The sequence below is a fragment of the Actinomadura litoris genome (genome assembly GCF_009733595.1).
GTDB classification, from domain to species: domain Bacteria; phylum Actinomycetota; class Actinomycetes; order Streptosporangiales; family Streptosporangiaceae; genus Spirillospora; species Spirillospora litoris.
Window position 1 is genome coordinate 282,856 of the sequence record NZ_WOFH01000011.1, and the last position, 82,246, is coordinate 365,101.

Consider the following 82,246-nt stretch of genomic DNA (forward strand, 5'->3'; position numbering starts at 1 on the left):
GCGGCCTGCTGCGCGGCGAACGGGGTCGACTTGCGCGAGCCCTTGAAGCCCACGTGGCCCGAGGAGGCCCAGGAGATCACGTTGCCGTTGGGGTCGGTGATCGAGACGATCGTGTTGTTGAACGTGCTCTTGATGTGGGCGTGCCCGTGAGCGACGTTCTTCTTTTCCTTGCGGCGCACCTTCTTGGCGCCGACCCGGCTCTTAGGAGGCATCTGCTCTCTCTACTCTTGAGGTCATCGATCCGGAGGACCGACTCCGGACTACTTCTTGCCGGCCTTCTTCTTGCCGGCCACGGTCTTCTTCTTGCCCTTGCGGGTGCGCGCGTTGGTCTGCGTGCGCTGACCGTGGACCGGAAGGCCGCGACGGTGCCGGATGCCCTGGTAGCACCCGATCTCGATCTTGCGGCGGATGTCCGCCTGGACCTCGCGGCGAAGATCACCCTCGATCTTGTAGTTCGCCTCGATCCAGTCGCGCAGCTTCACCAGCTCGTCGTCGCCGAGCTGGTGCACCCGCAGGTCACCGCTGATCTCGGTGCCCGCGAGGGTCTCCAGAGCGCGGGTCCGGCCGATGCCGAAGATGTAGGTGAGAGCGACCTCCAAGCGCTTTTCGCGCGGGAGGTCGACGCCGAGGAGGCGTGCCATCGTGGGCAGTTCCCTTCATTTCGCGGAGGTATGGACGCATCGCCTCCGCACACACCCTGCCCGGGTGGCGGCCCCGGCCTCCGGCGGTCCGAGGGTGCCCCTTCACACGCTGGTGCCGCACGACCCGATCAAGGTCGTACGGCTACCCGTGCGAAGGCTGCGATGCGCTTTCAGTTGTCAGGCGCTGCCGGCCGTGCGGCCGGTCAGCCCTGGCGCTGCTTGTGGCGCGGGTCGGAGCAGATCACCATGACCCGGCCGTGCCGGCGGATGACGCGGCACTTGTTGCAGATCTTCTTGACGCTCGGCTTGACCTTCACTGGGTCTCCTAGGAATCAGGGTCACCCCCGCGCCGCCACGCGCGGGGAAGGCAACCCCAGTGGACGTTCTTACTTGTACCGGTAGACGATCCGGCCGCGCGTGAGGTCGTAGGGACTCAGCTCCACGACGACGCGGTCGTCCGGCAGGATCCGGATGTAGTGCATCCGCATCTTGCCGCTGATGTGGGCGAGCACCTTGTGCCCGTTGTCGAGCTCCACCCGGAACATGGCGTTCGGGAGGGACTCGATGACGGTGCCCTCGATCTCGATGGCCCCTTCTTTCTTGGGCATGTCCTCCGCGCTTCGCTGATCGGCTCATTGGACCCGGTCCGGAGTCCCGTGAGGGGAGGCGGCCACACCCACACACACGGTGCAGAGCACCGGGAAGAGGGAATCAGACGGCCGACATCGGACCGGCATAGGAGTCTACGGCACCGGGCCGTCGAATGCGAAATTGTCGCATGATACGGCTCCGGAGACCTGTCCTGACCCAAGCATACCTCGCGTCCGCGTTGTACCTTTCCAGAGAGAGCCCGCGCAGCGGGCGGGGGAACCTACGGGGCGGTTCCCCTGCGATGACAGGGCGTCAAGACGTCCGAAGGAGGGTCAGCATGCCGAGCTATGACTTCGCGCTGATCCTCAGCCGTCCCCTCTACGAGGACGAGCTGGACCCCCTGTTCGACCGGACGCACGGCGCCGTCACCGTGTCGATCATCAGCGAGCCGCAGCACGCCGAACGTCCCGGGAACGCCTCCTGCACCTGGACCGGCGCCACCCTCGCCGCCGCGATCATGGAGGTCGTCGAGCACGTCGAGGCCAGCGCGCCGGAACTGCACGTCCTCCAGGTCGAGGCCGACCCCCTGATGACCATCCGCGACATCGCCGAACGCGTCGGCCGCTCGTTCGACTCCGTCCGCCTGGCGATCACCGGCGCCCGCGGCCCCGGCGGCTTCCCCGCCTCGGAGATGTCGACCGCCGGCCACCGCCTCTGGCGCTGGTCCAAGGTCGCCGCCTGGTACGGCCTGGACGACCCCCAGCTCATCGAGGCCAAGCCCACCGTCCAGGCCATCAACGGCTGGCTGGCCCTCCGCGACGTGGTCCCCGACGTGGCCCCGGCGGCCGAGGACGTCACCTCCGCCCTCTCCCTGGTCATCCCCCACGTCGCGTGAACGTGTAGCCAACCCCTCTCCGGGTGGGCCGCACCGCCTTCGGACGCGATCGGGACGTTTCGGTTGCCGGGCGGCTGGGCTTACCGCTCGCGCGGGTCGCCGCGCGGTGGTCGTCCGCCGGTTCCTCCCCGGCGGGCCCGGAGCTGGGCCAATGCGAATCTGAGTGGCGCAACCACGCTGCGCTCACAGCAACGCCGCAGGTCAAAGGGCATAGGGCGGGGAAGCTGACGCTTGCTCGGGGCCTGGGCGGCGTGGTCGTGTGCGAAGGCGGTTTCGTGCATGCGGGAAACTGATCACGCAGCGAGTCCCAGGGTGAGCCGAAGGTGCCGGCCGACGGACACTGTGAACATGGAGGTCGAGTTGAGCCCGCTTCAGCCCCAAGCGTTGCGATCGCGTCCGAAGGCAGGTTCGAGCCTGCGAGAACCTGATCGCGGAGCGAGCCGCCAGGCGAGTCGGAGCGATGCAGCGATCGCCGCGGTGGCCGTTGAAGGAGGGCGTCCAACGCCCGACGCCAAGGGCACTGCGATACACACAGCGATCGCCGCGGTGGCCGTTGAAGGAGGGCGCCCAACGCCCGACGCCAAGGGCACTGCGATACACACGGCGAGCCGCCAGGCCGGTCCGCAGCGATCACTGGCGATGCCGTGATCCTCGCGCAGCTGAGCGACATCCATCTCGCCGCGGGGCGGGACGGTGCGGTGGACGACGGGTCCGGGCCGGTGCGGGCCCTGCGGGCGGCGGTGTCCAGCCTGCTGTCGCTGCCGGCGCGGCCGGACGCGGTGGTGCTGACGGGGGACCTCGCCGACGGGGGGCGTCCCGAGGAGTACGCGCGGCTGCACGCGCTGCTGTCGCCGCTGCCGATGGCCGTGTTCCCGATGCCCGGCAACCATGACGACCGGGACGCGCTGCGCGCCGCGTTCAACGACCATCCGGCGGTGGCCGAGACCGGGACCGCTCCACAGGCGCCCGTCCAGTACGCGGTCAGCGTCGGCGGGGTGCGGCTCGTGTGCTGCGACACGACCGTGGACGGGCATCCGCACGGGCACATGAGCGAGGACCGGCTCGCCTGGCTGGACGCGACGCTCGGCGCCGCGCCCGACGTCCCCACGGTCGTGGCGACCCACCATCCGCCGTTCCCGATCGGGATCCGCTTCATCGACGACATGCGGTTCGTGGACCCGGCGGGGTTCGAGGCGGTGATCGCGCGACATCGGCAGGTCGTCCGGATCATCAGCGGGCATGTGCACCGGGGCGCGGTCGGGCAGCTCGCCGGGCGGGTGAGCACCACGTGCCCGAGCACCTACCGGCAGCTGTTCCTCGACCTGACCCGGCCGGGACGGGCGGCGGTGACCGGGGAGCCCGCCGGGTTCGCGGTGCACCTGGTCGCGGACGACGGCATGGCGACCACGCACTTCGTCCCCACGGGGAACTACCGGCCGCTCATGGAGGTCGAGTAGAGCCTTCTAGCCGTGGCGTTTCGGGCCCAGGAGCGAGCTGAGCAGGATCAGCGCGCCCCATGGGCCCGCGACCCACAGCCACCAGGGGTAGACGACGTTCCCGGTCAGGGCGATGACCAGCCAGATGGTGAAGTTGATGCCGCTGACCATGGCCCAGGCGCCCCACATGGCCCGTCCGCCGCGCCGGTACAGCTCGCCGCCGGACTGGCGCGGCGCCACCGAGGCGGTGCTGTTGCCCTGCCCCGCGGGGACGGGCAGTTGGTGCAGGTCCTCTTCCGGCAGGTCGTGGGTGACTGCCTGGAGGTGGCCGAGGGTCTTCGCCTGGTAGACCAGGTCGAGGCGCTCGTTCATCTCCTCGACGGTGATCCGGCCCACGGCGCAGTGCTCGCGCAGGTTCGCGGCGACCCGGTCGCGGTCGGCGTCCGACGCCCGGATGTCAGGGTTCGGCGCCATCGCAAGGCTCCTCGTCTCGATCGGCTAGGACGGAGCGTCCGCCTCCAGCTTGGCGAACCACTCCCGCCCCTCGTCAAGTGCGGTGAGCACGCGGGGGCCGGCCGGGGTGACCGCGAAGGAGTGCTCGAAGTGCGCGGAGCGGCGGCCGTCGGCGGTGACCACCGTCCAGCCGTCGTCGAGCTCGATGGTCTCCTTGGTGCCGAGGTTGACCATCGGCTCGATCGCGAAGCACATCCCGGGCACCAGCTCCGGGCCGTGCCCGGCGGGCCCGTGGTTCGGGACGAGCGGGTCCATGTGCATCTCGGTGCCGATGCCGTGCCCGCCGTAGCCCTCAACGATGCCGTAGGGGCCCTGAGAGCGGATGTGAGCCTCGATCGTGTGCGAGATGTCGCTCAGCCTGGCCCCGGCCTTTCCGGCCGCCAGACCGCGCCACAGGGACGTCTCGGTGACCTCCAGGAGCGTCCGCAGCTCATCGGTGATCTCCCCGACCGGGACCGTGACCGCCGCGTCGCCGTGCCAGCCCTCCACGATCGCGCCGCAGTCGATGGAGATGATGTCGCCCTCTTGCACGGCCCGCTCCCGGGCGGGGATGCCGTGCACGATCTCCTCGTTGATGGACGCGCAGATCGTCCCGGTGAAGCCGTGGTAGCCCTTGAAGGACGGGACGCCGCCGTTGGAGCGGATGTGCCGCTCGGCGATCTCGTCCAGCTCCATGGTGGTGATGCCGGGCCTGACCGCCTCGCGCAGCACCTCAAGGGTCTCGCCGACCAGCAGCCCGGCCGCGCGCATCGCCTCGACCTGCTCCGGCGTCTTCACCTGGATCGCGGGCCTACGCCGTTTGAACAATGTTTCCCCTGAACGCCTCGCCCGGGACCGCTCGTCGGGGCGGGGCCCGGCCCATGGACGCGGCGGCGCCGCGTCCATGGTCAGTCCTCGGTCAGTCCTCCGGCGGGCCCACCGTGCGCCACGGGCCCCGCCGTCATTTCTCCAGCGGCCGAAGCGCGGTGAGCGCGCGCTTGGTGACCTCCTCGACCGGGCCGGTCGCGTCGATGCCGACGAGGATGTCCTCGTCGGCGTAGAACTGCACCAGCGGGGCCGTGTCGTGCCGGTACACCTCCAGGCGGTGCATGACGACCTCTTCCTTGTCGTCGTCGCGCTGGAACAGGTGACCGCCGCAGTCGTCGCAGATGTCGTCCTGCTTGTCGTCGAAGTCGACGTGCCAGATGCGCCCGCACTTGTCGCAGGTGCGCCGGCCCGACAGCCGCCGGACGACCTCGTCCTCGTCGACGACCAGTTCCAGGACGATGTCCAGGCGGGTGTCCCACTCGGCGAGGATCTTCTTCAGCGTCTCCGCCTGCGGGACGTTGCGCGGGAACCCGTCGAGCAGGAACCCGTCGCGCGCGTCGTCCTCGCCGAGCCGGTCGCGCACCATCGCGATCGTGACCTCGTCGGGGACGAGGTCGCCGCGGTCCATGTACTGCCTGGCCTGCCGGCCGAGCTCGGTACCGCCGCTCACGTTGGCGCGGAAGATGTCACCTGTCGAGATCTTCGGGATGGACAGATGAGATGCGATGAACTGGGCCTGCGTCCCCTTGCCCGCTCCCGGGGGGCCCACCAGCACGATACGCACTACCGGAGGAAGCCCTCGTAGTTGCGCTGTTGCAGCTGACTCTCGATCTGCTTCACGGTATCCAGTCCGACGCCGACGACGATGAGGATGCTCGTGCCGCCGAAGGGGAAGTCCTGGCTGGCCTTCAGGAGTGCGAAGGCCACCATGGGAATCAGTGCCACGAGCCCCAGGTACAGCGCACCGGGTGTGGTGATCCGGGTCAGCACGAAGTCGAGGTATTCGGCGGTCGGCCGTCCCGGACGGATACCTGGGATGAACCCACCATACTTCTTCATGTTGTCGGCCACTTCAGTGGGGTTGAACGTGATCGCCACGTAGAAGTAGGTGAAGAAGATGATGAAGACGAAGAAGACCGCCATGTGCCAGGCGTTGTTCGGCTGCAGGTAGGGCTGGAGCTTCTGGAGCCACTTGGTGTCGGGCCAGAGCTGCGTCGCCAGCACCGGGAGGTACAGCAGCGATGAGGCGAAGATCACCGGGATGATGCCGGCCTGGTTGACCTTCAGCGGGATGTAGGTGGAGGTGCCGCCGTACATGCGGCGCCCGACCATGCGCTTGGCGTACTGGACGGGGATGCGGCGCTGCGCCTGCTCGACGAACACGACACCGGCCATGATCGCCAGACCGACCAGGACGACGACCGCGAAGACGAAGCCGTTCTTGGTCTGGTAGATGCTCCAGAACTGCGCGGGGAAGACCGCGACGACCTGGGTGAAGATCAGGATCGACATGCCGTTGCCGACGCCGCGGTCGGTGACCAGCTCGCCCAGCCACATGATCACCGAGGTGCCGGCCACCATGCAGATCACCATCGTGATGATCGGGAACACGCCCGTGTCGTACAGGATGTCGCCGTTGCTGGTGTTCACACCCTGGAAGAGCTGCCCGGTGCTCGCCATCGCCACGATGCCGGTCGCCTGCAGGATCGCGAGGCCGACCGTCAGGTAGCGGGTGTACTGGGTGATCTTCGTGGTGCCGGCCTGGCCCTCCTTCTTGAGGGCCTCCAGCCGGGGGATCACAACGGTCAGCAGCTGGAGGATGATGCTCGCGGTGATGTAGGGCATGATCCCCAGCGCGAACACCGACAGCTTCAGCAACGCGCCGCCGCTGAACAGGTCAACGAGGCCGTAGAGCTGGTTCTGATCCTTGGCCTGGTCCGCCGTCTCTTTCAGCACCTTCACGTTCACGTTCGGTGTCGGCAGGATCGATCCGATCCGGAACACCAAGATCATGAACAGCGTGAACAACAGCTTTTTACGCAGGTCAGGCGTACGGAAAGCCCGAGCGAACGCGGTCAGCACCATTCCTCCTGCGCGACTGGCGAATTCATGGCCGCCGAGGGGCCGGTTACAGGTCCATGAGGTTCGGCGGAAACGACCGTGTGAAATCTCACTTCGGTCGCATCTGCCGGTGTGACTCTAACAGCACATGCAAGCGGGGCCGCCCCGCCGAACGCGGCGACCTTCCGGCCCCCGGCGCTTGGTGAAGACGGCCCCGGCATCGCAGGTGTCCTTCTTACAGCTCGTCGGTGGTGCCGCCGGCTGCGGCGATCTTCTCCTTGGCGGCTCCGGAGAAGGCGTGAACCTTCACCTGGACCGCCACGGAGATCTCGCCGGTGCCGAGCACCTTGACCGGACGGCCGCGGCGAACCGCTCCCCTGGCCGCCAGGTCGTCCGCGGTCACCTCGCCGCCCTCGGGGTACAGCGCGGCCAGCTTGTCCAGGTTCACGACCTGGAACTCGACCCGGTTCGGGTTCTTGAAGCCCTTGAGCTTCGGAAGCCGGCGGATCAGTGGCATCTGCCCGCCCTCGAACCCGACGGGGACGGTGCTGCGCGCCTTGGTGCCCTTGGTGCCGCGGCCCGCGGTCTTGCCCTTGGACGCCTCGCCGCGGCCCTTGCGGACCTTGCGGCGGTTGGCGCCGGGGGCCGGACGCAGGTCGTGGACCTTCAGCGGGGTGCCCTCGGTGGTGTCCTCGGTGGCGTTCTTACCGAGATCAGCCGCCATGTCAGTCGACCTCCTCGACGGTGACCAGGTGCGCCACCGTCCGGATCATGCCGAGCACCTCGGGGCGGTCCTCGCGGACCACGCTCTGCCCGATCTTCTTCAGGCCGAGGGTGCGCAGCGTGTCACGCTGGTTCTGCTTCTCACTGATCACGGACTTCTTCTGCGTGATCTTCAGATTGCTCATGAGGTCGCGGCCTCCGCCCTTGGCTCGCTGCCCGCGGCGCGGGCCCGCAGCATGGCGGCGGGGGCGACGTCCTCGATCGGCAGGCCGCGCTTGGCCGCGATCTCCTCGGGGCGCTTGAGCGCCTTGAGGCCCGCGATCGTCGCGTGCACGATGTTGATCGCGTTGTCGCTGCCGAGCGACTTGCTGAGCACGTCGTGGATGCCCGCGCACTCCAGCACCGCGCGCACCGGGCCGCCGGCGATGACGCCGGTACCGGGGCTGGCCGGACGCAGCAGGACCTCGCCCGCCGCGTCCCGCGCCTGCACCAGGTGCGGGATGGTGCCCTGGATCCGCGGCACCTTGAAGAAGTGCTTCTTGGCCTCCTCGACGCCCTTGGCGATCGCCGCGGGCACCTCCTTGGCCTTGCCGTAGCCGACGCCGACGGTGCCGTTGCCGTCACCGACGATCACCAGGGCGGTGAAGCTGAAGCGACGACCGCCCTTGACGACCTTGGCGACACGGTTGATCGCCACGACCTTCTCGATGTACGACTGGCCCTTGTCGGCGCCACCGCGGCGGTCGTCGCGGCGGCCGTCGCGACGGTCGCCACCCTGACCGCCACCACGCCTCTGCGCTGCCATCAGTGGTTCCTCTCGTTTGCCATGGGAAGGGCCATCACAGCTCCAGGCCCCCCTCGCGCGCACCGTCCGCGACAGCGGCGATGCGGCCGTGGTACTTGTTGCCGCCGCGGTCGAAGACGACCGCGGACACGCCCGCCTCCTTGGCCCGGCGGGCGACGAGCTCGCCGACCTTGCGGGACTTGGCGGTCTTGTCGCCGTCGGTGGCGCGCAGGTCGGCCTCCATCGTCGAGGCGTAGGCCAGCGTGTGGCCCTTGGCGTCGTCGATGACCTGGACGAACACGTGGCGGGTGGAGCGGGTCACGACCAGGCGAGGACGCGCGGCGCTGCCGACGACCTTCTTCCGGACCCGCAGGTGCCGGCGCCTGCGGGACTTGGCCCGCGCCGACGTGGCCTTACCGGCCAGGGTCTTGGTGCCTGCCATGACTACTTACCAGCCTTTCCAACCTTGCGGCGGATCTGCTCACCCTCGTACCGCACACCCTTGCCCTTGTAGGGGTCGGGCTTGCGCAGCTTGCGGATGTTAGCGGCGACCTCGCCGACCTTCTGCTTGTCGATGCCCTCGACCACGAGCTGGGTCGGCCGCTCGACCGTGAAGGTGATGCCCTCGGGGGGCTCGACCGTGATCGGGTGGCTGTACCCGAGCGAGAACTCCAGGTTCTTGCCCTTGGCGACCACGCGGTAGCCGACGCCCTGGATGACGAGGGTCTTCTTGTAGCCCTCGGTGACACCGACGACCATGTTGTTGATCAACGAGCGGGTGAGCCCGTGCAGGGCGCGCACCGTGTTGATGTCGTTCGGCCGGGAGACGGTGACCTGACCGTCCTCCAGCTGAACCTCGATCGGCTCGGCGACCGTGTGCGACAGCGTGCCCTTCGGCCCCTTGACGGTGACCTGCTGGCCGTCGAGGCTCACCTCGACGCCACCGGGCACGGCGATGGGGAGACGTCCGATTCGCGACATAGTTAGTGCCCTCCCCTCACCAGACGTAGGCGAGGACTTCCCCGCCCACGCCGCGCTTGCCCGCCTGCCGGTCGGTCATCAGGCCGGAGGACGTCGAGATGATCGCGACGCCCAGTCCGCCGAGGACCTTGGGCAGGTTGTCCTTCTTCGCGTACACGCGCAGACCCGGCTTCGAGACGCGCTTGATACCGGCGATCGAACGCTCGCGGGTCGGGCCGAACTTCAGCTCGATGTTGAGCTTCTTTCCGACCTCGGCGTCCTCCACGGTCCAACCCGAGATGTACCCCTCCTGCTGGAGGATCTCGGCGATGTGCGCCTTGATCTTCGAGTACGGCATCGCCACCTGGTCGTGGTACGCCGAATTCGCGTTCCGCAGACGCGTCAGCATGTCTGCGATCGGGTCGGTCATCGTCATGGCCTGCTGGCCCTCCCTCGCCACGGTTTCCTCGGGCTGATGTGGTCCCGTGGACCTTTGGCGCGGTCGTGGACACCCTCGACGGGTGCCCGGTGGTTATTACATGCCGGTGCGCCGCCCCCTCAGGGGCGGGACGTCACCAGCTCGACTTCGTGATGCCGGGCAGCTCACCGCGGTGGGCCATCTCCCGGAAGCACACACGGCACAGGCCGAACTTCCGGTAGACCGAGCGCGGACGTCCGCAGCGCGAGCACCGAGTGTACGCGCGCACCCCGAACTTGGGCTTGCGCCCGGCCTTGGCGATCAGCGACTTCTTCGCCATCTACTCAGCTCTCCTTGAAGGGGAAGCCCAGAAGCTTGAGCAGCGCCCGGCCCTCCTCGTCGGTCTTCGCGGTCGTCACGACCGTGATGTCCATGCCCCGCTGCCGGTCGATCTTGTCGGGGTCGACCTCGTGGAACATGACCTGCTCGGTCAGCCCGAAGGTGTAGTTGCCGTTGCCGTCGAACTGCCGCGGCGACAGGCCGCGGAAGTCGCGGATGCGGGGCAGCGCGGTCGACAGCAGCCGGTCCAGGAACTCCCACATCCGGTCGCCGCGCAGCGTGGTGTGCGCGCCGATCGGCATGCCCTCGCGCAGCTTGAACTGCGCGATGGACTTGCGGGCCCGGTTCACGGCCGGCTTCTGGCCGGTGATCGCGGAGAGGTCGCGGATCGCGCCCTCGATCACCTTGGCGTCCTTGGCGGCCTCGCCGACCCCCATGTTGACCACGATCTTGGTCAACCCGGGGATCTGCATGACGTTGGCGTAGCCGAACTGCTCCTGCATCGCCTTCGCGATCTCCGCGCGGTAGCGGAGCTTGAGCCTCGGCGGCGGGACGGGACGGGAGTCCGTCTGCGTCTCGGTGGCGGTGTCGGTCATCGGTCTCAGATCTCCTTACCGCTGCGGCGCGAGATCCGGACCTTCGTCCCGTCGTCGTTGAAGCGGTAGCCGGCGCGGACGGGCTTGCCGTCCTCGACGAGGGCGACGTTGCTGACGTGCAGCGGCGCCTCGACCGTCACGCGACCGCTCTCCTTGCCCGCGCGCTGCTGGTCGGCCTTGATGTTCTTGGTGATGAGGTTGACGCCCTCGACGACGACGCGCTCGGCGCGCGGGTCGACGCGCAGGACCTTGCCCGTCGCGCCCTTGTCCTTGCCGGCGATGACGATGACCTCGTCGCCCTTACGGATCTTCATCACAGCACCTCCGGCGCGAGCGAGATGATGCGCATGAACTTCTTCTCGCGCAGTTCACGGCCCACCGGGCCGAAGATACGGGTGCCCCGGGGGTCCCCGCCGTCCTTGATCAGGACGGCCGCGTTCTCGTCGAAGCGGATGTAGGAGCCGTCCGGGCGCCGGCGCTCCTTGCGGGTGCGCACGACGACCGCCTTGACGACGTCACCCTTCTTCACGCCGGCGCCGGGAAGGGCGTCCTTCACCGTCGCGACGATGATGTCGCCGACTCCCGCGTAGCGCCGACCCGAGCCGCCGAGAACCCGGATGCAAAGGATCTCCTTCGCACCCGTGTTGTCGGCGACCTTGAGTCGCGACTCCTGCTGGATCACGTCAACTCCTGTTCGTCACACCGGTTCTGCCCCGGACCTCGTCCGGTGGGCAGCCTGGTGGAACCAGTAATTACTTGGCCTTCTCAAGGATCTCCACCACGCGCCACCGCTTGGTGGCCGACAGCGGGCGGGTCTCCATGAGACGGACGCGGTCGCCGACGCCACACTCGTTGGCCTCGTCGTGCGCCTTGTAGTTCTTCGTGCGGCGGATCACCTTGTGGTACTTGGCGTGCTTCACGCGGTCCTCGACGGACACGACCACGGTCTTGTCCATCTTGTCGCTGACCACGAGACCCTCAAGGATCTTCCGGCTCTTCCGCTGCTCGGTCTGCTGCTCGGTCATTCGTCGCCCTCCACGGCGTCCTCGGCGACCGCGACGATGCCGAGCTTGCGCTCCTGCATCACGGTGTAGATGCGGGCGATCTCGCGCTTCACCGTGCGCAGCCGCCCGTGGCTCTCAAGCTGGCCGGTCGCGGCCTGGAAGCGGAGGTTGAACAGCTCCTCCTTCGCCTCCTTCAGCTTGGTGACCAGGACGTCGTCGGGCTCGGTCCGCAGGTCGTCGGCGGCAAGACCCTTGGCCATCAGGACTCACCCACCTCTCGCTTAACGATCTTGCACTTCATCGGCAGCTTGTGGATCGCGCGGGTGAGCGCCTCGCGCGCGACCTGCTCGTTCGGGTAGGAGATCTCGAACATCACACGGCCCGGCTTGACGTTCGCGACCCACCACTCGACCGAGCCCTTGCCGGAGCCCATGCGGGTCTCGGCGGGCTTCTTGGTCAGCGGGCGGTCGGGGAAGATGTTGATCCACACCTTGCCGCCACGCTTGATGTGCCGGGTCATCGCGATACGCGCGGCCTCGATCTGCCGGTTGGTCACGTACGCGGGCTCGACCGCCTGGATGCCGTACTCGCCGAACGTCACCTTGGTGCCGCCCTTGGCCATGCCCCGGCGCCTCGGGTGATGCTGCTTGCGGTGCTTGACCTTGCGAGGGATCAGCATGGGTTACTCAGCTCCCCTCACCCTGCGGAGCAGCCTCGGCCGTCTGCGCGGGCTGCTCGGAACTCTGCTGCTGCTGACGGGGCGCGCCGTCGCGGGCGCCACCGCGCTCGCCGCCGCCACCGGCGCCGCCGCGGCCGCCACGGCCACCGCGGCCGCCGCCCCGGCGGTCGCCGCCGCGGCGCTCACGGCCGCCGCCGCCACCGGCGGCGCGCTGCTGCGCGGCCTGCTGCTCGCGCTCGGCGCGCGTCTGCGCGGCCTCGCCCTTGTAGATCCACACCTTGACGCCGATGCGGCCGAACGTCGTCCGGGCCTCGTAGAAGCCGTAGTCGATGTCGGCGCGCAGCGTGTGCAGCGGGACCTGGCCCTCGCGGTAGAACTCCGAGCGGGACATCTCGGCGCCGCCCAGCCGTCCGCCGCACTGCACCTTGATGCCCTTGGCGCCCGACTTCATCGCGGACTGGATCGCCTTGCGCATGGCGCGCCGGAACGCGACCCGGCTCGACAGCTGCTCGGCCACGCCCTGCGCGACGAGCTGCGCGTCGATCTCGGGGTTCTTGACCTCAAGGATGTTCAGCCGGACCTGCTTGCCGGTCAGCTTCTCCAGGTCGCCGCGCAGCCGCTCGGCCTCCGCGCCGCGGCGGCCGATGACGATGCCCGGCCGGGCGGTGTGGATGTTGACCTCGACGCGGTCACGGGTCCGCTCGATCTCGACCTTGGAGATGCCCGCCCGGTCCATGCCCTTCTGCAGCATGCGCCGGATCTGGACGTCTTCCTTGACGTAGTCCTTGTAGAGCTTGTCGGCGAACCACACGGACTTGTGGTCGGTGGTGATCCCGAGCCGGAACCCGTGCGGGTTGATCTTCTGACCCACTACCGGGCCCTCCTCGTCTTCTTACCGCCGCCGGACGCGGACGCTGCTTCGTCGCGCGACTCCACGACCACGGTGATGTGGCTCGTGCGCTTGTTGATGCGGTACGCCCGGCCCTGGGCGCGGGGGCGGAAACGCTTGAGCGTCGGCCCCTCGTCCACCCACGCACGGCTCACGACGAGCGTGTCCGAGTCGAGCTTGAAATTGTGCTCGGCGTTGGCGATGGCACTCGCCAGCACCTTGCCCACAGGCTCACTCGCCGCCTGGGGGGCGAACCGCAGCACCGCCTGAGCCTCCGCGGCGGGCAGGCCGCGGATGAGGTCCACCACGCGGCGGGCCTTCCTGGGCGTGACGCGGATGAACCGCGCCTGGGCCCTGGCTTCCATCGCTGATCCCTCTCTGTTGCTAGGACTCAGCCGCGTCGGCTGCGGCGGTCTTCCTTGACATGGCTGCGGAACGTCCGCGTCGGCGCGAACTCGCCGAGCTTGTGCCCCACCATGGCGTCGGTGATGAACACCGGGACGTGCTTGCGGCCGTCGTGCACGGCGATCGTGTGACCGATCATGTCCGGCACGATCATGGAGCGCCGCGACCACGTCTTGATGACGTTCTTGGTGCCCTTCTCGTTCTGGACGTCCACCTTCTTGATGAGGTGGTCGTCCACGAAGGGGCCCTTCTTGAGGCTACGTGGCATGACGAGCGACTCCTACCGCTTCTTCTTGCTGCGACGACGGACGATCAGCCGGTCGCTCGACTTGTTCGCCTGGCGAGTGCGGCCTTCCTTCTTACCGTTCGGGTTCACCGGGTGCCGGCCACCGGAGGTCTTGCCCTCACCACCACCGTGCGGGTGGTCGATCGGGTTCATGGCCACGCCGCGGACGGTCGGGCGCTTGCCCTTCCACCGCATGCGTCCGGCCTTGCCCCAGTTGATGTTCGACTGCTCGGCGTTGCCGACCTCGCCGACCGTCGCGCGGCAGCGCACGTCCACCATCCGCATCTCGCCCGAGGGCATGCGCAGCGTGGCGTACTTGCCCTCCTTGGCCAGCAGCTGGACGCCCGCGCCCGCGCTGCGGGCGATCTTGGCGCCGCCGCCGGGCCGCAGCTCGATGGCGTGGACGACGGTACCCGTCGGGATGTTGCGCAGCGGCAGGCAGTTGCCCGGCTTGATGTCGGCGCCCGGCCCGTTCTCGACCCGGTCGCCCTGGCGCAGCCCGCGGGGGGCGATGATGTAGCGCTTCTCGCCGTCCACGTAGTGCAGCAGCGCGATGCGCGCGGTGCGGTTCGGGTCGTACTCGATGTGCGCGACCTTCGCCGGGATGCCGTCCTTGTCGTGCCGACGGAAGTCGATCACGCGGTAGGCGCGCTTGTGGCCGCCGCCCTGGTGCCGGGTCGTGATGCGGCCGTGGTTGTTGCGGCCGCCCTTCTTGGGGAGCGGACGCAGCAGCGACTTCTCCGGCTCGCTGCGCGTGATCTCGACGAAGTCGGCCACGCTGGAGCCGCGACGACCCGGAGTCGTCGGCTTGTAGTTACGGATGCCCATCTTATTCGTTCATCCCTTTATCTGACTTCGGGACGACCCGGCCTGTACTAGGCCGTGCCGCCGAAGATGTCGATCCGCTCGCCCTCGGCGAGGCTGACGATGGCGCGCTTGGTGTCCTTGCGCTTGCCGTAGCCGAACCGGGTCCGCTTGCGCTTCCCCTGCCGGTTGAGCGTGTTCACGCTGGTCACCTTGACGCCGAACACGGCCTCGACGGCCTGCTTGATCTGCGTCTTGTTGGCGTCCGGGCGGACGACGAACGTGTACTTGTTCTCGTCCAGCAGCCCGTAGCTCTTCTCCGAGACGACCGGCGCGATGATGATGTCGCGGGGGTCGGCGATCTTGTTCATGTGCGACCCTCCTTACTTCTTCGCCGCGCGCGAGATGAACTCGTCGTACGCCTTCTGCGTGAAGACGACGTCGTCGTTCACCAGCACGTCGTAGGTGTTGAGCTGGTCGGAGACGAGCACGTGCACGCTCGGCTCGTTGCGCAGGCTCTTCCAGGTCAGCTCGTCCTCGCGGTCCAGGACCAGCAGGACGCGCTTGGCCTCGGTGACCGAGCGCAGCGCCGTCAGCGCCGTCCTGGTCTTCGGGGCGTCGCCCTCGATGAGGTGGTCGACCACGTGCACCCGGCCGTAGCGGGCACGGTCGGACAGGGCGCCGCGCAGCGCCGCCGCCTTCATCTTCTTGGGCGTCTTCTGCGTGTAGTCCCGCGGCTGCGGGCCGTGCACGGTGCCGCCGCCGGCGAACTGGGGCGCGCGGGTCGAACCCTGGCGGGCGCGACCGGTGCCCTTCTGCCGGTACGGCTTCTTGCCACCGCCGCGGACGTCGCCGCGGGTCTTGGTGGCGTGCGTGCCCTGGCGCGCCGCGGCCAGCTGGGCCACCACGACCTGGTGGATCAGCGGCACGCTGGTCTTCGCGTCGAAGACCTCGGCGGGCAGGTCGATGTCGAGCTTGGCAGTCACTTGCCAGTCCCCTTCACTGCGTCGCGGACCAGCACCACGCCGCCGTTGGGACCGGGAACCGCGCCCTTGATGAGCAGCAGGTTCTTCTCCGCGTCGATGGCGTGGACGGTCAGGTTCTGCACGGTGGTACGGGCGTTGCCGTGCCGTCCCGCCATGCGGAGGCCCTTGAAGACGCGACCGGGGGTCGCGCAGCCGCCGATCGAGCCCGGGGAGCGGTGCTTGCGCTGGGTGCCGTGCGAGGCGCCGAGGCCCTTGAAGCCGTGGCGCTTCATGACACCGGCGGTGCCCTTGCCCTTGCTCGTCCCGGTGACGTCGATCTTCTGGCCGGCCTCGAAGACGCTGGCGGTGATCTCCTGGCCGAGTTCGAACTCGGTGGTGTCGTCCGAACGCAGCTCGACGAGGTAGCGGCGCGGCGTGACGCCGGCCTTCTCGAAGTGGCCCGTGCGCGGCTTGTTCACCTTGCGCGGGTCGATCTGCCCGTACCCGATCTGGACGGCGGTGTAGCCGTCCTTCTCCTGGGTGCGGAGCTGCGTGACGACACACGGCCCGGCCTGGACGACGGTCACCGGCACGATCCGGCCCTCATCGTCGAAGACCTGGGTCATGCCGAGCTTCTCGCCCAGGACGCCCTTCCTCTGCGTACTCATCTCTCGGTGCGTCCCTTAGAGCTTGATCTCGATGTCAACGCCGGCCGGAAGGTCGAGCCGCATCAGCGAGTCGACCGTCTTGGGCGTCGGGTCGATGATGTCGATCAACCGCTTGTGCGTGCGCATCTCGAAGTGCTCGCGGCTGTCCTTGTACTTGTGCGGCGAGCGGATGACGCAGTACACGTTCTTCTCGGTCGGCAGCGGCACCGGGCCCGCGACCTTGGCGCCCGTCCGCGTCACCGTCTCAACGATCTTCTTCGCCGAAGTGTCGATGACCTCGTGGTCGTAGGCCTTGAGCCGGATGCGGATCTTCTGTCCCGCCATGGTGGCCTCGGTGTCCTTTGCTGTAGTGCCGCTGGATACTTCAGTGATCGCGACGCGGCGGCCCGGTTGCTGTGTCCGCCTGGGGGGACGACCCCCCAGACTCCCCGGCAAAAGCCGTTTGTCGGCGAACCAGGCCGCCGCGTCCACGAGAGGTGTTACTTGATGACCTTGGTGACGCGACCGGAGCCGACCGTCCGGCCACCCTCGCGGATGGCGAACTTCAGGCCCTCCTCCATGGCGACGGGCTGGATCAGCTCGACGCGCATCTCGGTGTTGTCGCTCGGCATGACCATCTCGGTGCCCTCGGGGAGGTTCACCACGCCGGTGACGTCCGTGGTCCGGAAGTAGAACTGCGGACGGTAGTTGTTGAAGAACGGCGTGTGGCGGCCGCCCTCGTCCTTGGACAGGATGTAGACCTGCGCCTCGAACTCGGTGTGCGGGGTGGTCGTGCCCGGCTTGATGACACACTGGCCGCGCTCGACGTCCTCGCGCTTGATGCCGCGCAGGAGCAGGCCGACGTTGTCGCCCGCCTGGCCCTGGTCGAGCAGCTTGCGGAACATCTCGACACCGGTGACGGTGGTCGTGGTGGTCTCGTTCTTGATGCCGATGATGTCGACGGTCTCGTTGACGTTCACGACACCGCGCTCGACGCGGCCGGTGACGACCGTGCCGCGACCGGTGATCGAGAAGACGTCCTCGATCGGCATCAGGAACGGCTTGTCGACGTCGCGCACCGGCTCCGGCACGTTGTTGTCGACGGCGTCCATCAGCTCGACGATGGTCTCGCCCCACTTGGCGTCGCCCTGGAGCGCCTGGAAGGCGGAGACGCGGATGACCGGCAGGTCGTCGCCCGGGAACTCGTACTCCGAGAGGAGCTCGCGGACCTCAAGCTCGACGAGCTCCAGGATCTCCTCGTCGTCCACCATGTCGCACTTGTTCAGCGCGACGACGATGTAGGGGACGCCGACCTGGCGGGCCAGGAGCACGTGCTCCTTGGTCTGCGGCATCGGGCCGTCGGTGGCGGCGACCACCAGGATGGCGCCGTCCATCTGCGCCGCACCGGTGATCATGTTCTTGATGTAGTCGGCGTGCCCCGGGCAGTCCACGTGCGCGTAGTGCCGGGCCTCGGTCTGGTACTCGACGTGCGCGATCGAGATCGTGATGCCGCGCTCGCGCTCCTCCGGCGCCTTGTCGATGTCCTCGAACGGCGTGAAGGGGTTGAGGTCCGGGTACTTGTCGTGGAGCACCTTGGTGATCGCCGCGGTAAGCGTGGTCTTACCGTGGTCGATGTGTCCAATGGTGCCGATGTTCACGTGCGGCTTCGTCCGCTCGAACTTGGCCTTCGCCACTGGTTGCTCCTTGTCGCGATCCTCGGCCGTCTAGACGACCGCTTCGATGTACGTCTGGTGTGATCTGTGGGCAGGCCCGGCGCTTACTCGCCCCGCGCCTTCGCGATGATCTCCTGCGCGACGTTCCCGGGAACCTCGGCGTAGGAGTCGAACTGCATGGTGAAGACGGCCCGGCCCTGGGTCTTGCTGCGCAGATCACCCACGTAGCCGAACATCTCGGACAGGGGCACGAGCGCCTTGATGACGCGCATGCCGTGCCGCTCGTCCATGGACTGGACCTGGCCGCGACGGCTGTTGAGGTCGCCGATCACATCGCCCATGTTGTCCTCGGGCGTGGTGACCTCGACGGCCATCATCGGCTCCAGCAGCGTCGGGGACGCCTTGCGGGCGGCCTCCTTGAACGCCATGGAACCGGCGACCTTGAACGCCATTTCCGAGGAGTCCACCTCGTGGTAGGCGCCGTCCTGCAGAGTGACCTTGACGCCCACCATCGGGTAGCCGGCGAGGACACCGAACTCGGCGGCCTCCTGGCAGCCCGCGTCCACCGACGGGATGTACTCCCGCGGGATGCGGCCGCCGGTGACCTTGTTCTCGAACTCATACCCGTCGGACCCGCCGCCGAGCGGCTCCAGGTCGATGATCACGCGGCCGAACTGGCCGGAGCCACCCGTCTGCTTCTTGTGGGTGTACTCGACCTTCTCGACCTTGCGGCTGATGGTCTCGCGGTAGGCCACCTGCGGCTTGCCGACGTTGGCGTCGACCTTGAACTCGCGCTTCATCCGGTCGACGAGGATCTCCAGGTGGAGCTCGCCCATGCCGGAGATCACGGTCTGGCCGGTGTCCTCCTCGGTGCGGACCTGGAAGGACGGGTCCTCCTCGGCCAGCCGCTGGATCGCGGTGCCCAGCTTCTGCTGGTCGGCCTTGGTCTTCGGCTCGATCGCCACGTGGATGACCGGCGCCGGGAAGTTCATCGACTCAAGGACGATCGGGTCCTTGTCGTCGCTCAGCGTCTCACCGGTGGTGGTCTGCTTGAGGCCCATCACCGCGACGATGTCGCCGGCGCCCGCGCGCTCGATCTCGGTGCGCTTGTTGGCGTGCATCCGGTAGATCTTGCCGATGCGCTCCTTGCGCTCCTTGACGGAGTTCATCACGTTCGCGCCGGACTCCAGCACGCCGGAGTACACGCGCACGAAGGTGAGCTTGCCCAGGTGCGGGTCGCTGGCGATCTTGAACGCGAGCGCGGAGAACGGCTCGTCCTCGCTCGGCTTGCGGGTGAGGACCTTCTCCTCGTCGCGGACGGCGTGGCCCTCGATGGCCTCCACGTCCAGCGGCGAGGGGAGGTAGCGGACGATCGCGTCCAGCAGCGGCTGCACGCCCTTGTTCTTGAAGGCCGTGCCGCAGGTCACCGGGGTGAGCTTCGCGGCGATCGTCGCGCGCCGGATGCCGTCGTGCAGCTGCTCCACGGTGGGCTCGTTGCCCTCCAGGTACAGCTCCATGATCTCGTCGTCGTTCTCGGCGAGCGTCTCGACCAGCTTGTCGTGCCACTCGCGCGCGAGCTCGGCGTGCGTCTCGGGGATGTCGACCGTGTCGTACATCTCGCCGAGCTTGGCCTCCTCGTTCCACACGAGGGCCTTCATGGTCACCAGGTCGATGACGCCCTTGAAGTCGGCCTCGGCGCCGATCGGGAGCTGGAGCACGAGCGGGGTCGCGTTCAGCCGGTTCTCGATCATGTCGACGCAGCGGTGGAACTCCGCGCCGACCCGGTCGAGCTTGTTGACGAAGCACATGCGGGGCACGCCGTAGCGGTCGGCCTGCCGCCACACCGTCTCGGACTGCGGCTCCACACCGGCGACACCGTCGAACACCGCGACCGCGCCGTCGAGCACCCGCAGGTTGCGCTCCACCTCGATGGTGAAGTCGACGTGCCCGGGGGTGTCGATGATGTTGATCGTGTGCTTGACCTCGTCGACGGGCCATTCGCAGGTGGTGGCCGCGGAGGTGATCGTGATCCCCCGCTCCTGCTCCTGCTCCATCCAGTCCATGGTGGCGGCGCCGTCGTGGACCTCGCCGATCTTGTAGCTGATGCCCGTGTAGTACAGGATCCGCTCGGTCGTCGTGGTCTTGCCAGCGTCGATATGGGCCATGATCCCGATGTTGCGGACCCTGGCAAGGTCTACACCGGTTTTGGTAGCCACAGTGTCCTCGCGTCCTCGCGTCGTCTCGTCGTTCTCAAGCCGCCGGGGTTACCAGCGGTAGTGGGCGAAGGCCTTGTTGGACTCCGCCATCTTGTGGGTGTCCTCGCGCTTCTTGACAGACGCGCCGAGGCCGTTGCTCGCGTCGAGCAGCTCGTTCATCAGCCGCTCGGTCATGGTCTTCTCGCGGCGCTGCCGCGCGTACACCACCAGCCAGCGGAGGGCGAGGGTGGTGCTGCGGGCCGGCCGCACCTCCACCGGCACCTGGTAGGTCGCGCCACCGACGCGGCGGCTGCGGACCTCCAGGGTCGGCTTGACGTTGTCGAGCGCGCGCTTCAGCGTGACGACCGGGTCGTTGCCGGTCTTCTCGCGAGCGCCCTCAAGAGCGTCGTACACGATGCTCTGCGCGATCGAACGCTTGCCGTCCAGGAGAATCTTGTTGATGAGCGCGGTGACCAGCGGCGAGTTGTACACCGGGTCAGCGATCAGCTGGCGCTTGCCAGCGGGGCCCTTGCGCGGCATCAGCTCTTCTCCTTCTTCGCGCCGTACTTGCTACGCGCCTGCTTGCGGTTGCGGACCCCCTGCGTGTCCAGGGACCCGCGGATGATCTTGTACCGAACACCGGGGAGGTCCTTCACACGCCCGCCGCGCACGAGCACGATCGAGTGCTCCTGCAGGTTGTGACCGACGCCGGGGATGTAGGCCGTGACCTCGATCCCGCTGGTCAGCCGGACACGGGCGACCTTGCGAAGCGCGGAGTTCGGCTTCTTGGGCGTCGTCGTGTAGACGCGCGTGCAGACGCCCCGCCGCTGGGGGCTCTCCTTCAGCGCGGGCGTCTTGTTCTTGGTCACCTTGTCCTGGCGGCCCTTTCGGACCAGCTGCTGGATCGTGGGCACCGCGTCTCCGTCTTCCTCGTACCGAGCCGGTAAGTCCTATGCTGCAATCACCACCTCAGGCGAGGCTGTGACCTGCCGGTTTCCCGACCTCTCCGACCCACGCGGTCGGGCGTGTCGCCACCTCACGGAGCATCGCGCCGTTCAGAACCGACACAGACCGCCCGGCCCATACCAGGGCCAGATCAAGCCGGGGAGTAGATGCGGCGCTGGGCCTGGCCGACTGGACCTCGCCGGTGCGCACGCATAGCGGCCCGCACAGCGGGCACAAGTGAAGAGGTTACCGACCCGCGGGCTGAAAATCAAAATGATGCCCGACGCGACGCCTTGGGCGTCAGGGCTCGGGCGCTCTCCCCGAAAGCCACCGCGCCGCTTCGCTCGCGGCCGCCCTCGGACCCGGTCGCGACGTCTGCGTCGCTGCCCGCGGGGTGGGGTGTCGGGGACGGCGCGGTTCTCGCATTGTGGCCCATTCATCCCTCGTTGGGGAAGATCTTGACCACTTTTTACGCCGCCCCCGGCCGTCCTAGAGGACGAAGGCTACTACCACCACGACCAGGATGACGACGATCGCCACGCCGCCGATGACCAGCCACAGCGTGTTCCGGCCGCCGCCCTTGCCCTCGTCGCCGCCGTAGGCGGCGGGCTGCTGGGCGCCGCCGTACTGCTGCTGCTGGCCGCCGTACTGCTGCTGGCCGAACTGCTGCTGGTCGGGCTGGCCGAACTGCTGTTGCTGCTGCTGGTCCGGCTGACCGTACTGCTGCTGTTGCTGGTCCTGCTGCCCGTACTGCGGCTGCTGGTCCTGCTGGCCGTACTGCTGCTGGGCGTTGTAGGGCTGCTGCTGCCCCTGGTTCTGCTGGGAGCCGTAGGGCTGCTGCTGGCCGAACTCCTGCTGGCCGAACTGCTGTTGCTGCTGCTCCTGCTGGCCGTACTGATCCTGCTGACCGTACTGATCCTGCTGGCCGTACTGCTGCTGGGCGTTGTAGGGCTGCTGCTGCCCGCCGTACTGCTGCTGGCCCGGCTGCTGCTGTTGCTGGCCCCACTGCTGCTGGCCGATGTCCATGCGGGTGTGCTCGGCCATGCCCTGCGGCTCGGACTGGCGGCCCGGGTCGAAGGCCTGGGTCGGCTTGGCGTCCTCCACCTCGGGACGGCCGTAGGGGTCCTCCGCCGGGGACGGGGCGGCCGGCGCGCCGAAGCCCGACTCCGGGGGCGGGACCATCAACGTCCGCTCGTGGTCCACCTGGCCCTGCTGCCCCTGCTGGGGCGGCTCCGCCGACCACGCCTCGGGGCCGGACGGCGCGGGCGAGGACTGCCAGGGCTCGGCCGGGGCCTCGTGCTTGCGCTCGGGGCCGGTCGCCACCGGGATGTCGGTGCCCGGCGACCAGTGCAGCGTGGCCTGGTCGTCGATCACCGGACGCGGCGGCGCCTCGGGCTCGGGCGTACCGGCGCCGGGCCCGGGGACGATCAGCGTGCGGTCGGTGGCGTCCTGCGGCGGCGGCTCCTGGCCGAACTGCGGCTGGCCGAACGGCTGCTGCTGCTCGGGCTGGCCGTACTGCGGCTGCTCGGGCTGCCCGTAGGGCTGCTGCTGCGGTTCCTGGGGCGCGCCGTGCCTGGGCTGCTGCGGGTAGCCCTGCTGCTGCGCGTACGGGTCCTCGGGCTGCTGGCCGTAGGGCTGCTGCTGGCCGAACGGGGGCGGCTCGGGCGGCTGGTATCCGCCGCCCTGCCCCTGCTGCTGGCCCGGCTGCTGCCCGTAGGGCTGCTGCTGCCCGTACTGCTGCTCCTGCGGCGGGTTGTAGGGCTGCTGGGGCGGCGCCGGGGGCTGCTCGCCGTACTGCTGCTGCTGGATCGGCTGCTCGACCCGCGTGGGGTGCGCGGGCTGCTCCGGCCGCGGAGGCTGCTGGGGCTGCGGGGGCTGCTGCGGGCCCGCGTTGCCGCCCAGTTGCGGGGCTCCGAACACCACGGTGCGGTCACCCAGGGGACGGGCCGGAGGCTCGTTCTGCTCCGGGGGCCGCTGGCCCTCGTCCTCCGGCAACGGCCACTGCGGTCCCTGCGTGCCGTCATTCTCGGTCATCGTCGGGCTCCTTCAGCGCCGTCGTCCCGGGGCTCCTCAGCACCCGGACGCTCGGAGACGCGCGGCGCATAACGCGGCCTCCGAACCTTGTCACCGATGTCCCCACGTGGCGGTCTTGCCACCCGTGGGCGTTCTCGTCACCAGCCTGCCCCGATAGCCGGTGGAATCGCAAATCACCACCCCCCGGATAGACGTCGGACGACCCCGGACCGTTCCTTGCCCGGGGACGCCGTGCCGGCCGCGCAGGTCAGGAGTGCCCGTAGACCGGGTGCGGACGGTAGGGGGCCTCCAGGCGGGCGATCTCCTTGTCGTCCAGGCGGATGTCGGCGGCGGCGATCGCGTCCTCGATGTGGCCGAGCTTCGTCGCGCCGACGATGGGGGCGGTCACGGCGGGCTTGGCGAGCAGCCACGCCAGCGCGACCCGCGCGGGCGGGACCTCGCGCTCGGCGGCGACCTGCCGGACGACGTCCACCACGTCGAAGTCGGCCTCGTCGTAGAGCTGGTCGGCGTAGGCGTCGGTGTTGGCGCGGACGGTGTTGCGCCCGCCGCCCCGCTCGCGGTTGCCCGCCAGCAGGCCGCGCGCCAGGGGGCTCCAGGGAAGGCAGCCCACGCCCTGGTCGAGGCAGAGCGGGATCATCTCCCGCTCCTCCTCGCGGTAGACGAGGTTGTAGTGGTTCTGCATGGTGACGAACTTCGTCCAGCCATGGGTCTCGGCGACGTGCTGCGCCTTGGCGAACTGCCACGCGTACATGCTGGACGCGCCGATGTAGCGGGCCTTCCCCGAGCGCACGATGTCGTGCAGGGCCTCCATGGTCTCCTCGATGGGCGTCTCGTCGTCCCACCGGTGGATCTGGTACAGGTCCACGTGGTCGGTGCCGAGGCGCCGCAGGGACGCGTCGATGGAGGCCATCACGTGCTTGCGCGACAGGCCGGACTCGTTGGCGCCGGGGCCCATCGGGAAGTACACCTTCGTCGCGAGGACGTAGTCGTCGCGGTTCTGGAACATGCGGCCCAGCAGGCGGCCGGTGATCTCCTCGCTGGCGCCGGTGGAGTACATGTCGGCGGTGTCGAAGAACGTCACCCCCGCCTCGACGGCGCGCCGGACGATCGGCTCGGCGGCGTCCTCGCCGAGGAACCACTCCCGCTGCCCCGGGTCGCCGTAGCTCATCATGCCGAGGCAGATCCGCGAGACCTTCGTTCCCGTCGCGCCGAGCCGCACCTGATCCATGTCCCGCCTCCTTCGCAGACCGAGCCTCGATCGTTTCACCCCGCGCGCCCGGATGGCGACCTCGGGGTGTCCCGGAATGCCGGAAGCCCGCTCCCCCTCGGGGAAGCGGGCTTCGCGGGCTTCGCGGACGGTCAGCCGAACGCGTGGCATTCCACCTCGGCTCGGCGCTGGGTCATCCCCTGCTGGACCATCGAGGTCGCGCACGCCTGCTGCTTCTGGTCGAGCTGGACCTTGCCGCACACGGTGGTGCTGGAGTAGGTCCGGCAGTCCTGGCGCTGCTGCGACGGCTGCGTTGGTCGCGATGGCTGCGACGTCTGGGCGGCGCCAGCCGCTCCCGCTCCGACCCCCGTCGCCGCGATCGCGATCACTGCTGCGGTAATGACCCGTTTCATATGGTTTCCTCCCCGTCACGCAGATTAGCCAGCAACCGGTCCCTCCCCGGGCACGGCACCGCAAAACCCGGTCAAAGGTCAAGAAAACCCAGATAACCGCAGGTAAACGGCGTGCCGGGTCAGCCGGCGGCGACCGGGCGGCGGACGGACAGCCGGTGGTCGGCCTGCCGCAGCAGCGCCTCCGCGTCGTGCACCGGCGGGTAGATCCACTCCTCGTTCACCGCGCGCTTGCGGGCCTTGGCCGTCTCCCCGGTGCTCTCGACCGTCCGCTCGAACCCGGTGGTGAAGACCGCGCCGGCCGCGCCGAGGTCCAGGCACGTCACGTAGGGGTCGGGGGCGAACTCCGCCGGCGTGAGCCCGAGCAGGTCGGCGGCGGCGTTGTGGCCCGCGTGGCGGCCGAGGGGGGTCGCGTGCTGGCAGCTCGGCATCGTGAGGTTGCCGCCCTCGACCGGGGCGGCGGCGGTGTCGCCCGCCGCGTACACGCCCGGGACCCCGGGGACACGCAGGTACGCGTCGGTGACCAGGCGCCCGATGCGGTCGCGCTCGGCCGGGACGTCGCGGGTGAGCGGGCTGGCCTGCACCCCGGCCGTCCACACGACGGTGCTCGCAGGGATGGACGTGCCGTCGCCGAGCACGACGCCGTTCGGCGTGATCTCGGTCACCGACGCGCCGAGCCGCACCTCGACGCCCAGCTCCTCCAGCGCGGAGGTGATGACGGGGCGGGGGCCGGGGCCGAGGTCGGGGCCGAGGACGTCGGCGCGCTCCACGAGGACGACGCGGACCCCGTCCGCCGCGTCCCCGGCGACGCCCGGCGCCCGCATGCGCCCGGCCAGCTCCGTCGCGACCTCCAGGCCGGTGAAGCCCGCGCCGATGACCACGGCCGTGTGGCGTCCCGGGCCCTCGGGCAGGGCGTGCAGGTGCTCGTCGAGCGCGATGGCGGCCTGGACGGTGTCCACGTTGTGGAGGTGCTCGGCGCCGGGCAGGTCCGGCTGGGCCAGCGCGCTGCCCGTGGCCAGGACGAGGCGCCGGTAGGAGAGCTCGGTGACGCTCCCGTCCCGCCCCCGGACGGTGACCGCCGACCGGTCGGTATGGACGGCGGTGGCGTACCCCCGCACCCGCTCCACGCCGATCGGCCCGAGGACGTCGTCCAGCGGGACCCGCATCGCGCCCGGGTCGGCCTGGTAGAGCCGGGGCCGGATCACCATGTGGTCGTCGGGTGCGACGACCGTGACGGAGCGCTCAGCGCCCTCCTCGCGCAGCAGGCGGGTGGCCGCGGCGGCGCTCCAGACGGCGGCGAACCCGCCGCCCAGGATCAGAACGTCCGGCATCAGTGTGTTCCTCTCAGGTGTCGTGCGCGTTCGAGCTTGTCGGGATTGCGGACGAAGTCGACGGAGACGATCCGGCCGCCGTCGAGGGTGAGGGACATGACGCCCTGGAGATGGCCGTCCCGCGCCCAGAGCAGCCCCGGGCGGCCGTTGACCGTGGCGTGCGTGATGCCGCCGTCGCCCGCGTACCACCGGGCGACGCCCAACAGGTAGCGGGCGACGCGGTCGGCGCCGTGGACGGGACGGCGCGCCGCCGCCACCCGCCCGCCGCCGTCGCTGCGCACGACGACATCGGGGTCGAGCAGCGCCAGCAGCGCCTGGACGTCGCCGGTCCGGCAGGCGGCGGCGAACGCCGCGAGGACGCGGCGCTGCTCGTCCGGGGGCGCCTCGAAGCGCGGGGCCCGCGCCTCGATCCGCCTGCGGGCCCGCACGGCGAGCTGGCGGCAGGCCGCCGGTCCGCGGCCCACCACCTCGCCGATCTCGGGGAACCCGATCCCGAACACGTCGTGCAGGACGAACGCCGTCCGCTCGGCGGGGGTGAGCGACTCCAGCACGACCAGCAGGGCCATGCTGAGCGACTCGTCCAGCGTCACCCGGTCGGCGGGGTCGCCGCCGCCCGCGGGGTCGGGGCGCGGGCGCCCACCGGTCACCAGCGGCTCCGGCAGCCACGGGCCGACGTACTCCTCCCGCCGGTACCGCGCCGAGCGCAGCACGTCCCGCGCCAGCCGCGCGGTCGTGACGATCAGCCAGCCGGTCAGGTCCTCGATCCGGGCGCGGTCGGCCGAGCGGAGCCGCAGCCAGCTCTCCTGGACCACGTCCTCCGCCTCGTCCACGCTGCCGAGGAGCCCGTAGGCCACGCCCAGGAGCCGTCCGCGCAGCGCCTGGAACTCCCTCGCCAACTCTTCGTCGTCCCACACGTCATGGGGACGAAACAGGCCCGCATCCTGTGACAACGCGGAAAGGCCGCCCCCCGCGAACGCGGGGGGCGGCCTTTCCGTACGGCCTCGCCGTGCCTTGCGGAACTACCGGTTGTACTGCCCGAAGTCGTACTCCTCCAGCGGGACGGCCTCGCCGGAGCCCTGGCCGAAGGCGTACTCGGCGCCGTCGTCGTAGGAGCCGACGGAGTACACCGCCGCCTTCGCCTCCTCGGTGGGCTCCACCCGGACGTTGCGGTACTGCGGCATGCCGGTACCGGCCGGGATGAGCTTGCCGATGATGACGTTCTCCTTGAGGCCGAGCAGCGGGTCGCTCTTGGCGTGCATCGCGGCCTCGGTGAGCACCCGGGTCGTCTCCTGGAAGGACGCCGCCGACAGCCACGACTCGGTCGCGAGCGAGGCCTTGGTGATGCCCATCAGGACCGGGCGGCCCGCGGCGGGCACCCCGCCCTCGGCGACGACGTTCCGGTTGCGCTCCTCGAAGATCGGACGCTCCACGAGGTCGCCCGGCAGCAGCTCGGTGTCGCCGGACTCAAGGATGTTCACCCGCTTCAGCATCTGGCGGACGATGATCTCGATGTGCTTGTCGTGGATCGACACGCCCTGCGACCGGTAGACCTCCTGGACCTCGTGGACCAGGTGGAGCTGCACGGCGCGGGGGCCGAGGATGCGCAGCACCTCGTGCGGGTTGATCGCACCCGCGATGAGCTGCTGGCCGACGTCGACGTGCTCGCCCTCCTTCACCAGCAGGCGCGAGCGCATCGGCACCGGGTAGGCGATCTCGTCGGCGCCGTCGTCGGGGACGACGACGACCTTGCGCGCCTTCTCGGTCTCGTCGATCTTGACGCGGCCGGCGACCTCGCTGATCGGGGCGACACCCTTGGGGATGCGCGCCTCGAACAGCTCCTGGACACGCGGCAGACCGTGCGTGATGTCGCCACCGGCCACACCGCCGGTGTGGAAGGTGCGCATCGTCAGCTGCGTGCCGGGCTCACCGATCGACTGCGCGGCGATGATCCCGACGGCCTCGCCGACGTCCACCCGCTTGCCGGTGGCCAGCGAGCGGCCGTAGCAGGCGGCGCAGACACCGATCTTGGCCTCGCAGACCAGGGCGCTGCGGGTGCGGACGCGGTCCACGCCCGCCTCGACCAGCCGCGTCACGACCGCGTCGGACAGGTCGGTGTCGGCCGGGAAGATGACGGTCCCGTCGACCTCGACGTCCTCGGCGATCGTGCGGCCGACCAGGCTGGTCTCGGTCGTGGCCAGCTTGACCAGCGAGCCGTCCTCCAGCCGGTCGGCGACCTCGAAGGGGATCGTGCGGTCGGTGCCGCAGTCCTCCTCGCGGACGATGACGTCCTGCGCGACGTCCACCAGGCGCCGGGTCAGGTAGCCCGAGTCGGCGGTGCGCAGCGCGGTGTCGGCCAGACCCTTGCGGGCGCCGTGCGTCGAGATGAAGTACTCGACGACCGACAGGCCCTCGCGGAACGAGGACTTGATCGGACGCGGGATCGTCTCGCCCTTCGGGTTCGACACCAGCCCGCGCATACCGGCGATCTGCCGCAGCTGAAGCGGGTTGCCCCGGGCGCCCGACTGGATCATCATCCAGATCGGGTTGGCCTTCGGGAACGCCTGCTCCATGTCCTTGGCGACGTCGGCGGTCGCGTGGTTCCAGATCTCGATGAGCTCCTGCTTGCGCTCGTCATCGGTGATCAGACCGCGGTTGAACTCCCGCTGCACCTTGTCGGCGCGCGCCTCGTACCCGCCGAGGATGTCCTGCTTGTTCGGCGGGGTGATGACGTCGTCGATCGCGATCGTGACGCCGGACCGGGTGGCCCAGTGGAAGCCGGTGCTCTTCAGCGCGTCCAGAGCGTTGGCGACGGCGACCTTCGGGTAGGTCTCCGCCAGCTCGTTGACGATCGCCGACAGCTGCTTCTTGCCGATCTCGTCGTTGACGAAGGGGAAGTCCTCCGGCAGCGTCTCGTTGAACAGCGCGCGGCCGAGCGTGGTCTCCAGCCGGTAGGGCTGGCCGGGCTCATAGCCCTCGGGCGCGATCCAGTCCCGCGGCGGCGGGACGTCCTTGAGCCGGATGTGGATCTTCGCCTGGAGGTCGAGCTCGCCCCGGTCGTAGGCCATGATGCCCTCGGCGATGCCGCCGAACGCACGGCCCTCGCCCTGGGCGCCGTCCTTCTCCGTCGTCAGCCAGTACAGGCCGATGACCATGTCCTGGGTGGGCATGGTGACGGGCTTGCCGTCCGACGGCTTCAGGATGTTGTTGGTCGAGAGCATCAGGATCCGCGCCTCGGCCTGGGCCTCGGCCGACAGCGGCAGGTGCACCGCCATCTGGTCGCCGTCGAAGTCGGCGTTGAACGCCGTGCAGACGAGCGGGTGGATCTGGATGGCCTTGCCCTCGACCAGCTGCGGCTCGAACGCCTGGATGCCGAGGCGGTGCAGGGTCGGCGCGCGGTTCAGCAGCACCGGGTGCTCGGTGATGACCTCTTCCAGCACGTCCCACACGACCGGGCGGGCCCGCTCGACCATCCGCTTGGCGGACTTGATGTTCTGCGCGTGGTTGAGGTCGACCAGCCGCTTCATCACGAACGGCTTGAACAGCTCCAGCGCCATCTGCTTGGGCAGGCCGCACTGGTGCAGCTTCAGCTGCGGGCCGACGACGATGACCGAGCGGCCCGAGTAGTCGACGCGCTTGCCCAGCAGGTTCTGGCGGAACCGGCCCTGCTTGCCCTTGAGCATGTCCGACAGCGACTTCAGCGGGCGGTTGCCCGGCCCGGTGACCGGGCGGCCGCGGCGGCCGTTGTCGAACAGCGCGTCGACGGCCTCCTGCAGCATCCGCTTCTCGTTGTTGACGATGATCTCGGGCGCGCCGAGGTCGAGCAGCCGCTTGAGCCGGTTGTTGCGGTTGATGACGCGGCGGTACAGGTCGTTCAGGTCGGAGGTGGCGAACCGCCCACCGTCGAGCTGCACCATCGGACGCAGGTCCGGCGGGATCACCGGGATGCAGTCCAGCACCATGCCGAGCGGGCTGTTGCGGGTGTTGAGGAACGCCGAGACGACCTTCAGCCGCTTCAGCGCGCGGGCCTTCTTCTGCCCCTTGCCGGTGCGGATGATGTCGCGCAGCTTCTCGGCCTCGGCGTCGAGGTCGAAGTTCTGGAGCCGGGCCTGGATGGCCGCGGCGCCCATGCCGCCCTCGAAGTACTTGCCGAACCGGTCGCGCATCTCGCGGTAGAGCAGCTCATCGCCCTCAAGGTCCTGGACCTTGAGGTTCTTGAAGCGGCTCCAGACCTCGTCGAGCCGGTCGATCTCGCGCTGCGCGCGGTCGCGCAGCTGCTTCATCTCCCGCTCGGCGCCGTCGCGCACCTTGCGCTTCTGGTCGGCCTTCGCGCCGGCCTCCTCCAGCTCCGCGAGGTCGCCCTCCAGCTTCTGCTGGCGGGCCTCGACCTGCGCGTCGCGGGCCTGCTCGATCTGCTGGCGCTCCACCGAGATGTGGGCCTCCAGCGTGGGCAGGTCGCGGTCGCGGCGCTCGGCGTCCACGCTGGTGATCATGTAGGCCGCGAAGTAGATGATCTTTTCGAGATCCTTCGGGGCCAGGTCCAGCAGGTAGCCGAGGCGCGAGGGGACGCCCTTGAAGTACCAGATGTGCGTGACCGGCGCGGCCAGCTCGATGTGGCCCATCCGCTCGCGCCGCACCTTGGCGCGCGTCACCTCGACGCCGCAGCGCTCACAGATGATGCCCTTGAACCGGACGCGCTTGTACTTGCCGCAGTAGCACTCCCAGTCCCGGGTCGGACCGAAGATCTTCTCGCAGAAGAGCCCGTCCTTCTCCGGCTTGAGGGTGCGGTAGTTGATCGTCTCCGGCTTCTTGACCTCGCCGTGCGACCACTGGCGGATGTCGTCAGCGGTCGCCAGGCCGATGCGTAGCTCGTCGAAGAAGTTGACGTCAAGCAACTGTTTTCCCCTTGAGTTGATCAGACCTCTTCGACACTGCTCGGCTCACGCCGGGACAGGTCGATGCCGAGCTCCTCCGCGGCGCGGAAGACGTCCTCGTCGGTGTCGCGCATCTCGATGGACATGCCGTCGCTGGAGAGCACCTCGACGTTGAGGCACAGCGACTGCATCTCCTTGATGAGCACCTTGAAGGACTCGGGAATGCCGGGCTCGGGGATGTTCTCGCCCTTGACGATGGCCTCGTAGACCTTGACGCGGCCGAGGACGTCGTCGGACTTGATGGTCAGCAGCTCCTGGAGGGCGTAGGCGGCGCCGTAGGCCTCCAGCGCCCACACCTCCATCTCACCGAAGCGCTGGCCGCCGAACTGGGCCTTACCGCCGAGCGGCTGCTGGGTGATCATGGAGTACGGGCCGGTCGAGCGGGCGTGGATCTTGTCGTCGACCAGGTGGAGCAGCTTGAGGATGTAGATGTAGCCGACCGAGATCGGGTCCTTGTAGGGCTCGCCGGTGCGACCGTCGAACAGCCGCGCCTTGCCGCCCGGGCCCACCATGCGGTTGCCGTCGCGGTTGGGCAGCGTGCTCTCGATCAGACCGGTGACGTCGTCCTCGCGGGCGCCGTCGAACACCGGCGTGGCGGTGTTGGTCCAGGCCGGGGCCTCGTCGGCGCCGATCTCCTTGAGCGCGCGCTTCCACTCGGCGTCGTCGCCCTCGACCTTCCAGCCGCGGGAGGCGACCCAGCCGAGGTGGGTCTCCAGGACCTGGCCCACGTTCATGCGTCCGGGGACGCCGAGCGGGTTCAGGACGATGTCGACGGGCGTGCCGTCCTCAAGGAACGGCATGTCCTCGACCGGGAGCACCTTGGAGATGACGCCCTTGTTGCCGTGCCGGCCCGCGAGCTTGTCCCCGTCGGTGATCTTGCGCTTCTGCGCCACGTACACCCGGACCAGCTCGTTCACGCCGGGCGGGAGCTCGTCGCCCTCGTCCCGGGAGAACACCCGGACGCCGATGACCTTGCCCTGCTCGCCGTGCGGCACCTTCAGCGAGGTGTCGCGGACCTCGCGCGCCTTCTCACCGAAGATCGCGCGCAGCAGCCGCTCCTCGGGGGTCAGCTCGGTCTCGCCCTTGGGCGTGACCTTGCCGACCAGGATGTCGCCGGGGACGACGTCCGCGCCGATGCGGATGATGCCGCGCTCGTCGAGGTCGGCCAGGACCTCCTCGGAGACGTTCGGGATGTCCCGGGTGATCTCCTCGGGGCCGAGCTTGGTGTCGCGGGCGTCGACCTCGTGCTCCTCGATGTGGATCGAGGACAGCACGTCGTCCTGGACGAGGCGCTGGCTGAGGATGATCGCGTCCTCGTAGTTGTGGCCCTCCCACGGCATGAACGCCACGAGCAGGTTCTTGCCGAGCGCCATCTCACCGTTGTCGGTGCACGGCCCGTCGGCGATGACCTGGCCCAGCTCGACCCGGGCGCCCTCTTCCACGATGGGCTTCTGGTTGAAGCAGGTGCCCTGGTTGGACCGCTTGAACTTGGCGACCCGGTAGGTGGTGCGGGTGCCGTCGTCGTTCATCACGGTGACGTAGTCGGCGGAGACCTCCTCGACGACGCCCGCCTTCTCGGCCGTGATGACGTCGCCCGCGTCGGTCGCGGCACGGTACTCCATGCCGGTGCCGACCAGCGGCGCCTCGCTGCGCAGCAGCGGCACCGACTGCCGCTGCATGTTGGAGCCCATCAGCGCGCGGTTGGCGTCGTCGTGCTCCAGGAACGGGATCATCGCGGTCGCGACCGAGGTCATCTGCCGCGCGGAGACGTCCATGTACTGGACGTCGCGCGGCGGGATCAGCTCGACCTCGCCGCCCTTCTTGCGGATGAGGACCTTGTCCTCGACGAAGGTGCCGTCGTCGTTGAGCAGGGAGTTGGCCTGCGCGATGACGTAGCGGTCCTCCTCGTCGGCGGTCAGGTAGTCGATCTGCTCGGTGACCACGCCGTCGGTGACCTTGCGGTACGGGGTCTCGACGAACCCGAACGGGTTGACCCGGCCGAAGGCGGCCAGCGAGCCGATCAGGCCGATGTTCGGGCCTTCCGGCGTCTCGATCGGGCACATGCGGCCGTAGTGCGACGGGTGGACGTCGCGGACCTCCATGCCCGCGCGCTCACGCGACAGACCGCCAGGACCCAGCGCGTTCAGGCGGCGCTTGTGCGTCAGCCCGGCCAGCGGGTTGGTCTGGTCCATGAACTGCGAGAGCTGGCTGGTGCCGAAGAACTCCTTGATGGAGGCGACGACCGGCCGGATGTTGATCAGCGTCTGCGGCGTGATGGCCTCGACGTCCTGGGTGGTCATCCGCTCGCGGACGACGCGCTCCATGCGGGCGAGGCCGAGCCGGACCTGGTTCTGGATCAGCTCGCCGACCGTGCGCAGGCGCCGGTTGCCGAAGTGGTCGATGTCGTCGACCTCGATCGGCACGGCGACGGCCCCGAGGGTGGCCTCCTCCTCGCCGGCGTGCAGCCGGACGAGGTACTCGATCGTGGAGACGATGTCGTCCTCGGTGAGCGTCCCCTGCTTCATGTCGAGGTCGAGGCCGAGCTTCTTATTGATCTTGTATCGGCCGACCTTGGCGACGTCGTACCGCTTGGGGTTGAAGTACAGGTTCTCCAGCAGGGTCTGCGCCGACTCGCGGGTCGGCGGCTCGCCCGGCCGCAGCTTGCGGTAGATGTCCAGCAGCGCGTCGTCCTGGCCGGAGGTGTGGTCCTTCTCCAGCGTGACGTTGATCGACTCGTAGGCGCCGAAGTGCTCGCGGATGCGCGCCTCGTCCCAGCCGAGGGCCTTGAGCAGCACGGTGACCGGCTGCTTGCGCTTGCGGTCGATGCGCACGCCGACGTTGTCGCGCTTGTCGATCTCGAACTCAAGCCAGGCGCCGCGGCTCGGGATGACCCGGCAGCCGTAGATGTCCTTGTCGGACGCCTTGTCGAGGGCGCGGTCGAAGTACACGCCGGGCGAGCGGGTCAGCTGCGAGACCACGACGCGCTCGGTGCCGTTGATGATGAAGGTGCCCTTCGGGGTCATGAGCGGGAAGTCGCCCATGAAGACCGTCTGGCTCTTGATCTCACCGGTGGTGTTGTTGATGAACTCCGCCGTCACGAAGAGCGGGGCGGAGTAGGTCATGTCCTTGTCCTTGCACTCCTCGACGGAGTACTTGGGCGGTTCGAACCGGTGGTCGCGGAACGACAGCGACATGGTTCCGGAGAAGTCCTCGATCGGACTGATCTCTTCGAAGATCTCCTCCAGCCCCGACTGGGTCGGGACGCTCTTACTTCCGGCCTTCTGGGCCGCCTCGACCCGGGCCTTCCACCTCTCGTTGCCCAGCAGCCAGTCAACGGAGTTGGTCTGCAGTGCAAGGAGGTCCGGGACTTCGAGCGGCTCCTTGATGCGCGCGAAGGAGACGCGGTTCGGACCGGTTGCGGTATTCGAGGCGTTGCGCGAGGCTGCCAAGAGTGGTCCTTCCGAGGGCTCGCGGCGTAACTGACGACACGCACGCCAGACGATCCACGTCCAAGACCCGCACATCAGGGTCCAAAACGGACCCCTCGCGGGGGAGCTCTCACACGTGGATAGTCAGAGGGCAGCGCAAAGGGGCAGTGTAGCCGACTGCCACACCGCTCGCAACTCTAGCGCCGCAGTATGCATCACAGTTGCCTTGGAGCATCGCCCCTCAGGGGCGTGTAGTCAAGAGCGGACTTGGACTTTTCGGGCTCTGACCTGCAGTGAGGAAGGCCATAGTTTAGGATCCGGTCGCCTACCCGTTGGTAAGCGCACGAAACGCCCCTGGCGGCGGGCGATAACGCACCGATCACCAGGTGCCGGACGGGCCCGTCGAGGCCGCTCGGAGCGGGTCTCGCGGGCGGGCCGCACGGGCTCGCTAGGAGATCACCGCGAGCTCCGAGGCGAGCCACTTCCCCCGCTCCTTGACCATGGTCAACCTGATCCGCAAGGGCTCGGGCAAGCGCTGCTGCTTGTCGGAGGCGGTCTGCGACGTCCGGTTGGCGTACACCAGCGCGACGACCCTGTCCGGGGACGCGCTCACGACGCCCGCCTTCATCACCGTCGTCGAGGAGACGGCCCGCTCGCGGGGCGCCAGCGTCTTCAGCGTCTCGGCGAGCTTCTCGAACTCGCCGCGCAGCCTGCCCGTGGTCATCGCCGCGCCGGCCTTCAGGTCGCTGTCCAGGCTCCGGTAGTCGTAGGACGACAGCGCCTGGGCCGCGCGGGACGCGGCGAACAGCCCCTGCCTGGACGCGGTCTCCGTCGCCTTCTGGTCGCGCACCTTGAGCGCGAGCATGGTCGTCGCGCCGCCCAGCGCGAGCACGAGGCCCACCAGCACGACGACCAGCGTCCCGCTCCGCAGCGCCCCGGAGCCCCGCCCCTCGGCGCGGACCCTGGGGACGCGGACACGCCTCCGCTTCGGCGCGCCCTCCTCGGCGCCGTCGCCGCCGGACTCGTCCAGGACGGTCCCGGTCTTCGCGGACTCGGTGGACCTGGTGGACCTGGTGGACCCGGTGGACCCGGTGGACTCGGCGACGCTCGCGAGAGTCGCTTCCTTCGAGGGCTCCCCGGCTTCGGCGGCGGTGGGCTTGCTCAGGTCGATCTTGGACGTCTCGGCGGAGGTCGCGGCCGCCGCGGAGGCGGCCTCCGGAGGGGCTGAGCCGTCCGCTGCGCCCTCGATGGGGGCGGCCGCGCCTTCGGGGGCCTCGCCGTCACCCGAAGGCGTCTCAGCGGATCTGGCGGCCTCGGGTTCGGCTTCCGCCTCCGGCTCGGCCTCGGCCTCGGCGGCGGCCGCCTCGGCGGCGATCTGGGCGAGCCGCGCCGCCTCCCTGGCCTTGGCGGCGGCCTCCTCGGCGAGCCGGGCGGCCTCGGCGGCCTCCTCGGCCTTCGTCGCCCGCTCGGCGGCCCTGCGGGCCTTGTCGGTCGTCTCGGCCGTCACGGGACCACCTCCAGTTCGGACACGAGCCAGCGGTCACCGTCTCGGGTGAGGTCCATCTGGTACCGGTAGGCGCGCGGCGCGCCCTGCTTCACCTTGGCGTTGGTGACGGTGCCGTTCAGGGAGACGATCACCTCGGCGGAGTCGCCGTCCATCGACACCACGGCGGCGTCGACCTCGCTGACGCTGGACTTGGCGCCGGTCTTGGCGAGCTGGTCCAGCAGCTGCTTCGCCTGGGTGCCGAGCTTGTTCCTGAGGTCGCCGGTGGTGCCGGCGACGATGCGGTCGACGTCGCGCTGCGCGGTCGTGTGGTCGAGCGTCATCAGGTTGACGCCCATCTGCCGTGCCGCCTGAAGGGCCTTCGCCCGCTGGTCGGCGTCGTCCTGCTTCCGCATGGAGACGACGCCGAGCCACGCGGACGCGACGACGAGCCCCACCACGAGGACGCTCAGCACGATCGTGGCCAGGGGGAGCCAGGGGGTGCGCCTCATCGGGCCGGCCTCACTGGCTCAACGGTCCGAGCAGGAGCCACTTCCACGACGCTTCCTCTCCCAACTGGCGGGTTCCGGCGCTCCGGGGCATCACGTACTGCTTGCCGTCGGGGCCGTAGACCGCCCCGGTCGATGGATCGTATCCAGCGAATTCGACTGTTTCCGCCGGGTACGAAAGGTAGAGATTGCCGTCCGCGAGCTGGCCGGTCGGCGCCTTCGTCGGCTGCTTTCCGTCCGGGCCCCCGGCCTGCGAGCCGTTGCCGTTCTTCCCGTCCGCGCCGCCTTCGGGGAATCCGGCGCCGCTGGTGGCGCCCGGGGGGACCCGCGGATAGGGCGCGACGGCCTCGCGCGGGAAGTTGCGGGCCCCGCGGACGGCGCTCGGCGAGTCGTGCGCGTCCTTGCACCCTGCGTCGAGCCTGGGGTCCTTCTTGGACGTGTCCTGCGGCCAGCGCTTCTTGACCTTCTCGTAGCCCTTGGTGCAGGGGGGCGGGGAGTCGATGTTGAGCGCGAGGCCGAGGTGCTGGGTGCCGTCGCCGGGGGTGACGGTGAACGCGCCCGCGAGCGTCACCGGATACAGGATGAACAGCGACCGGAGCCCCGCCTTGTGGGACGACACGATCTGCCCGGTCGTGGTGAGGTTCGCCAGCAGGACGGGCAGCGTCGGCGCGAGCTGGTCGATCGCCTTGTGCGTCTCGTCCACGGCGCCCGGGGCGTTCGTGATGGTCCGGCGCAGCGCCGGGTCGTCCTCGCGGAGCGAGGTCGTCAGCTCGTTGAGGTTGCGGGCGAACCCGCGGATGTTCGCGCCCTGGGACCGCTGCGTGCCGAGCACGGTCACGCTGTTGTCCAGCAGCCGCTTGGTGTCGGGGAAGGCCCGGTCGGCGGTCTTCAGCAGCCGGTCGGTGTCGTCCAGGATCGACTGGAGGTCGGACGCGGAACCGGTGAACGCCTTGTCCAGCTCGTCCACGATCGTCGCGAGGTCCCTGGTGTTCACCGACCCGACGAGCGCGTCGACGTTGCGCAGCAGCTCGGCGGTCGACACCGGCAGCCTGGTCAGCCTCCGGGGGATCGTGTACGCCTCGCCCTGGTCGAGGTAGGGCCCGTCCCTGCGGCTCGGCCGGAGGTCGATGTACTGCTCCCCCACCGCCGACCGGTTCGCCACGATCGCGGACGTCCCCTCGCGCGGGATCCGCTTGCCGCTCCCGCGTTCGAGCTTCAGCTTCACGCGGATCCCGTCGCGGGTCAGCTCGATCGGGCCGACGCGTCCGACGGGCACGCCCCGGTAGGTGACCTCCGCGCCGGTGAACACGCCGCCGGAGTCGGTGAGGTCGACGTAGGCGGTGTACTCCTTGCCGAGCGCGCCGCGTCCGATGCCGATGTAGTTCACCGACACGACGGCCACACCGATGACCGTGATGAGCGCGAAGGCGATGAGCTGGAGCTTGACGCCGGGTTTGAGGATCACGAGAGTCCCCCCGTCATCAGGTCCCGGAGGCCGCCGGGCGGCGCCATCGAGCGCGGCCTGCCCGACCCGCCCGACCCGCCCGGCGTCGCGGGCGTCCCGGACGGGCTCGGGGACGCGCCGCCTCCGGTCAGCCCCGGAAGGCTCGGAAGGGCCGGGAGAACGCCGCCCCCGCCTCCCCCGCCGCCCCCTTCGGGGGTCTGCGGCAGCACGCCCAGCGGGGCCTCCGGCAGCGTCACGTTCGGCACCTGGAGCATGTTCCGCATCTGCTGTCCGCTGCCGAGCAGCCCTTCGAGGTCGGTGCCGCCGAGCAGGTTCCGCGCGATCGACTCGAAGTCCAGGTCGAGGGTCAGCCGGACGTTGCCGTAGTCGCCCTCGACGACGTTGCCGAACGTCGCCGGGAACGGGAAGGTGATCAGCGCCTCCAGCGAGCGCGGCAGGTCGGACCCGGCCTTGTTGAGGTTGCGCAGGATCGTGTCGAGGTCGCGCAGGTTCGCGACCATGTCGGCCTGCGAGGCCCTGATCACGCCGGTCGTGGTGCGGCTCAGCCGGTCCAGCGCGACGAGCATCCTGGTGAGGTCGGCGCGGTTGCGGTCGAGGACGGTGATCGCCGGGCCGGTCCGGTCGATCGTGTCGGTGATCGTGCGGCGCTCGGCCGAGAGCCTGCCGGTGAGCCGCTCGATGCTGTCGAGCGCGCGGGTGATCGCGGCGCGGTTGCGGTCGAGGGTGCCGGTGAAGGTGTTGACCCGGTCGAGCACCGACCTGATCGTCGGCTCGCGGCCGCCCATCACGGCCTGCAACTCGTGGCTGATCGTGGCGACCTGTTCGAGGCCGCCGCCGTTCAGCAGCAGCGACATCGCCGACAGCACCTCCTCGATCTCGGTGCCGTGGGACGTGCGGCCGAGCGGGATCAGGTCGCCCGAGCCGAGCTCCCCGGTGGGAGGCTGCCCGGTGGGCGGCGCGAGCGCCACGTACTTCTCGCCGAGCAGGCTGGTCTGCCCGATCGTCGCGGTGGCGTTGTCGGGGAGCCGGACGTCCCGCCGCAGCTTGACGGTGACGACGGCGTGCCAGCCCGCGTCGCCGCCCGCGAGGTCGATCTTCTCGACCTTGCCGACCGAGACGTCGTTGACCTTGACGACCGACTGCGGGACGAGGTCCAGCACGTTCGTGAACTCGATCTTCACCGTCCGCGGGTTCGAGCCGAGGTCGGGGCCGCCGGGCAGCGGGATGGAGTCCACGCCGCCGAACGAGCAGCCCGACAGCGCGGCCACGCCCGCGAGGGCGGCCGACAGGAGCAGCCGCGCGCGGCGCCGGGCGGGGCTCATCGGCCGCCTCCCGGGAGCAGCGAGGTGATCGGCTGCGGCTGGTGCGGGTTGCGCACCGGCCGGCCGGTGGTCCCCGGGCCCTTGCCGCCCGGCTCGCCCTGACCGCCCGACTTGCCCTGGCCGCCGGGGCCGTAGGCGTCCGGCGGGATCGGCACCGGGTCGTAGTGCGTGGTCAGCGCGGTGATCCAGGACAGGTCCAGGCTGAAGTTCGTGAGCGCCTTGCCGATCGGGTTGAGGGGCCGCAGGAAGCTCAGGCACTGCTTGGCGGGCGTCCCGACCGAGTAGGCCAGCGAGCACAGCCAGTCGGCCAGGTCGTGGAACTGGCGCAGGTCGGCGCGGTCGTGGATGGTGCCGCTGATCGGGTCGTAGGCGCGGGCCAGGTTGTTGATCGCCAGCGGACCGGCCTCCAGCACCTCCGCCAGCGCGTCCTTCTCCTTGACGAGCACGCCCGTCACCTGCGCGAGCTGCCGGACGTTCACGGCCAGCTCGCCCCGGTTGTCCTTGATGAACCGCTGGATGTCGCGCAGCGTCGGCGCGAGCGTGTTGAGCGCGGCGCTCAGCTCCTCCTTCTCCCCCGCGAGCTGCCCCGACACCCCGTTCAGATGGCCGGTGAACGACTTGATCTGCTGGTCGTTCGCCTTCATCGCGTCGGTGATGACCCGCAGGTTCTGGATCGTCTTGGCGACGTCGCCGCGGTCGGCGCTGAGCGTGCTCAGCATCTTGGACGTGTCGCCGATCGTCTGCCGGATGTCGGCGCCCTGCCCGTCCAGGTTGTCGGCGCCGACCTTCAGCAGCCGCGACAGCGCGCCCGTGCCGTCCTCGCCCGGGGCGTTGGCGCCCTTCGGGCCCAGCGCCTGGCTGAGGTCGTTCAGGCTGCCGCCGATCTCGTCGACCTCGACGGGCACCTGGGTGCGCCCGACCGTCAGCGTCGCCTTGTCCGGAAGGACAGGCCCGCCCCTGTAGACCGGCGTCAGCTGGACGTAGCGGTCGGCGACGAGCGTCTGGTTCACGATGGCGGCGTGTGCGTCGGCCGGGACCTTGTACTTGGCGTCGTAGCGCAGCTCGACGCGGACCGAGTCGCCGACCGGCGTCACCCTGGTCACCTCGCCGACCGGGATCCCGAGGATGCGCACGTCGGCGCCCTTGTAGAGGCCGACCGTCCGGCTGAAGTAGGCCGTCATGTGCCGCTGCCGCTTCTCCGGGAACGCCAGCGTGAGCAGCGCGGCCAGCACGGCGAGCGCGAGGATCGCGCCGCCGAGCCGGAGGATGGTCGCTGAGTTACGCACGGGGAACCTGCCTGCCGCTCACGGGAGGAAGGGCAACGGGCTGTCGTTGCCGGGCCGACTGCCTTGCCGTGGTCCGCCTTGCCGTGGTCCGCCCTTCTTCTGCCCGCCGCCGCCCGAGGGGAGCTCCAGGGACGCGGGGATGGGGATGAGGTTCTGGATGTAGGAGTCGAACCAGCGGCCGGTGCCGGTGACGTCCGCGAACTGGCGGGCGAACGGCGCGAACAGCTGGAGGATCCGGTCGAGGTTGTCCTGGTTGCGCAGCAGAATCGCGTTGGTCTTGCGCAGGTTGTCGAGCATCGGGCGCAACTGCGCCTCGTTCTCCTTGATCAGGGCGTTCACCTGCTGCGACAGCGTCACGGTGTTGACGAGAAGCTGGTGGATGACCGCGCGCCTGGCCTGGACGGCCTGGAGCACCTTGTCGCCGTCCTGGATCAGCTTGGCGAAGTCCTTGTTCCGGTCGGCGAGGAGCTGCGAGACGTCCCTGGCCTTGCCGGTCAGCTCGTGGAGCTGGTCGTCGCGGGAGGCGACCGTGTTCGACAGCCGCCGCAGCCCGCGCAGCGAGGCCCGGATCTCCTCGGGCGAGTTCTGGAAGGTCTGCGCGAGCACGTCGAACGACCGCGCGACCTCCTTCTCGTCGATCTTCTGGAACTTCTTCGTCAGCTCGCTGATCGCCGGGACGACCTCGAAGGGGACGTGCGTCCGCTCGATCGGGATGTGGCGGCCGAGCGCGCCCTTCCCGCGCGGGGTCAGCGCCAGGTAGTGCGCGCCGAGCACCGTCTTGATCTTGATGTCGGCGCCGGTGCGGTCGCCGAGCCGCACGCCGTCGTCCACCCGGAAGGTGACCCTCACGTGGTCGCCGTCGAGTTCGAGGCCGGTGACCTTGCCGACCTTGACGCCCGCGACGCGGACCTCCTCGTCGGACTTCAGCCCGGCCGCCTCCTTGAAGTCGGCGGTGTGGGTCGTGCCGCCGGACAGGAACGGGATGCCGTCGAGGTTCAGCGCGACCGCCAGCGCGACGATGATGACCGCGAACCCGGCGAGGCCGATGGGTACCGGGTTGCGCTCCCGGAACGGGACCCTCATCTACTTGCACCTCGCGTTCTCGTTCACGAGCGCCGGGGTCTGGATGGCCGGTCCGCCCGGCAGCCGCACCCTCGCGTCGAAACCGCAGATGTACATGTTGAACCAGGAGCCGTAGGAGGAGATGTTCACGAGCTTCTGGAGCCGGCCCGGGGTCCGCTGGAAGCCCTGGTCGAGCGCGCCGCTGTTCGCGTTGAGCGTCCCGGTGAGCTGCCGCAGGCCCGCGATGTCGTCCTTCAGGTCGGGCCGGACGTCCTTCAGCAGCCCCTGCGTGGTGCCGGTCAGGTCGTTGATCGCCGCGACCGAGTCGAAGATCGCCTGCCGGTCGTCCGACACCCCGCCGACGAAGCCGCGCAGGTCGGTGATCAGCTGGTTGATCTCGTCGTGCCGCTCGTTGATCGTGCCGAGCACCGCGTTCAGGTTGTCGATGACCTTCCCGATGACCTGGTCGCGGTCCGCGAGGGTGTTGGTGAGCGAGGCGACGTGCGCGAGCAGGCTGTTGACCGTCCCGCCCTCGCCCTGGAGGGTCTGGACGATCTGGAACGCGAGCTTGTTCACATCGTCCGGTTCCAGCGCCTTGAACAGCGGGCGGAACCCGTTGAACAGCGTCGTCAGATCGAGCGCGGGCGCGGTCTGGCCGACCGGGATCGTCCCGCCGGGGCGCAGGTAGTCGTTGGAGCGGCCCGCCCCGTCGGTCAGCGCGACGTAGCGCTGCCCCATCAGGTTCCGGTACCGGATCTGGACCTTCGTGGACGCGGGCAGCCCCGCCTGGAACACCCCGCCCTTCCTGACGCTGAACGTCACCTCGGCCTGGTTCCCGCGGTGGAGCCGGATCTTCTCGACCTGCCCGACCCGGACGCCCGCGACCCGCACGTCGTCCTTGGGCAGCAGCCCCGCCACATCGGTGAAGATCGCCTTATAGCCGCGCGTCGCGCCGAAGTGCACGTTGGCGATCGTCATCGCCAGCACGCCGGTCGCGAGCGAGGTGAGGACCACGAAGATCCCCAGCTTGATCGCGGCGCTCGTCGTCCTCACCGGACCGTCACCACCGATCCGCGCAGCAGCGGCGCCATCATGAGCTGCGACAGGTCCGACAGCCGGTCGGACGGGGTGCGCGTCATCGGCGCCACGATGCTCTTGACCCGCTCCTTCTCGCTCATCGACCCGGGATCGACGAACACGTTCGACACGGCGCGGCCGCGGTTCCCCGGGGTGCCTCCGCCGTTCGGGTCATCGGGGTTCTTCCACCACAGGTCGTCCTGCGTGCCGTCCAGCGCGAGGTAGTCGGGGAAGGGGACCTTCGGGTTCGGCAGGCCGTAGCAGCGCGGGTTCCGCTGGTCCTTGGCCTCCGGCTTGTCCAGCGGGTAGGTGTAGGCGGGGCGCGGCTTGACGATCTCGATCGTCAGGTTGAAGGTCTTGGAGCCGTTCGCGCCCGCCGCCCGCTCGGCCTCGCCCTTCAGCTTCATCATCCCGGCGAGCACGCACGGCAGCGACGGCGAGTACCGGGCGACCACGCCGAGCGCGTCCCGGTTCGCGATGTTGAACCCGATGATCTTCGGGCCGTTCCGCCGCATGAACGCGTCGCCGTCGTTCGCCAGGCTCGTCACCGCGGGGATCAGGCCCTCGATCGTCGCCTTCTTGTCGGTGATGGTCGTGCTGGTCACGTTGAGGTTGCGCAGGGTCTGGAGCAGGTCGGGCGCCGCGGCGGTGTAGATGTCGGACACGTCCGAGAGCGCGTTCAGGTCGTGCACCAGCGTGCCCAGCTCCGGGTTGACCTTCCGCAGCAGCGCGTCGGCCTGCTCGATGTCGCGGCCGATCTGGTCGCCGCGCCCCTGGAGCGCGGTGGCGAGCGCGTTCAGCGTCGAGTTGAGCTGCTTGGGCTTCACGGCCTGCAGGAGCGGGAGCAGGTCGTCGAGCACCTTGTTGACCTCGACGGCGGCCTGCGAGCGGTCCTGCTGGATCACCTGCCCCTTGCGCAGGCCGAGCGCGCCCGCGTGCTCGGGGATCTCCAGGTCGACGTACTTCTCGCCGAACAGCGTCTTCGGCAGCAGCCGCGCCTGGACGTTGTTCGGGATCAGCCGGGCCTTGTCCGGGTCGAGCGCCAGGTGCAGCCGGGCGCCGTCGTCGGTCGCCTCCGTGCCGCGCACCTCGCCGACGATCAGCCCGCGCACCTTCACGTCCGAGCGCGGCAGCAGTTGCAGCCCGGCCCGCTCGGCCGCGACGTCCACCCTGGTCACCGGGGTCAGCGCCTTGTTGAACAGCGCGACCGTCAGCGCCAGCAGCAGCGCCACCGCGACCAGCATCGCCAGGCCGAGCAGCCGGTACCGGATCCGTTCGCCCATCACCCGCTCACCCCGCGATCCGCACGGACGTGGAGGCGCCCCAGATCGCCATCCCCAGCATCAGGTCGACCACGTTGATCACGACGATGCTGGTGCGGACGGCGCGGCCGACCGCGATGCCGACCCCCGCCGGGCCGCCGCTCGCGTGGTAGCCGTAGTAGCAGTGGATCAGCATGACCAGCACCGCGAAGACGATCACCTTGCCGAACGACCAGAGGATGTCGTTCGGCGGCAGGAACAGGTGGAAGTAGTGGTCGTAGGTGCCCGTCGACTGCCCGTAGAACAGCGTCACGATCAGCCGTGTCGCGCCGTAGGAGGCGAGCAGCCCGACGATGTACAGCGGCACCACCGCGATCATCCCGGCGATCATCCGGGTGGTGACGAGGAACGGCATCGAGGGGACGGCCATGACCTCCAGCGCGTCGATCTCGTCGGAGATCCGCATCGCGCCGAGCTGCGCGGTGAACCCGCAGCCGACCGTCGCCGACAGCGCCAGCGCCGACACCAGCGGCGCGATCTCCCGCGTGTTGAAGTAGGACGCGACGAACCCGGTGAAGGCGGCCGTGCCGATCTGGTTCAGCGACTCATACCCCTGGAGGCCGACCTGGCTGCCGGTGAAGAACGTCATGAACCCGACGATCACCACCGAACCGCCGATCACCGCGAGCCCGCCGGTGCCGAGGCTGACCTCCGCGAGCAGCCGCAGGACCTCCGTCCGGTAGCGGCGCAGCACCCGGAACGTCCACGCGAACGCGCGCAGGTAGAACCAGAGCTGCCGCCCGAAGTCCTCAAGCCGCTGCATCGGGACGCCCAGCCACCGGAAGAACGTGCGGCGCGCGCCGCTCGACGTCGCGCTCATGGCCGCACCCCCGGCCGCGCCCCGCGCAGCGCCCCTCGCGGCGCCCCGGTCCCCATCACATGCCCTTCGACGGGACGAACTGGAAGTACAGGGTGGAGATCAGGAAGTTCTCCAGGAACAGCAGCATGAACGTGATGACGACGGTCTGGTTGACCGCGTCGCCCACGCCCTTCGGCCCGCCCTTGGCGTTCAGCCCCTTGTAGGCGGCGACCAGCCCGGCGGTGATCCCGAACACGAACGCCTTCAGCTCGGCCTGGAGCAGGTCGGGGAGCTGCGCGATCGCGTTGAAGGAGGCGAGGTAGGCGCCGGGCGTCCCGTCCTGGAGCATGACGTTGAAGAAGTAGCCGCCCATCAGCCCGACCACCGACACCAGGCCGTTGAGGAAGACCGCGACGAACGCGCAGGCGAGCATCCGCGGCACGACCAGCCGGTGCAGCGGGTTGATGCCGAGCACCTCCATCGCGTCGATCTCCTCGCGGATCTTCCGGGAGCCGATGTCGGCGCACATCGCCGAGCCCGCGGCGCCCGCGACCAGCAGCGAGGTCACCAGCGGGCTCGCCTCCCGCACGATCGCCACGACCGCGGTCGCGCCGGTGTAGGACTGCGCGCCCAGCTGCCGGATCAGCCCGCCGACCTGCAACGACAGCACGCCGCCGAACGGGATCGCGACCAGCATCGTCGGGATGACGGTGACGCTGACGATGAACCACGCCTGCTCGATGAACTCCCGCCACTGGAACGGCCACCTGAACATCGCGCGGAAGGTGTCCAGGCACAGCGCGAAGAACCGGCCCGGCTCCTTGATCGCGATGTTGGCCGCGCCGTCGGTGATCCGGCGGAAGGCGCCGAGGGCTCCGCCGGAGGACGCGCCGTCCGCCTCGTCGCCGCCGCGCCGGTCCGCGTCGATGCCGGGTGCGGCCATCAGCGCCCCGCACCCGGCGCGGACGGCCCGGGACGCGGGTCGCCCGCGAAGCCGCCGTCGGCCGCGGCGGCGGCGCCCGGGGCCATCGAGGCGACGTAGCGCGGCCACTCCTCCACCCAGTCGCGGCCGAGGTCGTCGACGAACGAGCCCGCCGGGGGCGTGACGCCGTGCGCCGCGCACCACGCGCCCGGGGCGTGCTGGCCCGGGCGGATGCGGCCGTCGCTGGTCATGAGCTGCGGCGGGATCGGCGGCAGCCGTCCGGGGTCGCGGCCGAGCGCCGCCTCGGCCTCCAGCTCCGAGACGTCCTTCTCCTCCGACATGCCGATCGGCCCGACCGTGCGGGCGTTGAGGAACTGCCGGACGACCGGCTCCTCGCTGGACAGCAGCATCTCGCGCGGCCCGAACATCACCAGCTCGCGCAGGAACAGCAGGCCGATGTTGTCGGGGACGGTGCGGGCGGTGTTGATGTCGTGGGTGACGATCAGGAACGTCGCGCCGATCTCGGCGTTGAGGTCGACCATCGTCTGGTTCAGCAGCGCGGTGCGGACCGGGTCCAGGCCGGAGTCCGGCTCGTCCACCAGCAGGATCTCGGGGTCCAGGACGAGGGCGCGGGCCAGCCCGGCGCGCTTCTTCATGCCGCCGGAGATCTCGCCGGGCAGCTTCCGCTCGGCGCCGACGAGGCCGACCAGCTCCAGCTTCTCCATGACGATCTGCCGAACCTGCGACTCGGACTTCTTCGTGTGCTCGCGCAGGGGGAACGCGACGTTGTCGTAGAGGTTCATCGAGCCGAACAGCGCGCCGTCCTGGAAGAGCACGCCGAACAGCTTGCGGGTCTCATACAGCTTGGACTCGGGCAGGCGCGGCAGGTCGCGGTCGCCGATCCAGATGTGGCCGCGATCGGGCTTGAGCAGGCCGACCAGCGACTTCAGGAACACCGACTTGCCGGTTCCGGACGGGCCGAGCAGCACGGAGATCTCTCCGGCCGGGACGGTCAGCGACACGTCCTGCCAGATGGTCTGACGGCCGAAGGACTTCGTCAGGCCCTCGACCCTGATCTCGACACCCACTCGTCACCTTTCGTCCAGGCCGGGGGGCTCCCGAACCACTGAGCGAGTAGCACGCGGGCCGTGACACCTCGTGTCCACCCTGTTGCTACCGTCCGGTAGCCGTGACGGGTGCCACTACCGTAGCGGCCCTTCGCGCAAATGGAAGGGGTTCAGTACCAGATCAGCGGCAAAATGCGACGTTGTAAGACAATCGTTACTTACGGCACTGTGGGGGACGATGTGGCCTGCTGGGGCCACCGCGTCAGACGGGACGTTACGCCGCGCACCCGGATCCACACAACCCGTTCGGGCGGACGCGACGAGGCGGCCGCCCCACCGGGTGGGACGACCGCCTCGTCGAAGAGAAGCGCGCGGGCCGTGCTACTTGACGGTCACCGAGGCGCCGGCCTTCTCCAGGGCCTCCTTGGCCTTGTCGGCCGTCTCCTTGTTGACCTTCTCCAGCAGGGCCTTCGGCGCGCCGTCGACCAGGTCCTTGGCCTCCTTGAGGCCGAGGCTCGTCAGCGCGCGGACCTCCTTGATGACCTGGATCTTCTTGTCGCCGGCACCTTCGAGGATGACGTCGAACTCGTCCTGGACGGCGGCCTCCTCGCCACCACCGGCACCACCGGCGGCGGGGGCGGCGGCCACGGCCGCGACCGGGGCGGCGGCCTTGACGTCGAACGCCTCCTCGAACTCCTTCAGGAAGGCGGACAGCTCAAGAAGGGTCATCTCCTTGAAGACGTCGAGCAGTTCGTCGTTGCTGAGCTTCGCCATGATGTTTCCTCCGCTATGGCTTCAGGGTTTAGGGGAACCGCGGGTGCTACTCGGCGGCGGGCGCGTCGGCCGGAGCCTCGGCGGCCGTGTCGGCCGGAGCGTCGGCCGGTGTGTCGGCCGGAGCGTCGACCGCCGCGTCGGCGGGTGCCTCGGCGGTCTCGCCGGCGGCCTCGCGCTTGACGCGCAGGGCCTCGGCCAGCTGCGCGGCCTTGGTCGGCAGGGCGTTGAACAGCGCGGCCGCGTTGCTCATGTTCGCCTTCATCGCGCCGGCCAGCTTCGCGAGGATGACCTCGCGAGACTCAAGGTCCGCGAGCTTGGCGACCTCGGAGGCGTCCATCGACTGACCGTCGATGAAGCCGCCCTTGATCACCAGCAGCGGGTTGGCCTTGGCGAAGTCACGCAGGCCCTTGGCGGCCTCGACCACGTCGCCCTTGACGAACGCGATCGCCGAGGGGCCGTCGAGCAGTTCGCTGAACCGCTCGTCGACACCGGCCTCGCCCGCGGCGCGCCTGGTCAGCGTGTTCTTCACCACGGCGAACCTCGCGTTGTCGCCGAGGTTGCCGCGCAGCTCCTTGAGCTGCGCCACCGTGAGCCCGCGGTACTCGGTCAGCACGGCGCCGCTGGAGTTCTCGAACTCGGACTTGAGCTCGGCGATCGCCGCTGCCTTCTCGGCCTTGGCCATGGGGCCTCCTTCCGATTACCTGGGGAAGCCGCCGGGGCTGAAAAGCTCCAGAAAAACAGGAACGCCCCGGCGTAGGCGCACGGGGCGTGACACGACACGGAGGTCATGTGAAGCTCTCGTCTCACCTACGCGGGCCGCCCGAATCTCTTCGGGTCCTTCGGTCGCCTCGTGGGAGGCGACGACCGGCGGTCTTCGGCAGACAACAGAATACGCGTTCGCCGTCCCCGGGCCAAATCAGGAGGGCCGCGCCGTTCCCGGCGCGGCCCCGTCACCCTTGGCAGGCGATCCCAGATCAGGCGATCAGGTCCCGGTCGGGGGCTGCAACCCGTTGCCGAGCCGCCCGAGCATCGCGCCGAAGTCGCTGGTCTCACTCGCGGGCGGCGCGGTGATCTGCACCGGCTTCCCGTAGTCGCGGAACGTCATCGTCATCGTCATCTTGCCTTCGGCCGTCTGACCCGACCCCATCGCCATCTTGCGGGGGAGCTGCCGGTCGTCCACCCACAGGTCGAAGGACATCGCGTCCATGCCGAGCTTGCCCATGGCCTGGCGCTTGCGCCGCTGCTCCTCGGCCGGGAGCTTGGCGAGCGCGTCCTCCAGCCGGTAGGTGCCGGTGTAGTGCGTCGTCCGGACGCCGTCCACCGTCTCCTTGCCGACCTCCCGGACGTCCTTGGACGCGGTGAGCATCTTGGTGCTCTCCACCGGGTCCATCTGCCGCGACTGCTCCATGAGCTGGTCGAGGTTCATGCCCGACTTCTTGCCCAGCTCGTCCAGCGAGATCTTGAGCCAGGGCTTGGCCGCGTTGCCGCCGAGCTGCGACAGCATCGGCATCTTGATGTACATGGTGCGGCCCACCAGCACCTGCTCCATGCCGGGCATCGACCGGCCCGCGACCGTCATCCGGTCGAACCGCATGCCGAACGCCAGGTCGGGCTTCAGGCGGTACTGCACGCTGCCCGTCATCGACGTGTCGCCCGCCGCGGTGCCCTCCACCTTCATGGACAGGTCCGCCTTGAACGAGTCGGTCTGCCCCGTCTTCTGCGCGGTCCTGTGCAGGACCTGCGCGGCGGTCAGCTTGATGTTCTTGCCGGCCTCGTCCACCTTCGTACCGGAGTCGCCGAGACAGCCGGTGAGCGAGAGGGCGAGGCCGGCGGCCACCGCCGTCCCCACGGTGAAGCGACGGATCATCTGGGGGGTCTCCTTCGTCTGGTCTGAGTGCCCGAGCGCTCCGGCCGGACGTCAAGTAGGACGCAGAGGAGACTAGCGGGGTTCGTTTTGTCCGCGCTGCCGCTTTTCTAACCGTGGCTAGTTGCCCCCGAGGAGCGACCCGAGCGAGAGTTCGCCCACCTGGTCCGAGGGCGGCGGGTTCACGCCGAACGACTTGCCGTAGTCGCTGTAGAGCACGGTCACCGTGCCGTTCTCGGCCTGGGACCCCGTGACCCTCGACTCCAGCTTGCGCGGCAGGTTCTGGCCGTCCGTCCACAGGTCGAAGCTGATCTTGCCATCGCCATCGGCCTTCGGCAGCCACTTCTGGACGTTCTGGCGCGCCTGCGCGTCCAGCCGGTTCAGCGCGTCCTGCACGGTCACCGTGCCCCTGTAGTGCGTGGTCTTCACCCCGTCGATCGTCTCGGTGCCGACGCGCGAGGCGTCCTTGGAGCCGGTGAACATCTTGGTCTGCTCGGCCGGGTCCACCTGCTGGACCTGGTTGAGCAGGTCCCCGAGGTTGAGCCCGCCGCGCTGCGCGAGCTTGTTCGCGTCGACCTTCACCCACGACTTGCCGCCGCTGACGAACTGCGCCACCTGCGGGACCTTCGCGTACAGGACGTTGTCGGTGTAGATCGCCTGGCCCTTGACGCCCGGGACGTCCCGCCCGCCGAGGCTGAACTCGTCCAGCTTCGCGGTGAACTTCAGCGTCGGACGCAGCCGGAACTGGCCGTTGGCGTGGACCTGCCCACCGTTCGTCCCGGTGCTCTTCACGGTGAGGTCGGCCTTGAACGTGTCGGCCTGCCCGGTCTTCTCGGACGATTTCAGCAGCGCCTCGTTGGCGCTGAGCTTCATGTTCTCCGTCGAACCGTTCCCCGATCCGTTGTCCCCGTTGCATCCGGACAGCACGAGCGCCGCGCCCACCGCGGTACCACCGGCCGCCACCACGATTCGTCGGTTCATGGGGGTTGTGCCTCCTTCGTCGCCTTCAGCTGACCCCAGTCTCGTCGCGGGCCCCCAGCGCTACATCCCCCGGTGGTACGAATGGACGCCGATCCGCTACGACCAATGGCGTACCCCCACTCGCCACCCCCTGGCGGCCGGGGCAGAGGTCAGCACGCGCCGGTCGCCGCGGCGGCGGCCAGCCGGGCCTCGATCACGTCGGCGGCCCTGGGGGCGCCGCCCGCGTCGCGGACGGCTTCGCGCAGTCGGCCCGGGGTCGCCTCGACCAGGGCGGGGCTCCGGCCCAGCCCGAGTTCGACGAGGCGGTCGGCGGTGGTCCGCCGCTCCGGCGTGCGGGGCACCGCCACCATCGGGGCTGGCTGCGGGACGTGCCGGTGCGCCTCGACGTTGGCCGGAAGCGGGCCGGGACCGGCCGGGTCGACGTCGCGGCCGGCCGACAGCACGACGTGGTAGGGCTCGCCGGCGAACGCCTCGACGCATGTCAACGCTTGATTCGATCAAACAGACACTTGATTGGATGCGCGCCGCTGCCCTGGCGACGTTGGGCTCCACCGCCGCGTTCCTGCTGCCCAGGGCCGCACGCCCATGAAAAAACGGCAGGGCGCCCCCGGATTCCCGGGGACGCCCTGCCGGTGGTCTCGCTTGGGCTCAGCCCTCTTCGAGCTCGGACGCGAGGTTGCGGACCGCGTTCGGGTCGAGCGGGATGCTCGGGCCCATCGAGGTCGTCAGCGCCGCCTTCTTCACGTAGCGGCCCTTGGCGGCCGACGGCTTGAGACGCTGGATCTCCTCGACCGCCGCCGCGTAGTTCTCCACGAGCTGGCGCTCGGCGAAGGACGCCTTACCGATCACGAAGTGCAGGTTCGCGTGCCGGTCGACCCGGAACTCGATCTTGCCGCCCTTGATGTCGGACACGGCCTTCGCCACGTCCATCGTGACCGTGCCGGTCTTCGGGTTCGGCATCAGGCCGCGCGGGCCGAGGACGCGGCCCAGCCGGCCGACCTTGCCCATCTGGTCGGGCGTAGCGACGACCGCGTCGAACTCCAGGAAGCCGCCCTGGATCCGCTCGATCATCTCGTCCGATCCGACGAGGTCGGCACCGGCCTCGCGGGCCTCCTCCGCCTTCGCGCCGCCGGCGAAGACCAGCACGCGGGCGGTCTTGCCGGTGCCGTGCGGCAGGATGACGGTGCCGCGCACCATCTGGTCGGCCTTGCGCGGGTCGACGCCGAGCCGCAGCGCGACCTCGACGGTCGGGTCGAACTTGACGGCGACGGTCTCCTTGGCCAGCTTCACGGCCTCGACCGGGCTGTAGAGCCGGTCACGGTCGATCTTCTCGGCGGCGGCGCGGTAGCCCTTGCTGCGCTTCATCTTCCGATTCCTCCAATGGAAACGTTGTGGTGCGGGCCAGCGCCGGCCCTTCCACGGTGGTGCCCCTTGTTACTTGACCTCGATGCCCATCGAGCGGGCGGTGCCGGCGACGATCTTCTCGGCGGCGTCGAGGTCGTTGGCGTTCAGGTCGGGCATCTTGGTCGTGGCGATCTCGCGGATCTGGTCGCGGGTCACCGAGCCGACCTTGGTCTTGTGCGGCTCGCCGCTGCCCTTCTCGACACCGGCGGCCTTCAGGATGAGCTGCGCGGCCGGCGGGGTCTTGGTGACGAAGCTGAACGAGCGGTCCTCGTAGATGGTGATCTCTACGGGGATGACGTTGCCGCGCTGGGACTCCGTGGCAGCGTTGTACTGCTTGCAGAAGTCCATGATGTTGACGCCGTGCGGGCCGAGCGCGGTACCGACGGGCGGCGCCGGGGTGGCCTGGCCGGCCTGGAGCTGCACCTTGACCAGCGCGGCTATCTTCTTCTTCGGAGGCATGTGAACCCCTTTGTCCCATTTATCGGTGGTTCCGACTCCCGGACACCCGGGCGACACGGCGGCTGGGACGAATCCGCCGTGTAGGAACCGTTGAAGTCTCGTGCGTCCCGCGAGCGCGGGATCTCAAGACCGGGCCGGCCCCGCGCGGCGGGGCGACCCGTCAAGGCTACGCGGTGCGCGGAGCGCTCCGGTCAGATCTTGGAGACCTGGTTGAACGACAGCTCGACCGGCGTCTCGCGACCGAAGATCGAAACCAGCACCTTCAGTTTCTGCTGCTCGGCGTTGATCTCGTTCACGGTCGCGGGGAGCGTGGCGAACGGGCCGTCCATGACGGTGACGGACTCGCCGACCTCGAAGTCGACGGTCGCGGCGACCTTGGCCTGCTCCTTGGTCTTGACGACGCCCTCCTCCGGCTCGGGGGCGAGCAGGTTGGCGACCTCGTCCAGGCTCAGCGGGGACGGCTTGTTCAGCAGGCCGACGAAGCCGGTCACGCCGGGCGTGTTGCGGACGGCGGCCCACGACTCGTCGGTCAGCTCCATCCGGACGAGGATGTAGCCCGGCAGCACCTTCTCGTTGACCTTCTGGCGCTTGCCGCCCTTGATCTCGGTCACCTCGTGCTGGGGGACCTCGATCTGGAAGATGAAGTCCTCCATGTTGAGGGTCTGGGTGCGGGTCTCGATGTTGGTCTTGACCCGGTTCTCATAGCCCGCGTAGGAGTGCACGACGTACCAGTCGCCCGGCTGGAGGCGGAGCTGCATCTTGAAGTCGGCGTAGGGGTCGGCCGGCGGACCGGCGGGCTCCTCTTCCTCCTCCTCGGCGGCCTCTTCCCCGGCTGCCCCGGCGTCTTCCCCGGCCGCGGCCTCGGCGTCGGCGCCCTCGACCGCCTCGGCGAGGTCGGCCGCGCCCTCGGCGGCCTCGGCGGGCGGCTCGTCCTCGCCCTCGGTCTTCGTGTCAGCGGGCTCGGCCTCGCCGGCGGCGACGGCAGCCTCGGCCGTCTCGTCGGCGGGCTCGGCCGCCTGGTCGGCCGCAGCAGCCGCAGCGGACTGGGCCTCTTCAACGGCCTCGTCGTAGGGCTGTGAGGACTCGGACACGATGACTCTTTCTCTCGTTCGGTATGCGGTGATGTAACTGGCGACGGGTGCGGCGGCGACCGACCCGGCGAAAAGCCTGGGGATCAGGCGAAGATCTGGTAGATCAGCTTCTGGAGGCCCCAGTCGGCGCCGGAGACGATGCCGACCATGACCAGCACGAACACGAGCGAGACCGTCGTGTAGGTGATGAGCTCCCGGCGCGTGGGCCAGATGACCTTGCGCAGTTCGGCGATGACCTGGCGCACGAAGAGGGGAGGCGTGGTCCGCTTGTGCGCGGCCCTGCCCTTGCCTTCGTCCTTCTCCGCGGCCTCGCCGCGCGTCTCAGTCGCCATAGCCGCCGTTCACCTCATAGGTCGTGGTCCAACCACCCTGGTGGTTGTCGCGCGTGCCCGTGCCACGGGGTGCCACGGCGACCGCCGCAGCGCGGACGGCGCGGTGCGCGCACCGCACCTCGCAGGGCAGGAGGGACTCGAACCCCCAACCGCCGGTTTTGGAGACCGGAGCTCTACCAATTGAGCCACTGCCCTTCATTCTCCGGATGGAGAACCCCGGCCACGGAACCGGGCCGTGCCCCGCCTTCAGTCTAGAACCTGCCGCCTCCGTGTGCGGACAGCCTCATATACCGACGACGCGTCACTTGGAGGGTGAGTCTACGTCCCACGGGCCCCCGCGTCGAACCAGAGCGCCGGAGATCATCGGGGCGGTGCGCGGGCGGCCCGTCCGACCGGCGCGGATATATGTCTCGGGTGAGGCGGCGGCGTCTGTAACGATAGGGACATGAGCATCGACCGTCCTCGCATCTCCAAGCGCATCGCCGCGATATCCGAATCCGCCACGCTGGCCGTCGACGCCAAGGCCAAGGCGTTGAAGGCGGCGGGCCGCCCGGTCATCGGGTTCGGCGCGGGCGAGCCCGACTTCCCGACCCCCGACTACATCGTGGAGGCGGCGGTGGCGGCGTGCCGGGTGCCGCGCTTCCACAAGTACACGCCCGCCGGCGGGCTGCCCGAGCTGCGCGCGGCCATCGCCGACAAGACCGCCCGCGACTCCGGCTACCAGGTCGAGGCCGGGCAGGTGCTGGTCACCAACGGCGGCAAGCAGGCGGTGTACGAGGCGTTCGCGGCGCTGCTCGACCCGGGCGACGAGGTGATCGTCCCGACCCCGTACTGGACGACCTACCCCGAGTCGATCAAGCTGGCGGGCGGCGTGCCCGTGGACGTGGTCGCCGACGAGACGACCGGCTACAAGGTGAGCGTCGAGCAGCTTGAGGCCGCCCGCACCGAGCGGACGAAGGTCCTGCTGTTCGTCTCGCCGTCCAACCCGACCGGCGCGGTCTACACCCGCGACGAGGTCGAGGCGATCGGCCGCTGGGCCGACGAGCACGGCCTGTGGGTCGTCACCGACGAGATCTACGAGCACCTGGTGTACGGCGGCGCCGAGTTCCACTCGCTCCCGGTCGTGGTGCCGGAGCTGGCCGACCGGACGCTCGTCCTGAACGGCGTGGCGAAGACGTACGCGATGACGGGCTGGCGGGTGGGCTGGCTGGTCGGCCCGGCGGACGTGGTGAAGGCCGCCGCGAACCTCCAGTCGCACGCGACGTCCAACGTGGCGAACGTGTCGCAGGCGGCGGCGCTGGCGGCGGTGACCGGCGACCTGTCGGCGGCGGCCGAGATGCGCAAGGCCTTCGACCGGCGCCGCCAGACGATCGTGCGGATGCTGAACGAGATCCCCGGCGTGGTGTGCCCCGAGCCGGAGGGCGCGTTCTACGCCTACCCCTCGGTCAAGGCGCTGATCGGCAAGGAGATCCGGGGGAAGCGCCCGCGGACGTCGGTGGAGCTGGCCTCGCTGATCCTGGAGGAGGCGGAGGTCGCGATCGTGCCGGGTGAGGCGTTCGGGACGCCGGGCTACTTCCGGCTGTCCTACGCGCTGGGCGACGACGACCTCGTCGAGGGCGTGTCGCGGGTCGGCAAGCTGCTGTCCGAGGCGGTCTGAGCCGCTCGGCGGCGCATGGAGAGGCGACCGGAGAGGCGACCGGCCCCGGAGGCACCCCTGCCCCGGGGCCGGTCGCATTCGGGACGGGGCACACCAGGGTCCCGTCCGTGGTCGGTGGAGTCCGTGGCCGGAGTTCGTGGCCGGTGGAGAGGGTCACTTCGGCGGGGCGTCCCGTGGCGGCCCCTCTCCGCCGTGGGACGCCCCGCCGGAGCGGGGATTCGCCTCGGGTGTCCCTCCCTTCCAGAGCCGTTCTAGGGACGGACCCCCTCGGCGATTCGCATCAACTGCCCTTCCGCGGACCCGCCCGCCCGCACGATCACGCCCACGCCGGGGCGGGCCAGCCAGGACACCTGCCGCCCGGCCCGTCCGGAGCCGGGGACGTCGCTCGTGAGCGCGGGCGTCCCGTCCACGGAGGTGTGGCCGGGGACGCCGCGCACCGGGGCGAGGTCCCCGATGCCGAACCCCGTCCCCCGCACGATGGCGACCTCGACCCAGCCGCTGGGCCCGTGCCATGCGCAGGTGGTGGTCCGGCGCCCGTCCTCGCCTGTGCTCGCACACGGCTCGGACGGGGTGAGCCCGTCCGGCAGGAACGTCACCCAGTCGGGTAGACCCCGGACGGGAGGCGGCCCCGGCTTGGCCGGACGCCCCTCGGACCCGCCCCCGGATGGATGAGCGCCCGGCGAGCCGTGCGTGGGGCCCGCCCCGGGCTTCCCCTTCGCCGGTGAAGGTGCGGGGGCACCCGGGGCGGGCGGCTCCTCCGGTCGCTGGAGCACCGAGACGCCGGTGGACGGCCGACCGCTCTCGGGCGCTCCGGCGGGCGTGGCCGTGAACGAGTGGTAGGTGGGCACGAAGGCGACGGCGGCGACGGACGCGGCGGCGACGCCCATGCCCACCCGGATCCGGGTGACCCGGCGCCGGTGGCGGCGCCGCACGTCGGCGACGAGCGAGGGCGGCGCGGTCGCGGTCGCGACCTGCTCGGCCATCGCCTTCCGTAGTTCGCTCTCCAGGTCCATCGCTCAGCTCCCCAACGGCGCCAGGTGAGTGCCGAGGCGCTCCCGGAGCCTGGCGAGGCCCCGGGACGCCTGGCTCTTGACCGTCCCGACGGAACAGCCGAGAGCCTGCGCGGTCTCCGCCTCCGAGAGGTCCTCCCAGAAGCGCAGGACGAGCACGGCGCGTTGCCGCGGCCCGAGCTTGCGCAGTTCGTTCATGAGCGTCCCCCGTAGCTCCACGGCGTGGTCGGACGAGGCGGCCGGGGTGTCGGGCAGCCTCGCCATCTGGATCTCCCGCAGCACCTTCCAGCGCCGGGACCGGCTGATCACGAGATTGACCAGGATCCGGCGGACGTAGGGCTCGGGATCGGTGTCGGCGTCCAGCCTTCCCCAGTGCCGGTACGCCTTCTCCAGCGCGGTCTGGAGCATGTCCTCGGCGTCCTGGTGGGCGCCGCACAGCAGCGACGCGGTTCGCAGCAGCGCGTTGCCGCGGTCCGTCACGAACTCCACGAACGACCTGTCGTCTCGACGCGCCACTGTGCTCCGTCCGGCTGAGAGCGGATACGCCTGCCGAGGACGGGCGGCTCCCGCGCCGGAGCCGCCCGTCCGCGTCCTACTTGGCCTGCCGCAGCGCGGCGGCCACGTCCCGGAGGTCACCGGCGATGACGGGGCTGCCGTCGACGAACAGCGAGTAGCCGTTCGGGTCGAAGACCAGCACGCCCCCGCCCGCGGGCCCCTGCCAGCCGGCGAAGCCGCCGACGGTCACCGGGCTACCGCCGGTGGCGGGGAGCGCGAGCGCCTTGCGCAGCTCAGTCTGCGGCATGCCCGCCGGGGTCTTCAGGGTTTCGACGGTGAGCCACTGCCCGGCCTTGCCCGTCCACTTCTGGGTGACGCCGCAGATCTTCTTGGCCTTCAGCGCCTTGGAGCCGGGGGTGGTGGAGGTGTAGGTGAGGCCCTTGGTCAGCATGACGGCCTTCTCCACCGGGCCGCCGACCTTCACCGCGGGCGGCAGCTTGGAGCAGTCGAGCCCCTTGGCGCCGGGCAGGGCGGGGACGGCCGGAACGCCGGGCTTGGCCGGGAGGGGCACGGCCGGCGCGTGCGGGGCGGTGCCCTTGGGCAGCGTCCGCTTGGCGTCCGGGAGGCAGGTGGGCGGCTTGCCCTTGCCGGGGAGAGTCGCCTTGCCGGGGAGGTGCTGCCCACCCGGGACGTTCACCTTCCCGCCGGGCACGGATGGCAGCTTCTTCTGTGTGTCACCGGGGGCGATGCCGTGCGTGCCGGGCTTCGGGAGGGAGCCGTCGGGCAGCTTCGCACCGGGCACCTTCGCGTCCGGGAGCTTCGCGTCCGGAAGCTTCGTGCCGCCGGGGACCTTCCCGTCGGGCAGCTTGGTGTCGGGGAGCTTGGGGTCGGGCAGCTTCGCGCCGCCGGGGACCCGCGCGTCCGGGAGCCCGGCGCCGGGCAGCTTCGCGCCCGGGACGTTCGGGACGCCGGGGGTGCCCGGCTTGGCCGGGAGGCACGTCGGGGCGGCGGGGGCGGGCGCGATCTTCTTCAGGTCGTGCGCCGCCGTGGTCCTGGAGCTCTCGGACTGGAGGCCCGCGTCCTGGTGCGAACCGGTCATCGCCCACGTCGCGCCGCCGCCCACCGAGATGGCGCCGACCGCGGACGCCGCGATCAGGGCGGCCTTCAGCGTGATCATCCTGTATCCCTCTCTGCCCGTCTGTCTCTTGCACCCCTCGTATACGCGCGACCCCGGAGCGGGGTTGCACGCGATTCCAAAGTTTTTTCGGGCATGTCCTGGGGACTGCGTCCACCCGTGCGACCGTCCCGGTCGCCGGGCCGGTCCGGGCCACTCCGCGCCGCCGCGCGCATGGCCGCCGCGTGTCATTGCGGATAGTCCGGTCAGGTGGTCCTGCCGGGGCGGACGCCGAGGAGGCGATGTGATCCGGCAACATACGTCCATGGAGGCCCCTACCGTGTCACCCCACCCGGCCCGGCCGCGTTCCGCGCCGGACCGCCGCGAGGACGCCGCCGTCGCGTCCCGCCCCGCCCGCCCGGACGTGGCCCTGCTCCCCAAGGCGCATCTGCACCTGCACTTCACCGGGTCCATGCGGCACTCCACGCTCGTGGAGCTGGCCGCCACGCATGGCGTGGTGCTTCCGGACGCGCTCGTGGAGGACTGGCCGCCGCGCCTGCGCGCCACCGACGAGCGCGGCTGGTTCCGGTTCCAGCGCCTGTACGACATCGCGCGGTCCGTGCTGCGGACGCCGGACGACCTGCGGCGGCTGCTGCGCGAGACCGCCGAGGACGAGGCGGCGGAGGGCTCGGGCTGGCTGGAGATCCAGGTGGACCCGAGCGGGTACGCGGCGCGCTTCGGCGGCCTGACCCCGACCGTCGAGCTGGTGCTGGACGCGGCGCGCGGCGCGTCGGAGGCGACCGGCGTCGGCATCGGCGTGGTGATCGCGGCGAACCGGACGAAGCACCCGCTGGACGCCAAGACGCTCGCGCGGCTCGCCGTCCGGTACGCGGGCCGGGGCGTGGTCGGGTTCGGGCTGTCCAACGACGAGCGGCGCGGCCGGGCCTACGACTTCGAGGGCGCGTTCCGGATCGCCAAGCGCGGCGGGCTGCTGTCGGCACCGCACGGCGGTGAGCTGCTCGGCCCGGCCAGCGTCCGGGAGTGCCTGGAGAACCTGGACGCCGACCGGCTCGGCCACGGCGTCCGCGCGGTGGAGGACCCGAGGCTGCTGGAGCGGATCGTCGAACGCGGGGTGACCCTGGAGGTCTGCCCCGCGTCCAACGTGAGCCTCGGTGTGGCGGCGACGGCGGCGGACGTCCCGGTCCGCCGCCTGTACGAGGCGGGCGCGTCGATCGCGCTGGGCGCCGACGATCCGCTGCTGTTCGGCTCGCGGCTGGCCCGACAGTACGACCTCGTCCGCGGCGAGCACGGCTTCACCGACGCGGAACTGGCCGATCTGGCGCGTCAGTCGGTCCGCGCGTCGGCGGCCCCGGACGACGTCCGCGCCCGCCTGCTGTCCGGCATCACCGCCTGGCTTTCGTAGGCGCGGGCGCGGGGGCGGAGACCGCCTCGCCCTGGACGGGGAGGTGCGCGGGGATCGCGAGCGTGGCGAGCGCCGCGGCGGCGATCAGCCCGGCGGCGATCCACAGGGCGGGCAGCAGCCCGTCGGTGAACGCCTGCGGGCTCGTGAAGCCGCCTCGCGCGGAGAAGACCGCGCCGAGCACGGCGATGCCGAACACCGTCCCGAGCTGCCGGGCGGCGTTGCTCACCCCGGACGCGACGCCCGCCATCTCCGGCGGCGCGAAGCCGAGGGCGGAGCGGGCGGCGGGCGGGAAGAACAGGCCCATGCCGGTCCCGGCGAGGACGAACGCGGGCACCAGCGCGCCGTAGGTGACGTCCGGCGAGATGACAGACGCGAGCCAGGCGAGCCCTGCCGCCTGCGAGGCCAGCGCCAGCGTGAGGACGGCGCGGACGCCGAGCCGGGCGATGAGCGGCGCGGTGAGCGGCGCGACGAGGATCGGCATCGCGGTCCACGGCAGGGTCCTGATCCCGGTCTCCAGCGGGCTCATGTGGTTCACGCCCTGGAGGAACTGGACGAGCAGGAACGTCGCCCCGAACATCCCGGCCCCCATCGCCAGCATCACGGCGTTGACGACGGCGAACCCGCGGGCGCGGAACAGCCGCATCGGCAGCATCGGTTCGCGGGCGCGCAGCTCGTAGCCGACGAACGCGGCGAGCAGCACGGCGCCGAGGACGATCGAGCCGAGCACCTGGCCGCTCGTCCAGCCGTGCTCGTTGCCCCGGACCAGGCCGAGGACGACGCCGAGCAGGCCGCCGGTGACCAGCAGGGTGCCCGGCGCGTCCAGCCGGCGGGCGGCGCCGCGGCTCTCGGTGAGGAACCCGGGCGCGAGCGCGAGCAGCACCGCCCCGACGGGGACGTTGATCCAGAAGATCCACTGCCAGGCGGCGTACTCGGTGATCGCGCCGCCGAGCACGGGCCCGAGCGCCACGCCGAGCCCGCTCATCGTGCTCCAGGCGGCGATCGCGACGCCCCGGCGGGCCGGGGGGACGGCGGCGGCGAGCAGCGTCAGCGTGAGCGGCAGCACGACCGCCCCGCCCGCGCCCTGGACGGCGCGCGCGGCGATCAGCGTCCCGATGCCGGGGGCGAGCGCGGCCCCGGCGGAGGCGAGGGTGAAGACCGCGAGGCCGCCGATGAACAGGCGGCGGCGCCCGTAGCGGTCGGCGATGGCGGACGCGGGCAGGAGCAGGACGGCGAAGGTGAGGGTGTAGGCGTTGACCGTCCACTCCAGCCCTTCGAGGCCGGTGTCGAGGTCCACCCGGATCTCGGGCAGGGCGTTGGTGACGATCAGGTTGTCGAGGGCGACCATGAACAGCGCGATGCCGGTGATGACGAACGTCCGGATCGGATGCGGCTTCTGCATTTAGTTATCACTCACTAACTTAGCCGGGCAAAAAAACGCGCGCCCTGGGCGGTGCCCACGCGCACGCGAGAGGGACGGATGCGGTCAGGGCTCCCCGGGCCTCCTCGGTTCGGCCTGCCCGATCGGCCAGTCGGCGAGGTGCTCGACGCCCCGCAGCCGCTCCGACCAGTCGCGCACCGAGCCGGCGAACGCCTCACCGGAGGTGTAGGGGACGTCGAACAGGGTGAGCACGTTCGCCAGCAGGCCGACGGCGACGAACCGCAGCACCTCCTCCGGTTCCCCGCCGGACAGCTCGGTGATCAGCCGCCACAGCCGCGCCCACCGGACGTGGCCGAGCCTGCTGACCTCCTCGTCGTGGACGGCGGCCGCGTAGAGCTTGAGCTGGAACCGCAGCAGCACGGGCCGCTCGCTGAGCGTCCAGCGGTAGGCGGTGGACATCGCCCGCAGCGCCTCCACGCCGTAGAGCCCTCCGGCGGCGTCCCGCATCATGGCCTCGATGTCGTCGAAGCAGCGTTCGGCGGCGGCGAGGAACAGGGCCCGCTTGGTCGGGAACAACCGGAACAGGTACGGCTGGGACACCCCGACCCGCTCGGCGATCACCGCGGTGGACGTGCCGTTGTAGCCGGTCTGGCCGAACTCGACCAGCGCGGCCTCGATCGCCATCTCCCGGCGCTCCTCGGCGCTCATCCGCGGACCCATGCGACGTAAGTTAGTACTCAATCACTAACTTGGTCAACGGCTACGCGGTGATGCCCTCGACCAGCAGCAGCACGCCGAAGATCGCGAACCCGGCCGCCGCGCCGTACTTGATGACCCGCTCGGGCAGCCGCCTGCCCAGCATCTGCCCGACGATGATCGCGAGCCCGTCGGCGGCGACCATGCCGATCGTCGAGCCCGCCCAGACGCCGGTCAGCGCGAGCAGGCCGCCGTGGTCGGCGGCGAGCGTCACGGTCGCGAGCATCGTCTTGTCGCCGAGTTCGGCCAGGAAGAACGCCACGCCGACGGCCAGGATCGCCGAACCCGTCGCGTGCTTGGCCTTGTCGCGCTCCTCGTCGTCGAGTTCGTCGCCGCGCAGCGTCCACAGCGCGAACCCGATGAAGGCGAGCCCGGCGAGGATCGAGATCGGCCCGGTGGGGAGTGCCGCGCCGAGCGCCGCGCCCAGGGCGACGCTCGCCAGGTGGACGAGCGCCGTCGCCGCCGTGATCCCTACCAGGACGGGCAGCGCGCGGAAGCGGGTGGCGAAGGTCATGGCCATGAGCTGGCTCTTGTCGCCGAGTTCGGCGACGAAGATCACGGCCAGGCTGATGATGAAGGCGTACACGGATCCCTCTCGCTCGGATGCCGGGCGGAGGGCGGGAGCTTTCACGGGCACACGACCTCGGCCCGGCATGACTGCCGGACCGAAGGTCTCGTCCGCCTCGGCGGCCGGGCGCGGCGCGCGCGGCCCGAGGCCCGCGTGACCGGGCACCGCGGGTGGCGCCAGTATGTCGATCACGCGATTGGGACTACTCCCCCTCGACGCCGCTCACCTTACCAAGCGGTCTCAGAGGAACACGCCCGCGCGGAGGGACCCCGGCTCAGAGGGGCCCGGCTCAGAGGGTAACGCCGACGAGGACGGGCTCGTTGACCAGCTCCACCCCGAACGCGGCGCGCACGCCCTCGCGGACCTCGCGGGCCAGCGCGAGCAGGTCGCGCGTCCCGCCGTCGCCCGGGTTGGTGAGCGCGAGCGTGTGCTTGGTGGAGATCCGCGCCGGGCCGAGCGCGTGGCCCTTGGTGAAGCCCGCGCGGTCGATCAGCCAGGCGGCGGACGTCTTGACCCTGCCGCCGGCCTCGGGGTAGCGGGGGAACTCCGCGTCCGGGCCGAGCCGTTCGGCGACCCGGCGCTCCAGGTCGGCGAGCTGGACCGCGTCGAGCACGGGGTTGGTGAAGAACGATCCGGCGCTGCGGGTGTCGGGGTCGGCCGCGTCCAGGACCATGCCCTTGCCGCGCCGCAGTTCGAGGACGGCGTCGCGCGCCTCCTTCAGCGTCACCCGCTCCCCCGGCCGCACGCCGAGGCGCCTGGCCAGCTCGGCGTAGGCCACGGGCTGCGACTCCTCGGCCTCGCGCAGCGCGTACGTCACGTCCAGGACGACGTAGCGGTCATCGCCCTTGAACACGCTGTGCCGGTAGGTGAAGCGGCACGCGTCGCGGTCGAGGGCCACGATCGCGCCGGACCGCCGGTCGTAGGCGCGGACCTCCACGATCGTCTCGCCGACGTCCTGCCCGTAGGCGCCGACGTTTTGGATGGGGGTCGCGCCGACGCGTCCGGGGATGCCCGACAGGCACTCGACCCCGGCGAGGCCGTCGGCCACGCAGCGGGCGACGAACGGGTCCCAGTCCTCCCCGGCCTGGACGCGGACGAGGACCGTGTCGCCCTCGCCCGGCCGGCAGTCGGTGCCGCGCGTCCCGACGCGGACGACCGTCCCGGGGAAGCCGTCGTCGGACACCACCAGGTTGCTGCCGCCGCCGAGCACGAGCACGTCCTGGCCCGCCTCGTCGGCCTCGCGGACGGCGGCGACGAGCTCCGCCTCCGTCGTCGCCTCGACGAAGCGGCGCGCGGGGCCGCCCAGCCGCAGCGTGGTGTACCCGGCCAGGTTCACCTCTTCAGCGAACACCGCCACGTCGTCTTCCCCTCCCGTACGTCCCGGCCGCGCCTCGGGCGCTCGTTCAGGCGAGCCGGACGGTGGCCTTCGCGCGCGTGAGGACCTTCTGGCCTTCCGACCGCGCGGTGAGCGCCACGACGACGGTGTTGTCGTCGAGCTTCCTCTCGACCTTGCCGCTGATCTCCAGCGTCGCGCCGCCCTCGTCGGGCACCACGACCGGCGAGGAGAACCGTACCCCGTAGTCGAGGACGGCGCCCGGGTCGCCCGCCCAGTCGGAGACGAACCGTCCGCCCTGGGCCATCGTGTACATGCCGTGCGCGATGACGTCCGGCAGCCCGACCGACCTCGCCGTGCTCTCGCGCCAGTGGATCGGGTTGAAGTCGCCGGACGCGCCCGCGTACATGACGAGGTTCGCCCGGTCGACCGCGAACGTCCGCGCGGGGATCTCGGTGCCGACCTCGACGTCGTCGTACTTCACGGTGGCGGTCATCAGGCCCCCCGTTCCACGAGCGTGTTGTGGCAGGTGCAGACCGGCTCGCCCTCGACGGTCGCGATCTCGGTCCGCACGGTCATGCTCTCGTGGCTGCCGACCGACTTGATCTCGGTGATGGTGGACGTGCAGGTGACGACGTCCCCGGCACGCAGCGGCCGGACGTAGGCGAAGCTCTGCCCGCTGTGCACGACCATCGCGAAGTTCAGGCCGAGCTCGGGGTCGGCGAGCCCGGGGGTGTAGAGCGACATCACGATCGGGAAGGTCGGCGGCGCGATGACGTCGGGGTATCCGGCCGCCTTGGCCGCCTCCCGGTCGCGGAAGACCGGGTTCGGGTCGCCGATCGCGTCCGCGAACTCACTGATCTTCACCCTGCCGACCTCGTACGGCTCACCGGGCGGAAAAACCCGCCCGACGAAGTCGCGGTTCAGTGCCATGCGGTCCGTCCCTCCGGTCGTTCCACGCCTCGCGCCTCCCCTGCCGCCGCGCCGCCCCGTCCGCCCGCGCGTTCCCGGACGGGACCGTAACAGAACAACGCTCAGCCCGCCCTCGCGGGTCGTCTCGGCGAGGACGGGCTGATCACGTCAGGGCAAGCTTGCGAAGAAGCCACCCCACTGCGGGCCTGGGGCCTGCTTGGTCAGCAGGACTCCCCGTGTGGACGGTACGGCCTGCCCTGCGGGGCAGTATTTCGCCGTCCTGGCCTCGGCTAGCGGGTTTCCCGGTGCGGACGGTGGGTCCGGCAGTTGGGGCAGTACTTCTTGATCTCAAGGCGGTCCGGGTCGTTGCGCCGGTTCTTCCGCGTGATGTAGTTGCGGTGCTTGCACTCCTGGCAGGCCAGCGTGATCTTCGGCCGGACGTCGGTGGCAGCCACGATGGAGTGCCTTTCTGGGCTAGGGACATGGACTACGTACCTCGGCCGCCCCTGCGGGCGGCCGGCGATTCGAACCCAGCCTGCTCACCCCCGGGTGGAGGTGAGAGACATGGGTAGTAGCGAGGGCCGGACTTGAACCGGCGACACAGCGATTATGAGCCGCTTGCTCTGCCTGACTGAGCTACCCCGCCGCGATGGTCGGTGTGGACCGGATTGCAAGGATACCGGATGCCCACCGAGCCCTGGAAACGAGAAAACCCCGCGCCATGATCGGGGAATCGTTCCGCGGGCTCCCGGGAGCGTCGCCCAGGCTACCGGCAGTGGCCGATGACCTGCGAAACGTCCTACTGGAACCGGTGGGACGGTACCACAGGGCCCCGTATGGAGCGAATCAGGCACCCGGTGCCCGTGATCGCCGGGGCCCGCGCGGGCCCCGGAACGACGAAGGCCGCCGTCCGCTGGTTCCGGATGGCGGCCGAGGTGCCGTGAGCCCCTTTACGGAATCGAACCGTAGACCTTCTCCTTACCATGGAGACGCTCTGCCGACTGAGCTAAAGGGGCCTGCGCCGTTCGCGCAGTGAAACCATACAGGGTTCCCGGCCCGGTTGCGAAATCGTTTGGAGGGTCTTCGTCGTGCCTGCTCAGCGCAGCAGGTGACGGGCGATGACGAGCTGCTGGATCTGGCTGGTGCCCTCGAAGATGCGGAAGAGGCGCACGTCCCGGTAGAGGCGCTCGACGGCGACCCCGCGCATGTAGCCCATGCCGCCGAACACCTGCACGGCGCGGTCGGCGACGCGTCCGGCCATCTCGGAGCAGAAGTACTTCGCGCAGGACGGCCCGAGCCCCGTGTCCTCTCCCGCGTCGTAGGCGCGCGCCGCCTCCAGCACCATCGAACGCCCGGCATAGAGTTCGGCTTGGGAGTCCGCGATGAGCCCTTGGACCAGCTGGTGTTCCCCGATCGGCTTTCCGCCCTGGACGCGTTCCCTGGCGTAGGCGACGGTCTCGTCCAGGAGCCTTTGGGCGAGGCCCACGCAGACGGCGGAGATGCTCAACCGGCCGTGGGCGAGGGACGCCATGGCGGTGCGGAACCCGGTGCCCTCCGTCCCGACCATGGACGAGGCGGGGACGCGGACGCCGTCCAGGAGCACCTCGGCGGTGTGGGCGCCGCGCTGGCCCATCTTCGCGTCGGCGGGCCCGACGTGAAGGCCGGCCGCGTCCCGCTCGACGAGGAAGGTGGAGATGCCGCGGCCGCCGGGGCCGCCCGTCCGGGCGAAGACCATGAACACGTCGGCCTCGGGCGCGTTGGTGATGAACCGCTTGGCGCCGTCGATCACGTAGCCGTCGCCGTCCCGCCGCGCGGCGGTGGTCAGCGCGCCCGGGTCGGAGCCCGCCCCGGCCTCGGTGAGCGCGAAGGCCCCGACGGCCTCGCCGGAGGCCAGGCGCGGCAGCCAGGCGTCCTTCTGCGCGTCGGTCCCGGCCCGGACGAGGACCTGCCCGGCGATGCCGTTGCCGGTGCCGAACATCGAGCGGAACGCGGGGCTCGCGTAGCCGAGTTCGAACACCAGCCGCACCTCCTCGCCCACCGAGAGGCCGAGCCCGCCGTAGCGTTCGGGCAGCGCGTACCCGAACAGGCCCATGTCGCGGGCGGCCCGCCGGATGGGCTCGGGGATCGCGTCGGTCTCCTCGATCTCGTCCTCGCTCGGGACGACCCGGTCGCGCACGAAGGCGCGGACGGTCGCGAGCACGTCGGCGAAGTCCCGTGCGTCCATGTCAGAAGCGGACGAGGACGGCGGTGGCGTCGTCGTAGCGTTTGCCCCCGGGCCGGACGTCCGCCCGCGCCTCCGCGACCCGCGTGCGCCTGACCAGCTCGCGGGGGCCCTCCTCGTCGAGGACGTCGATCAGCTCGTCCCAGCCGAGGGCGTCGAACCGCTCCACCAGACGGGACGCGCCGTCGCTGAGGACCGCCGCGCGCGTCAGCCCCCGCACCGGCACCTCCCCGGTCAGCCCCTCGTACGCGGCCTCGGGACGGGTGCTCGCGACCCAGAACCCGCCGGGGCTGTTCCTGGACCGGCGCACCGACTCCGGCGTGTAGCTCGGCAGCCGGTCGACCCGGTCGTCGCGGAACACGCGGATCCCGCCGCCGTCCACCACGATCGGCGAGTCGGCGAGGACGTACCAGTCCACGACCTGGTCCCGCCGCCGCAGCAGCGACACGGTCGCCGAGGGGCTGTCGGGGTTCTCCAGGTCGCAGGTCGCGGTGTGCGCCTCGCCGGTCACCTTGATCGCCTCGGCCACCAGGTCGGGCAGCGGCTCGCCGCCCTCCAGCGCCAGCCGCGCCGCGATCTGCCCGCCGACCCGCCGCACGAGCCACGCCGGGTCGTGCCGGCATCCGCTGTCCACCCCGTCCGGTTCGGTCGCGCCGTCCAGCAGCACGACCCAGCCGGGACCCGCCGCGACGAAGTCCTCGTTCGGCCGTCCGGGCGCCGCCTCACTCACATAGCTCACCTGCACATCCCCAGGTTTACCCGCAATCCGGCGGACCGGTGGGCGCCGCGGTGATCAGTCGGTGAAGATCAGGGCGGCGTGCCGCACCCGCCGCCGGGTGGTCGGGATCGGCCGTCCGGCGACGCCGCGCCGATCCCGAACGATCCATTTCGATGCCGAAATCGGTTTCTCAGCGCAATTCAGGGTGCTTGTTTGCGGTCGCCCCGTCACAGCTTGTTCCGGTCGCTCGATCCCTTTCCAACGACTCCGAAGCGGTCGCGACGGCGCGTTCACCTATCCGACCGAGCAGATAGGCGCGTCGCCCGGCGTCCAGCGGATGGAGACCGCACCGGTAACCGCCTATGCCGAACGCCGCGCCATCCGTCGGCGCCTAGACGGCCCCTTCGGGCGGGTCGGAAACCGTGTGCGCGGCGGGCCCGAGGGGCGGCGGGTTCGTCAGCCGGACGAGGTCGTCGGTTCCGCCTTCGTCGAGCACTTCCAGAAGGCGCTGCCGGAACGCCTGGTCCCCCATCACCTCGCGTCGCAGCGACAGCCAGGTCAGATCGTCATCGGTTTTCTTGCCCGCCTCGCCCGCGTACACCACGGCGAGTGCGGCGTAGCCGACCGCGACGTAGATATCCCCGTACTTGTCGACCTGGCGGGCGAGTCTGCGGTGCACGTTCGCCTGCGCGGCGGCGTCGTCCGGCGGGCCGTACCCGTTGTGGCCGGGCGTGCTCGGCAGGCAGGTGAAGACCAGGACCACGAACGCGCCGATGTAGGGCACGAGGGCCAATAAGAGCCACCATCCCGAACGGTCGGTGTCATGGAGCCTCCGCACGGATACGCCGAGGCTCGGCACGAGGCTCAGAAGGATCCAGATCAGCGGAGTGAAAAGCGAGGCGACCGTGAACGCGAGCGTGTAGGCGACGGCAAGGATGACCATCGAGAAGAGGTAGAACCACCAGTACTCCGAACGCGAGGCCCTGCCGCTCCAGTCGAAGGACCGGACAAAGGTGCGTTCGACCGATGTTCTCATGTCCATGCGTCGCCCTCCGTCGCTCGCTTTCGCAGGCACCGTACGCGCCGCCGACCGGTACCCCTCCCTTTTCCGTGGGTCAGCGCTGGGAGTGGGACTTGGCCGGGGAACGGACGGTCGGCGAATCCGCGTCCGGAATGAGCAGCCGGGGCGCGCCGCCCTTCAAGGCGACGACCCAGACGTCGGCGTTGCGCCCGCCCGCGCCGCCCTTGGGCACCCCGTACATGACGTGGCCGTCGTCGAGCCACGCCGCCTGGTCGTCCACGCTGCGGGTCTCGGCGAGCGGCGTCTCGACGCCGGAGGCCAGGTCGAGGACGTGGAAGCGCCAGACGTCGTTGTTGAGGCCGGTCCGCTTCTTGTAGGCGAGGCGCCGGCCGTCCGGGGAGAGGGACGGGCACTCGACGTTGTCGCGCAGCGCGGTGAGCGTGCGCCGCCGGATATCGCCCTCGACCAGGTACCTGCGGTTCTGGGTGGCGACGGTCGCGAAGAACCGGTCGCCGCCGGGGACGAACGTCACGCCCCACACGTTGCGGTCGGCGTTGTCGTTGCGCTGCCCGTTCAGCAGGAACGTGAAGTCCTCGATATTGCCGACCGGCTCGCCGTCGACGCGTCCGATGACGGTCTCGGTGGAGAAGCCGTCGGAGATGTAGGAGTGCCCGGTCACGAAGGCGGTCGTGGCGTAGTAGCGGCCGTCCTCGGAGAACCTCGCGCGGCTCGGAATCCCGTTGAGCCGCGTCTCCTTGCCGGGCCGCAGCCGCTCGTCCAGCAGCGTTACCGCGAAGAGCTGGATCGGGTTGCGCGTCTGCCGCAGGCACAGGCCCCCGGCGGGCGCGGCGGCCGCCCGCTCGCACCGGGCCGGCAGGACGACGCGCTCCCGCCCCGCGTCACCGGCCGGGACCACGGCGATGTGGCCGAACTCGGGCCCGGCCCGCAGCGACCGGAACACGAGCTGCCGCCCGCCGGGCAGTCCCCCGCCGCCGCCCTCGCCGGACGCGCCCGCGCGCAGCACCGACACGGTGACCCAGCTCGCGGCGACGGCGACGACGACGATCGTCAGCACCAACATGATCTTGCCGTCCCTGGACCGGCGCCGGTCGGGCTGGGTCATCGGGCCTCCGTCCGCTGGTCGCGGGCTCGTGTGATCATCGGTACGGCGGTGAGCAGCGCGACCGCGAGCACGGCCGCGAAGGTCCACACGGCGGTGGCGCCCTCGGCGGCCGTCCAGACCGCGCCGAACGCCACCGCGCCGAGCGCGCGCCCGCCCGCGACCGCCGCCTGGACGACGGAGATCCCCGTCGCCGTCAGCTCGGCGGGCAGCAGCGGCGCGGCGGCGGCGGGCAGTACGCCGTCGGTCGCCGCGTAATAGGCGCCGAGGAACATGAGGCACAATCCCGCCCCGGCGGCCCCGGCGGTAAGGATCGCGCTGAGATATGCGCACAGCAGCAGGCCGTATCCGGCGGTGAAGACGCGGTTCCTGCCATAGCGGTCGGACACCCGTCCGAGCGGCACCGCCAACGCCAGATAGACCAGGCTCGTGCAGACGAACAGCAGCGGAAACCAGCGCGTGGTGACGGACTCGTTACGCAGCAGGACGAGATAAAGGAAACCGTCGCCGATCGTCGCCACGGAAAGCACGGCCGCCGCGCAGAGCAGACGCCGGAATCCGGTGATGCGCAGCAGCGCCGCGACGTCCCGAAGCGAGACGCCGCCCTCGGTCTCGGCCCGATGCTCCGGCACATGGTGGACGAACAGCAGCACCCCGAGAACGGCGGCGCAGCACGACACGACGAACACCATGTCGAAATCCCCCGGCGCGAGCGCGAGCAGACCGAAGGCGACGACGGGCCCGAGAAGGGCGCCCGTCGCGTCCAGCGCCCGGTGCACGCCGAAATACCTGCCGAGCCGGTCCCGCGGGCCCGCCGTGGCGATCAGCACATCGCGCGGCGCGGTCCGCAGCCCCTTGCCCGCGCGGTCCATGCCCACGGCCGCCGAAAGCGTTCCCGCGCCGCCCACGGGAAGCAGCAGCAGTTTGGCGGCCGCGCCGATGGCATAACCCGAACCCGCCACGAGTTTCGGACGGCGCAACCGGTCGGCGAAGAAGCCGCCGAGCAGCCGCACCAGAACGGTCGCGCCCTGGTAGAGGCCGTCCAGCATCCCGTACGCGAGCGGCGTGAGCCCGAGCACCAGCGTCGCGTATATCGGCAGGACGGCCGTCACCATCTCGGTCGAGACATCGGTGATCAGGCTCACCATGCCCAGGACCACGACGACCCTGGGCACCCGCGACCTGATCCCCGTGCCGCGCGGGATACCGCGCACCGATACGTACATGGAGCCTCCGGAGAGCGGCGGACGGGATCAGTCGGTGCCCGGGAGCGGCTTGCCGGAGGCGAAGGCGTTCAGGACGTTCCCGGTCATGGTCGCGATGTCGTTGTCGTACTTGTTGTAGAAGAGGCTTCCGGCCCAGGAGATGGAACTGGCGGAGAAGACCGCGCCCCCATGCGGGTACTGGGTCAGCGCGACGTCGCCGCGAACGAGCCAGTTGACGGTGCCGCCCTCCATGAGATTGGCGGTGTTGTTCTCCTCCTTCACGAACAGGTACTCGTCGCCGAAGCCGGTCCCCGAGGCCAGGACGATCGTGTTGTCGGCCGTGCCCAGCGCGTACTCGGCGCGGTCGAGCTCCTCGCCCATCGGCCCGCCCGGGCTTTGCAGCGATGTGAAGTCGCCGATCTGGCCGGTCGCCTTGACGCCGTTGAAGACCCAGTCGGCCTTCGGATCGTGGCTCTGCGGCGAGCGGTCCAGGGGACGGCTGTACATGCCGGTCCCCATTCGGGACCCGAAGCCCTGCGCGGTGAAACCGACGCCGACGAGCTGCTGCGGGGGCCGTCCGCGGAACCGCCACAGGCCGCCGTATTCGCCGGTCGTGTTGTGGTAATGCTCGCCGGGAGCGCCCTGCCACGCCTCGGTTCCGTCGTGGCGGCGCAACTCGGTGTAGGTGCCGGTGCGGTCCATCGGCGTCACCCAGTAGAAGCCGTTGCCGCCGAGGTACATGAGCCGCCCGCCGTCGTTGAGCCAGCCCTGGAGGGAGTCGAGCATGGTCTCCGACGTGTATTCCGGGTGGCTGCCGGTGATGACGACGTCATAGCCGTCGAGCAGCTTTCTGCCCTGCTTGTGCAGGTCGTGGTCGGTGATGTAGTCGACCTTGCGACCGGTGGACTCCAGCCAGTCGGTGATATGCGTGTCCGCCTCGAACTGCCAGGGCCGCCCCTCGCCCTTGCGCCCGGTGGACATCGGCCGCAGGTTGACGATGGGCCGCAGCCCCGACGAATAGACGACGCCGCTCCCGTCGGTGTGATGGGAGTACTGGCTCAAGCCGCTCACGAAGTCGCCGCTCAGGCCGTAAGCGAGGTAGCTGAACGTCGGAACCAACAGAGCGATCTTCGATGTGGGCTTCTTGGGACGCACCACGAACGTCGCGTGGTAGATCTTCCCGTCCGCCTCCAGTTTGGCCGCGTAGATACCGCTGCGCGCGTCGTCCGGTACCCGCCAGGTGAAATCGGGCTCCCAGGCGGAATCGCCGAGGTCGTCGTCGTGGAAGTACATCGCGCCGTACTGCTCGGGCGCCCGCGTGAAGTTCTGCTCGTCCGCCTTCCAGTTGTGCCCGGTGACCGCGCGGACCGGCAGGTTGACCACGCGCCCGTTCAGATGGTTGCCCGAGGTGTCGACGGCCCGGTCGGTGTCCATCTTCTGGGAGAAGTCGAAGTCGGCCACGGCGCTTCTCGCGGGGCCGCCCCGCTGGAGGGCGCCGATCTCCTTCTCGTCCAGCGCCCGGTCGAACACCCGCGGCGCGTCGATCTTGCCGTTGTAGAAACCGGCCGGCTTCTTCTGCCCGCCCTGATAGGCGGCGACCAGCAGCGGACCGGAGGCGTTCTTCAGCCCCCGGGCGTCAATCGTCTTGGTGACGACGGCATCGGAATTGTTGGGATGCCCGCTCAGCGGCCTCTGGTAGAGCCGCACCTTTCCCGTCCTGGCGTCGTAGGAGACGGCCGCGAAGTACCAGCCGGAGGAGTTCACGTGCTGCGGCCGGACGACACCGCCCGGCTCGACGCCCCGCAGCGCCGGAGCCCACGGCTTGAGCCTGACCCCGGTGCTCACCGCGTGCACCCGTCCCGACCGGTCGGTCAGCCGCAGGCCCAGCCCGCCGTCCCGGTCGACGACCATGCCGTAACCGGCCTGCTCCGCGTCCGACCACTTGGTCACGATGCCCTGCACCGCACCCGTCCCGACCGGCGTCCGCTGGTAGGCGACGGGGTTGAGCTTGGAGCCCGGCACGGTCGTCGGCGCGATCCACGCCGTGAGCGTGAAACTCCCGTCCAACCGCAGGCTGTCGTCGTCGGGGACGCTCACATACGAGCCCAGCGGAAGCGTCTGGTACTTGCCCGGGTACTCCTTGTTGGCGTCGGACGCGACGACCTGCTCCTTGATCCCCGGCCCGCGCGGATCCGCGTCCCCGTGCACCACCCGCACCATCGTCGCCTTGAACGCCGGGCTCTTCGTGCTCACGCTGATCTTCACGGACTGCCCGGGCTCGACGCTCAGCCGGTCCGGATATCCGCTGATCCCGAGCCCGTCCAACGCCTCCTGCGGCGTCCGCGGGTCGACGGGCAGCGGGGGCGGCTCGACCTTCGGGGTCTCCGGCCGCGTCGCCGCGACCACCCCCGCCGAGAGGGGTCCGGACCCACCCACCACGGCGATGAACGTCGTGACCGCCAGGGCCGTCCCCAGCCGTCTGCGTGCGATCACTGGACCACCTCTCTGCCGGCCCCCAACACGGCCACACAGGAACGGCGTCCCACCCCGCAGGACGTGCGCCGTCTCCGGACGACGCCTCCATTTCAAATTAGAACGACCTGGGGCAACTGCCTAGAGAGTTCACTACCGGACATCTGACCGCATCCGGCCCCAGACAGGAACACCGGCCCCAGCCGCCCACGAAGACGATCTTCAACCGACCGCGGCGACCGAAGATCGAATTCTCCATTCCGGACCGTCCACGCCATTTTCGCATATTTCTTACGACCAATGATCAGAGGAAAGACAAACTCGCTTGACAGCAGGTCAAAGCACGGTTCATTGTGCGGTGGAGACCAAGCGTGAGGAAGCGGGCGACCGCGTGGCCCGCGACCGCTGCTCGCCACGGGGGTGGCCATGCTCAGAATTCACTTCACCAGCGACGATCTGTCAAGGATCCACGTGGCCCCGGGCCCGGACGCCTTGTGGGAATTGCTCCTCAGCCTGTACCGCTTACGCCGTCCCGAAGGCAAGGACGTATTCGGCCCGTGGAAACGCGCGATACGTCCCAGGGTCCCGGCCTCGGCGCGCCTGCTGACCGACCTGATCCCTCCGGCGGGCTACGCCCCCGACTTCCTCACCCCCGCCACCCAGACCGGCACACTGGACGCGGGCCTGGAAGCGTTACGCAGCACGCCGAGCACCCGCCTGGCGGCTGACCTGTCCGAACTCGCCGCCCGCCACCCCGGGCGCCCCACCCCGGGCTGGACCCGCGCCCTGGCCGCCGGCCGCCCCGAGATCGTCGGGCAGATAGCGGGCACCGCCGCCACCTACTTCACCACCTGCCTCGACCCCTACTGGCCCCGCATCCGCGAACTGATCGACCGCGACCGCGCACAACTGAACAGGCAGATCACCGACGGCATCGACCACGATTTCCTCACCACCGTCCACCCGTCGGCCCGCTGGAGCTTCCCCGTCCTGGAAATGGACTACCCCGACGACCACGACATAGCCCTGGACGGCCGCGGCCTGGTCCTCCAACCGTCCTACTTCTGCTGGGGAACCCCGATCACCCTTCTAGACCCGACGCTCCCACCGGTGCTGGTCTACCCCATCAACCACAAAACCCCCTTGGCCGTCTCCCAGAACAACCCGGCCTAAAAACAATGGGCCTCGCCACCCACGAAACCGCTACGAGCGATCCCAGTCGCGGACGATCTCAAGGACCAACCGGATCAGCGACACCGTGCCTCCAAGAACCAACGCAGGCCGGTTCCGCTCTGGACACATAGGCCAGCTCCTCTCTCCAGTACGAGCGCCATCTCGAAGCCCCCCGCAAGGCACCGCACCGCTCACCGAAGATCAGCAACCGCCAAGCTCTCCGCCCACGAAACCCGCACAACCCACCCCCACCCCCGACTCCGCCGGCCCACCCTCACCCCGGCAGGGGGGCGGCAGGCGCAAGCGCCCTACTCCGCATCCCGGATATCGGAGATCAGCTTGCTGCCGACATCACTCTGCACAGCCAGCCGGGTATGCCCCACGTCGTCCCCGTTCTCCCAGGTCAAAGTGATAACAGTGAACAGGAGCCCGACACCGGTCTCGTGGTAGCGCACCTCCCAGTCAATGGGACTGTCCGGGGTGCGCAGAACCCCGTCGGCCCGGTTGGCCTCCTCCCACTCGGCAAGCCTCCGCTGAAGCCCTTCGGTGAGGTAGTAGGCGCGCAACCGCTCCGCCAGATCGTCCATGCGATCCAGCCGCGCGTCGATGTAAGCCCCATAGAAGTCAGCCACCCGGTCCATGGACGAATCCGGACTACCGCTCCGAATCACCCTGTCCTTCATGGCACCGGCCACCACCCACACCCCTCCAGTCGCACCCGAACACAACGACCTCACCCTGTCACCGCCCAATCACACCCCGCTATACACAAAGAGTGACACCCCCACTACTCTCCAGCAACCCTCACCAGACGCCCGGAAGCCCCCACCTGAACCACAAACCCCTTACCGGCACCACCCATCACCAGCGCGATCCCATCGGCCGCACCTACCGGGCCGCAGGCAACGACTGCTTTAAGGGCTAGGGGCAACGTAGGTACGGAGAAGGTGAGCGCTGACGCGGGAACCTGTTACCCCGACCACGACCGGGGTGGAGTCTCACGTCATGTCACGACGGTTACCCGGTGAGCGGGGTGCACGCGCCGGGCCAGCCGGGTGGCAGCCGCGCGTCGGCTCCCCGCACAGGCCCCGGCCGTCGACAAAGCCCGGCTCCGCGAACTCGCGGCCGACCCGCCACGGCCCTCTGCATGCCGATCACTCCTGGAAACGACCAGGCCCTCGACCGACGCACCCCCCATACCTACAACCACAGGATCAGCTAAGCCACCCTGCCCGAGGGTGCCGACGAAGCTCGCCGAGCAAACCACGCTCATCGACTTGACCAGCCCACTCAGCTGCGACACCCCTGCCTTAGCCTTCTGAACTGCAAAGAAGCTCCAACCCGACCTCAGAGCGGCACGGGAAGCTCGAACCAGCACTTGACAACCAGCCGGGCACCATACCTATAGTTTGAGTTGCAGGGTTTCTCTCAGCAGAGGCACAGTCCCGGGGCGGAGGCTCCCGGGGATCTTCGGAGGTGAGCGAAAGATGCTGCTGACGTCGATCGACCCGTTCGTCCAGGAGTTCGAGCGTCAGTTCGACCGTGCGATCCGGCAGGTCGGCCTGAACGGCCGCACCGAGAGCGCGGGCACCATGCCGGTGGACGGGATCCGCCGCGCCGACGACGTCGTCCTGCGGTTCGACCTGCCCGGGGTCGACCCCGGCTCAATCGAGGTCACGGTGGACCGCGGCGTACTGACGGTCAGTGCGCGGCGCGAGGAGGAGTTCGGCGAGGACGACCGCGTCTTCGTCCGCGAGCGCACGATGGGAGCCTTCACCCGCCGCGTGTACCTCTCGGAGCACCTCGACGCCGAGGCGATCGAGGCCGCCTACAACAACGGCGTCCTGGCCGTCCGCATCCCGGTCCTGGAACAGGCCAAGCCCCGCAAGATCACCGTCCAGGCCGGCGGACAGAAGGCCCTCAGCAACTGACCTCGGAGCGGCGAACAGTACAGCGAGGACGCGGCCCCGCGCCGGCGCGAGCGGTATCCAATGTCATACCGCAGCCCCGGCTGCGGGGCCGCTGCCTCACAACCCCATCCAAGCCGCGAACCTCGACCGCCGAGCCGACCCCTTTCCATCCCCGCCGAACCACAAGAAAGGAGGACGGACGGTGAAACTTCCCATGGACGACGAGTACGCCGCCCTGTTCACCGTCGGGCAGGTCGCCGACATGCTGCAGGTGCAACACGCGTTCCTGCGACGCATCGACGCGCAACAGGTCGTCTCCCCCCAGCGCTCGAACGGCGGGCAGCGCCGCTACAGCCGCGCCGAGATCGGTCGCATCCAGGAGGTCGTCACCATGATGGACCAGGGCATGTCCCTGCCCGCCATCCGGCGCATCTTCGAACTCCAGCATGAGCTCCAAGAGATCACCCGCGAACGCGACGAACTCGCCCGCCGCCTAGCCGACCACAATCGAACAGCACAGCGCCCCGACCCCACCTAACCCGCACCACCAAGCGGAACCACAGCGACATGTAGCCCGATGCAGTGGACGCCGACGCAGCCCCAGTGACCGCGTGGCGGAAACCCGGCTCCCTCCCGTCCCAGGGCCTACTTCGGGCCCGTCCAACCGCCCATACGACCTCGATGGGAAATACCGGCGCCCGCCGATGACTTCTGCGGCCCTCCCTGGTCAACACATCAGAGCAGACCCGTCCGAGCCCGGGAGGAACCGTGACCGACCAGACCGCCAACGCCCTACCCCCGATCGTCGACCGGCAGACCTGGCAGGCCGCGCTCGACGACCTGCGTGTGCGGGAGAAGGCCGCCACCCGTGAACTCGACGCCATCGCTGCGCAGCGCCGCAGGCTGCCGATGGTCGAGCTCCCGGACTACACGCTGATCGGCCCGGACGGTCCGATCCGCCTGGTCGACGTATTCGACGGGCGCTCCCAACTCATCGTCTACAACCACATGTGGACCGATGGCGCGGAGTGGCAGTGCGGCGGCTGCACAGGACTGACGTCGCAGTACGTTCGCCTGGACCTTCTCAACAACTACGACGCCCGCTTCGTCATCGTCACCAACGGGTCCATCGAAGAAGCGCTGGCCTACAAGGCCAAAGTGGGCAACACAATGGAGTGGTACTCGTCGTCGCAGAGCTCGTTCGGCGCCGACGTGGACGCGCCCCCAGGCGGGGGCTTTGCGGTGAACGTATTCCTCCGCAACGGCGACAAGGTCTACCGCACCTGGCACACCGCCGGCCGCGGCACCGAACAGCTCAGCTACACCTTCGCGTTGGTGGACATCCTGCCGTGGGGCCGCCAGGAAGAGTGGCAGGACTCACCCGACGGCTGGCCGAAATCGCCCGCCTATTCCAAGTGGCTCGACTCTCCCGACGTAGCCCGGCTCTACGGCCCGGACAGAGACCCCGGCACGAAGCCCGCGCCCGCTGGTTCCTAACGAGGTACCCGCAGAGTCGAGACAACCGGCGGCACGAGGGCGTTCGCTCGCCTGCTCGGCATCGGCTGTAGAACGGCAGCGGACCCGCCCGGCTGTCGCCGGGCCTTCGGGGTGGACCCCGTGCCCCCAGCGTGCCCGCGAAGGCGGAGAACCACGGGGAACCACAGGGCCTCCCGACAAGAACAGCGAAACAGCCCCTCACCTGTGTCACGCCTGGTGAGGGGCTGTATTGCGTGGTGTGGCGGGTGCAGGGTTCGAACCTGCGTAGGCTAAGCCGACGGATTTACAGCCCGCCATGGATCTCGGCGACACTCCCCCGCTGACCTGCACTTGAGGCGGTTTCAGCCATCCCACCCTGCCAGGGCATTCCGCGTATATTCCGGATCTTGGACTCGACCTTCTGATCCGTAGATTCCCAAACGATCACTGCCCCGTCCGAACCCGTCCGCACGCAAGGCCGATGACCTGCGCCCTGTCCAAATCCGTTCACGCCGATCCAAGATCATCCGGCCTTCGCGGCTCCCACAGTGGCTCCCAGGTAGCCACGGGTCCGTAACCTCCCCGCGCGGCTAACCCGCCTTCGTCAGCTCATCACTGGAACTAGGGGTGGTAGTCGCGCGTCCCATCATCGAGTTGCCTTCAACGAGGGGGTGGAACGGTTTGGCTCGGCGCGACCGTACTAAGCGGCTTACCGCCGCGAGCATCGCGGCGTTGGCAGCAGTGCTGGCCACACTGGCCGGCTACGTGGACGATCTCTACTCACGAGCTGTGCTTATGGCGCTTGTCGGCGTCACCGCTGGTGGCGCTGCGCTTCCCCTGGCCTCCCCCAAAAAAAGAGCTGTAACAGGACTCCCATAGTGATCGTCAGACCGCACACGCTCTCCCCTGCCCAGCTTCCGGGTGCCTCCGATCCGGCACCGCACCACGCTGGAGCAGGGCCAGCGGGAAGTTGACGTGCGCGCACTGTCATCGCTCGCCCCTTCCTCGCTCTAGTGCGCACCGCGACGGACGAGCGGACCGGTCCGGAGGGTGCATTCGCGCGAACGGCGAGAACCCCGTGACAGACCGTTTCGCGCGAATGTGCCCTCCGGGTCGCGGGGGTCCAGGGGGCTGCGAAGCCCCCTGGTTCGAGCTCGATCAACCAAACCCCTAGGGCGACCGTACGAGCGGACGAGGCTCAACCACGGACGGCGGCCTGGTGCTCGTCGGCGAACGGTCTCAATGCCGCTGCGGCGACTCGTCCAGGCGGCGGCGCGGCCACGCGGGGACCGGTCAGCCGACGAGCAGGCCCGGCCACGCGTCGATGCGCGGCCGGGCGCGTGGCGCCGGGGACCGGCGCCCACGCCGCACGCCCCGGCGCCGCTGGCGCCGGGCCGCGCAAACGGCGCGAGCGGCGCCGCCCCTTGATCTCAAACAGCCCAATTCGGCAATGATCAGGGGCTGCATGCCGCGCGCTGACTGTTGCAGGCGGCGACTACGCTGAGCAGCATGAGAGAACCTCAGCCGGGGCGACGGTACGCGGATACCACGCTGCTTGAGAGTGCGCTCGATCTGTACATGGAGACGGTTAGGGAGGGGCACACCGTCCCCTTGACCAAGGACGGCGAACTCGTAGCGGTGATCGTCTCGCCTGAGGTGGCGGAAGCAGGGTTGCGCGCGTTGGGGCGCGAATCTTGATGCAGGCTGACCCGAGCATGTAGGCCCGAACCCCTGAAGGTGGTTCGGGCCTCGTTCCCGTCGGAGCGGGTTATCGAACGAGCCTGCTGGTGAAGCCCGCCTTGACCAAGCGGCGGTAGGCCGCTCCGACTTCGGGCGGCATGTCCTGGGGGATGGCGAATCCCTGTGCGGGGTAGATCAAGATGCGTTGGGTGTCGCCTACCAGCATGTTGATAACGCGGTCCACGTCGCCGATGCTCACGATGTATTCGTCCAACGGGAGCGGTCGCGACGCGCAAATGATCTCAAGGGCTGGCCACAGCTTCTTGGCGGTGGAGTAGGCGCGGCGCTGCTGGTAGGGCCGAGAGATCAGGGTTGCTGAGCTGACTTCGATGCCGTGGTCGGCGAGTAGCTTCCGGGTGAACTCGATGTTCTGGCCGGTGTTGGTGGCCTTGGGCTCGACCAGGATCGCCTCGTCGGGAACGCCGAGTTCGATGGCGTGCAGCCGGTAGTGGACGGCTTCGCCGCGGGGGAATCGTTCGATCGTCGTCGGTGCGTTGGCGCCGGTGAAGACGATGCGGGGGAACATGCCCTCGTGGTAGAGCTCCGCTGTGAAGGTGGCGACGCCGAGGTCATGGCTACCGAGTCCGATGGCGATGTCGGTAGGCCGGATGGTGTGGTGCATGTCGTGGTAGTCCCAAAGGGTTTCCACGTCGGCGCGGTAGGCGTCGGGCAACGTCACCTCGGGCATGGACTCGTTCCTCAATCGGGGATCTTGAACGTGTACGACCACGAGAACCGAGACGCCGCGTGTACGCCTCGGGCGAACTCCACGATGCGCCCCTCGCTCGTGAGCGTCTGGCGCTGGAGCACCACCACGGGTTCTCCAGCTGGCAACTGGAGGAGATCAATCTCCTCCCGCGTGGGCATACGGGCGTGGAAGCTCTCCGTCATGGAGTCAGGTTCCAGACCTTGCATGGTGAGGACTGCGAACCCTCCGCCTCGGCCGGCGGGGCCTGGGGTCGGGTCAACAAGCGGGGTTCCTTCGACGTCTTCCGGCCTGTAGTAGCTGGTGAGCGTGTGAGTCGGCGTGTCGCCTTCCTTCACCAAGCGGGCGCGCTCGTAGACCGGCGCCCCTTCCTCCAGATCAAGGGCGGTGGCGACTTCGGCGTCGGCCTCCACCATGCGAACTTGCTGGGTCTGGTCTGTCGGCTTCCAGTCGCGGCCCGAAGCCTCACGGTCTGCGGCGAACGCCACCAGGCCGCCGAACTTCCACTTGCTCTTGGCGTACCGATCGATGCCCAGCCGCTTCATGGGCGGCCGTAGTCGGACCACCGTTCCGCGTCGGCGGACCGGTGTGACGAGCCCCTCCGCTTCGAGCACCCGGACCGCCTGACGGACGGTCTTGATGTTGACCTGGTGCTCTTGGGCGATCTCGTCCTGCTTGGGCAACGTGCTACCCGGTGGGTACTGGCCCTGGCGTATGGCGTTCCGGAGGACGTCGGCCAACTCCCGATAGCCCATGCCCATGCCCTGCCTCCTCCTGTCGAGGGTCAACGGTAGCGGTACCTCTCAGCACGTCCACCCGATAGATAGAGCTAGCTCTATTGACCCGTCAAGAGTTTGGGTCTCTAATAGAGCTACCTCTAATCTAGCAAGGGGGTTCGGTGAGTAACGAGGGCAACGCCCAAACGTGTGCGGCGTGCAACGGGCGTGGTTGGTACTGGGTGTCGCCCCTGGCCGCCCTGCTGACCATGGGGCGCGGCTCCGGGCATGAGCCGAAGCGGCGGCGAGAGCCCTGCTCCGCGTGCCGTAAGGGTGACCGGGCCGGGGTGGCGTAACCCAAAGAGCTGCGGGACTGGCGGCGGGGTGTGGGCGGTCGTGTTCGGTCGACTCCCCCGCGTCGGCCTGGGCGGCGGAAACGGCTGTTCCCCCCGCCGCTGGTCCCGCGTCCATGGAGGTGAACGGGCGTGGGTGGATCGATCTGTCGCGAGTGCGATGGGGCCTGGCTTGGGGCGACTCGCGCTCTGGTCGGCCTGATGGAAGAACGCGACTTTTGCACCGTGGTCACGGGACAGGGCGTCGTGGTCGTCTGGAATCCGGCTGCGGAACCTGACTACTACCCCGAGTCGCCGGATGGTCCCGGTGAGCTGCGAGGTCCCGCGCTGTGGCAGGAGGTGCGGACGGGGCGCCGGGCCGCTGGGGATCTGTGGTGGTTCTGGGTCTGGGCGGGAGCGGACGGAGAGCTTCCGGAGCTGGAGCCGCTGTGCCCAATGGAGGAAGTCGAGACGGCGGCCAATCGGCTGGCGGTCGTCCTGGCGGTGCCGTTTGCTGAGGCGTCACCCGGGATCGCGTGATGGGCTATTCCTGGGAGTTCAACGTCTCGGGGGATGGGACTTGGGGGCCAACTGCTTCTAGGCCCGGTGACGCGCGGCAGGCGGCGCCGGGTCTTGAGGGGGATTTCGGGACGCACGTGGTTTGGCATGGGGAGCACACCGGTACGTGGTGGGCGCTGGTGTGGTTGGAGCGGGGGCCTCGTCTGCTGGAGGCTGCCAGTGCCGAGGAACTCCAGGAAGCGCTGAAGCAGGCGGCCACCTGGCCGTGGCCTGGGGTGGGAAACCGCCGGTTGGGGCCCTAGTGGGGGTGTGACAACGCGGGGAGCTGCATGGTTTGCTGGTGCTCTCGTGTTGTCGAGTGGTTGGCAGGCTGTGATGGTGGATGACTCCATGTACGCCCCCAAGTACGTCCGGATCATGGAGACGCTCCGCGCCCGGATCAAGGACGGGACCTA

At 69.7% G+C, this 82,246-nt stretch carries 89 protein-coding genes and 3 tRNA genes (1 of these 92 cut by a window edge); 10 read left to right on the forward strand and 82 right to left on the reverse strand.

Features of this window, described 5'->3' with window-relative positions:
• From rpsK to infA, 4 genes are all read right to left on the reverse strand, one after another.
• A protein-coding gene (gene rpsK, locus GNZ18_RS28915; RefSeq protein WP_021596710.1) for a 30S ribosomal protein S11 crosses the window boundary here: on the reverse strand, positions 1–212 show its 5' portion. It extends 190 nt beyond the left edge of the window; 212 of the gene's 402 nt are visible here — the first part of the coding sequence; its start codon is at positions 210–212; its stop codon lies beyond the left edge, outside the window.
• Positions 213–260: 48 nt separating this feature from the next.
• On the reverse strand, positions 261–641 hold the full coding sequence (rpsM, locus tag GNZ18_RS28920) for a 30S ribosomal protein S13 (protein ID WP_067454606.1): 381 nt from the start codon (positions 639–641) through the stop codon (positions 261–263).
• Between the two features lie 203 nt (positions 642–844).
• Entirely contained in the window at positions 845–958 is a 114-nt protein-coding gene (gene rpmJ / locus GNZ18_RS28925) for a 50S ribosomal protein L36 (protein WP_021596712.1), read from the reverse strand.
• Between the two features lie 69 nt (positions 959–1,027).
• Entirely contained in the window at positions 1,028–1,249 is a 222-nt protein-coding gene (infA, locus tag GNZ18_RS28930) for a translation initiation factor IF-1 (protein ID WP_018657567.1), read from the reverse strand.
• A gap of 320 nt (positions 1,250–1,569) precedes the next feature.
• On the opposite strand from infA, the gene GNZ18_RS28935 reads away from it, so the two are divergent.
• On the forward strand, positions 1,570–2,127 hold the full coding sequence (locus GNZ18_RS28935; protein ID WP_156219749.1) for a hypothetical protein: 558 nt from the start codon (positions 1,570–1,572) through the stop codon (positions 2,125–2,127).
• Between the two features lie 644 nt (positions 2,128–2,771).
• Positions 2,772–3,584, forward strand: coding sequence for a phosphodiesterase (locus GNZ18_RS28940; RefSeq protein ID WP_312874807.1), 813 nt, complete (start codon positions 2,772–2,774; stop codon positions 3,582–3,584).
• A gap of 6 nt (positions 3,585–3,590) precedes the next feature.
• On the opposite strand, the gene GNZ18_RS28945 is transcribed toward GNZ18_RS28940, so the two are convergent.
• The 57 genes from GNZ18_RS28945 to GNZ18_RS29225 form a co-directional block, all read right to left on the reverse strand.
• Positions 3,591–4,037: a DUF1707 SHOCT-like domain-containing protein gene (locus GNZ18_RS28945; RefSeq protein ID WP_156219750.1), complete on the reverse strand. Its 447-nt coding sequence runs from the start codon at positions 4,035–4,037 to the stop codon at positions 3,591–3,593.
• 24 nt (positions 4,038–4,061) lie between these two features.
• The gene (gene map / locus GNZ18_RS28950) at positions 4,062–4,883 is read right to left on the reverse strand and encodes a type I methionyl aminopeptidase (RefSeq protein WP_156219752.1); all 822 of its coding nucleotides are present in this window, start codon (positions 4,881–4,883) and stop codon (positions 4,062–4,064) included.
• 133 nt (positions 4,884–5,016) lie between these two features.
• Entirely contained in the window at positions 5,017–5,667 is a 651-nt protein-coding gene (locus GNZ18_RS28955) for an adenylate kinase (RefSeq protein WP_214618235.1), read from the reverse strand.
• Positions 5,667–6,965, reverse strand: coding sequence for a preprotein translocase subunit SecY (gene secY, locus GNZ18_RS28960; RefSeq protein WP_214618584.1), 1,299 nt, complete (start codon positions 6,963–6,965; stop codon positions 5,667–5,669). The genes GNZ18_RS28955 and secY overlap by 1 nt, the downstream gene beginning before the upstream one ends.
• A gap of 214 nt (positions 6,966–7,179) precedes the next feature.
• Positions 7,180–7,668, reverse strand: a complete 489-nt coding sequence (gene rplO / locus GNZ18_RS28965; protein ID WP_156219756.1) for a 50S ribosomal protein L15 — start codon at positions 7,666–7,668, stop codon at positions 7,180–7,182.
• 1 nt (position 7,669) lies between these two features.
• On the reverse strand, positions 7,670–7,852 hold the full coding sequence (gene rpmD, locus GNZ18_RS28970; RefSeq protein ID WP_156219757.1) for a 50S ribosomal protein L30: 183 nt from the start codon (positions 7,850–7,852) through the stop codon (positions 7,670–7,672).
• On the reverse strand, positions 7,849–8,472 hold the full coding sequence (gene rpsE, locus GNZ18_RS28975) for a 30S ribosomal protein S5 (protein WP_372492411.1): 624 nt from the start codon (positions 8,470–8,472) through the stop codon (positions 7,849–7,851). The genes rpmD and rpsE overlap by 4 nt, the downstream gene beginning before the upstream one ends.
• A 34-nt stretch (positions 8,473–8,506) precedes the next feature.
• A complete protein-coding gene (gene rplR, locus GNZ18_RS28980; protein WP_156219759.1) occupies positions 8,507–8,893 on the reverse strand; it encodes a 50S ribosomal protein L18 in 387 nt (128 codons plus the stop codon).
• 2 nt (positions 8,894–8,895) lie between these two features.
• Positions 8,896–9,432, reverse strand: a complete 537-nt coding sequence (gene rplF, locus GNZ18_RS28985; RefSeq protein WP_156219761.1) for a 50S ribosomal protein L6 — start codon at positions 9,430–9,432, stop codon at positions 8,896–8,898.
• A 16-nt stretch (positions 9,433–9,448) separates the two neighbouring features.
• Entirely contained in the window at positions 9,449–9,847 is a 399-nt protein-coding gene (gene rpsH / locus GNZ18_RS28990) for a 30S ribosomal protein S8 (protein ID WP_156219882.1), read from the reverse strand.
• A gap of 136 nt (positions 9,848–9,983) precedes the next feature.
• Positions 9,984–10,169 carry a type Z 30S ribosomal protein S14 gene (locus GNZ18_RS28995; RefSeq protein WP_067454638.1) on the reverse strand — a complete coding sequence of 62 codons (186 nt, stop codon included), beginning with the start codon at positions 10,167–10,169 and terminating at the stop codon, positions 9,984–9,986.
• A 4-nt stretch (positions 10,170–10,173) separates the two neighbouring features.
• Entirely contained in the window at positions 10,174–10,764 is a 591-nt protein-coding gene (gene rplE / locus GNZ18_RS29000; protein WP_156219763.1) for a 50S ribosomal protein L5, read from the reverse strand.
• Between the two features lie 5 nt (positions 10,765–10,769).
• Positions 10,770–11,078 (reverse strand): 50S ribosomal protein L24, encoded by a 309-nt coding sequence (rplX, locus tag GNZ18_RS29005; RefSeq protein WP_156219766.1) that lies wholly within the window; start codon positions 11,076–11,078, stop codon positions 10,770–10,772.
• A complete protein-coding gene (gene rplN, locus GNZ18_RS29010; protein WP_021596728.1) occupies positions 11,078–11,446 on the reverse strand; it encodes a 50S ribosomal protein L14 in 369 nt (122 codons plus the stop codon). Before rplN ends, rplX begins: the two co-directional genes overlap by 1 nt.
• A 70-nt stretch (positions 11,447–11,516) precedes the next feature.
• Positions 11,517–11,789: a 30S ribosomal protein S17 gene (gene rpsQ, locus GNZ18_RS29015; protein ID WP_156219767.1), complete on the reverse strand. Its 273-nt coding sequence runs from the start codon at positions 11,787–11,789 to the stop codon at positions 11,517–11,519.
• Entirely contained in the window at positions 11,786–12,028 is a 243-nt protein-coding gene (gene rpmC, locus GNZ18_RS29020) for a 50S ribosomal protein L29 (RefSeq protein ID WP_156219769.1), read from the reverse strand. Before rpmC ends, rpsQ begins: the two co-directional genes overlap by 4 nt.
• A complete protein-coding gene (gene rplP, locus GNZ18_RS29025) occupies positions 12,028–12,447 on the reverse strand; it encodes a 50S ribosomal protein L16 (RefSeq protein ID WP_156219771.1) in 420 nt (139 codons plus the stop codon). Before rplP ends, rpmC begins: the two co-directional genes overlap by 1 nt.
• A 7-nt stretch (positions 12,448–12,454) precedes the next feature.
• Positions 12,455–13,318, reverse strand: coding sequence for a 30S ribosomal protein S3 (gene rpsC, locus GNZ18_RS29030; RefSeq protein WP_214618234.1), 864 nt, complete (start codon positions 13,316–13,318; stop codon positions 12,455–12,457).
• Positions 13,318–13,701, reverse strand: coding sequence for a 50S ribosomal protein L22 (gene rplV, locus GNZ18_RS29035; RefSeq protein ID WP_156219773.1), 384 nt, complete (start codon positions 13,699–13,701; stop codon positions 13,318–13,320). Before rplV ends, rpsC begins: the two co-directional genes overlap by 1 nt.
• 26 nt (positions 13,702–13,727) lie before the next feature.
• Positions 13,728–14,009: a 30S ribosomal protein S19 gene (rpsS, locus tag GNZ18_RS29040; RefSeq protein WP_067454662.1), complete on the reverse strand. Its 282-nt coding sequence runs from the start codon at positions 14,007–14,009 to the stop codon at positions 13,728–13,730.
• Between the two features lie 12 nt (positions 14,010–14,021).
• On the reverse strand, positions 14,022–14,855 hold the full coding sequence (rplB, locus tag GNZ18_RS29045; protein ID WP_156219775.1) for a 50S ribosomal protein L2: 834 nt from the start codon (positions 14,853–14,855) through the stop codon (positions 14,022–14,024).
• 47 nt (positions 14,856–14,902) lie between these two features.
• Complete coding sequence (gene rplW, locus GNZ18_RS29050) at positions 14,903–15,202, reverse strand: 50S ribosomal protein L23 (RefSeq protein ID WP_156219776.1); 300 nt, start codon at positions 15,200–15,202, stop codon at positions 14,903–14,905.
• A 12-nt stretch (positions 15,203–15,214) separates the two neighbouring features.
• Entirely contained in the window at positions 15,215–15,817 is a 603-nt protein-coding gene (gene rplD / locus GNZ18_RS29055) for a 50S ribosomal protein L4 (protein WP_214618233.1), read from the reverse strand.
• A complete protein-coding gene (gene rplC, locus GNZ18_RS29060; RefSeq protein ID WP_156219778.1) occupies positions 15,814–16,464 on the reverse strand; it encodes a 50S ribosomal protein L3 in 651 nt (216 codons plus the stop codon). Before rplC ends, rplD begins: the two co-directional genes overlap by 4 nt.
• Positions 16,465–16,479: 15 nt before the next feature.
• A complete protein-coding gene (gene rpsJ / locus GNZ18_RS29065) occupies positions 16,480–16,788 on the reverse strand; it encodes a 30S ribosomal protein S10 (protein WP_018657599.1) in 309 nt (102 codons plus the stop codon).
• A 155-nt stretch (positions 16,789–16,943) separates the two neighbouring features.
• Positions 16,944–18,137 (reverse strand): elongation factor Tu, encoded by a 1,194-nt coding sequence (gene tuf / locus GNZ18_RS29070; RefSeq protein ID WP_214618232.1) that lies wholly within the window; start codon positions 18,135–18,137, stop codon positions 16,944–16,946.
• A gap of 83 nt (positions 18,138–18,220) precedes the next feature.
• Positions 18,221–20,332 carry an elongation factor G gene (gene fusA, locus GNZ18_RS29075; protein WP_214618231.1) on the reverse strand — a complete coding sequence of 704 codons (2,112 nt, stop codon included), beginning with the start codon at positions 20,330–20,332 and terminating at the stop codon, positions 18,221–18,223.
• A gap of 48 nt (positions 20,333–20,380) precedes the next feature.
• Positions 20,381–20,851: a 30S ribosomal protein S7 gene (gene rpsG, locus GNZ18_RS29080; protein ID WP_021597494.1), complete on the reverse strand. Its 471-nt coding sequence runs from the start codon at positions 20,849–20,851 to the stop codon at positions 20,381–20,383.
• Complete coding sequence (gene rpsL / locus GNZ18_RS29085; RefSeq protein ID WP_030176166.1) at positions 20,851–21,225, reverse strand: 30S ribosomal protein S12; 375 nt, start codon at positions 21,223–21,225, stop codon at positions 20,851–20,853. Before rpsL ends, rpsG begins: the two co-directional genes overlap by 1 nt.
• Before the next feature lie 520 nt (positions 21,226–21,745).
• Positions 21,746–23,290: a hypothetical protein gene (locus GNZ18_RS29090; RefSeq protein ID WP_156219781.1), complete on the reverse strand. Its 1,545-nt coding sequence runs from the start codon at positions 23,288–23,290 to the stop codon at positions 21,746–21,748.
• 247 nt (positions 23,291–23,537) lie between these two features.
• The gene (locus GNZ18_RS29095; RefSeq protein ID WP_156219783.1) at positions 23,538–24,518 is read right to left on the reverse strand and encodes an aldo/keto reductase; all 981 of its coding nucleotides are present in this window, start codon (positions 24,516–24,518) and stop codon (positions 23,538–23,540) included.
• Positions 24,519–24,649: 131 nt separating this feature from the next.
• Positions 24,650–24,910, reverse strand: a complete 261-nt coding sequence (locus GNZ18_RS29100; RefSeq protein ID WP_156219785.1) for a hypothetical protein — start codon at positions 24,908–24,910, stop codon at positions 24,650–24,652.
• A gap of 119 nt (positions 24,911–25,029) precedes the next feature.
• Positions 25,030–26,238, reverse strand: coding sequence for an NAD(P)/FAD-dependent oxidoreductase (locus tag GNZ18_RS29105; protein WP_156219786.1), 1,209 nt, complete (start codon positions 26,236–26,238; stop codon positions 25,030–25,032).
• Entirely contained in the window at positions 26,238–27,152 is a 915-nt protein-coding gene (sigJ, locus tag GNZ18_RS29110) for an RNA polymerase sigma factor SigJ (RefSeq protein WP_308166083.1), read from the reverse strand. The genes GNZ18_RS29105 and sigJ overlap by 1 nt, the downstream gene beginning before the upstream one ends.
• Positions 27,153–27,257: 105 nt before the next feature.
• On the reverse strand, positions 27,258–31,130 hold the full coding sequence (locus GNZ18_RS29115; RefSeq protein WP_156219788.1) for a DNA-directed RNA polymerase subunit beta': 3,873 nt from the start codon (positions 31,128–31,130) through the stop codon (positions 27,258–27,260).
• A 20-nt stretch (positions 31,131–31,150) separates the two neighbouring features.
• On the reverse strand, positions 31,151–34,618 hold the full coding sequence (rpoB, locus tag GNZ18_RS29120; RefSeq protein ID WP_156219789.1) for a DNA-directed RNA polymerase subunit beta: 3,468 nt from the start codon (positions 34,616–34,618) through the stop codon (positions 31,151–31,153).
• A 427-nt stretch (positions 34,619–35,045) separates the two neighbouring features.
• On the reverse strand, positions 35,046–36,104 hold the full coding sequence (locus GNZ18_RS29125; protein ID WP_156219790.1) for an Rv1363c family protein: 1,059 nt from the start codon (positions 36,102–36,104) through the stop codon (positions 35,046–35,048).
• Entirely contained in the window at positions 36,101–36,592 is a 492-nt protein-coding gene (locus GNZ18_RS29130) for an Rv1363c family protein (RefSeq protein WP_173390915.1), read from the reverse strand. Before GNZ18_RS29130 ends, GNZ18_RS29125 begins: the two co-directional genes overlap by 4 nt.
• A 10-nt stretch (positions 36,593–36,602) precedes the next feature.
• Positions 36,603–38,054 carry an MCE family protein gene (locus GNZ18_RS29135; RefSeq protein ID WP_312874808.1) on the reverse strand — a complete coding sequence of 484 codons (1,452 nt, stop codon included), beginning with the start codon at positions 38,052–38,054 and terminating at the stop codon, positions 36,603–36,605.
• On the reverse strand, positions 38,051–39,376 hold the full coding sequence (locus GNZ18_RS29140) for an MCE family protein (protein WP_156219791.1): 1,326 nt from the start codon (positions 39,374–39,376) through the stop codon (positions 38,051–38,053). The genes GNZ18_RS29135 and GNZ18_RS29140 overlap by 4 nt, the downstream gene beginning before the upstream one ends.
• The gene (locus GNZ18_RS29145) at positions 39,373–40,662 is read right to left on the reverse strand and encodes an MCE family protein (RefSeq protein ID WP_312874809.1); all 1,290 of its coding nucleotides are present in this window, start codon (positions 40,660–40,662) and stop codon (positions 39,373–39,375) included. Before GNZ18_RS29145 ends, GNZ18_RS29140 begins: the two co-directional genes overlap by 4 nt.
• 18 nt (positions 40,663–40,680) lie before the next feature.
• Positions 40,681–41,745, reverse strand: coding sequence for an MCE family protein (locus GNZ18_RS29150; RefSeq protein ID WP_156219792.1), 1,065 nt, complete (start codon positions 41,743–41,745; stop codon positions 40,681–40,683).
• The gene (locus tag GNZ18_RS29155) at positions 41,746–42,777 is read right to left on the reverse strand and encodes an MCE family protein (protein WP_214618221.1); all 1,032 of its coding nucleotides are present in this window, start codon (positions 42,775–42,777) and stop codon (positions 41,746–41,748) included.
• Positions 42,774–44,084 carry an MCE family protein gene (locus GNZ18_RS29160; protein ID WP_156219793.1) on the reverse strand — a complete coding sequence of 437 codons (1,311 nt, stop codon included), beginning with the start codon at positions 44,082–44,084 and terminating at the stop codon, positions 42,774–42,776. The genes GNZ18_RS29155 and GNZ18_RS29160 overlap by 4 nt, the downstream gene beginning before the upstream one ends.
• 7 nt (positions 44,085–44,091) lie before the next feature.
• Positions 44,092–44,943, reverse strand: a complete 852-nt coding sequence (locus tag GNZ18_RS29165) for an MlaE family ABC transporter permease (protein WP_156219794.1) — start codon at positions 44,941–44,943, stop codon at positions 44,092–44,094.
• Between the two features lie 55 nt (positions 44,944–44,998).
• Positions 44,999–45,865 (reverse strand): MlaE family ABC transporter permease, encoded by an 867-nt coding sequence (locus tag GNZ18_RS29170; RefSeq protein ID WP_446678410.1) that lies wholly within the window; start codon positions 45,863–45,865, stop codon positions 44,999–45,001.
• Positions 45,865–46,932, reverse strand: a complete 1,068-nt coding sequence (locus GNZ18_RS29175; protein ID WP_312874810.1) for an ABC transporter ATP-binding protein — start codon at positions 46,930–46,932, stop codon at positions 45,865–45,867. Before GNZ18_RS29175 ends, GNZ18_RS29170 begins: the two co-directional genes overlap by 1 nt.
• 360 nt (positions 46,933–47,292) lie before the next feature.
• Positions 47,293–47,685 (reverse strand): 50S ribosomal protein L7/L12, encoded by a 393-nt coding sequence (gene rplL, locus GNZ18_RS29180; RefSeq protein WP_156219795.1) that lies wholly within the window; start codon positions 47,683–47,685, stop codon positions 47,293–47,295.
• A gap of 46 nt (positions 47,686–47,731) precedes the next feature.
• The gene (gene rplJ, locus GNZ18_RS29185) at positions 47,732–48,367 is read right to left on the reverse strand and encodes a 50S ribosomal protein L10 (RefSeq protein WP_156219796.1); all 636 of its coding nucleotides are present in this window, start codon (positions 48,365–48,367) and stop codon (positions 47,732–47,734) included.
• Positions 48,368–48,667: 300 nt separating this feature from the next.
• Positions 48,668–49,552, reverse strand: a complete 885-nt coding sequence (locus GNZ18_RS29190) for an SCO4651 family lipoprotein (RefSeq protein WP_156219797.1) — start codon at positions 49,550–49,552, stop codon at positions 48,668–48,670.
• A 117-nt stretch (positions 49,553–49,669) separates the two neighbouring features.
• Positions 49,670–50,530, reverse strand: a complete 861-nt coding sequence (locus GNZ18_RS29195) for an SCO4651 family lipoprotein (RefSeq protein ID WP_156219798.1) — start codon at positions 50,528–50,530, stop codon at positions 49,670–49,672.
• A 149-nt stretch (positions 50,531–50,679) separates the two neighbouring features.
• Complete coding sequence (locus GNZ18_RS29200) at positions 50,680–51,015, reverse strand: glycosyltransferase (protein ID WP_156219799.1); 336 nt, start codon at positions 51,013–51,015, stop codon at positions 50,680–50,682.
• A gap of 163 nt (positions 51,016–51,178) precedes the next feature.
• Positions 51,179–51,895 carry a 50S ribosomal protein L1 gene (gene rplA / locus GNZ18_RS29205; RefSeq protein WP_156219800.1) on the reverse strand — a complete coding sequence of 239 codons (717 nt, stop codon included), beginning with the start codon at positions 51,893–51,895 and terminating at the stop codon, positions 51,179–51,181.
• A 69-nt stretch (positions 51,896–51,964) separates the two neighbouring features.
• Positions 51,965–52,393 (reverse strand): 50S ribosomal protein L11, encoded by a 429-nt coding sequence (gene rplK / locus GNZ18_RS29210; RefSeq protein ID WP_156219801.1) that lies wholly within the window; start codon positions 52,391–52,393, stop codon positions 51,965–51,967.
• A gap of 191 nt (positions 52,394–52,584) precedes the next feature.
• Positions 52,585–53,487, reverse strand: coding sequence for a transcription termination/antitermination protein NusG (gene nusG / locus GNZ18_RS43820; RefSeq protein ID WP_312874817.1), 903 nt, complete (start codon positions 53,485–53,487; stop codon positions 52,585–52,587).
• An 80-nt stretch (positions 53,488–53,567) separates the two neighbouring features.
• The gene (gene secE, locus GNZ18_RS29220) at positions 53,568–53,816 is read right to left on the reverse strand and encodes a preprotein translocase subunit SecE (RefSeq protein ID WP_156219803.1); all 249 of its coding nucleotides are present in this window, start codon (positions 53,814–53,816) and stop codon (positions 53,568–53,570) included.
• 122 nt (positions 53,817–53,938) lie between these two features.
• Positions 53,939–54,011: transfer RNA gene (locus GNZ18_RS29225), tRNA-Trp, on the reverse strand.
• Positions 54,012–54,261: 250 nt separating this feature from the next.
• Between GNZ18_RS29225 and GNZ18_RS29230 the strand changes: the two genes are divergently transcribed.
• Complete coding sequence (locus GNZ18_RS29230; RefSeq protein ID WP_156219804.1) at positions 54,262–55,473, forward strand: pyridoxal phosphate-dependent aminotransferase; 1,212 nt, start codon at positions 54,262–54,264, stop codon at positions 55,471–55,473.
• Between the two features lie 251 nt (positions 55,474–55,724).
• Here the strand turns inward: GNZ18_RS29230 and GNZ18_RS29235 are convergent, their stop codons facing one another.
• The 3 genes from GNZ18_RS29235 to GNZ18_RS29245 all read right to left on the reverse strand — a co-directional run bounded on the left by GNZ18_RS29235 (position 55,725) and on the right by GNZ18_RS29245 (position 58,155).
• Entirely contained in the window at positions 55,725–56,486 is a 762-nt protein-coding gene (locus GNZ18_RS29235; RefSeq protein ID WP_156219805.1) for a hypothetical protein, read from the reverse strand.
• 3 nt (positions 56,487–56,489) lie between these two features.
• Positions 56,490–56,999, reverse strand: coding sequence for a SigE family RNA polymerase sigma factor (locus tag GNZ18_RS29240; protein ID WP_214618215.1), 510 nt, complete (start codon positions 56,997–56,999; stop codon positions 56,490–56,492).
• 76 nt (positions 57,000–57,075) lie between these two features.
• Complete coding sequence (locus tag GNZ18_RS29245) at positions 57,076–58,155, reverse strand: hypothetical protein (RefSeq protein ID WP_156219806.1); 1,080 nt, start codon at positions 58,153–58,155, stop codon at positions 57,076–57,078.
• A gap of 262 nt (positions 58,156–58,417) precedes the next feature.
• On the opposite strand from GNZ18_RS29245, the gene GNZ18_RS29250 reads away from it, so the two are divergent.
• Positions 58,418–59,515 (forward strand): adenosine deaminase, encoded by a 1,098-nt coding sequence (locus tag GNZ18_RS29250; protein WP_156219807.1) that lies wholly within the window; start codon positions 58,418–58,420, stop codon positions 59,513–59,515.
• Here the strand turns inward: GNZ18_RS29250 and GNZ18_RS29255 are convergent.
• The 15 genes from GNZ18_RS29255 to GNZ18_RS29325 form a co-directional block, all read right to left on the reverse strand.
• Positions 59,496–60,914, reverse strand: a complete 1,419-nt coding sequence (locus tag GNZ18_RS29255; protein ID WP_156219808.1) for an MFS transporter — start codon at positions 60,912–60,914, stop codon at positions 59,496–59,498. The two genes, GNZ18_RS29250 and GNZ18_RS29255, sit on opposite strands and share 20 nt — an antisense overlap.
• Positions 60,915–60,998: 84 nt before the next feature.
• Entirely contained in the window at positions 60,999–61,613 is a 615-nt protein-coding gene (locus GNZ18_RS29260; RefSeq protein WP_156219809.1) for a TetR/AcrR family transcriptional regulator, read from the reverse strand.
• A gap of 40 nt (positions 61,614–61,653) precedes the next feature.
• On the reverse strand, positions 61,654–62,235 hold the full coding sequence (locus GNZ18_RS29265; RefSeq protein ID WP_312874811.1) for a TMEM165/GDT1 family protein: 582 nt from the start codon (positions 62,233–62,235) through the stop codon (positions 61,654–61,656).
• A gap of 271 nt (positions 62,236–62,506) precedes the next feature.
• Complete coding sequence (locus GNZ18_RS29270; protein ID WP_312874812.1) at positions 62,507–63,574, reverse strand: UDP-N-acetylmuramate dehydrogenase; 1,068 nt, start codon at positions 63,572–63,574, stop codon at positions 62,507–62,509.
• Positions 63,575–63,620: 46 nt separating this feature from the next.
• On the reverse strand, positions 63,621–64,046 hold the full coding sequence (locus tag GNZ18_RS29275; RefSeq protein WP_156219810.1) for a MaoC family dehydratase: 426 nt from the start codon (positions 64,044–64,046) through the stop codon (positions 63,621–63,623).
• The gene (locus GNZ18_RS29280; protein ID WP_156219811.1) at positions 64,046–64,483 is read right to left on the reverse strand and encodes a MaoC family dehydratase N-terminal domain-containing protein; all 438 of its coding nucleotides are present in this window, start codon (positions 64,481–64,483) and stop codon (positions 64,046–64,048) included. The genes GNZ18_RS29275 and GNZ18_RS29280 overlap by 1 nt, the downstream gene beginning before the upstream one ends.
• Before the next feature lie 269 nt (positions 64,484–64,752).
• The gene (gene rpmG, locus GNZ18_RS29285; RefSeq protein WP_026404241.1) at positions 64,753–64,917 is read right to left on the reverse strand and encodes a 50S ribosomal protein L33; all 165 of its coding nucleotides are present in this window, start codon (positions 64,915–64,917) and stop codon (positions 64,753–64,755) included.
• 117 nt (positions 64,918–65,034) lie between these two features.
• A tRNA-Met gene (locus GNZ18_RS29290) sits at positions 65,035–65,108 on the reverse strand.
• A gap of 297 nt (positions 65,109–65,405) precedes the next feature.
• Positions 65,406–65,478 (reverse strand) — tRNA-Thr (locus tag GNZ18_RS29295).
• 80 nt (positions 65,479–65,558) lie between these two features.
• Entirely contained in the window at positions 65,559–66,686 is a 1,128-nt protein-coding gene (locus GNZ18_RS29300) for an acyl-CoA dehydrogenase family protein (RefSeq protein WP_156219812.1), read from the reverse strand.
• A gap of 1 nt (position 66,687) precedes the next feature.
• Complete coding sequence (locus tag GNZ18_RS29305) at positions 66,688–67,422, reverse strand: PP2C family serine/threonine-protein phosphatase (protein ID WP_312874813.1); 735 nt, start codon at positions 67,420–67,422, stop codon at positions 66,688–66,690.
• A 370-nt stretch (positions 67,423–67,792) separates the two neighbouring features.
• Entirely contained in the window at positions 67,793–68,443 is a 651-nt protein-coding gene (locus GNZ18_RS29310; protein ID WP_156219813.1) for a DUF805 domain-containing protein, read from the reverse strand.
• Between the two features lie 73 nt (positions 68,444–68,516).
• Positions 68,517–69,545, reverse strand: a complete 1,029-nt coding sequence (locus GNZ18_RS29315) for a TolB family protein (protein ID WP_156219814.1) — start codon at positions 69,543–69,545, stop codon at positions 68,517–68,519.
• Positions 69,542–70,768, reverse strand: coding sequence for an MFS transporter (locus tag GNZ18_RS29320; RefSeq protein WP_156219815.1), 1,227 nt, complete (start codon positions 70,766–70,768; stop codon positions 69,542–69,544). Before GNZ18_RS29320 ends, GNZ18_RS29315 begins: the two co-directional genes overlap by 4 nt.
• A gap of 27 nt (positions 70,769–70,795) precedes the next feature.
• Entirely contained in the window at positions 70,796–73,240 is a 2,445-nt protein-coding gene (locus tag GNZ18_RS29325; protein ID WP_156219816.1) for a N,N-dimethylformamidase beta subunit family domain-containing protein, read from the reverse strand.
• Between the two features lie 450 nt (positions 73,241–73,690).
• On the opposite strand from GNZ18_RS29325, the gene GNZ18_RS29330 reads away from it, so the two are divergent.
• On the forward strand, positions 73,691–74,392 hold the full coding sequence (locus tag GNZ18_RS29330; RefSeq protein ID WP_156219817.1) for a hypothetical protein: 702 nt from the start codon (positions 73,691–73,693) through the stop codon (positions 74,390–74,392).
• A 308-nt stretch (positions 74,393–74,700) separates the two neighbouring features.
• On the opposite strand, the gene GNZ18_RS29335 is transcribed toward GNZ18_RS29330, so the two are convergent.
• On the reverse strand, positions 74,701–75,024 hold the full coding sequence (locus GNZ18_RS29335) for a hypothetical protein (RefSeq protein ID WP_216651472.1): 324 nt from the start codon (positions 75,022–75,024) through the stop codon (positions 74,701–74,703).
• An 855-nt stretch (positions 75,025–75,879) separates the two neighbouring features.
• On the opposite strand from GNZ18_RS29335, the gene GNZ18_RS29340 reads away from it, so the two are divergent.
• From GNZ18_RS29340 to GNZ18_RS29355, 4 genes are all read left to right on the forward strand, one after another.
• Positions 75,880–76,323 (forward strand): Hsp20/alpha crystallin family protein, encoded by a 444-nt coding sequence (locus GNZ18_RS29340; RefSeq protein ID WP_156219818.1) that lies wholly within the window; start codon positions 75,880–75,882, stop codon positions 76,321–76,323.
• Positions 76,324–76,504: 181 nt separating this feature from the next.
• Positions 76,505–76,840: a MerR family transcriptional regulator gene (locus GNZ18_RS29345; RefSeq protein ID WP_312874814.1), complete on the forward strand. Its 336-nt coding sequence runs from the start codon at positions 76,505–76,507 to the stop codon at positions 76,838–76,840.
• 230 nt (positions 76,841–77,070) lie between these two features.
• The gene (locus GNZ18_RS29350; protein WP_312874815.1) at positions 77,071–77,799 is read left to right on the forward strand and encodes a DUF899 domain-containing protein; all 729 of its coding nucleotides are present in this window, start codon (positions 77,071–77,073) and stop codon (positions 77,797–77,799) included.
• Positions 77,800–79,287: 1,488 nt separating this feature from the next.
• Entirely contained in the window at positions 79,288–79,476 is a 189-nt protein-coding gene (locus tag GNZ18_RS29355) for a hypothetical protein (protein ID WP_156219820.1), read from the forward strand.
• Positions 79,477–79,546: 70 nt separating this feature from the next.
• On the opposite strand, the gene GNZ18_RS29360 is transcribed toward GNZ18_RS29355, so the two are convergent.
• Entirely contained in the window at positions 79,547–80,206 is a 660-nt protein-coding gene (locus GNZ18_RS29360) for a YdcF family protein (RefSeq protein WP_156219821.1), read from the reverse strand.
• An 11-nt stretch (positions 80,207–80,217) separates the two neighbouring features.
• On the reverse strand, positions 80,218–80,985 hold the full coding sequence (locus GNZ18_RS29365) for a GntR family transcriptional regulator (protein ID WP_156219897.1): 768 nt from the start codon (positions 80,983–80,985) through the stop codon (positions 80,218–80,220).
• 509 nt (positions 80,986–81,494) lie between these two features.
• On the opposite strand from GNZ18_RS29365, the gene GNZ18_RS29370 reads away from it, so the two are divergent.
• Positions 81,495–81,812, forward strand: a complete 318-nt coding sequence (locus GNZ18_RS29370) for a hypothetical protein (protein WP_156219822.1) — start codon at positions 81,495–81,497, stop codon at positions 81,810–81,812.
• Positions 81,813–82,246 lie beyond the last annotated feature (434 nt).

Bases quoted from the DNA above. Each gene is read 5' to 3' on its own strand.
- rpsM (WP_067454606.1), bottom strand. From the start codon at position 641: ATGGCACGCCTCCTCGGCGTCGACCTCCCGCGCGAAAAGCGCTTGGAG.
- infA (WP_018657567.1), bottom strand. From the start codon at position 1,249: ATGCCCAAGAAAGAAGGGGCCATCGAGATCGAGGGCACCGTCATCGAG.
- GNZ18_RS28935 (WP_156219749.1), top strand. From the start codon at position 1,570: ATGCCGAGCTATGACTTCGCGCTGATCCTCAGCCGTCCCCTCTACGAG.
- GNZ18_RS28945 (WP_156219750.1), bottom strand. From the start codon at position 4,037: ATGGCGCCGAACCCTGACATCCGGGCGTCGGACGCCGACCGCGACCGG.
- rplO (WP_156219756.1), bottom strand. From the start codon at position 7,668: ATGGCGGCTGATCTCGGTAAGAACGCCACCGAGGACACCACCGAGGGC.
- rpmD (WP_156219757.1), bottom strand. From the start codon at position 7,852: ATGAGCAATCTGAAGATCACGCAGAAGAAGTCCGTGATCAGTGAGAAG.
- rpsE (WP_372492411.1), bottom strand. From the start codon at position 8,472: ATGGCAGCGCAGAGGCGTGGTGGCGGTCAGGGTGGCGACCGTCGCGAC.
- rplR (WP_156219759.1), bottom strand. From the start codon at position 8,893: ATGGCAGGCACCAAGACCCTGGCCGGTAAGGCCACGTCGGCGCGGGCC.
- rplF (WP_156219761.1), bottom strand. From the start codon at position 9,432: ATGTCGCGAATCGGACGTCTCCCCATCGCCGTGCCCGGTGGCGTCGAG.
- rpsH (WP_156219882.1), bottom strand. From the start codon at position 9,847: ATGACGATGACCGACCCGATCGCAGACATGCTGACGCGTCTGCGGAAC.
- GNZ18_RS28995 (WP_067454638.1), bottom strand. From the start codon at position 10,169: ATGGCGAAGAAGTCGCTGATCGCCAAGGCCGGGCGCAAGCCCAAGTTC.
- rplE (WP_156219763.1), bottom strand. From the start codon at position 10,764: ATGACCGACACCGCCACCGAGACGCAGACGGACTCCCGTCCCGTCCCG.
- rplX (WP_156219766.1), bottom strand. From the start codon at position 11,078: ATGAAGATCCGTAAGGGCGACGAGGTCATCGTCATCGCCGGCAAGGAC.
- rpsQ (WP_156219767.1), bottom strand. From the start codon at position 11,789: ATGACCGAGCAGCAGACCGAGCAGCGGAAGAGCCGGAAGATCCTTGAG.
- rpmC (WP_156219769.1), bottom strand. From the start codon at position 12,028: ATGGCCAAGGGTCTTGCCGCCGACGACCTGCGGACCGAGCCCGACGAC.
- rplP (WP_156219771.1), bottom strand. From the start codon at position 12,447: ATGCTGATCCCTCGCAAGGTCAAGCACCGCAAGCAGCATCACCCGAGG.
- rplV (WP_156219773.1), bottom strand. From the start codon at position 13,701: ATGGAAGCCAGGGCCCAGGCGCGGTTCATCCGCGTCACGCCCAGGAAG.
- rpsS (WP_067454662.1), bottom strand. From the start codon at position 14,009: ATGCCACGTAGCCTCAAGAAGGGCCCCTTCGTGGACGACCACCTCATC.
- rplB (WP_156219775.1), bottom strand. From the start codon at position 14,855: ATGGGCATCCGTAACTACAAGCCGACGACTCCGGGTCGTCGCGGCTCC.
- rplW (WP_156219776.1), bottom strand. From the start codon at position 15,202: ATGAACAAGATCGCCGACCCCCGCGACATCATCATCGCGCCGGTCGTC.
- rplC (WP_156219778.1), bottom strand. From the start codon at position 16,464: ATGAGTACGCAGAGGAAGGGCGTCCTGGGCGAGAAGCTCGGCATGACC.
- rpsJ (WP_018657599.1), bottom strand. From the start codon at position 16,788: ATGGCGGGACAGAAGATCCGCATCCGGCTCAAGGCCTACGACCACGAG.
- rpsG (WP_021597494.1), bottom strand. From the start codon at position 20,851: ATGCCGCGCAAGGGCCCCGCTGGCAAGCGCCAGCTGATCGCTGACCCG.
- GNZ18_RS29090 (WP_156219781.1), bottom strand. From the start codon at position 23,290: ATGACCGAGAATGACGGCACGCAGGGACCGCAGTGGCCGTTGCCGGAG.
- GNZ18_RS29095 (WP_156219783.1), bottom strand. From the start codon at position 24,518: ATGGATCAGGTGCGGCTCGGCGCGACGGGAACGAAGGTCTCGCGGATC.
- GNZ18_RS29100 (WP_156219785.1), bottom strand. From the start codon at position 24,910: ATGAAACGGGTCATTACCGCAGCAGTGATCGCGATCGCGGCGACGGGG.
- GNZ18_RS29105 (WP_156219786.1), bottom strand. From the start codon at position 26,238: ATGCCGGACGTTCTGATCCTGGGCGGCGGGTTCGCCGCCGTCTGGAGC.
- GNZ18_RS29130 (WP_173390915.1), bottom strand. From the start codon at position 36,592: ATGAGGCGCACCCCCTGGCTCCCCCTGGCCACGATCGTGCTGAGCGTC.
- GNZ18_RS29140 (WP_156219791.1), bottom strand. From the start codon at position 39,376: ATGAGCCCCGCCCGGCGCCGCGCGCGGCTGCTCCTGTCGGCCGCCCTC.
- GNZ18_RS29150 (WP_156219792.1), bottom strand. From the start codon at position 41,745: ATGAGGGTCCCGTTCCGGGAGCGCAACCCGGTACCCATCGGCCTCGCC.
- GNZ18_RS29160 (WP_156219793.1), bottom strand. From the start codon at position 44,084: ATGGGCGAACGGATCCGGTACCGGCTGCTCGGCCTGGCGATGCTGGTC.
- GNZ18_RS29165 (WP_156219794.1), bottom strand. From the start codon at position 44,943: ATGAGCGCGACGTCGAGCGGCGCGCGCCGCACGTTCTTCCGGTGGCTG.
- GNZ18_RS29170 (WP_446678410.1), bottom strand. From the start codon at position 45,865: ATGGCCGCACCCGGCATCGACGCGGACCGGCGCGGCGGCGACGAGGCG.
- rplL (WP_156219795.1), bottom strand. From the start codon at position 47,685: ATGGCGAAGCTCAGCAACGACGAACTGCTCGACGTCTTCAAGGAGATG.
- rplJ (WP_156219796.1), bottom strand. From the start codon at position 48,367: ATGGCCAAGGCCGAGAAGGCAGCGGCGATCGCCGAGCTCAAGTCCGAG.
- GNZ18_RS29190 (WP_156219797.1), bottom strand. From the start codon at position 49,552: ATGATCCGTCGCTTCACCGTGGGGACGGCGGTGGCCGCCGGCCTCGCC.
- GNZ18_RS29195 (WP_156219798.1), bottom strand. From the start codon at position 50,530: ATGAACCGACGAATCGTGGTGGCGGCCGGTGGTACCGCGGTGGGCGCG.
- rplA (WP_156219800.1), bottom strand. From the start codon at position 51,895: ATGAAGCGCAGCAAGGGCTACCGCGCCGCCGCCGAGAAGATCGACCGT.
- rplK (WP_156219801.1), bottom strand. From the start codon at position 52,393: ATGCCTCCGAAGAAGAAGATAGCCGCGCTGGTCAAGGTGCAGCTCCAG.
- secE (WP_156219803.1), bottom strand. From the start codon at position 53,816: ATGGCGACTGAGACGCGCGGCGAGGCCGCGGAGAAGGACGAAGGCAAG.
- GNZ18_RS29230 (WP_156219804.1), top strand. From the start codon at position 54,262: ATGAGCATCGACCGTCCTCGCATCTCCAAGCGCATCGCCGCGATATCC.
- GNZ18_RS29235 (WP_156219805.1), bottom strand. From the start codon at position 56,486: ATGGACCTGGAGAGCGAACTACGGAAGGCGATGGCCGAGCAGGTCGCG.
- GNZ18_RS29245 (WP_156219806.1), bottom strand. From the start codon at position 58,155: ATGATCACGCTGAAGGCCGCCCTGATCGCGGCGTCCGCGGTCGGCGCC.
- GNZ18_RS29250 (WP_156219807.1), top strand. From the start codon at position 58,418: ATGGAGGCCCCTACCGTGTCACCCCACCCGGCCCGGCCGCGTTCCGCG.
- GNZ18_RS29255 (WP_156219808.1), bottom strand. From the start codon at position 60,914: ATGCAGAAGCCGCATCCGATCCGGACGTTCGTCATCACCGGCATCGCG.
- GNZ18_RS29260 (WP_156219809.1), bottom strand. From the start codon at position 61,613: ATGGGTCCGCGGATGAGCGCCGAGGAGCGCCGGGAGATGGCGATCGAG.
- GNZ18_RS29275 (WP_156219810.1), bottom strand. From the start codon at position 64,046: ATGACCGCCACCGTGAAGTACGACGACGTCGAGGTCGGCACCGAGATC.
- GNZ18_RS29280 (WP_156219811.1), bottom strand. From the start codon at position 64,483: ATGGCACTGAACCGCGACTTCGTCGGGCGGGTTTTTCCGCCCGGTGAG.
- GNZ18_RS29300 (WP_156219812.1), bottom strand. From the start codon at position 66,686: ATGGACGCACGGGACTTCGCCGACGTGCTCGCGACCGTCCGCGCCTTC.
- GNZ18_RS29310 (WP_156219813.1), bottom strand. From the start codon at position 68,443: ATGGACATGAGAACATCGGTCGAACGCACCTTTGTCCGGTCCTTCGAC.
- GNZ18_RS29315 (WP_156219814.1), bottom strand. From the start codon at position 69,545: ATGACCCAGCCCGACCGGCGCCGGTCCAGGGACGGCAAGATCATGTTG.
- GNZ18_RS29320 (WP_156219815.1), bottom strand. From the start codon at position 70,768: ATGTACGTATCGGTGCGCGGTATCCCGCGCGGCACGGGGATCAGGTCG.
- GNZ18_RS29340 (WP_156219818.1), top strand. From the start codon at position 75,880: ATGCTGCTGACGTCGATCGACCCGTTCGTCCAGGAGTTCGAGCGTCAG.
- GNZ18_RS29355 (WP_156219820.1), top strand. From the start codon at position 79,288: ATGAGAGAACCTCAGCCGGGGCGACGGTACGCGGATACCACGCTGCTT.
- GNZ18_RS29360 (WP_156219821.1), bottom strand. From the start codon at position 80,206: ATGCCCGAGGTGACGTTGCCCGACGCCTACCGCGCCGACGTGGAAACC.
- GNZ18_RS29365 (WP_156219897.1), bottom strand. From the start codon at position 80,985: ATGGGCATGGGCTATCGGGAGTTGGCCGACGTCCTCCGGAACGCCATA.
- GNZ18_RS29370 (WP_156219822.1), top strand. From the start codon at position 81,495: ATGGAAGAACGCGACTTTTGCACCGTGGTCACGGGACAGGGCGTCGTG.